This window comes from Idiomarina piscisalsi (assembly GCF_002211765.1).
Classification (GTDB): domain Bacteria; phylum Pseudomonadota; class Gammaproteobacteria; order Enterobacterales; family Alteromonadaceae; genus Idiomarina; species Idiomarina piscisalsi_A.
In genome coordinates this window covers 2,414,621-2,529,963 of record NZ_CP022133.1, presented here as the reverse complement: position 1 = coordinate 2,529,963, position 115,343 = coordinate 2,414,621, and the positions used below count along the sequence as shown (strand labels likewise).

Genomic DNA, 115,343 nt, shown 5'->3' with positions numbered 1-115,343 from the left:
TTTAGTAAGTTTGATGTCCACTCATCAATAACCCGATACGCACTACCAATAATGACTTCATAAAGCTCTTTATCGACGAATGGTTCGCCGCTTTTAATTAACTCGCCAACGGCTTCAGCAGTTCGTCCAACGTACTCATATTTGTTGTGGTAGTTGGTAATTTCGCGTGCGGCATCAAACACGCCCATAAATAGCTTCGATACGTATTGAGCGAATGGGTTGGGCAATGTAATGAACATACGCGAGCCATTATCTCGATACGCAAGCTTACCTTCTTCAATATGCACTTTTGCCCCTGTCCACAAACGGCTACCGAACGGCCGCTCTTCACCAGTAGGTGACAATGAACGATTCCACTGCTCTGCGTAGCATAGAAGTCGTTCTTTTATATGTCCCAACTCGGTTAGAAGCTGAAGATCGTCTTCAGGTATATCCAGTCCATATTCGAGGCGCTGATGATGGATGAGTCGTGCAATAACAACTTTTGCATCAATAACCAACGAATCCGCTGCTTGCTGGTTGGTATAACCCAAGAATGTTTTGAGCTTATTCAGTCGCTCAACACTGCTTCTACCAGGCCCCCCAAGCTCGTTAAGTCCTTCACGAATAAACTCTCTACCTTCTTCGTAGCGCTCTACACGACGGCAATGCTCTTTCCAGTTAGCCAGAGCTTCATTTTCAATGTAGTTCCAAATCGATTGCATGACAGTCTCCTTATTCAATAACCCATTACTTCAATTGCAATGATGAGTTTTTGCCATTTAGCCGGGCACTGCTTTTGGCTGTAGGTAAAGGAATATCGCCAGGCTCATCGATAAAGCGACCGTCGGTGTCGTAGCGTGCAATGGTTTTGTCATCGACTACTAAAATGTAATGGCAAACGGTGCCACGAATACCGTGAATACCACCCTTATCGTTTTGAATAGCCGAGCAGATGAAGGGCTCTCCAGCTCCTGACTTAATTGCGGAGTAATGCTGAGATAAGTCGAGGACAAAAATGCGGTACGAGCCTATCATTGCAGCAAACGTGATTTGACTCGGCACTGGCTCGACAAACTCACGTTTTAAGTAAGCTTGAGGGGCGTTTTCGCGCGTATAGTCATGGGGATGACTCATGGGTATCTCCTTAATTGCGTTAAACAAAGTGCAAGTAAGGAGAGCAATGCAATGTGTGTCTGATGGTTCCTGACATCGACAGGCACATCCTAAGGGCTTCCTTAGTAACCACCTTACCCAGACCGGCAGGTTGGCGAGAGCATCGCTCTTCTCTTAATGCGGGAGATATAATAGCAAAACCATCTGTGGATGTCTAGACGGCTAAAGATCTGGTACGATAGACAACTGGACTCACAATAGGGTTTCGACGTAGGGTATACTCAATGGACTTGAAATGAGGTACCAAAAGGAGAGCGATTAAGTGGCACAATTAGAGAACATGGAAGCAGTTGAAAAACGTCTTTGGGGAAGTGCTGATAACCTTCGCGCAAATAGTAACTATGCCAGCAATGAGTACTTCATGCCTGTCATGGGGCTTATATTTCTTCGTCATGCCTACAGCCGTTATCTAGCCATAAAGCCAGAAATAGAAGCCACTTTACCGTCGCGGGGCGGCGTTACTCGGTCTCTCACAAAGGAAGACTTCTCTAGTAAAGGGGCAATATATCTTCAGGAAAAGTCCCAGTTCGATTACTTGGTAAATCTCACCGATGCAGATGATCGTGCGCAAGCGATGATCGATGCAATGGATGCCATAGAAGAAGACTATGAAACCCTTAAAGGTGTTTTGCCTAAGAGTGAATATCAAGAGCTGGATAATGATGTTCTCGGTAACCTTATTCGCACCTTTAATGATCCTGCGTTGAAAAAAGCCACAGGGGACATCTTTGGGCGTATCTATGAATACTTCCTCACTCAGTTTGCAAACGAAAGCGCTCATGACGGTGGTGAGTTTTTTACGCCCGTTTCATTGGTACAGATGATAGTCAATGTGATTGAACCTGACCATGGTGCGGTTATCGATCCTGCATGTGGCTCGGGCGGTATGTTCGTTCAGAGCGCTCATTTCATAGAGAACATGCACAAAAACCCACAGGACGTCGCAACCTTCTACGGTGCAGAGAAGAACCCGACGACGATTCGCTTAGCTAAAATGAATTTGGCGGTTCATGGTCTTGAAGGAAAAATCCAAAAAGCCATTTCTTACTATGAAGACCCGCATGACTTCTTAGGAAAAGCAGACTTCGTAATGGCGAACCCTCCGTTCAACGTAGACGACGTGGATGCAGAGAAAATTAAAAACGACCCTCGGCTGCCGTTCGGCTTGCCTGGCGTGAACAAAAAGGGGGCGGTCTCCAATGGTAACTACCTTTGGATGTCCTACTTCTACAGCTACTTAAACGACGAAGGGCGGGCTGGTTTTGTTATGTCGTCTCAAGCATCTAGCTCTGGCGGGCAAGAAGCCGAGGTACGACGTAAAATGATAGAAACAGGTCATGTCGATGCTATGGTTTCTATTCGCTCAAACTTCTTCTATACCCGTTCTGTGCCTTGCGAGCTTTGGTTCTTTAATAAAGCAAAACCTGCGAAGCATGAGCAAAAAGTGCTGATGTTAGATGCACGTAATGTGTATCGTAAAGTCACTCGTAAAATTTATGACTTTTCACCCGAACAACTTGCAAACCTCACCGCGATTATCTGGCTTTATCGAGGTGAAACCGATCGCTTTATTAGCTTGGTTGAACAATACCTTTCTCAGGTATTACAAGAAGCTATAGCCAGCAAAGCGATTATGGACTCGTTTGTAGTTGAACTGCAAGAGTTGCTTAGTAAGTTACCGACGGTCGATGCTGATACCAGCTCTGCGTTTAATGTATTGCGAGAAGATATCTCGACGTTCGAATTAAATATTGATGCTGAAAACAGTGCATGGCAGCAGACAGATAAAAACAATGCGAGGTTACTCGACTTTGCCACAAAAGCAGAAGCGTTGGCAGAAACCAGCCGTGACCTCTTAAAACAGATTGATCAGCTCTATAAGTTTGCTGAGAAGCAAGTTAAAGACAGTGGTGAAAGAGGTCTTAATAAACTCACAAAAGCACTTGATGAAACCCGCAAAGAAGCCATCGGGCAGCTCAAGCTAATTCGTTACTTTTACAAGCAAGCTCGCTGGTTACAAGAGCGCTTCCCTGATGCAGAGCTTGAAGATATCCCCGGTCTCGTTAAGTTGGTTGATCGAGAAGAAATTGAAGCCAACGACTGGAGCTTAACTCCTGGCCGTTATGTTGGCGTTGCTCCTGAGGAAGAAGACGAAGACTTCGACTTCGAAGAAACGCTGCGTGATATTCATATTGAGCTGAAAGACTTGAATGATGAGGCTGCTGAACTTGCCGCTCAAATCCAGAGAAATTTTCAGGAGTTGGGAGTATGACTCAGCTTTTTGAGATGAAGCGAATAGCAGCAATTGAATTTTGCTCTTCTGTAAGAGACGGTACGCACGATTCACCAAGATTCCATGAGAATGGATATCCATTGATAACATCAAAAAACATAAAAGGTGGAAGACTAGTAATAGAAAATGCAAATCAGATTTCTGAAAAAGATTTCGTTGATATAAATAAACGCAGTGGTGTGGAACAATGGGATATTCTCTTCACTATGATAGGTACGTTGGGAGAGGTTTATCTAGAGAAAGAGAGTGAAGTTGATTATGCGATTAAGAATGTGGGGTTGTTTAAATGTGGTAGTGAACTAAAAGGTAAGTGGTTGTATTACTGGTTTAAAACCCCTCTCAATAAAAAGAAAGTACTGCAATTGCGGAGGGGAGCCTCTCAACAGTACCTTCCATTGGGTGCCTTGAGAAGTCTTCAAATTGATTTCCCTACAGATAGTTCCTTTGCAGAGCGTGCGATAAAATTTATATCCTCATACGACGACCTTATAGAAAACAATAAACGGCGTATTGCCTTACTGGAGGAGTCGGCGCGTCAGCTTTATAAAGAGTGGTTTGTGCGCTTTCGTTTTCCTGGTCATGAGCATGTCAAAATTGTTGATGGTGTGCCCGAGGGATGGGAAAAAAGTTCGGTAGCGGATGCAGTATCAATAAACCCGAAAACACCTGTTGATAAGGGGGAAGAAATAAAATATGTCCCTATGTCATCGCTGTCATCGTCCCAAATGACGGTAGACACATCAAAGTTCGAGCTCCGAAGTAAACATACGAATGTTAAGTTTAAAAGTGGTGATACATTGCTAGCTCGGATTACTCCATGCTTGGAGAATGGCAAAACGGCTTTCGTTAGCTTTCTAAAAGAAGAAGAGGTCGCGTGTGGATCAACGGAGTTTATTATTTTGAGGGCTAAAAAAGTCAGTGCTGAGTATACATATTTGCTTTCAAGGGACGAGCATTTCCGAGGGTTTGCAATAAAAAGCATGGTAGGTTCATCTGGTAGACAAAGAGTTCAAAAATCTTGTTTTGATAAGTTTTTTATCGCTGTCCCTCCGTCTGCAATCCAACATCAATTTAATGAAATCGCATCACGCTCATTCAGGCAAATAGCCAATTTAGAGCATCAAGTAGGTCAACTAGAACGTGCTAGGGACTTACTCCTCCCCAGATTAATGAGCGGAGAACTAGCTGTATGAACCCACCTCTTAACGAAGATACGCTAGTTCAAACCACCACGGCCGATTACCTGGAAACAGAGCTTGGCTGGGAGAATTTGTTCGCCCACAACACTGAAACCTTTGGCAAAGAAGGTCTATTGGGTAGAGAGTCTGATAAAGAGGTTGTGCTTAAGCGTTATCTAGGGGAAGCCCTAGTTAAATTTAATCCTGGATTACCGCAATCTGCTTATCAGGACGCGCTGCGTAAAATAACGGAAGCACCAGTAACTGAAAACACCCTCCAGATTAACTTCGAGCAATACGAGCTGGTTAAAAATGGTGTGCAAGTTCAGTATCGAAACGCCAAAGGTGAGCTGGAAAAGAAGCGATTAAAAGTTTTCGACTTTGATACCCCTGAAAACAATCACTTTCTATGTGTTCGCGAGCTGTGGGTTCGTGGGGACATCTACCGTCGACGTGCTGACTTGGTTGGTTTTGTAAATGGTCTTCCGCTGATATTTATTGAGTGTAAGACCATTCACAAAGACATACGCCATGCTTACGAGAAAAACCTGGCTGACTATAAAGACACAATACCGCATCTGTTTTACCACAATGCGCTTGTCATATTGGGTAACGGTGTCGATGCGAAAATAGGCTCTATATCAAGCAAATTCGAACACTTTAACGATTGGAAGCGTCTTGCGGAAGATGACGCAGGTATTGTTGATATGGAAACCTTGCTTAAGGGTACCTGTAATAAGCGAGACTTTCTCGACATATTCGAAAACTACACTTTGTTTGATGAAAGCAAAGGTAAGCTTGTCAAAATTGTTGCAAGGAACCACCAGTTTTTGGGTGTTAACCGTGCAATTAAGGCGGTTAATAATCGCGAAGAAAACAAAGGTAAGCTGGGTGTGTTCTGGCATACCCAAGGCTCAGGTAAGTCGTACTCGATTGTGTTTTTCGCGCGCAAGATACACCGAAAGCTTGGTGGTAATTTTACCTTTTTAATTTGCACCGACCGTGAAGACCTCGATAAGCAAATATACAATACCTTCGCAGGCTGTGGGTTAGTCGACAACGATAAAGACCCTTGTCGAGCAGGCTCAGGCGACCATCTTCAAGAGCTGCTTAATCAACACAAGTCTTACGTATTTTCGTTAGTGCAGAAGTTCAATAAAGACGTTGACCCTAACAACCCTTATTCAGACAGAGATGACATTATTGTTATTACCGATGAAGCGCATCGTACGCAATATGGACGTTTATCTTTGAACTTAAGAAATGCAGTACCAAATGCTAGTTACATTGGCTTTACGGGTACGCCGTTGTTTAAAGACGATGAAATAACGAGACGTGTATTTGGTGACTATGTGTCGACCTATAACTTCCAGCGAGCGGTCGAAGATAAAGCAACAGTACCACTGTATTACGATGCTAGAGGCGAAAAGCTTGGTTTAGCTACCAATGAGCTTAACGAGAAGATTGCCGAGAAGCTGGAACAGATGGAAATTGAAGACCAGGATGTTTCTGAGCGACTTGAGAGGGAGCTCAAGCGGGATTACCACATTATAACCTCACAGTCTCGCCTTGAAGACATTGCTACTGACTTTGTTGAGCATTACAGCACGGGTTGGGAAAACGGCAAGGCGATGCTGGTGTGTATCGATAAAGTTACTTGTGTGCGCATGCAACAGATTATTTTGGATAAGTGGAAAGAAAAAATAATCGACCTAGAGAAAGAGCTTGCTCGCCTGAGAGATGAACAGTCGATTATGGAGATGGAGCGTAAGCTCGAATGGATGCGTGAAACCATCATGGCAGTGGTTGTTAGTGAAGAGCAGGGTGAGGTCGACAAGTTCAGAAAGTGGGACTTAGATATAACACCACACCGTAGGTTGATGAAAGAAGGCTTTGAAACACCTGACGGTAAACGTCTGGATATGGAAAGTGCTTTTAAGAAAGAAGAACACCCATTCCGCGTCGCTATTGTTTGCGCCATGTGGTTAACCGGGTTTGATGTACCTACCATGTCGACGCTTTATTTGGATAAACCACTTAAAGCTCACACCTTAATGCAGGCTATAGCGAGAGCAAACCGTGTATCTGAAGGAAAGAATAACGGTTTAATTGTTGATTACTGTGGAATACTCAAAAATCTAAGAAAGGCGTTGGCAACCTTTGCTGGGCATACAGGCTTCGGTAGTGGCGCAGGAGAGCCTCCAGAAGAGATTGATCCAGTTAAGCCTGAGGAAGAGCTGTTAGCTGACCTTTCGGAGTCCATAGAGGCTGTCAGAGCGTTTTTGAGTGATACTGGCTTTAGATTAGAGGATATTCTCGATAAGACAGGGTTCGAGCGTAATAAAGCCATTATAGAAGCGAAAGAAGTCGTTAACCAGAATGATGAAGCGCGCAAGCGTTTTGAAATTATTTGTCGCGAAGTATTCAAGAAGTTTAAGGCATGTATAACCATTAGAGCGGTTAATGATTATCGAGCTTCTTATGATGCCATCAATATCATCTATAAGAGCCTTCAGGATGATGTTGAGAAAGCTGATATATCAAGCGTAATGCGAGAGCTGCATGAGCTTATTGAAGAGAATATTGAGCCTGCTAGTGGTATTGCTGAAAAAAGTAAGCTTTACGATATTAGCAAAATTGACTTTGACCGTTTACGCAAAGAATTTGAGAGCTCTCCAGCAAAGAATACGGCGGTTCAATCACTCAAAGAAGTTATTGAGAAAAAGCTGTTAAAAATGCTTATGCAAAACCCAACCCGCACCGACTTCCAAAAGCATTATGAGCAAATAGTCAGTGACTATAACAGCGAGAAAGATCGGGTGACGATTGAAGCTACTTTTGATGCTTTATTAGAGTTGGTCGATGAGCTTACCGAAGAAGAACAACGAGCGGTGAAAGAAGGCTTGTCCGAAGAGTCGCTGGCGCTGTTTGATATATTGATAAAGCCTGACTTGTCGAAACGTGAAGTGGATAAAATAAAGAAAGTGTCTGAAGAACTGTATCGTCAATTAGATAAAGAAATAAGTCGAATACAGAACTTTACAGCCAAGGAAGCAACCCGTGATGAAATAAAGGTCAGAATTAAAGACTTTTTGTGGGATGAGAAAAAGGGATTACCAGAGAGCTTTGCACCTGATGAAGTTGAGCAGAAGGCTGAAGTTGTATTTGAATTCTTAATGCAGAAGCATAAAGGTTCCATGCAGGAGATGAGGCATTAGTACTGAAAGCCTAGAATATTTTGACCTGATCAGGGAAGAGAACAATGAATTTAACAGCTTTCAAACCCTTAACTGAAAACGTAAGCTCAAACGATGAACTTACAGATAAAGTGCATGAAAGAACCGCAGAAGCAATTTATCAGTTCATTAAAAACGAGCGATCAGGATCAGAGGGACTAACTATAGGACTAGAGGGGAGTTGGGGCTCTGGTAAGTCGCATATTATCAACTTAACCAGAGGTATGTTTTCTCATTGTACTGACACACTTTTCTTCTCGTTTGATGCATGGGCGCATGAGGGCGACCCGCTGAGGAAAGCATTTCTTAATGAGTTAATAAATGAAGCTATTAATAGGTCATCTTCACCAGATAGCAGCTTAGTGAATTCCCTTGAAGGCATTAAAGCTCAAGTTAACAGGGGAACTGAAACTAGACTAACCTCCCACGCTAAGCCCTCAGTTTTGGGTCTAGTGCTAATGCTATCGCTGATACTTACTCCTTTAGGGTATGGGCTACTGGCATCACGCCCTGAAACTTCTGTTAGTTTCTATTGGGGGCATATCTCTGATATAGATTGGCGCTTAGTTTCGGGGGGCTTTTGTTTTGTGCCGCTAACAATCGCTTTATATCAGGTGGTTAGCTCATTACAAAAAGTTCAGAAACTAAAAGAGGTGATCAAGTCACCTTTCGTTCGAAAGAAGAGCGAGAAGTCTAGTTGCTCAGAGGTTAGAGAAGAAAGTGATGATAACGATGGCCGGTTCTTTACATCTACTCAAACAGAGTTCACTGCTCAAAAAACTTTAGAAAATGGAGAGCCAACATCTTGGGATTTTAGTCGATATTACGACGACGTGATTAAAGCGATAACGGCGGATAAAGATTATGGCTTTAGCAAGATTGTTATTGTAATCGACAATATCGACAGACTGTCGCGTATACATGCAAGAGGCGTTTGGTCGACATTACAAACATTCTTTCAATCCCGATCATCTTCGCGGATAAGCTCAAATTATAATGAGAAAGATATTTGGTATTTAATTCCTTATGACAGACAGGCGTTTTGTGAAGCAATAGAAGGTAGTTCGTCTTCTGAAGAAGATTTAAGTTCTCAGCTAGGGTTACTCGATAAGAATTTCCAGGTTGTTTTTGAAGTGCCCCCGGTCGTTTCATCGACGTGGGTAGACTACTTTAGTCGCCTTGTCGATACCGCATTTGGGTACCGTTGGAACAGTAGTGAAGTTGAGGAATTTAAAGAAGCCTTTGAGCGAATAAATAGTAAGCTTCACGTATCTCCAACTATTCGTGAAATGCGTGCTGTAGTAAACCGTGCAGGCGCGATAGCAATGCAGACTATGCACTCTATATCGACCAAAAACATTTGTTTGTATGTATGCATGCGGCGAAAGCATGGAGAGGAAACCTTTCGAAAGAAATTAATTTCGTCTGACGGTTTCAGTGGTCTAGATATAGAAAACCATGACCGACTTGAACTAGCTACAATTCTTTTCAATGTCGAACAGAATAAAGCTGCACAGTTGCTACTTGAGGAGCCAATAATAAAAGCTCTTCAGAGCCCCACTAATAATCAAATTACTGAGCTTTATGAGAGTCATCTCAACGGCTTTCGTATTGCATGGCGTCAATCGAGATCGACGATAGGTAGTTTGCTTGATTCTGATAGAGACTTGTTTGTGAAAGTGTCAGATTCATTAATAGCCCTTGCAGAGCTCGATTCCTCACTTGTTTCTCCTTTCAATATACACTTAAGAGATAGTTGGGGGCGATTTTTGGAGCATCCGAATATTTCGCCGAGCCAGGATAACTTTATAGCCTCGTTAAGTTCAGCGGCGAAATATTTCAATAAAAATTATAAAAGTCACCTTTTAAAAATAAAACAAAAGCTTACTAGTGGGGTTCAATCTTTATTCACATCTCCTAATGCTCGTCAACACTCTGCTCAGGCAATAGCTTTTTATCAAAAGGCGGTATCAATTCCTGAGATATTGAATGTTTGGAAACCGTTTTATGCTGAAGATATTGAAGCGAAAAACTGGGTCAGTTGGAAGAGGAGTGAGAAAGAAACAGCTCGAGAGGTTGAGCTTGCTGTTTATCCCGCCCGAAAATTAGATAGTTTAACAGCAGAGTTAAATGTTTTTGGCTCTGAAAGCTCAAATGATATTTGGATAATTGAGGAAATTTTTGAGAAAGAGCCCGAATCGCCTGTTTGGGAACAGTATCTCGATAAACTCATTATTTGGTTGAACACAAAGCAAATGACAGACGCAGAGAGTCAATTTCGCCTAGCGCATAAAGTCATTGACTCTGATCCTAAGCGTTATGAAGAGCAGACCCACGAGTTATCACAAATAACAAGAATAGGTAACCCTCGTGTTGTTTTGACTGGACATTTTAATGCTTTTTTTATTGCTCGTTACGTAAACAGCATACCACCTCAGGTTCGCCAGAACTTACATCAATTCTGGAATACTAGCGCTGATATCAATAATGAGTTAAATGATGTTATTGAAGTTTTTCGATCTAATCCTGAACCACTTTGGCTTCAGGCTATTGGGCAAAATAGTAACCGAGCTAAAAGCTATATTAATGAAAAGCCACTTGAGCTTACTAACAATTGCGAATATGTAGCTTTGAACTTTGATAAGGTTACGAAAATCTTTCCTAAAAAGGCTCGCCAGATAGCAAGACAATTAATAAACACAGGCTTAGCTGATAAGTTATTTGATGGTTTCCTAAGTTCTCCTAATGATTATATCAATGATATTAATTCACTAGCCGAGATGTATCCTGAACTGCCCACTAGCTCTGCGTTTGATTCGTCTAAGCTTAATGTTCAACATTGGCTCCTTCTGTTAGAACGGCATTCTCCTCTATGTATTAATGTTTCTAATAATGAAAAGTTATCTGAAGCTTTTGAACAGTTCATGAAAAGGATAATTCAAGAATCGAATAGAAACTTAGAGAACTTTGGTATAAGTGCCGATTTCTATAACCGGTTAGCTGCTAATGTTATGGGGGAAAATGGAAGTAGGAAAAGGCGTATAGTAGAGTGTTATTTCTCTACTCCAAATGATCACTTAAGTGATGAAACGTTTAGGCTCATTAGTGACTACCTGTCCTCTTCTCTAGGTTATCCAAGCGAAAAGAATGTAAGAAGTATTATGCTTCAATGGATTAAGCAAAATAAGGTGGATCGAGTAAAGTGGTTCATTAATACTAATAAGTGGTTTAGCAAATACTATGGTTTACTTGAAGAGATAAAAGAGTCCTGCCCACATAGAACAAATGCTTTAGTAGAGCTGCATAAGAAACTGAAATAAAAGTTGCCTGCTGATAGGCTCTTTATCTGTTAGTTTTCTTATAGTCGCCTATTATTGATTTCAAACTTAATAGGTTTTAATAAGGGGTTATCTGAGGCAAGTAGTAGGTAAGGCAACAATATCACTATCCCAATACGCAATAAAAGTATTGCTGTTTTGCTGAGAGGTATACTTGGTAATGTATTGAAGCATAGTTTGCGACTCGCTCAAGGTCATAAGGGGGTTTACATTGTTAGTCGCGCGACCGGAAGAACTAGGAATTGAATGTCTTTTCTTATTCTCCCAAAAGTATAAAACCTCTTTATGGATGTGTTTTAGTAAGTCACTTGAGGTGTCTTCTTTAGCGACTGATTCGGGTGGATTCGTCAAGTTAATATGTAAATGAATGGAATTGTCAGCGTGACGCTCAATAGCTCCTATCATCATTAAATGCTTTTGCTCATTAAAGTAACGAACTCTACTTTTACCGATAACTCTGCGACGCAAATGATCAAATAACTGTTTGATATGTTTATTGACCGTATCAACATTCTCAATGGCATTTCGATATGTAAGAGTTAATGACCAATCGAACTTGGTACCATATTCATTTCTAGTTGCTTCCTGTACAGCACTTGACTTAGTATTCATATTAATAATCCTTTTGAATTAGTTGTTATATTGACATTACTAAACCAAGGGGCGTGCTAGTCGCAGCCCCTAAGTTTTACCTAATTTGACAATAGTTTCTGTTCTGCGAGATCAACCCGTCATACTTGGTTTAACTATTGCTGTTCAAACAATTTTCTTGTCTGAAGTGTCTTTATTTAGTCTTCTTGAAGGGTCAATAAGTAGAAATTGGCGCTATTCGGTATTACTTATTGATATTAAAGGGAGTAAAGTTTTCCCGAGTTACTTGGGGCAAGCTTTTAAAGCTTACCCATTCGGCTGTTGTGTTATCCATTTCTCAATATCATCGAGCCTCCACCGAACTGCCTTCGCACTAAACTTTATTGGTGTTGGAAAGTTGCGCTCATCCATCCATCGGTAAATTGTCGATTTTGATACGCCTAACATGCCTTGAATGTCTTTTACTCTTAAATACTGCATAACCACCTCTTTGTGTCCTTGATGGCATTATTTAGTCGTATTCATATAGTGGGTTATTTGAGCAATACTTTTGCAAAAGTAGGGTGTTTGAAAATGTTGCTCTAGCCCTTTCCAGGAAAAGGATTGAAGCTTGTCGGTTGTGAAAAGTGGTTACAGATATATCTATAATTGATTGAGAGTCGGATTACTGTATTTCGATTGGTGATTTTAAGTACCAATGCGGCGGTTTTATCTTAAGCTTCTGTATCGATTTATAAGGCGTTAAATTGAGGTTCTTTTGCCCTGGGTTATGAATTAACTTTAAACGCGTCAGAGTCTTTTTTAGGACGGTTTTATGGAGGAGCCAGGTATGCCTCCTAGCTCCTTATTGACGTATTGAGTTAAGCTGTCTTATCGAAGTTAATAGTTTTTTCTTTACCTAAAAGACCAAAATTAGAAAGCAAGGCTTCCCACTTAGCTCGTATTTCAGACTGTTCAGTAGAGCGTTGCACCACTTGATAAGTTCTAACGAGTTGGTTTTGTGGTAAATGGTTGAGCATAAGTTCTATTAACTGTGAGTCGGCTGACAACTCTTCAGCCCACTGTGTCGCAGCAGTTCGACGTAAGTCATGCAGCCGAAAATGTTCCAAGTTATGGTCTTCTATTAAACGACTAATAAATTGTGTAGGGCTATCAATTCCTATTGGCTGTTCTCTTCTAGAGGAAGATTCAAAAACCCACTCAGAGTCTCCGGTTATGGGTTTTAAGCTATTGATAAGCTGCATTGCATATTTGTGCAGGCTAATACGGTGCGGCTTTCCATTCTTAGTTTCTTTGATGCTCCAAAATGTTTCATTATCTTTGCTCGTTAAATCTGCCCAGCGCATGTTTCGTATTTCTCCACGACGAGCGCCAGTTATTAAAGCTATTTTTGTAAATACGATTAGCTGTGGCGAGCTATTGGTACATTCATTATTGAGCAAGTAGAGTAGTTCGCTTATTTCACCCATGGATAAAAAACGGTCGCGAGGTTTTGCCTTTGACGCGTTAACGTCTTTGGGTTTAAGAGAGCGGCAGGGATTAACCTCAATGATTTGTTGAGCCTGAGCATAATCCAAAGGAAGGTTTAATGTGGTGAATGACTTGCGCGCTTGTTCTTTCGAGATCCGTGCCGTTTCACGTAAGGTCTTGAGTAGTGTGAGGCGATCAATCATGTTGACTGGTAAGCCGCCAAGCTTCTGCTGAAGGTACTTTTTATAGCGCCAGCGGTGGGCATTCAAAGTCGTTTCCTTTTGATCTCCCGTTTCGCGCTGAAATTCGAACCAGTCGTCGAATAACTCGTTTAGTGTTATTTGTTGCTCGTTTTCTAGTTTGTCAGCTTGCCTAACAATTCGAGGATCGCGACCTTCATCAATGAGTGCCATATTCTCATTGTGTTTTTGCTTTGCCTCTTGCAGTGATATAGCTGGGTAACTCCCCAATCGGATATCGATGCGCTGTGAACTGTAGCTGGCGCGAGAGTAGAAAGTCTTTTTTCCTTTTGAAGAGACCAAGACGAATAACGTACCTTTCGCAATGCCACGGCACTGGATAGTACGTCGATATTTTTTGCCATCTTCACGTGGCTTAAGTGCGTCTATTGCGCGTGGGGTGGATAGTTTTTGTAAAGTCATAATATAGCTCCTCTTTGCTGGAACTATTTAGTCCCACAAAAAGTCCCACACTTTTGGTGGGAACGGAGGTTACTGTGTGGGACTCATTGTGACTAATGACTCTTATAACTAACTGAAAATAATTGAAATTTAGGAATTATTAGTACTCACTGGGACTCAATTAAAACTCCCTCCGGAGGCAAAGGTCATAGGTTCGACTCCTATAGGGTGCGCCATTTTAGCAACACTTTCCTTGATAGTACCCGCTTACTAAAAACGTCATGTGTCCAAATTGTGGCCGAATATTTTCAGACTAACGTTTCATAAACTAAACTCAGCTTGCCACTGTACATTAATAAGGTACTACCATATTAAAAAGGCGAAAGCGTCGTGTTAAAACCCAAAGCTTTGTTTCCTCAACAGCTCATAGACGGTCACCCTATTCATCATGGGGAAGAGTTTGGTGTGTTGTGCTGGAATACACAAAAACTGACCGAGAAGCCAGAGTTTCAGCATACTTTAGCAAGCGTTTTAAAAGACTACCCCAGTTTGTTTTTGTTGCTTCAGGAGGTGAAGCTGAGTGCCCAAAATAATTGGCTGCTTCCTGATTGGTCTTATGCAGTGGCGCCGAATATGCAAACACGTCGCTCCGTGTATGGTGTCCTCACCGCTAGTGGTTATGTGTTTCAAGAAGCTCAAGCGCGACTGAGTAGCAAGCGCGAAGGCATGTTCGCAACCCATAAAAGTTACATGCTCTCTTATCACTCGCTAGCTGAGGGTGGGTCATTATTAGTGGTCAATGTCCATGCGATTAACTTTGTTCGTGCGCGCAAATTTTCCCAAGAAATAGAGCTCATCAAACAAGAGATATTAGGACATAAAGGACCGCTCATTGTGGCTGGTGACTTTAACGTTTGGAGTCGCCGGCGCCGCCTAAGCTTGCTGCAGTTCTGTCGTAGCGTGGGTCTTCGCCAAGCCATTATGGTCGACCCCCATCATGTTAAAGCCTACCGACAGCATCCTCTTGATTTCATCTTTTATCGAGGCCTTGCGTTGCAGGAAACAATAGCGATCGATACCAGTAAAGTGTCCGATCATAACCCCCTTTACGCACGATTTAAGCTGTAAGGACTCTTGACTGGGCGTTGCTTTATCACAAAAAAGGTGAGCCCCTTACTATAGAGCTTACCTTCATTCTTAGCCACTTAACAAAACGTACTACAGTGTCTTCAACAATTCATCCACCGCGCGCTTTAACTGTGGGTCCACGTTTTTGGCTTTATACGCCGGCGGGTTAAACACTTCGATATCAGGCTGTGCCGGCGTAAAGTCCATGTTAGCGTCGGACTCTTTAACCCACCATCCTCTAAATGGCATTCTGATAATTGAGCCATCAACAAGACGTTCAGCCCCGGTACTAATAACAGCGCCAAACGTGGGGCGACCAATCAACTTGCCAATACCTAACGATTTATAGGCATGCGAGAAGATTTCGGCATTTGAGTAGCTGTTTTCGTTACTCATAGCAATGGAAGGCTTGGTCCACGCCGACAACGGTAAGCGCTCAGAGTAGGGATATTTGTCTCTGAACTTTTTCTTATTTTCGTCAAGGTTGTCTGTGGCACCACGAGGAATCGTGTAAGCATGCTGTTCAACGTTTAATACCGCCATCAGGTAGTCTGTTGTCCAGCCACCGCCGTTGTAACGAACGTCAATGACAATCCCTTCTTTACCGTAACCAGCAGCCATGAGCTCCCGTTCGAAACGTTCAAAGCTGGTCCAGTTCATACCGCGAATATGCAAGTAGCCCAAACGGCCATCAGAGTATTTCTCAGTCATTGCACGGCGTGTGTCGACCCAGTTGTCGTACTTTTGGTCACTAAGGCTGGTGGTTGGCCAGAGTACGACTTCAGTATCTTGACCGTTGCGTTGCACGTTCAGCAAAACGCGTTGGTTTGCATAGCCATTTAATGCCGCATAAAAGTTAATGTCGCTGACCGGCTGCTGATTCACGTGAGTAATCACGTCATTCACTTGCAGGCGGCTGTCATCGCGTGCCGCTGGACTATTATTCAGCACGGACGCAACCGAAAGTCCTTCGTTGGTCGGTAAGAGCTCGACGCCGACTAAGCCCGTCTGTGTCTTTTGCGTCTGCTTTTGGTTTTCACCGCGGTACAAGCCCATATGACTGGCGTTGACCTGGCCAAGCATTAAATTGAAAATGTACTGGAAGTCTTCTTTGGTTGATGCCTTCAATGCCAAAGGACGATACTTTTCCTTTAGCTCCTGCCAGTCATTGCCATGAAACTCCGGATCATAAAACCCGGCATCGAGTGCTTGCCATGCCTCATCGAAGATTTGTGCGCGCTCGGCCATGTGTTCAATGTTTTGCTGCGACACGGTCGTTAACGTTTCGGACTCGTCTTTTTTCGTATTAACTTTGACCAGTGTGCCGGAGTTCGTCAGCGCGAACAGATGCTTTCCGTCATCGCTCAACGACAAGTCGCGAGGCCGTTTATCGCCCTTAATGACAAGCTTTTTATCCTCTCCATTCCACTTAATTTTGAACAGGTCCCGATCCATTTCAAAATTCTGACGGCCGGCTCCGCCAATGGCGTAATAGACATGCTCGCCTTTGTTATCAAAGGCTAAACCCGTCTCATTACCGGCAAAACGAGTGACCTGAACCAGTCGTTCATAGATGCCATCTAAGTCAATTTGCATCGGTTCGACGACTTTATCCGCAGTTTCTGAGTCATCTTCGTCTTTTTTGGTCTCAGCGGGTTCTTCTGCAAATTCATCGCGCTTCCATTCTTCTTGCGAGCGTTGCCAATCACTTTCTTTTAACCAGGCAAACCAGATATCGTAGTCGCCATTGTTTCGCATTGACGTAAAGCCCAGCTTACTGCCATCGGGCGACCAAACAGGACTGTAATCTCCCCGGGGGTGCATGCTGACATTGACGGGCTCTTGCGAGCTGTCTGCAGGATGAATAAAGATCTCACTGTTAAACGATAAGTCAGAAATAGCATAAGCGAGCCAGTTGCTGTCTGGTGACCAGCTTACATCATTAGGGGTCGCCCACCCGTCTAACAATACCGTCTGGTTTGTGAAGGATTTGTCTTCGGCAACGTCAGCAACAATTAATTTACCGCGCCCTTCACGATAGGCGACCTTCTTGCCATCAGGAGAAACCAGAGGCTGGCGTTCTTGTGTGTCGGTGCGTGTGATAGGTATTACTGAATGCTTCAGCGATTTAAACAAGTTCGGCTCTTCAGCGTCCGCTGATTTCACAGCAAAAATATCGTTTTGGCCGTCACGGTCAGACACAAACAACAGCGTATTATCGTCAAGCCAGGTGACATCTCTGTCTCGCGCCGCTCCAGTTGTTAGCCTGACCGAGCGCTTGTCGTCTTTGTCGTTGCGCTTCACAAATAAATCACCACGCACGGCATAAGAAATCAGTTTGCCGTCAGGCGACACGCTGTATTCATCCAGTGAGTTAGTCGTTGATTTTTGTGTGACAGGGTCAAAGCGAAAGTCCGTAGGAATCGAGAGGTCGAGCGACGTGCTTTGACCTTCCGTAATCATTTTAACCTTATCAGCTGCCTGATAAACAAGATGGTTTGCTTGCTTATCAATACTAAAGTGCTCAACACCAAACTCGCTCTCATTAGTGACTTGTGTTGCCTTGCTAGCGTCGAGCTTTTGCTTAAACACGTTGTATTTACCCGCACGAGCGGAGATAAAGTACAGCTCGTTATTGCTCGACCATTTAGGCATAAAGTCATTGCCATCAAAGTCGGTTAATTGGTTATATTCACCGGTTTCGGTGTCGTAAACCCAAATATTACGGTTGGCCGGACCTCGATAATCCTCACGAGACACTCTGGCGGTACTACGCACTAAGGCAACTTTCTTGCCATCGGGTGATACCACGGCGTCAAAGCCTAAAGCGTCCATAAAGCGGAACTCGGTTGCATTACCCGTTGTGGCAACGCTGTACACTTCCCATTCACGCTCTACTTCGGCGTACAAACGGCGAGTGTTAAAGAGTACTTGGTTATCGTTGTTAAAACCTAATACGCGGTCTGAGGCGCTGTGATAGGTTAAGCGATCGGGACGACCTCCCTCGCTTGGCATAATAAAGACATCGTCATTGCCGAATCGGTCGCTGCTGAATGCAATAGAGTTACCGTCTTTTGACCATTTCGGTGAGCTTTCATAGCCTTCGTGAATGGTTAAGCGGTTTGGATTGGTGCCGGATGTCGACATTGTCCAAATATCGCCTTGGTAACTAAATGCAATTTGAGTTCCGTCCGGGCTAATTTCCGGCTGCATGATTAACGGTCGTTCTGACGTACCACCTGACGCAGACGCGCCAAATGCCGCAGAAACAAGGAGGCTTGTGACCAAACGTTTCATAGTAAGTTGCCTGTTTTAGTTAGTATTGTTCCTAAGGTAATAAAGGCAACTTAATCTATTTGGTTTACATATTCATGCAGAGTCGTTAGAGCGACAACGAAAAGCGATAGAGTGTCGATGACGCTCGCTCTAGAATATATAGATAAACCCGATGCCGACTTCCGCTTCATAGTTACTACGAGCGATTGGGCTATCGCGAACTTCGCTACTGTAATATTCAAACAAGGCTTCGCCGTAGAGCTGCCAGTTGTCATTGATGTAGTGGCGATAGTTGTAGTCAATGCCAATTGAGCGTAATCCGCCACTCATTGACGTTTGCGGTAGGCCGGACGCTGCGGCTTGACCTGCATCTATGCCGAAGCCTTTATTGGCGTACTCGCTGTTGTGAAACGTTGCCACGACATTAATTTCTGAGCCAGTGCCGTCCATTTGCTCGCCAAAGCGGCGGCCGACACTAAACAGTGCGAGATTTCCTTCATCACTCGCTACAACACGGCTGACTAACCAATAACGCCAATCGTCATCGAGTGCGCGGCGTGCCTGCAGCACCAGTTCAGCCCCTTCGTCCTGATCACCAAGCCCATCCAAATAGCCGTCTTCGGAATCATTCTCTTCACGGCCTTCATCGAAACCAATGGCTGCCTCTAAAAGCCAGTTCTCGGCGCGCAAACCACGCCAGCCGAGCGCTTCACCCGCAAAGTAGAAAATGTTGTCACCGCTGCGCCATTGCACAGCGCCCGCAGGTTGAGGCTCAAATTCAAATTCGTCCGAACCTTCGTAGGCTGTTTCGTATTCAACTGTTAACCCCAGACCAAAAGCCCAGCCATCCTCTCCTTTAGAGAAGTCGTCTTGTGAGGGTAAGGGCACCATCGCCGTTTTTTCATCTTGTGCCATTGCCGTTTGGGCGGTTAGCCCGCTGATGCACACAGCAAACAGTAAGCCAGTAAATCTTTTCATGTCGAACTCACTCTAATAAGTGTTGGTCATATTAATTCTGGTTCTAAAGCAGAAAAACGCAAAGTTTTTGTGATTAGATCAAACGCCGGCAATAAAGGTGAGAGGGTCACCAATGAATGGCGGCCAGAAACCCGTTAGAAATATACTTAAGTACATTGGGGCGTAGCGTTCGAGACGTTAAAGATAATGCCGCAAGAAGAGTTCAACCTGTTCAATCGTTTCGAGTTGTCCCGCTTGCGCTTGCTGAACAATCTGGTGCTTAAGAGGGTGATCGCTGGTTTCTTCCAGGGCACTCAAGTTAGAAATAATATGGGCTAGAGCAGCATGAATGTTTCCTTCAAGCAAATAAAACTGGCAGCTTTGCACGATGCCGCTTATGTAATCATCGATATGCTCGTCTTCCATTCTTAGCCCTGCATGTAATTAAAGATGTCGCGTTCTGCTTCGTCTTGAAAATACTTAGATAAATTCAGCCAATACTCACCACAATCTTGTATGTTGTCGTCCTTGTCGAAGCGACATATTTCGTATATCGGCTTTCCGGAAAAGGGCTTACCGTAAAATTTAGGTCGGTATTGGTAAGAGTACCCATAGAGATTAGGAAGCCCGTCTTTATCAATAAAGGTCACCTTAAACGTATCATTATTATCAACACGTCTCGCATGCACGGTTGTCAGCTTTGCCGGAAAATCTTTCGACTTTAATAACGCCGTGAACTGATAAGGGCCGATTTCCTCCACCAACGTAATATGGATAAGATCAGCAGGTACTTGAGGGTGATCAAGTTGACCGTATGAACCAAACGCCTTTTCTGCTTTTTCTACGCTGCTTTTCACCACTCGTTTGGCTAGTGTTTGCTGAGACTTGGAGAGTTCACCCGCGACTTTAAACTCTAACAAGTCTTCATATTCATAGTAGTGCAGCGTAGAAGCGACGACTCTTGCTTTGCCAGAGGTAAATACATGTAAAACCTGCCTCTCCGTTAAGTTTACAGGATCCATGTACTTTTCATCCCCCTCAATTTGCTCTAGCAGAGTATGGGACAGGCAAACGCGAAACTCAGTATAGGGTGGTTGCTTTAGGCACAGGGTTATTGTGCCGTTTAAATAGACATCAATAGGGTACTGGACGCCCGAGGTTGCTTCGACGTATCCCGTAAAGACCCCGGAGTCCTCAATGTTATCAATATAAACGGTTTGGTTGGTTATGGAATTTGATAATAACGTAGCTTGCTCGGCTGGTTGAGGCAGACCGGTTTTGCTTTGCATAGCGAGCGTTGCAAAACTGATAAGGTAGATAAAACTCGAGCACAGGGTCGTGATGTAACGCATTGAAAGCTTCCAACTCTTAATTTTTATAAGAGTTTAGTCGAGTGTTATGAAAAAGTTAAGCTTAACGCGTACTAAAACAGCTGCGTAATGCCCAGCAAAATAGCGTAACGACCCGATTTACTGACGAAGACCAGAATCAAGAACTGCCAGAAGGTGAGTCGAAGCATACCGGCAATAAAGGTAAGAGGATCGCCAATAAATGGGGCCCAGGCCATAAGGAGAGACCACTTACCGAAGCGCTCAAACCAGCGATGACCACGCTCCAGAGATTTAGGTTTGAACGGGAACCAGCGACGATCCTGATACTGCACCAGGAATCGGCCCAGAATGTAATTCACCACAGACCCTAACGTATTGCCAATTGAGGCCAGCCACCATATCGCCCAAATGTTGTAACCCATCTGTTGAGCACCCGCGACAACAAACTCTGACTGAGCGGGTAAAATCGTAGCGGCGAGAAATGCTGTAAGGAATATGGTTAAGTACATAGGATCATTAGATTACCCTAAATGTCCGGTTTTCACCCAGATTACTGTTTCTTCATCAACAAACGGGTGGTGCGTACTCATATGTGGGCTGCGCATCCAGGTGCCTGTTGGATAGCGCCCGTGTTCATCACAAAACTCCCCGGATAATACCAGTATTTCTTCGCCGCCCATGTGGCGGTGGGGTTTGAATACTTCTTGAGCTGGCCATTTCACCAGTGCGACGTGCTCGGTGCCATGACTATGTAATGGCATAACTTGTAACCCACCCTGGCCGGGCAGCCATTCCGCTTCATTGGTGTTAATGCGTACTGTTTGAGTGTCGTCTGTTTGAAACTGGTGCAGCTTGACCAGTAACTTGCAGCCATCCTTACTAAACGGCGCATGCGAGCTACCAGGTGGATTACGGATATAGGTGCCGGCGGGATAGTGACCGTTTTCATCAGAAAAAACACCTTCAAGCACTAATATTTCTTCACCCAGCGGGTGCTCATGAGTGCTGAATGAAGCACCTGGCTTATACTCAACAATGCTGGTTGCACGACCGCGCTCAGCTTCTTCACGCTCCAATAATTTACGACGCACACCGGCAGCTGGGCTGTCGACCCATTCCTGTTTCGCCGTTTCAATAATGACTCGTTTAGCAAAATCTAAATTTAACATTACCTAAGTCTTACATCCGTCAAAAATCGTATTACACTTACGTAAAGTAACACCGTTATAGTTCACGTTGAGCGAAAGGCAACAGGAAGCAAACTCAATGACTGAAAAAATGATTGTCGCGTGCCCTTCATGCCACAAGAAAAACCGCATTGCGGTTGATAAGAGAAACGAGAACGCCGTCTGCGGTCAGTGTAAGTCATCGCTTTTTAGCGGAGAAGTTATTGTCGTAAATAGCGATGAATTTAGAGCGCATCAGAGTGCGGATATGCCGTTAGTTGTCGATTTTTGGGCGAGTTGGTGTGGTCCTTGTCAGCAATATGCCCCTCACTTTGAACAGGCGGCGAAAAATATGCGATATGCCGCCCAATTTTTAAAGATAAGTACAGAGCAAGAGCCGCATTTAGCACAGCAATATGCCGTACGAAGTATTCCGACAACACTGTTGATTAAAAGTGGACAAGAGGTGGCGCGCCAGGCGGGGGTTATGTCTGCGTCGCAGCTTCAGCAATGGGCAGGCCGCAGTTCATAAGCGGCCATACCCTGTCTAACTAAAGACCCTGCTAACGCTTTTCTTTTTCTAATAAATCTAAGAAAAAAGCGTACTCCAGCGCCGTGTTTTTTAACCGTGCAAAACGGCCCGAAACACCACCGTGACCAGCTTCCATTTCTGTTTTGAACAGCAATAAGTTGTCATCGGTTTTGTAGTCGCGCAGCTTAGCAACCCATTTCGCTGGCTCGAAATATTGCACCTGAGAGTCATGCAGGCCTGTGGTCACCAAAAGGTTAGGGTAATCTTGCTTTTTGATTTGGTCATAAGGCGAATAAGACAGCATGTAGTCATAGTACGGTTTCTCTTTCGGGTTACCCCATTCATCAAACTCGTTAGTCGTTAGTGGGATACTTTCGTCCAGCATGGTGGTGACAACATCGACAAAAGGAACGTGTGCAGCAACACCCCGATATAACTCAGGAGCTTGGTTAATTACAGCGCCCATCAGTAGTCCGCCGGCACTTCCGCCCATGGCAAATACTTTGTCTTTTGCCCCATAACCTTGCTCAACTAAAGCTTTAGTCACATCGACAAAGTCATTAAAGGTGTTTTTCTTGTTTAGTTTTTTGCCGTCTTCGTACCAAGGGCGGCCAAGCATTTGTGAACCACGAATATGTGCAATAGCAAAAACGAAGCCGCGATCTAATAAACTTAGACGGTTACTGCTAAAGCTGGGGTCAGAGGTAGAGCCATAAGACCCATAACCATACTGATACAGCGGGTTGGTACCATCTTTGTTGAACTTATCTTTGCGGTAAACCAACGTTACCGGTACTTCTGCGCCATCACGGGCAGTCACAAATAAGCGTTCAGAGGCATAATTTTCGGCGTCAAAGTCGCCAAGTACAGGTTGCTGCTTTAATAGTGTCTTATCTAAACTATCAAGGCTGACATCATAATGACTACCTGGGGTCGTCATACTGGTGTAGTAAAGGCGTAACGAGTCGTTGTCGAGCTCATTATTACCGTATAAGTAAAGCGTGTAAGCTTGGTCGCGGAAGGTTAGTTGTTGGTCGTTATTGGTATCCAGGTTGCGAATAAACACCTGAGTTTGACCGCGCTGGCGTTGTTTGTAAACCAAATGCTCGTCGAACAATTCAATATCTTCCAGGCGAGTATCGGCTTTGTGAGGAATGACTTCTTCCCAGTTCTTTTTGTCGCCGATCTGGTTTGCCCTTACGCGCATTAGACGAAAGTTCACGGCGTCCAGATTGGTTAATACATAATAGTCGCTGCCGTGTTTGGCAATGCTGTACTCCAGTCCATCTTCTCTTGGCACAAACTCAACAGGCTTGGCGTTTGGATCGTTTGCGTCAATGAGCGAAACCCCAGATGACTCTGTGGCATCGTGAATAATATAAACTTTCGAATCGTCTTTGCTCTTGGCTATGCCAGTATAGAAGGTCGTATCCTTCTCTTCATAAACGAGTTCGTCTTCTTGTTGCTTGGTACCGAGTGTATGGCGGTAAACTTGGTAGCCTAATAAGGTTTGAGGATCCTTTTTAATGTAATAGAAGTGCTGACCATCGTTGCCCCAGACAATACTGCCTGACGTGTCTTTAATCTGGTCAGGGAGCAGTTCACCTGTTTCCATATCTTTCAGTTTGATCTGATACATGCGGCGACTGACCGTATCTTCGCTGTAGGCCATCACTTTGTCGTCTGGGCTTATAGCGAGTGTACCTAGCGAGTAATAGTCTTCACCTTCAGCAAGTTTGTTGACGTCGAGCAGAACTTGCTTATCAGTACCTTCGAAGTCGGTGCTTCTAACGTAAATTGGGTATTCGTTGTCGCCACGCATTTTAGTCGAGTAAAAATATTCGCCGTCGCGTGTGGGTACTGAATTATCATCCTTCGCTATCCGGCTTTTCATTTCTTCAAATAGAGTTTGCTGTAGCTCTTCTGTGTGAACCAGTTTCTGTGCTGCATATTCGTTTTCAGCTTCGAGATAACTGAGAACTTTAGGATCTTTGCGTTCGTCGTCTCGCATCCAGTAATAGTTATCGATGCGAGTATGACCATGAATGGTCATTTCGTACGGTATTTTTTCTGCGACAGGGGCTTTCACACTGTCAGAGTGAGAGCTTTGGTTCGCAGGTGAGCATGCCTGAAGGAAAGCCGCACCCAAAAAGGCAATATAAAGTGCTTGTCGTCTATACATTTTGAATTTCTCTTTGTGATTGTTGTTTTTTAATTAAGTTAGGTAGAAGTCGGCTCATTACCCGGTCGCTAAAACCGCTCTATTTCGACCGCTTTGCTTCGCTTTGAAAAGCGCTTCGTCTGCGCGAGTCAAATCATACTGGTAGTCCGGATGACCAGAGTAAACGGAGATACCGATACTGACGGTGACGTCTATTGTTTGTCCGTCTAATAATTGAAAACTTTCTTTGAAAACGGCCGCTCGTATTTTTTCCGCTAACATTTGCGCTCTTTTCTCATCAACATCGACGAGTAAGACCATGAACTCTTCACCTCCGAGCCGAAACGTATAATCCCCGCTTCGTGTGGTATTCGTCAGTAAAACAGCCAGTTGCTGTAAAACACGATCGCCGTTGTCATGACCATAGGTATCATTAATTTTCTTGAAGTGATCAACGTCTATAATGAGTGCGGCGTATTTTTCTCCGCGTCGTCGCGCCATCTCAAGTTGCTTTGACATAACGGCCGGCAGAAACTTACGGTTAAGTAACCGGGTAAGAACGTCTTTTCCTGCCTCCAGCTCTTCACTTCTTTGGAACAGGCTATCAACGCAATAAAGCACGTTTTTCAACGCAGCCCGTAATTCGCGTATATGCTTGATGGTCGGGCGTGCATCACCTTCTAACGTCGGAAGAAGGTTGTTATCGATATTCTCCATTTGCTCCAGCACCTGGCTACATTCAGGCGCCCCCTCAAAGGCATGCAGGCCTTTGTGACGGAACCAGAGTCCAAATTCGGACTGTGTAATGCGCATGACTTTATTTTTACCATCGGCTTCAGCATACGAATAAAGCAATTCATTTTCCCAATCCAGCAATGCTGCACGCTGAAACTCTTTCTCGCGACCGATATTTTGGGTAATTGAGAACAGTCGGTATGCCTCTTCTTCTCGGCTATTTCGCTCACTGTTTTTATGATACGCAATTGACATGATCTCTAAGGCTGTATCGATAAGCTGTGAAAAGAAGTTAAAATCTTCAATTGATGGAGAGTGTCGATTTAAATATTCCTGCTTCAACACTCTGCCGCCTCTTGAAACCAAATGTACGGGAATATTAATTCGACCGTGTACTTCGCCGATGTGAAGTTGGGTCTGAATGGTATTATCCAGGTCTTCCTCTCCCACATTTGGATCGAAAAGCTTTGTGAGCCAAGTTTGGAGTGAGCCTTTAAGGCGTGTCTGTACGACTTGGTTGTCTAAATACTGAGAGGCCTCTTTGTGAGAAAGCATCACCTCATAAAAAGATTCAGCCAGTTCCGCTTTAATCTGACAGACGTTTCTTGCGATCTGTTGACGAGTTGACTGAGTCACGCTCTTTAGCGTGATGGCGTAATCCTGTTTTAGCTGATCAAGAAACATCTATTACTCTATCCTTAACAAATTTTAGGCTGGCACTGCATTGTAAGAAGCTCAAGCGTATTGAAAACTCAAATTTACCATGATTCCAGCCTGGTTATTACTCTTCTTTAACCGCCGGTTTAGCGATGACGTTTTAACCGTTGCCTTGCACATTTGAAAGGAGTTTTGATCTAAATCATATAACCTTACTTTTAACGTGGTTATTATGCAGTTTGTCGCAATCAGTTAACAAGTTATTAAAAAGACAGTTAATTTTTATACGTTTTTTTAACAATTTAAAGTGCGCTGAATACTTCGCAGCTTTGGGATGCCTTTATGAAACAAAATCTTCCAATAACGGGAGTAGAACAAGAGTTTTCAAATAGAGCGAATATTTTATCAACGACGAATTTAAGAGGGCAGATATCCTATATAAATCAGGATTTTGTTGACATTAGTGGGTTTTCCCAAGATGAGCTGATAGGTCAAAGCCACAACATCGTCCGGCACCCAGAAATGCCTCCATCCGTTTTTAAAATGTTTTGGTCCGATTTGAGAGCGGAACGGTCATGGATGGGTATTGTTAAAAATCGTTGCAAAAACGGCGATCACTATTGGGTCGATGCCTACGCTACGCCGATAAAGAAAGAAGGCAAAGTAGAGGAGTATCAGTCGGTTCGTCGTAAAGCTAAGCCTGAATTTGTAGAGCGGGCAAAGGCTGTTTACGAGTGTATAAATAAGGGCGCTAACCATCGAAAAACGAAGCAGCCTGTACCCCTTCCAGTAAAGTTAGCGATGGCTTTTTCTTTATCTTTTATTGTGCCATCGGCCGCTTATCTTTTAGGAGCCGGATTACTCACGTTTTGGGTCGCATCGTTGGTGAGCTCGGCTATTGTTTTTGCCGTAATTTTGACTCTTTTGAAACCAATACAAAATGCCGTCGCTGCTTGTGTAAAGGTATCCAACGACCCAGTTGCAAGGTTCGTTTATACAGGACGGTCTGATGAAGCAGGGTCAATTCTGCTAGCGATTAAAAAGCTGGAATCTGAAAATGCGGCTCTTGTTGGCAGAATAAATGACATGTCCGGCGCTTTATCAGAAAGCACCGATAGTTTAAGTAGCGCGGTTGTTCAGTCGGAAACTGGCACGAAAGAGCAGTTTGAGCAGACCGAGCTTGTGTCTGCCGCTATTGATCAAATAACCAACTCAATACACAGCGTGGCTAATCATGCGAATGAGGCAGCTGACGCCTCCAGCAATGGTCATCGGGTAGCGACTCAGGGGAAGGTAACTGTTAATGAGAACTCTCAATCGGTTAACTTACTTAAGAATCAAATAAGTAAAACGGCACAACTGATTAATGAAGTCTCACAGAATAGCGCCAGTATCGAAAATATCCTTAACGTTATAACGGGAATTGCAGAGCAAACTAATTTGCTTGCGCTTAATGCGGCTATCGAGGCAGCCAGGGCCGGAGAAACAGGGCGCGGCTTTGCTGTGGTTGCAGGAGAAGTTCGGTCTTTGGCGAATAGAACTCAGGACGCAACGGAAGAAATACGCACAGTTATCGAGCAGCTTCAAACCGGTGTTAGCAAAGCCGTTAAAGCGATGAGTGACGGTGAACAAATGGCTGCTGAGAGTGCAGAGAAAAGCTCTCAAACTGCTGAGAATCTTGAGCAGATAGTGACCGCCATCACGCAGATTTCAACCATGAGCCAGCAGATAGCGACCGCGATGAAAGACCAGGGCATAGCGGCTCAGGAAATTAATACCAGTATTAGCTCGATAAGGACGAATGCTGAGCAAAACTTGGAGGCAGTAAAGTTGAGTAGCGACGTTAGCAACGCAACGGTCGCTATTACTAACCGCCTTGAACAACTGACCGCCCAGTTTTGGGAAAGCCAACAACATGGTTAGCTTATGCAGCAGTTAACGCATCGCTTTGTTAGTAATGAGCAATTGACGAGTTTTATTGATCGGCACAGGCTTAGAAATGAGCGAGGTATGGTGCAGGTGGCTTCGGGCGTTAACGAAGAACGAATTGCGCAAATTTTAAAGCGGTTGATGCGACTTTTGCCCGAATTCTCTATCATTGGCTCGTCAACGTGTGGAGAAATAGTTCAAGGGCAGTGCTACTCAAATTCAGTCGCCTTACAGTTCTGCCTTTTTAATAAAGGAACTGAGGTAGTCGTTACCCCTCTTGATGAAATGACAACTCAAGAACGTGAGTTAAACCTCTCATTTTTATCCGGGGCTTCCCCAAAAGTGGCCATTATTTATGTTAATGCCTTTAGCGTAAACCCAGATACGGTTATTGAGCATTTGTCGGCAGCGAACCCGGGCTGCTGCGTTGCTGGTGGGGTTGCCGCTGATAACGGTCAGTTTCAATCGGCATACACGATAGCTGGAGACCGAATTCTTAAGGCTGGCTCTGTGTGTGCGTTTTTATATGGTGAGAACCTACACTTTTCTGTGGACAGCTATCAGGGGTGGAGACCGATAGGGAAAACGTTTACCGTAACTAAAGCGGCCGGAAACCATGTGTATGAACTCGATAGAAAGCCTATTCTTACGGTCTATCAAGAGTATATGGGCGAACATATTGCGGAGCAGTTCCCCAGAAATGTTATTGAGTTTCCCTTGATGATTCGCCGTCGGGAGTGCTTTGTCTTGCGAGCACCTATCGGTTATACGCATTGTCAAAGCGGTATAAAGTACGCGGGCACTGTTAAAGAGGGTGACAAAGTCTCTTTTTCTTTTGCAGACGTATCGGCTATTTTGGCGTCAACGCCTGAATTTGAACCGCAACCGAATGTTTGTACGCTAACTTTTGCATGTGCTGCCAGACGCTCCTTCTTAAGAGGGCGTATGAGTGAAGAGGTAGAAAGAGTAGCAGCAAAGACATCGGCTATTGGTGGCTTTTTTTACGGTGAATTTTCAACCATTGAGGGTAAAACGGAGCTGTTAAACTTAAGTACTACGGTTTTGCAGCTTAGCGAAGAGCCACTTAAACGATCCTGTAAGAAAACCACACAGCAGTCGTTGCCAAATTCAACTCAAGCATTAGCAAATTTAGCGAGTAAAGCGAGCCTGGAGCACGAAGAGCTGCTTTTTTCCCTGCAGCAGCACCAACGCGCGTTAAGCAAGAGCTCTATCATATCGGTCACCAATTCAATGGGTGTCATTACCTATGTTAATAAAAAGTTTGAACAAGTAAGCGGCTATGGCGCTAATGAGCTAATCGGTAATACCCATAGCGTCATTAGACATCCTAAAATGAAAGACAGGGTGTTTCAGCAGTTGTGGCGCACCATCACCGCGAAAAAGCGCTGGCAGGGACTCCTGCGTAACCGCCGCAAAGACGGATCCTCATACTATGTGAAAACAGTGATTTATCCCATCACGGATGCAAGTGGTGAAATAAAGGAGTTTGTTAGCATTCGCAACGATGTGACTGACATCGTCACGGCCAGAAAAGCCATCCAAAAGCACAATATTGATACATTGACTCAACTACCAAACCGGGCAAAGCTCTCAAGGGATTTGGAACGAACGCCGGTTGACTGTGTGGCTATCTTGGATGTGAAGAATTTCAAGGTACTCAACGACTACTGGGGGGTCAATCATGGTGATTTTATTATAAAGGCGGTGGCGGAACGACTGCGATCATGCTGCATGAACTATTCGCTTAAGGTTTACCATATTAACGGTGCGGTATTTGCGCTCAGGCCTCTTAAACCAATTTCCACTGAGGCTTTCAGAAGCCAGGTACTGCGTATTAAAGACGCACTCGAGTTATCGGATATTGTTATTGACGAACACCACCATGAAATTAATTTCTCAATTGGTATAGGCGCCTCTTCAAAGCGCGCGTTAGCTTATGCTGAGAGTGCTGCTATCGAAGCGAAAAATGAACACTTTATTACAAGCATAATTATTAAAACAGAGGACGCGCAGGCAAATAACTTCTACTTTTGGTTGGAAGAAGTAAGGCTTGCCTTACAGGAAGAAAGGGTTCTTCCGTATTTTCAGGAGGTCGCGACAGTCGCTGAGAATCCGCTGCCAAATAAGTACGAGGCTTTAGCCAGAATTCAGTTACGTAATGGCGAGGTGGTTTCTCCTGGGGTGTTTTTGAACTATTTAAAGAAAACACGTTATTACCCTCAGCTAACCCGGTTAATGGTCGGTTTTGCCGTCAGACAGTCCATTCTTTCTCGGTGTCCTATTTCAGTCAATTTAGCGAGTCAGGATATTCTTAATAGGGAGACCGTTAACTATATTACCGATGCCTTGCAGGGGAACCCTGAAGCTAAGATCATTTTTGAAATGACAGAAACCGAATCTATAAAAGACTTTAATGCGATGAATCGATTTATTCATCATATTCGTTCGTTTGGCGCAAAGGTTGCCATTGATGATTTTGGTAGTGGGTACTCAAATTTTGTCTACTTAGTTGAGATGAAGCCTGACTATATAAAAATAGATGGCTCTATTATTAAATCGATATGCACGAACAAAAACAGTCTCCATGTTGCTCGAAGCATTGTCGACTTAGCCAGGGGGTTAAACATTAAGACGATTGCTGAGTTTGTGTGTGATAGGGAAACCTTAGTGACCCTGACGGAAATAGGGATTGATTATGCTCAGGGGTATTTTATTGCTGAGCCAAAAGCAGAAATAACGCGTTAGTAAAAGTCCCACCTTAATAGACAAACTCGCCGTTTATTTTGAATGAAACAGCGTTTAAAAGCTTACTTGATGTCAGTGAATTGTTTTTCGCAATCTGAGATAATTGCTAAGAATTAATAGCAAACAAGGTTCCAGATGCCCTACGGAAAATATCAAAACCTTCCATTGACCGATCGTCTCATGATGATGCTTGAAGCGACTCAAGCAGGAACATGGGAATGGAATGTGCAAACCGGAGAGTGCTACTTTAACGAGCGCTGGGCTGAGATTATTGGATATACGTTAGACGAGTTAAAACCTCTTTCTATCGAGACGTGGCTAGAGTATGTCCACGCCGAAGATGGACAAGTCTCCGATAAAATTCTGAACGAACACTTTGATGGCAAACGCAGCTTTTACGAATGTGAAGCTCGGATGCGTCACAAAGATGGGCACTGGGTTTGGGTGCGGGACTATGGAAAACTTGTTTCCCGAACCGCCGATGGTAAACCTGAGTGGGTGGTTGGCACCCATATCGATATTAGTGGGCTAAAAGAACTTAGCCAGCGTTTTGAAGCTTTTGCCGATCTCTTACCTGGTGTGGTCTATCAATATGAGCAACATCCTGACGGTAGCTCATGCTTTCCATTTGCCAGTCAAGGACTACGTCACATTTACGGTGTTGCACCGGAAGCTGTTAAACATGATGCATCATCGGTGTTTGAGGTTATTCATCCAGATGACTTGCCTCGCGTAGCAAAGACAATTACTGAGTCGGCTGAAAAAGGTGTTGACTGGATTTGTGAGTATCGAGTTATTCACTCTGGTAAGACTCGATGGGTCTTCGGACACGCTCGACCACAATCCGGTATTGATGAGTCAACGCTTTGGTATGGCATGATCATCGATATTACTGACCGTAAAAATCTTGAGCTAGAGCTCGAAAAAAGCCAAGCCAACTTAAAGTTGGCCCAGAGAATCGCACGAACAGGTCACTGGGAAGCGAATATGGAGTCGGGTGAACTTTATTGGTCGGATATGGTTTATGAAATTCTGGGCTATCAACCGGGTGAGCTAAAGCCATCTGTCGAATTCTTTAGGAGTCTGGTTCCTGAGAAAGACATGGTATCAGTGGCTCGCAGTGAAGAAAAAGCTCAGAAGACAGGCATCCATGATGTTCAACATCGGATGAAAACTCGTGATGGTACTCTCATATGGGTGCATGAACTGGCCGAATTACAAAGCGATGGCATTACCTTGATTGGAACGGTTCGTGATATTACCGAGCAAAAAAACTTAGAATTAAAATTAGAGCAACAAGCTGTTATTGACCCTTTAACGCAAATAGGGAATCGGCGGGCGTTTAATAAAGCGATGGATAGAGAGTTTAACCGCTACTCTCGCTATAAAAAGCCCCTTTCGCTGATAAGTTTCGACCTTGACCACTTTAAACGAGTAAATGACACATATGGTCATGCAGCGGGCGACAAGGTTCTTTCCGAAGTTGCTGCTACAGTAGAGTCAGAGCTCCGCGAGGAAGATATTTTTGCTCGCGTTGGAGGAGAAGAATTCGCCGTACTGCTGCCAGAAACTGATGAAAATGAAGCGCTTAAAGTGGCTGAGAAGATAAGGGGGCTTATCGAAGGGTTAGAAGTTCGCTATGAGAGCCATGCTATCAGTATTACAGCGACATTTGGTTTGGTGAGTGTTTCAGAGCAAGTTGTCGATCAGGAGCATTTATTGCAGATAGCGGATCGGGCTTTGTATAAAGGTAAAACGAATGGTCGAAACCAAGTTGTTTTGGCTGACGAAAGCCTATCTGAGTCGTCCGGCGAATAATTCACTATAAAAAAGGGCGGTGTTTAACCGCCCCTATCGTTTACCTATAGCTCTTGCTTAGTCGGTCGAATAACCATTTCATTTACATCAACCTCGCCGGGTTGCTCAATAGCAAAAGTAATCGCTCTGGCGATTGAGTCTGAATCAATGGCGTCATTGTATAAATCATCTGCCATTTCTTTCGAGTCTTTATGCGAAATGTGATCCGTCAGCTCGGTGGCTACTGCCCCCGGCGAAATGTTGGTTGAGCGAATTTGGCCGTTGGATTCCTGGCGAATACCTTCGCTGATCGCTTTAACCGCGAATTTGGTTGCACAGTAAACCGTGGCGCCGGGGAATACGACGTGGCCAGCGACTGACGATAAGTTAATAATGTGACCACTTTCCTGTTTGCGCATGGTTGGCAGAACGGCACCAACACCGTACATGACGCCTTTAATGTTCACATCAATCATCTGATCCCATTCGTCCACTTTAAGCTCATCCAGTGGCGCCAACGGCATTAGACCGGCGTTGTTGACCAGTACGTCAATGCGCCCAAATTTCTCAAGCGCTGCGTTGGCCAAGGCTTCTACCTCGTCGCGCTTAGTGACGTCAACGGCCTTATAAATGGCTTCACCGCCATCGCTTGTAATGTCATCAACCAGCTGTTGTAACCGCTCCTCACGGCGTGCGCCCAGCACTAACTTAGCCCCTTTTTGAGCCAGCATTTTTGCAGTGGCTTCACCTAAACCACTACTCGCGCCGGTAATAACAACTACTTTTTCTGCTACTTCAGACATAACATTCTCCGTTTTTAAACTGTTCTTATGTCTACGAATTCAGCTGTGTTTGGATTACTTGGTTGGAAGGCTCTTTTTTATTTAGCGAAATAAACGCTGCCTTGATCGTTTTCGATGCGCTGACCATACTCATAAGAGACAGGTTGTTTATTATTCAATAAAAGCTTGGAGGTATGCATGAGTAATAAAGATGCATTTGAGAAAAAGCACGAAGCTAAGATCGAGGAAATGAAGGCGGAAATTGATCGGTTAAAAGCAAAAGCTAAGCAGTCAGAGGCTGATACCCAAATAAAGTATGAAGAGAAGATCAGCGAACTTGAAGCATTAAAAGATCAGGCAGAAGAAAAGCTGGAAGGTTTAAAAAAGTCGAGTGAGAACGCTTGGTCTGACATTAGTAAAGGTCTTGAATCAGCCACCCAGTCTTTAACGACTGCCGTTAAAGCGGCAAGTAGCGAGTTCAAAAACTAACCATTGCTTCGGAAGTGGGGCGCAGTATCCCCACTTTCTTTTGATGAGTTTAACGTCGAGACGATGCCACGCTTAATAAGGTTACTGTCACTAAAATAATGACGATGCCGGTCAGCTGCGCTATGGCTAACTGCTCTCCTAACACAACCACACCGAACAACGATGCTGAAATCGGTTCAGCCAAAGCCACAACAGAGGCAATTGCCGGAGCGGTTTTGCGTAGTCCGAACAAATAGAGAATGAAGGACGTACCACCACCTAACACACCAAGCAAAATCAGCAGCGGAAGCTGCTCTGATACTAAAGCGGCAATAATACTTGATGGCTGACTAGGTACGAATAACGTTATCAGAACCACTAAAAATGAAATCGACAAAATAGATTGTGGACTACCGTGACGGGTTGCGTACTTAAAGGAAAAAATGAATAGGGCGAGAGAGGCTCCCGCGAGCAGCCCAAAAAGGATCCCCAATACATTCATATTTGAGCCGTCGGCTTTATAGACTTCCGTCAGAAGCGTCACGCCTACGACAACAAAACCTATGCCAATAAATTTGAGGAGCGTTGGTTTCTCGAGTTTTAAAAGAAATGAGAGTAAATAGACGAATATGGGGGCGCAATACATTAGGGTTGCCGCTATAGATACACCGCTCTCAGAAATACTGAGAAAATAAAACGAGAAGTTTCCGGCAACCCCGAGTCCCGCCAGGAGAGACCATAACCATAGCTTTTTTTTATGCAGCCCGCTCTTTGCTGGCGCTAAAATTAACCAACTTGAAAAGGCTATCAGTCCTATAGCCGCACGATAAAATGATATTAGAAAAGGACCCCATCCTTCCTCAATGAGAAGACCGGCGATACCTCCGGAAAGCCCCCAGCAGATAGCCGCTGAGAACACTAAAAAGGTACCGCTGTTTGGCGTTTTGGCGCGAATTTTACGTAAACTTTTATGCGTTCGGATCGGTTGCCTCAAGCCGTTGCACTCCTTACGTATTTACTCAAAAGTGTAGTCGTGCTTAAAAAACTTGTCGAACCGGCAAACGCTGCGTTTTAAGTTGATATATCCGCGCATGCGAGGTACGTTTGCGGACACTTTTAATTAACAGTAAGTTCATATGCAACGCCTCATTAATTGGTTAAAAACACTTAGCGCTATTCCCCTGGCACTGGGTGTCATCTTTCTCGTGCTTTTGCCCTCAATTTTAATGTCGACGTTGATTGTGGGTCTGTTCGATTTGTTGTTTCTGGAGCTTGTCTGGATGTCCTGGACCGCGTTTTGGTGGGTGCTGGGAACCTGGGTTGTGATCATGCTCATTGCTTTAGCCAACAGCGCCGACAAAATCCTGTTTGGTATACCGAAATAGCCAGTCGTATCAGCAACAGGCTGAAGCCTTAAGTAATTCTGGTAGAAACAAATAGGGTAGAACTTTGTCGACGAAGCTCGTCGGGAACCATGCCCAGCCATCGTTTACAAGCTCGGCGGAAATTATTTGGGTTGCTGTAGCCAAGTCGCTGTGCAAGTTCAACATTACTGTAAGGATGTTGTTGTAGCAGGTTGAGTAGCTTGTGCAGCCGGACCAGGTCATAGACTTGTTGAAAGTTGTAGCCGTGACTCGCTAACAAGCGCTTACAGGAGGAGAGACTGACCCCCATTTCATATGCCAGCTCTTTTAGAGAAATATACCCACCCATTTCTATTTGATTCTCGAGCCATTTAAAAATAGTCAAAAGGAAAGGAGACTGCGCTTTCGTTTGCTGTTGAATTTGGCAAAAGCTTAGAGCTTGATAATAGCGAGGTAAGTCTCGCTCAGGTCGTTTTTCTGTAAGTTGAGAGACCGGAATGGTTAATGCGCTGATGGGTCGTGAGTTGATACTCTTCAGCCATTTCGACCAAATGGGTAAAGGTGAAATTTCCTTTGGTAGATAGACCTGCCATTGTTCTATGGCTAACCCCCGTGACCGGCCCAGCATTAATAGTATTGCTATGCCGACTTTACAGTTGGCGACGTAACAATGCTGACCCATTTTACCGCTCAAGCCTGATACCGGAATAAAATCCAGTTGCAGTGAGCTCCCAAACTGTTGTGTCGGTGTAAATAAGAAGGGCTGTAGAAGGTTTTGAAAACGGGATAAGTGAACCAGTGACTGCTTTAGGCTCTTCGCGTGGATAATTAGATCAATTAAAGGGCTTAGCTTGTCTCTGAATAGGGTCTCTGTAACCAACTGCCATAAATGGGGATCATTAACTTTTTCTTCGGCAGAAGCCAATAACGACATAAGTTCATGGTTTGTAAGCCGAAAATTATTCAATTTTAGTTTTTGTACCGACAATGTTGTGCCTCTGAGCAGCTCTGCAGATGAAACCCCACGTCTCTCAGAAAGTGGGAGCAAAGCCTGAACCAGAGGCTTGCCAAGCAAGTGCCGTTGGTCGTTAGTTGACCCGTGGCACATAGCGGGTTGTCTCCTCAACTTGCTTGTGCAGTGCATTGATTGCATCAGCCGCTGAAACTTCTTCAACACGATGCGTTTGAATTTCTAAACTCGTGTAGGTGGGCAGATTTAATTCAGAACTTAAATTCTGACGGATGACCTTCATTAGGTTATTCGCCTGAGATAAAGAGGTTTGAGGCAGTAGTATCAGAAAGTGATCGCTGTGTTCGCGGCACACGCAGTCCTGTGGCCTAAGCAGTAAAACCATGAGTTCACTGGCCCGGTGCAGAAGTTCATCTCCTGCTTTGGTTCCCCTTTCATTGTTATATTGCGTGAAGTTTTTGAAGTTCACGCGCACCAACACCGCCGGCTCTGCTGAGGTGTTCTGGCCCAAGGCAATTTCACGTTCAACCAATTTTATAAAATAGGGAGTTGTGTACAGAGAAGTTAATGGGTCAATCCACTGATGTGATCTCAGGTTTTTTTCACGTGCCTTTAGCTGCCGCGTCAGCATTTTATTTTCACGCCGCCACTCCAGTGCCCCGAAGCCAAATATGACAAGCCCCACAGGCTGAGGAATGGACTCAAGCCAGCTTAATAATCGTAATGAATCGGGGTAATGGAAAAACTCGTCTAAAACATCAAGGGTCATTGAAAATATCAATAGCAGACCGCCACTGTAAAAAAGGTTTGTTACATTACCTAGCGGACGATGATTGACCACGAATACGACGGCTAGAATAACCAGGAATAGCGTCGAGCCTTCACCCAGTAAATCAAAAGGATCAATTTGCGCAAGTGGCTTTAAGGAGCCCAACTGGCTGCTCAGCAGGAGGCAGAGCAGGGCGATGGCGATCGTCAGCAGAATACGCCAGTCACCGGTGAAGTTTGAATTAGTAAAGCGCATCAGTACCTCCGTATTAGAACAAAGTTACTGTAGCCCCGAGCTGTGACAGTTTGGTGACATGCGGCTTGCTTTTTGAGCTTATGAGACCCGCATCCAAAGAGCCCACCTTTGCTTAGAGATATCCTCAAAATGTCATTTTTTGCTTTTAAGGTATGCCGCATCAATCAAAAAAACGACAGGGTTTGAATGATTATGAAGAAGACATACTTAGCTTGGCTTATTGCCGTTTCATGTGGTGCAACATCACCGCTTATGGCTCAGGAAGCGCAGGACGAAAGCACAGATAAAACAGTCGAAGAAAAGCGAATTGAAGAAGTGCTGACTATTGGCTACGGCGACTCTATTAAACGTGCTGTGCAAGAGCAGCGCGAGTCTGGCGGTATTATCAATGTGTTGAAAAAAGACGACATGGGTAAGCTTCAGGACGACAGTGTTAGCGATGCGTTACAGCGAATTCCAGGGTTGTCTGTTGAGCGTGACCAGGGGGAAGGGCGCTTTATTCGTATCCGTGGTTTAGCACCGGATTTAAACTCAGTTTCCTACAATGGTACCTCTCTGGCAGCACCGGAAGCGGGTCGCAGAGCCGTGGCGTTAGATGTGATTCCGTCGGACTTACTGGAATCGGTTGTGGTTAATAAGACTCTGACGCCTGATATCTCAGCGGGCAGTTTGGGCGGTAATATTGAACTGCAAAGCATGACGGCTTTTGATCGCGAAGGCTCGTTTTACTCTTTTACTACCGATATTGGTTATAACGAACAGGCAAGCGAAACTAACCCGAAAGTTTCAGGTGTTATCAGCAATACTTTTGACGTTGGCGATAAAGCAGACAGCTTTGGTATTGCCTTTGCTGGCAGTTATCAGGACCGCTCATTTACCACCGACAACGTTGAAACCGGCGGTAACTGGGACTTGGATGAACCCGGGCTGGAAGAGTTTGAGCAACGCGCTTATTCGGTTACCCGTGAACGAACCGGTTTAGCTTTAAACCTGGATTATCGTCCGTCCGAGGCATCTGAGTTCTACCTTCGCTCGCTGTACAGTGAATTTGCAGATACCGAAATGCGCCAGGGTATTGTGACTGAATTTTCTGATCCCATCGGCGCAGAAGCTACTTCTGGCGGCGAAATTGTGCGAGAGCTTAAAGACCGTAAAGAGACTCAGGAAATTACAGCGATTGTGCTGGGTACTAAACAGAAGTTCGATGACTGGGAAGTGACCCTGGAAGCCGGAACAAGCAAAGCCAGCGAAGATCAACCCTTTGCTATTGGCGGAGCCAAGTTTACTCAGGAATTTGACGACGACTTGGGTTACTCAGGTGTGGAACGTCTGCAATTGAATGCTCCGGATACGGCGTATCAGGCGTCAGAGTACGAAATTGATGAAGTGGAAGTGAGTGATGCCTACACCGAAGAGACCGAAAAGAACGTTAAGCTGGATGTCGCTTATGACTGGTTACAACCCAGCTATCAGGTCACCTTTAAAGGCGGTATTAAGTTAAGCCAGCGCGAAAAGTCAGCAGAAGAAAATATCTTTATTATGGAAGACTTTGCTGACCTGGGCGTTACCGGACTGACACTTGCTGACTATGAAACCTCGTCACACGTTGAGTATGGTCTTGACCAATTTGGCCCCGGCGCTTCCGCCGACAAAATTTGGGACATGGTTAATACCTTCGAATTACAAAACTTCCGGGATGAAGTTGAATCGAGAATCGCCTCTTACGAAATTGATGAAGATATCAGTGCCGGTTACCTGATGACCGATATGAGCTTTGGTAAGTGGCAGGTTATTGCTGGCGCACGTTATGAACATGAGGAGCGCACGGGGCGTGGTAACCGTTATGATGACGAACTGGAAACCTTTACATCGGTTTCGGATAAATTCAGCGATGCAAACTGGCTGCCCAGTGTGGTCACTCGCTATGACTTAAGTAATGACACTATTATTCGCGCGGCCTACAGCACCGGTCTTGTCAGACCTAACTTTGAACAGGTGAGATCCAGCTACTATCTGGAAAACGACGACGGTGACCTTAAAGCTGAATTTGGTAACCCAGATCTTGAACCATTAACCACGCAAAACCTCGATTTTGGTATTGAGCACTACGACGAAACTCTAGGTGTTATTTCCGCCATGGCCTTTTACAAAGACATTAAAAACTTTGTTTACGAAGCCGATGTTGCCGGCCGTCCGGGTTATGAAAACTTTGATGAAGCTGTCACTTATATCAACGGTGACGACGCTTACGTTTATGGTTTAGAGATCAACTATGTGCATCAGGTTTCCGGCTTTAATAACTGGCTTGATAACTTCTTAATCAATACCAACCTGACGTTCACTGACTCGGAAGCAACGGTTGACTGGAATGATGATGGTCAGCTTGTGTCACGGGATATCTCTTTACCGAGCCAGTCTGATACCACCGCAAACTTTGCGCTTGGTTATGAGATTTATGATGTCAGCCTGCGCTTAGCCACGAACTATAAATCGAAGTATTTAGCTGAGCTGGGCGATGTTGAAGACAGCCGTTACGACATTTACGAAGACGACAATTTGACTCTGGACTTCTCCGCAAAATGGCTAATTAGTGAGTATGTCAGTCTGAGCTTTGCGGCCAACAACATTACCGACGAACCCTACTATGTCTACACCGGCCAGAAGAGATATAACGCGCAGTACGAAAGCTATGGCCGCAGCTTCACTTTGGGTGTGCAGTTAATTAACTGGTAACACGAAATAACGATATTTAAAGGATAACTATGAAGAATAAAATAATTTTAAGCGCATTAGCATCAAGTTTGCTGCTACTTGCGGCTTGCGATACATCAGCCTCAGAAACCAATGTTCGCCATAAAGTGGCTTTGAATGATGGGTACCTGAAGGTCGATGCCAATGGATTGAGCTTAGGCAATAAGCGCATTGAAGAGGGCGACTTCTTTCACTTACGAAAGTTGGCTTTAAGCAACGGTGAAACCTTAGTCGGCGCTGTCGAAGGCAACACTCAGGAACTATTCCTCTGGCGTGTTGATGGTGGTGATGTAAAGCCTGTATGGAAAGGGGAGATTGACAGTCGAGTCATAGAAGATATTTGTTTCTATGAAAGTCATCAGAATCAGCAGTTATCAGTATTTTTGCTTGGCGGCCGTGGCGGTGCAGAACAACGATTGCTAAAGCAAGATGAGACATGGCTGAAGAATCCTTTGATCATCAGAGAAATGAATGTGCCTTACGATAGTACTGCTTGTGAAGTTTCAAACGATAATCAAAAGCTGTACGTTGCCGAAGCGGATCAGGCTGTCTGGGCGTACAACGCAGAACCGGAAGTTGAGCAGGGGCGTGACTTAATTGCAGCGACCAAACCTTTTGGTGTTATTGAAGGCGAAGTGAAAGCGTTGGAGGTGCTTGATGATGGCAGTTTGCTGGTGCTTGAGGAAGAGCCGCCGCGACTGTTGGTTTATCGCCAGAATGAGCAGGGTTTTAAGTTAGATAAAGCTTTTATGATCAACGGCGCTGAAGCACTAACCGATGTATCTGATTTAGGAAATGGCGAGCTATTGTTAACAGAAGAAGACATGGCAGCAATGAGCAAGCTGACAATTGATACCCTGGAGTTAAAACAGCGCCCAGTAAAAAAAACAGTGTCTCAGGTTCAGCCAACGTTAGAGACACAGCCATCCCCGCGGCGCGGTGATGCAATTGATGATCCTGCGGTTTGGGTGCATCCTGATATGCCGGATAAAAGCCGACTGATGGCAACGGATAAACGAACTGGTCTTTATGTTTATGATATGTCCGGAAAAATCGTACAGGAACTTGCTGTTGGGCGCTTGAACAATGTCGATGTGCGAGGTTCCTTGGCAGCAGCAACACTGCGTGATGATAATAGCTTACAGTTGTTTGATATCAACGCAGACGGCGAGCTTTCCATTGCCGGAAACATCCGCACAGATATTGAAGAAATTTACGGTCTCTGCATGGGTTATAACGAAGCGACGGAGCAGGTCTCCGTTTATGTAAACGGCAAGTCGGGTGTTATTCAGCAGTTTATTGTAAGCGATGATGGTGAGATGGAAAAAGTCAGAGAGTTGAGCGTTCCTTCTCAGCCTGAGGGGTGTGTTGTGGACGATAAAACCCAACGTTTGTTCGTTGGTGAGGAAGACGCCGCAGTTTGGCTATTTGATGCAGCAGCTGACGGCTCAACGTCTGGCGAAAGCATTATTCGTGTTGATCAGCATGAAGAACTGGTAGATGACATTGAAGGGGTTGCTTTTGCCAATGTTGATGGCAGAGGTTTATTGTTTGTGTCCAGTCAGGGTAACGACAGTTACATTGTTTTTGAAGGGGAGACACCCTGGTCGTTGCTTTCACACTTTCGTATTCGCACCAATATTGAGCGAGCTATTGATGGCGCATCAGAAACCGATGGCATTGACGTAACAACTCAGTCTTTGGGTAAAGGTTTTGAGCATGGCGCTTTTATTGTCCAGGATGGACGTAACCGTATGCCGGAAGAGGGGCAGAACCTTAAACTGGTGCCGTTAGAAGATATTCAGAAACAGTTAAGTAAGTAGTTACTTCTCATACACTTAATGACAAGTCGGCCCGGTAGTTAAAGTTGCCGGGCGGCTTTTTTTCTTACGGCCTGAAGTGCTGCTTCCTGACTACATAAACCCGCTTATCTTGTCTAGACTCTATTATAAAGACATCAAATAGAGGAACGCTATGACAGATACTGAGCGGCAAGATCTCGGGTTGTTCACAGATTTGTACCAGCTCACTATGCTTGATGCCTATCTTCGAGAAGGCATGCACGATGATGCGGTCTTCACCTTGTTTGTTCGGAGGCTTCCCGAAGAGAGAAAGTTTCTTCTGGCTGCAGGTTTAGATCCGTTGCTTGAAACGATTGAGGGGTTATCGTTTAGTGATGAGGATCTTAACTACCTTAAAGAGCAAGACTTCTCTCAAAAGCTAATCGATTATTTGCGCAACTTTAAGTTTACCGGGCAGGTCAGGGCCTTGCCTGAGGGCACGGTGTTTTTTGAAAATGAGCCGATTGTTGAGATTAAAGCTCCCCTGCCGCAGGCACAGCTTATTGAAACCCTGGTTATGAATCAGTTGCATTTGCAAACATTATTGGCTTCAAAAGGTGCCAGAGTTGCGCGCTCTGCGCAGGGCCGTCGGGTTTTAGATTTCGGCGCGCGTCGGGTACACGGTATTGATGCGGGTATAAAAGGCAGCAGAGCACTTTACTTAAGTGGTATTACAGCAACGTCCAATATGCTGGCCGGGTGCACCTACGACTTACCGGTGGCTGGCACCATGGCGCACAGTTATATTCAGGCGCACGACTGTGAATACGACGCTTTTAAAAATTTTACCAACGCTTTTCCTGAAACCGTACTGCTGGTGGATACCATCGATACAATAAAAGGTGTAGAGAAAGTCATTAAACTTGCGAATGAGCTGGGTGATGACTTTAAGGTGAAAGGTATTAGACTGGATTCAGGCGATTTAGGTGACCTTGCTTTTAAAGTGAGAGAACTTCTGGATGAGCATAATCTAAACCACTTAAAGATCATTGCCAGCGGTGGTTTGGACGAACATAAAATTGCTCAGTTAATAAAAGATAACGCACCGATTGATGGGTTCGGTGTTGGCACTGGCATGGGGGTGTCCGATGATGCCTCCGCGCTGGATATGGCGTACAAGTTGGTGGAGTACGCCGGCAAAGGGCGTTTAAAACTTTCCAGCGGAAAACCGGTTTTGCCGGGCGAAAAGCAAGTGTTTCGTGAAGCTAAAGGCAGCTTTAGCCACGATACCATTGCTCGCGTTGAAGAACAGTTACCCGGCGAGCCATTATTGAGGAAAGTGATGCAAAACGGCAAAAGGCTCCCTTCTCACCAGAGAAATATTGAGGAGATTAGACAATACGCGCAGCAGCAGTTAGATAAGCTGCCGGACTCTATGTCTTCGATAAGCTGCACGGAGGCGTCTTACCCGGTCGAGATAAGTGACACGTTAGCAAACTACCAGAAAGAGATAACTGAACATCTTAAACGAGGCGGAGGCTAATCATGAAAGTGACTTTTGAGCAGAGCGACGCACTCATTATTGTTGATGTACAAAATGATTTTTGCCCAGGCGGTAAGCTGGCACTGGACGAAGGGGATGAAGTAGTCCCCATTATTAATGCGATGACTGCGCAGGCGCAGGAAGCTGGGATCCCTGTATTTGTCTCGCGGGACTGGCATCCTTGTCACCATGTCAGTTTTGACGAACGAGGCGGCCCTTGGCCAGAGCATTGCGTGCAGGACACCAAAGGCGCTGAGTTTCATCCTGATCTAAGCGTACCTGATGGTGCTCGCTTAATTTCTAAAGGTGCTCGTTTTGACATTGACCAGTATTCGGCGTTTGATAAAACCGGATTGGTTTCAGAGCTTGTGCACCTGGATGTAAAACGCGTATGGGTTGTCGGGCTGGCGCTTGAGGTTTGTGTCAGAGCAACCGCGCTCGATGCCGTGAAAAATGATTATGAAACCATTTTAGTGGAAGACGGAACGCGGTTTATCGATCGCGCAGACGCTGATAAAACACGGCAAGAACTCAAAGAAGCCGGTGTGACTGTCAAATAATGACTACTTTCTCAGTGCACGTTGGTAATGGGCAAACTCTTCGTCACTGAATAGCACAAAACGCACAAGTTTCAGGTGGCTCAGTTTTTCGACGTGCGGCCTAATTGTGTCCAGAGCCACTTTCGTTGCGTCTTCAAACGGGTAACCGAAGGCTCCGGTTGAAAGCGCTGGAAACGCGATAGATTCTATTTGATGCTCTTCGGTTAAATCCAGTGCATTGCGATAGCAGTCTGCCAACAGCTTATCTGAAGGAGTGTCGACGCCATATACGGGTCCCAGACAATGAATGATGTAGCGATTAGGAAGGTTAAAAGCATCGGTCAGAACCGCTTCACCGGGTTCAATGGGTGCCAATGAGCGAGTTGCTTTTTCCAGTTCAGGACCGGCGGCACGGTGAATTGCACCAGCAACGCCACCGCCGGGCTTTAGCTCGGTATTAGCAGCATTAACGACTGCATCAATATCGGTTTGTTGGCTAATGTCGGCATGTACGCATTCGTATTTCATAGTCGCCCTCCGCTTTTAGTCTTTTCTTAATAAAATGACTTGTTCGCTGAGAATTTCAAGGCTGAGTTGAAAATGTTGCGCTATCCATTGCATGGTTTTAGGCGTGTAAAAGCTGACATGGGTCGGATCGCCCTTGTATTGCCACTGATTAAACTGCTCAGCGGTTTCTTTTGTAAACATCCAGGTCATGATGCCTATATATCCTTTAGGCTTCACTAAGCTTGTTAACTGTCGCCATGTTTTGCCAGGTTCTCTAAAGTGTTCTGCAACCTCGCTGCAGGTGACAAAGTCATACTGACGGCTCAACTGTCCGCTGTCCGGCGCGTAGAAGATGTCGTAAATAGACATCTTCATGCCTTGTTCCTCAAGCATCACATTCAGTGTAGGCCCAGGACCGGAACCAAAATCAAGGCCAGTCATGCCCGTTGATAGTTTTTCTAATAAAGGGATTGAAAGTTGGCTTAAGAACTCTCGGTAGCGGATGTCCTGCGGACCATTTTGATGAAAGTCGTAAATGGCTTTTTCTTCGTCCTGAGGCAGGTAAGTCTCTGGATTTGCAAAAATCATGTCACAGACAGTGCACCGAAAGTACGGGCGCTTTTTGTCTTCACAAAAAAAAGTAGCTGGTGCATGGCATAGGGTGCAGTTCATGGACGTATGGTATGTCAGTTTGAAGTTTTGTCAAAAATATACTTTAGTTAACATAAAGTTAACAGAATAAATATTAAGCACTTAGGCAAAACGAGGGAGATTTATGACAATGAAGGGATGCTTTGCGGTTGGTGTAATATTCAGTTTGCTTTGCCTGAGTGCCAATGCCCAGCCCGTCATTGTCAGCCCCGACGAGGAAACCATTAATTTAAACGCTCACCTTTATGAGTGGAAAGAGGAGCGAGAATTAAACGCCAGTAATATTGTACAAGAATTGCAGGGGTTGAATTGGAAAAAAGTAGAGGACTCTTACAATAAGGGGTATATCAGTGACGCGTACTGGTATCGCTTAAAACTGACGCATGAACATGACTCCCCGCAGTTAAGATTGCTAGAAATAACCTACCCTTTGCTGGATAAAATCGACTTTTACGTCAAAACGGATGGCGCAGCTACACATTACTCGACAGGGGACAGAAGACGCTATAACGACAGGCCTATTCACGGGCGCACCTTTGTTTTTCCTATCGAATTAGCACCGAACGCAGTTAGTGAGGTGTACTTTCGGGTGCAATCTGCCAGTTCTCATCAGATTTCTACTCGGCTTTGGAGTAACGACGCCTATATAAAGTACAGTAATGAAGACGCAACCTACCGGGCGGTGTATTACGGCTCTCAAATTATGTTGATTATCTTCATTCTCGGGCTGTATATGCTGATGAGAGAACGTGTTTATTTACTCTTTAGCTTAACGATACTGGGTCTGCTAACGTTGCAGGCAGCTATGCACGGGGTGCTGTTCCAGTATGTCATTCCTGCCTTTCCGTTGGTGCACGAATACGTCATTCTGACCAGTGTTCCGTTTATACTTTTCATGATGCTTTGGTTTTCGAGTGACTACCTTGACTTGAGGAGACGTCACAAACGGTGGTATCAGACCTACCGCTTAGCAGCGCTCATTGTGTTACTCGTTTTTATTTCAGCGTTTATATTGCCTTATCGGTTAGCCACAATGTTTGGCGTTGGATTGTCTGTACCGGTGACGCTGCTGACGTTATGGACAGGCATTCGGCTTTGGTCAAAAGGAACTAAGACAGCGCGCTTGTTTACCATTTCGTGGGCGGCATTATTGGTTGGTTGCCTTATCACTATATTGAACCAACTGGGTGTAGTTGCGATACCTGGAGCGTCCCAATACAGCATTCCATTAGGTGCGAGCATCCAGTCTATTCTAATGGCGTATGCGCTTGCTGATCGCTTCCAGAAAGATCGCAATGACAAGGTAAAAGCACAAGAAGCCCGATTTTATGCGTTGAAAAAACAGCGCGATACAGAGCGTGAAATGATGCGTAGCGCGACGCGTAATCAGCTGACTGGCTTGTGTAACCGGCAGGTATTTGAGCAGGTTTTAAGTTCTCATCTGGAGCACAATAGCCGGGAGTCGATAGCTATTGGGCTTTGGCATATTGAGAGCTTCAACGATTACCACAAAACACTCGGGCATGAGAGCAGTGAGACCTTGCTGCAAACAGTGGCGAAGCGACTCAACAATGAAGCGGCGGGTATTGTAAGTATTGTTCGGTTAGACAGAAAAGATGATATCGCTGTTGCCAATATTGAAACCGTCACTTTTGGCTGTATTTTTAAAGATCTTTGTCGGGAAGAAACGCTCAGCCTTGTCCAAAAGCTTGCGGATATATTGCATGAACCTATTGAATTTAAGGGGCTGTCGATAGAATTTGCGGTTCGCTCAGGCTGTGCCTTTAGTGAGCCGGGAATCGATGTGTCGACATTGCAGCGCCACGCGTTTATTGCCTTTGGACATAACCTACCCAATGAGCAACAAGTGACTGTTTATAGCCCGGATATGGATTCATACAGTCCGCGACGGCTTACGTTGATGACCGAGTTAAGAAACGCGCTGAAAAGCGATGAGTTGGAACTCTACTTTCAACCTCAAGTTGATTTGAAAGCCGATAAGTGTGCTGGCTTTGAGGCACTTATACGGTGGACACATCCGGAGTATGGCTTTATTCCACCAGATGAGTTTATCCCGATAGCCGAGGAAACGGGGGTCATTCGAGAGGTTACCACCTGGGTGTTAAAAAAAGCGGCAGAGTTTTCAGTCAATCTGGAGGGTATTGGTCAGAGTCTAACGGTCTCGGTGAATATATCCGCCGAAAACCTGCGCGACAAAGACTTCGTCGCGGAAATTGACAAGTTGGTGAAAAGCGGCCAAATGAGTGCTGATACGCTGATTTTAGAAATTACCGAAACCGCAGCAATGGAAAATAGAGAAACAGCGATTCAAACGCTTATCGATCTGCACGCAGATGGTTTTAAGATTTCTATCGATGATTTTGGCACGGGGTATAGCTCGCTGGCCTACCTTGATGAGTTGCCTGTTCACGAAGTGAAAATCGATCGTTCATTTATTCTTAAGATGCAGGAGAACGAGCAGGAAGACACCATCATTCGCGCCACCATTAATATGGGGCATGAACTTGGCTTTAAGGTGCTTGCGGAAGGTGTCGAAGATGCTCAAGTCGCTGAAAAGCTTAAAAAGCGCGGGTGTGACTTGGTGCAAGGTTACTATTACTCTAAACCTAAGCCTAAAGTAGAGGCTTTGACGTGGCTTAAAGAGTTTGACGGTTGACCAGTGCATCCGATGACGATCTTTTCCTTTCTTTGAGCTGTATCTATAAAACCTATTAAAGCAAACGGTATGTTGCCTTGGAGGCATTAGCAAACCGTTGCTATAACTATTACAACAACGTTAATAGTTCACTAGAAAGAAGGAAGACGTAATGAGTAGCTCAAACGGTGGCGGTAAATGCCCAATTATGCATGGCAGCATGACGTCTGCTAAGAAAACCAATACGCATTGGTGGCCTAATTCATTGAAGCTGGAAATTCTGCGCCAGCATGACACCAAAGCCAATCCAATGGACGAAGACTTCAACTACGCAGAAGAATTCAAAAAAATTAATTTAGAAGAATTAAAGCAAGACTTAAAAGACCTCATGACCGACAGCCAGGACTGGTGGCCAGCTGACTGGGGACATTACGGTGGTCTAATGATTCGTATGGCTTGGCATTCGGCTGGCTCGTACCGCTTAGCGGATGGTCGTGGCGGTGGCGGCACGGGCAACCAACGCTTCGCCCCGTTAAACAGTTGGCCAGATAACGTCAGCCTGGACAAAGCTCGTCGTCTGTTATGGCCGATTAAGAAGAAATACGGCAACAAACTGTCTTGGGCGGACTTATTCATTCTGGCCGGCAACATGGCTTATGAGTCGATGGGGCTTAAAACCTTTGGTTTTGCAGGCGGCCGCGAAGACATCTGGCACCCTGAAGAAGATACTTACTGGGGCAGTGAGAAGGAGTGGTTGGATGCGACCAAAAACCGTTACGACTCGGACCAAGAACGTGACTCTCTGGAAAATCCTCTGGCCGCAGTGCAAATGGGTTTAATTTACGTGAATCCGGAAGGCGTTGACGGCAACCCTGATCCATTGCGTACCGCAAAAGACGTGCGCGAAACGTTTAAACGCATGGCAATGAACGACGAAGAAACCTGTGCGCTCACCGCGGGTGGTCATACGGTCGGTAAGTGCCACGGTAATGGCAAAGAAGAGAACTTAGGCCCTGAGCCAGAAGCGGCAGACGTTGAAGAGCAAGGTTTTGGGTGGCGCAACAGCGGCGGCAAAGGTATGGGTCGCGACACGGTAACTAGTGGCATTGAAGGCGCCTGGACCACTGAACCAACTAAGTGGGATAACGGCTATTTCTACTTGCTGTTCAACTACGAGTGGGAGCTTAAGAAGAGCCCCGCTGGCGCTTGGCAGTGGGAGCCTATCGACATTAAAGAGGAAGACAAACCGGTCGATGTGGAAGATCCGTCTATCCGTCGTAACCCGATTATGACCGACGCTGATATGGCGATGAAGATGGATCCTGACTACCGCAAAATTGCGGAGAAGTTCTACAAAGACCCAGAGTACTTCGCAGAGGTATTCGCGCGTGCTTGGTTCAAACTGACACACCGCGACTTAGGTCCCAAAGATCGTTATTTAGGACCGGACGTGCCAGAAGAAGACCTGATTTGGCAGGATCCAATTCCAAAAGTGGACTACACACTGAGTGAAACGGAAATTGCTGACCTGAAAGACAAGTTGCTAAACAGTGGTTTAACCTCTTACGAGCTAATTTCTACCGCATGGGACAGCGCGCGTACATTCCGTGGCTCAGACTTCCGTGGTGGTGCAAATGGTGCGCGTATTCGTTTAGCACCGCAGAAAGACTGGCACGGTAATGAGCCAGAAAAACTGCAAAAAGTACTGGCAAAACTGGAAGAGGTGCAGTCATCTCTGGACAAAAAAGTCAGCATTGCGGATTTAATTGTTCTGGGCGGTACGGCAGCCGTTGAGAAAGCCGCGAAAGAGGCAGGCTACAACATTACTGTGCCGTTTGCTCCGGGTCGTGGTGACGCAACAGACGAGCAAACTGACGCCGAAAGCTTCGATGCGTTAGAGCCGCTGCATGATGGTTATCGCAATTACTTGAAGAAAGATTACAACGTGCCTGCAGAAGAGTTAATGCTCGACAGAACTCAATTAATGGGCTTAACCGCGCCAGAAATGACGGTTCTTGTTGGCGGTATGCGCGCGTTAGGTGCGAACTACGGCGAGTCTAAGCACGGTGTATTCACCGACCGTGTCGGCGTATTAACGAATGACTTCTTCGTTAACCTGACCGACATGAACAACGTTTGGAAAAAGGCGGGCGACCACTACGAAGTTCGCGACCGCAAAACGGACGAGCTTAAGTGGACAGCGAATCGCATTGATTTAGTCTTCGGTTCAAACTCTATTCTGCGTTCGTATTCAGAGCTTTACGCTCAGGACGACAACCAGGAGAAGTTTGTGAAAGACTTTGTGAAAGCCTGGACGAAAGTCATGAATGCCGACCGATTTGATTTAGCTTAAGGAGGAAGCATGTCGAAAGTACTACTGATTACCGGTGCCTCAAGTGGCATCGGTGAAGCGACAGCGCGTAAAGCGGCGAAAGAGGGGCTAAAACTGATACTAACGGCTCGTCGGAAAGAAAAGTTGGATGCGCTGGTTGAAGAATTTGGCTCTGAAAATGCTATTGGTGTTGCAGCCGATGCCGGTAACTATGATGAGCTTGAGCAGGCTGTTAAACAAGGTGTTGATAAGTTTGGTCAATTAGATGCGGTGTTCGCCAATGCGGGAACCGGTGTTTCAACGCCGGGCACTGAAGAAGGCGACCCGGAAGAATGGAAGCAGATGGTGGATGTGAACATCAACGGGCTTCTCTATACGGCGAAGCTGACGTTGCCGCACTTGCGTAAAACCACCGGCCATTTCTTAATGACGGGCTCTGCTGCCGGGCGCATTACATTGAAAGGCTCGGTGTATGGAGCTACGAAGTGGTTTGTACATGGCTTTGCACAAAACCTGGCCGAAGAAATGAAAGAATGGAATGGCCGTTGCACGACAATAGCTCCGGGTATGGTCAATACGCCGTTCTTTGACGAGCCTAAGCCGGACAAGCTGGACCCGGATGACGTTGCAGACGCTGTGTTGTACGCAATCAATGCGAACCCACGTAATTGCGTGCGTGAAATGTTCTTAATGCCCGCATATTAGCGGGCAAGTCTTAACGCCTTGTTTTGACATACTTTCTCCGCCCCCTCATAATCTCAGGCAGATACGAAGGGGCGGAGAATCATTCATGACCACCGAAAGTAAGGATGCACAAAAGCCCCAAACGTCAGGGAAACGACTGCTTTTGTTTGCGTTGCTGTTCATTGCATTAACAGTCGCTGGTTTTTACGCCATTTATAACCACTTTTCTAACCGTGAGCTTACCTTCGACTTCCGGCTGTTTGCCCCTGAAGTTATCAGCCTGACGATTTTGCTGCTGATTGTGTACTTCGCTGCCGACGGCTTACGACTTTATTACACCTTAAGAGCGCTGGGCTACCGAATACCCAAAAGCGCGATGACCAAGCTGGTGTTCATTAATATCTTTTTCTCGAACATAACTCCAATGGCTACCGGCGGTGGCTTCGCACAGGTTTGGTTTTTGCACCGACATGGCGTGCCCATAGGGAGGGCGACTGCCGCGACCACCATACGCACTGTTCTGGCGATATTCTTTATATTTTCGCTGACGCCGGTGTTTTTGTTGACTCTGACCCCGTTGCAGAATGAAGCGTTTATCAGCGACATTGGCGGCGCACTGGCTGTCTTTATTGTTCTTTATCTGGCGTTTTTCGCGATTGTTTTACTAAGAGCGCACTGGTTGATTGGTCCACTCAGCACGCTGTTTCATAGCCTGCATAAGTTGCACTTAATCAGCGAGTCACGGCATCAGCGCTGGCAGTATAAGGCTCGTAGGGAAATGCTGCGTTTTAGTCGAAGCTTTGCAGAGTACTGCCGTGGTTCAAAGTCAGCTATTGCGCTGTCGGTATTCTTCACCGCAGTGTTCCTCATCAGTTTATTCAGTTTTCCTGCGCTCTTAATGTGGGGGCTGGGCTACGATATAAATTACTTAGTGAGCCTTGGCTTACTGGTGGTGACGACCTTCATTATGTATTTCGCCCCGACCCCCGGAGCATCTGGTATATCAGAAGGTGTTTTCGGCAGCTTCTTTAATGAAATTTTGGCGAATAATCATTTATTGTTAGTCACATTCAGCTGGCGCTTTTTGACGATTTATCTCGGAATGCTGGTCGGTTTAATTGTATTGCAAAGGTATCTTGTAAAGTCTGCTCATAAACAGGATGTATCATGACAAAAACCAAACTTTTAAAAATCCTGTTTTATTTAAATATCGCCATTATTGTTGGTCTTATTGGTTATAAAATTTACCTGAATTTGGTTACCTCAGAGTTTAAAGCGGAACACACAGACCAGCTGGCAGCCATTAGTGCTCGTCTGGAAGGTCAGGACAGTTATAGTTTCGCGGTTGTCGGTAATATTAATAACTCGGTAGGGATATTTGAGCGCCGTATTATTCCTATGCTGAACAAAGACAATATCGACTTTGTTATTTCTGCTGGTAACGCGGTGAGCGGTGGTGGGGAAGATAAATACCGTGCCTTGAGAGGCACATTGTCTCATTTGGGCATGCCCTATTTGCTGACGTTTGGCGCTAATGAATATGAAGAGTTTGGCAGCTTTCGTTTTTATGATCATTATGGACCGCATTTCTTCAGTTTTACTGCTGGAAACAGCCGTTTCATTTTTCTGGACAGTACCGGAAAGACCCCCTGGCAATGGCAGCTGCGTTGGCTTAACGATATTTTAAAGACGGATTCCTCAACGCATCGCTTCGTTTTCATCGGGCATCCTCCAGTGGAGCCTGAGGATGAATTTATTCTCGCGGAAGAGGAAGACTATCTGCAGCCCGTTGAGTTTCGATCTGCACTGCAGCAAACACTCAGTAATTACGGCGTCGATCGTGTGTTCTCTTCCAACATCTCTATGTACTCTGAGAGTGAACAAAATGGCATACCTTATATTACTACCGGTGGTGCAGGTGGGTTGGTTCTTAATCAGGACGAAAGCTTTTATCACTACGTAAAAGTGACCGTGAATGCCGACGGCAGTGTTGAGCACTCCGTACAAGAACTGGAAATTGGTCAGCATCCAATACTGAAGCAATTAGAGAGCTTCTGGTTTTTCATTCACTCTCTGTTTTATGTGGGCTACTTAAACTTCATTCTATTGCTCGCGGTATTCCTGGTTATTAGTACCAAGCTCTACAATGCGGTATTTGTAGGAAAAGATTATTACCCGGATTACGACATTGACCCTGATCCATGGCTAGGCCGCCAATTAAAAGTGGCGATGTTTACCAACAATTACCTACCGTTCATTGGTGGCGTGCCTATTTCAATAGAGCGTTTGCGTTGCGGCCTGGAAAAGTTAAAAGACACGGTGCTTATTGTTGCGCCGCGCTACAAGAGTAAACGAGAGAAAGAAAAAAACGTCATACGTATGCCGTCTATTTTTTCTTTTGGCGAAAAGAGTGAGTTTCGCTTTGCCAATATCTTCTCGTCGGCAGTGCGCAAAAAAGTAAAAGCATTTAAGCCGGATATTATTCATGTACATCATCCGTTTTGGATAGGTTCGCTCGGTGTGTATATGGCGCGCCGCTTGAAAGTACCGGCCGTTTATACTTACCACACGCGACTGGAGCATTACTCGCACTTTGTGTTTTTACCCGGCTCGCTGTTCCGCAATATTATTGCGCACTTTCTGGTGCGTCGTTTTGCGAACAAATGCGACGCTGTCATTGTGCCAACCGACTCAACAGAAGAATACTTGCGCATGATAGGCGTGACGGCACCGACCTATGTGCAGCCGACAGGCATTGAATATGACCGCTTCCAGCACGTAGAGCCAGCCGAAGTTGAAAAGCTGAAAAAGCGACTGAAAATAAAAGACGAAACGGTTTTTGTGAGTGTGTCACGGCTGTCGAATGAGAAAAATATCGACTTTATGATCGATGCGCTGGCAGAGTTGAAAAAAGCCACTGACAAGCCGTTCAGGCTGCTTATCGTCGGCGATGGGCATCAGAAACAGCGGTTACAAACGAAAATTGACGAGCTCGGTTTAAAACAAACCATTCAGTTAGTCGGCTCCGTGGCGCCGGAAAAAATGGCCAACTGGTATCAACTAGGCGACGCCTTCTTATTCGCGTCTCAGTCAGAAACGCAGGGTATGGTTATTCTTGAAGCGATGGCGGCTGGTTTGCCGGTTGTTGCGGTGCGCTCCAGTGGCATTGACGACGTTGTGGAAGATGGCTTTAACGGCTACAAAACGCCTGCGAGACAAGCGGTTTGGCTAGAACGAGTGGAACGCCTTCTTAACGACGAAGAGCTGCTCGGGCAGTTGTCCGGTAACGCCGAAAATTTTGCCAAGGCATACTCTGTTGAACGCTTTAGCCAGGATGTCCGTCACATTTATGCGGAAACCCTGGCTCGTTATCATGAGCATAAGAATTAGAGAATATGGTTTCCGAATACTAACAATTCGCAAACGATTACCGCTGACGTCAATATTAAGCGGATGCGGTAATACCCCATATAAGAGGTCATGGCGGAGCTTCTTGCCAACTTCTGTTCAAAGAAAAGCAATATGGCAAATCCCGCCATTTGCAGGCCGAGCGACCAAGCAGATGAGTTGAGTAATAGAGTCAGCCAGGCAAGCAGGGCAAAGACATTACTCAGAATAAGCAGCGCATTCGTTGGCTCACTTGCCGCACGGTGCAGCGCGCGCCCCCACAGGACACCACCAAGAAACGTCAAAATAATTGCACCGTAGGTAATGAGCAAGTTGAGTGGCCGGAAGCCAAGTATAGATCCAACCTGCATCAGCTCCGCAAGCGAACTGACAATAAATGGAATGAGCCCGAGAAACCCGAGTGTGTATATCAGTTTGTTTTTGGCTGTGTTCATGAAAAATCTCAGTTACTAGAAAGTTTTAATCTATATCTTTGGTTTAACTTTATCAAAGTGACCTTCCAATACTTACGCTAGAAGATCACTTCTTAGTTCACTGAGGTTGGCTGACTTAAAACATACAACCAGTTTCCGGAACGTTTATCGTTCTGCCATTGTTAATAAAGAAACCTCCAAAACAGGGCTTCTTTTCTTTAGCTGCGTTTCTATCGATTCCGCGGAAAATATAGAGAGTAGGGAATCCTTTACTGGCTTCTATTAATGCATTGGTCTCTTCTACATAGTCCATACCGAGTAGAGTAATTTTGTCCTGATAGTCCTTTGGTGTTTCATTACCCCAGACCTCTTTTCCTTGATACTCTGAAATATCGTCAAGTTGTCTGACTAACATTAAGTTTTGACTGCTTGTTCGCACGCTACCGTCTTCCAGTGTAAATTGTTGCTCAGCTTTCCCCTCAAAATAGTCAAAAAAGAAACCAGCGCCGGAAAATTCGAACTTGTGAAAGTTATACTTTTCGCTTTTGCCTGAATTGTCGTAAATATCGGCGAGTTTTAGCCAAAACGCCCCGATATTCTCGTTAACACAGTCTAGGTCTGTGCATTTATTGTCAATGTGAAAAAAGTAAGTATATGTCCATTTATGGTGACGCATTCCCTTGTTTGTTAGTGAATCTAAAACGAACGAGGTGAGGGCTGCTCCATCCACGAAACTACCTGTCCCAGCCCACACTCCGGTATCGGCGAAGAAAATAGCAGAGCCAGCTAACCCGGAGCCAACAATAAGGTCGGAAGTGCTTCCGCCTGTGCTATTCGTTTCATTAAGGTTTTGTTCTTCAACCAACATTGCGTTTTCGTACAGCTCGGTGTAGTCACTAAGGTTTGTGGCCACCATCAATTCGGCACCTTCGGAAAACTTATAACTATCGGGCACAGATGAACAGCCTGAAAGAAAAATAACAGATAAAAGAAAAAGCTTCGCTTTTGACATCATACGTCCTTTTAATAAAAACAATTATCCCAATTAAGAGGGTCATATATTAAGGGCTTCTAAAGCACTGGGAGGATAACATAGGGATATTCGTTAAGGAGGTAAACATTGAAGGGTTTGCCTTCAGTGAAGGTATTTTTTGAATTAGAGCGGTCTAATTGTGTCGCTTTTGAGTAAATAGTAATAAACGTTTTAAGAATAACTCTATGCAAAAGTATCAGCTCAGCTTATTTATTTTTCAAAATGATCTGCGGGTTAAAGACAACTTAGCGCTGCAGGCAGCTAGTGATAATAGTGAGAAACTAATTTGCTGTTATTGCTTCGATCAGTCTCTCACCCGTTATGGACGTTATGGTATCGCCTCACTAGGTAAGCATCGTCTAAACTTCTTAATGGACTCATTAGAGAGTCTTAGAGCTGAATTGGAAAAAAGAGGCCAACAACTGCTAATTTTGAGAGGCTCTTTTGAAAAGGAGGTTACCAGAGCAATTTCTGAGCTAGGAGCTGATGCGGTCTTTGTGAGCGAGCAGCAGGGCGTTTATGAACGGAGACATTTAGATCTCGTAAAAAAGCGCTTCCCATTTTTGTCGCTTTTTGAGACTCCTAACAATACTTTATTTAGTGAGGACGAACTGCCATTTTTGTTGACTGATTTACCGACAACCTTTTCTCAATTTAGGAAGCAGGTAGAGCCTTTAAAAGACAGCTACCTTTTGACTGATATTAAGAGCCTTGCACCAACACCTAAAAATTTTAAAGCAGCGCCCGCGCGGCTCTCAAAGAGCTCAACCACTCATCAAATGTATAGAGGTGGCGAGTTAGCTGCGTTAAGCCATCTAAAGAATTACTTTAGTGAAGACTATGCAAGTGATTATAAGCAAACTCGAAATGCTTTAGACGACTTTCAAAGTTCGACTAAGTTTTCACCATGGTTAGCACTTGGTTGTATGTCGGCTCGCCAAGTTATGTCTGCGCTTAGAAGCTACGAGCAACAGCATGAAGCGAATGAATCAACGTATTGGATAAGCTTCGAGCTATTGTGGCGAGAGTTTTTCTTTTGGTATGCGAAAAAACACGGAGCTAAACTGTTTGCCTTTAAAGGGCTTTCTACTAAATCACCTAAGACAAGCTTTTACCCGGAGCGCTTTCAAAAATGGTGTTCTGGCAATACACCTTTTCCAATCGTTAACGCTTGTATGAAGCAGTTAAATGCAACTGGCTATATGTCCAATCGGGGACGACAGTTAGTAGCAAGCTGCTTTGTGCATGAGCTAGGTCTTGATTGGCGGTACGGAGCTGCTTACTTCGAGCACCAGCTTATTGATTACGACGTATCCTCCAACTGGGGCAACTGGCAGTATTTAGCGGGTGTTGGTGCAGACCCTAGAGGCCATCGTAGATTTAATTTAGAAAAACAGACCGCCCAGTATGATCCTGAGGGTGAATTTATAAAACGCTGGGGCGGCAATATCAAGACACTGCCAATAGACAGTGTTGATGCGGCAGATTGGCCAGTGAAACATGATGAAAACTGATAGTAGCAGTGCGTTGGTCTGGCTTAAAAGGGATTTAAGGCTATCCGATAATGAAGCCCTCTCAGCAGCAACGGAGCGGCACAGCTCGGTTATGCTTTGGTATAACTTTGAACCCGCTTTGTTAGAAGATGAGCATTACAGCACACGGCACTGGCGGTTTGTTTGGGAAAGTATATTAGATTTGAATAAGCGCTTAAAACCTTACGGTGGCGGTGTTCACGTTACTGTCGGGGAAACACTGTCAGTTTTACAAGGCTTAATGAGTGACTTCGGTTTTTCTACTTTATATAGCCACCAAGAGGTTGGTCTTTTGTCGACTTTTAATCGCGACAAATCGGTTCAGCAGTTTTGTGATAAGAACGGCATAATTTGGCAGCAGTTTCCCTATGGGGCCGTCATCAGAGGGAAAAACTCTAGGGATGGGTGGCGAGATAATTGGTATAAAGTGATGAATAGTGAGCAGAGAGAAGCGAATCTTTTTGTCATCACTGACGGCAATACCCCGCAGGTCCCGGAGGCTTGGAAAGAAAGGAATGATAACTTTCAATTAGGCGGCGAAACGGCTGCAGAGAGCACATTGAAATCGTTTTTTGAGGGCCGGGGGCAATCTTATGCGTTTAATATTTCAAAACCCGATCTGAGCAGAAACAGCTGCACTCGCTTGTCGCCCTACATAGCCTGGGGAAACTTGAGCCTGAGACAAGTGTACCAGCGCTGCTTAACTTACTGGAACGTTCCTGGTTGGAGAAAACCATTAAGGGCATTAGTGTCGCGTTTGCACTGGCATTGCCATTTCATTCAAAAGTTTGAAAGTGAAATAGAGCAACAAGTCAGGCCAATAAACCGTGGTTATGAGCGCTTCCAATTCAGAAGAGAAAGCTCAGCGTTTTCCGACTTTCAGGCATGGCAAAAAGGGCAGACTGGATATCCATTGGTCGATGCTTGTATGCGGTGTCTAAACCATACCGGTTATATTAACTTTCGTATGCGGGCTATGTTGGTTAGCTTTTTGTGTCATTACTTAGCGATTGACTGGCGGTGGGGAGCTCAGCACCTAGCATCAGTGTTTTTAGATTTTGAGCCTGGAATTCATTACCCCCAAATACAAATGCAGGCGGGCATTACCGGTATCAATACTATTCGTGCTTATAACCCTGTAAAACAGTCTTATGAGAACGATCCGAAGGGAGGCTTTATACGGCAGTGGGTACCGGAGTTAAGTGAGTTACCTGATGAGTTGATTCACGAACCGGATCAAATAACGCCAATAGAGTCCTCCATGTTCAATTTCACCCTTGGCCAAGATTACCCTTATCCAATTGTGACGTCGAGTCAATATAAAGAAACAGTCGTTCACGATTTATGGGCGTGGCGAAAGAAAGCGAATGTAAAATCAGAAAGCCGGCGAATACTTAATAAGCATGTTGATAAGGCCGGCTAAATTTAATGGAAAAAGAGATTTTATGACGGAACAATTTGTAACTTTTGGCGATAACAAGCTTTCTGTAGCTGATATTGTGGATATAGCGTCTCGTAAAAAAACTGTTAGGCTGAGCGACTCTGATTCTTTTGGTAAAAAAATCCAAGCAGGAGCTGACTTTTTAGATGAACTCCTCGTTGATGACGGGGTTATTTATGGGGTTACTACTGGCTATGGAGATAGCTGCACTGAGCCTGTCGCTTTATCGTTGGTCAATGAACTTCCGATTCACTTATCTCGCTTCCATGGCTGCGGGCTTGGTAAACACTTTGATCAGCAAACGACCCGAGCCATTTTGGCCACTCGTCTGTGTTCATTATCGAAGGGTTATTCCGGAGTTAGCTATGCTTTATTGGAGCGGTTGGTTCTTATGCTCAATGAAGATGTACTGCCTCTTATTCCCGAAGAGGGTAGTGTTGGGGCCAGTGGTGATTTAACCCCATTATCCTATATCGCCAGAGCACTCATTGGTGAAGCGGATGTTTTATTTCAAGGGGAGTTCATGCCTAGCGCTGAAGCTTTTGGTAAGCTTGATGTTAAGCCTTATAAATTAAGACCCAAAGAAGCTTTAGCTTTAATGAATGGAACGGCAGCTATGACTGCGGTAGCGTGCTTAAATTATATCAGGGCAGAGTATTTAACCAGACTATCCAGCAAAGTAACTTCCATCTCGTGTTATGCCCTTGGCGGGAACCCCGAGCACTTCGATGAGCGGCTATTCGATGTAAAGCCACACTCTGGCCAACAAAAAGTCGCAGAATGGATACGAGGTGACTTGGGAGTCATTGAAGAAAAAAGAAACTCGAACAGACTTCAGGATCGTTACTCGATTCGTTGCGCACCTCATATTATAGGCTCTTTAAAAGATGCCTTACCTTGGTTAAAAGAGACGATAGAGAATGAGCTAAATAGTTCGAACGATAACCCGATTATTGATCCGGAGAGCCGAAGAGTGCTGCATGGGGGGCACTTTTACGGTGGTCATATAGCAATGGCTATGGATACGCTCAAAACGCAAGTCGCTAATTTAGCTGATTTACAAGATAGGCAAATGGCGTTGCTGATGGATCAGAAAGTGAACAATGGTCTACCGGCAAACCTGTCTGGAGCAAAAGCGGACAGGAAGTCTGTCAATCACGGCTTTAAAGCAGTGCAGATAGGCTGCTCAGCTTGGACAGCAGAAGCACTGAAATTGACTATGCCTGCTAGTGTGTTTTCTCGCTCAACGGAGTGTCATAACCAAGACAAAGTCAGTATGGGAACGATTGCAGCGCGAGACTGCGCAAGAGTTTTGGAGTTAACTGAGCAGGTTGTGATATCAAGTTTATTGGCAGCTTGTCAGGGAGCGCAACTACGTGCACAGCTGAATCAAGAACAACCGCCTTTGGCTATCTCTAAAATGGCAGAAGATGTGGGGCGGGACTTTAATTTCTTGGAAGAAGACAGAGCACTAGAAAAAGAGTTGAGGTTCTGGCTTGATGAAGTAGAGGGAAAACGTTGGAGCCTTTATTCGAGCCGTTGAACTTACTACTTTTTAATTCAAGACTCTGTTACTTTATTGGTGGTAAATATGAGTAATAAGGATAACAACAATGAAATACTTACTAGGAGCAGTTGCGGTGAGTTTGCTGACAGCCTGCTCACAGTCACCAAGCAATGACGAAGAAGTGAATAATCAAATGCAGTATCCGGAGACGCGTAAAGGCGATGTGGTTGACACCTACTTTGGTACCGAAGTGGCGGACCCGTATCGCTGGCTAGAAGACGACCGTAGCGAAGAAACGGAAGCCTGGGTAAAAGCGCAAAATGAAGTAACGTTTAGCCATTTGGAGAAAATTCCGTTCCGCGAAAAAATTGAAGAGCGCCTAACGGAACTGTGGAACTACGAGAAAGTCAGCGCGCCTCGCTTTGAGGGTGACTATATCTATTTCTACAAGAACGACGGTTTGCAAAACCAATACGTTGTTTACCGTAAGAAGAGCGAAGACGCTGAAGCCGAAGTTTTTTTAGACCCAAATAAGTTCAGTGAAGATGGCACAACGTCTTTGGCGCAGTTAACGTTCAGTGAAGACGGTTCTATTGCGGCGTATTCGATTTCTGAAGGCGGTAGTGACTGGCGTAAAATTATTGTCATTGACGCAGAAACAGGTGACCAACATGAAGAGCCGCTCGTAGACGTTAAGTTCAGCGGTATTTCGTGGAAGGGCAACGAAGGTTTCTACTACTCGAGCTATGACAAACCAGAAGGCAGTGAATTATCCGCGAAGACCGACCAGCACAAGCTGTATTACCATGAAATTGGTACACCTCAGTCTGAAGATGACCTGATTTTCGGTGGTACACAAGCTGAGAAACATCGCTACGTGGGTGGTTATGTCACTGAAGACGATCGTTTCCTGGTGGTTTCGGCTGCAAACTCGACGTCTGGTAACAAGTTGTACATTAAAGACTTAACGAAGCCTGACTCAGAGTTAGTGCTGGTCGATGGTGATGTGGCTTATGACACGTCGGTTCTGACGACTCGTGGTGACACGCTGTATTTAGAAACGAATATGGACGCGCCAAACGGTCGTGTTGTGACCGTGAATGCCGGTAACCCTAAGCCTGACAACTGGCAGGACTTTATTGCACACAGCGAGCATGTGTTGAACCCATCAACCGGTGCGGGTTATATCTTTGCAGAGTATATGGTTGATGCGGTCTCAAAAGTTGAGCAGTACGACTACGACGGCAATAAGGTACGTGACATTGCTTTGCCGGGCGTCGGCAGCGCGAGTGGCTTCAGTGAGAAGCAGGACGCTGAAAAAGTGTATTACAGCTTCACGAACTACAGCACGCCAAGCACCATTTACGAGATGAATCCTGAAACGGGAGAGTCGATCGTTTATGAAGCATCGGGTGCGGATTTCGATTCGAGCCAGTATGTCAGTAAACAAGTCTTCTATACGTCTAAAGACGGTACCGAAGTTCCGATGATCATCACCCATAAAAAGGGTCTTGAACTGGATGGTACGAACCCAACGATTCTTTACGGTTACGGTGGCTTTAACATCAGCCTGACACCAAGTTTCAGCATTGCTAACGCAGCCTGGCTGGAAATGGGCGGTGTTTACGCGGTTGCCAACTTACGTGGTGGTGGTGAGTACGGTAAAGAGTGGCATAAAGCCGGCACTAAAATGCAGAAGCAAAACGTGTTCGATGACTTTATAGCGGCAGCGGAATACCTGATAGAAGCTGACTATACGTCGTCTGATCGTCTGGCAGTTCGTGGTGGCTCAAACGGTGGCTTGCTGGTTGGTGCGGTAATGACACAGCGCCCTGAGCTGTTTGCGGTTGCGTTACCAGCGGTTGGAGTTTTGGACATGCTTCGCTATCACACCTTCACTGCGGGTGCAGGCTGGGCGTATGACTATGGTACAGCAGAAGACAGTAAAGAAATGTTTGAATACTTGCTGAACTACTCGCCAGTGCATAACGTAGAACAAGGTGTTGAGTATCCGGCAACGCTGATTACGACGGGTGACCATGATGACCGGGTGGTGCCTGCCCATTCCTTTAAGTTCGCAGCAGAGCTTCAGGATAAAGCGGGTGGTGATAATCCGCAGTTAATTCGCATTGAAACCAATGCGGGTCACGGTGCAGGAACACCCGTTTCAAAAACGATTGAGCAGTATTCGGATATTTTCGGCTTTACGCTCTATCACATGGGCTTCGAGTCACTTCCTAACGAAAAATAGGAGTTTGATATGAACGCATTAAAACTAACCGCGATGGCAGGTGCGGCGGCATTGTTAGCCGCTTGCAGTGCCGAAGAAACGGAAACGCAGTGCACAACGGCGCCACAATCAGAGTGGATGGATCAAGAACAGTTCCAGGCTGGTTTAAAAGAGCAGGGCTATGACATTAATGAGTTTAAAGTCACTCCCGGCAACTGCTATGAAATTTACGGCAAAAACCAGGCAGGCGAGAAGGTAGAAATTTACTTCAATCCTGTTGATGGCAGCGTTGTAAAAGAAGAGAAAGAGTAAGTTAATGAGTAAGCCAGTGGTGATTTGGGATAAATATATTCGCATTTACCACTGGCTTATTGTTATTGGGTTTACGCTAAATTATTTTGTACTAGAACCTGGCGAGACGATTCATCAGTGGGTTGGCTATTGTGTCTGGGGTTTAGTATTTGTTCGTGTTGTCTGGAGCTTCGTTGGGCCTCAGCGAGCAAGGTTGAGTGATTTTTTTCCTACCCCTATACGAATATCTCAACATCTGCGTGAACTTAAAAATCGCAAGATTCCTAAAGAATCCGGGCACAACGCTGTTGGCGGTATGTTGATACTGCTGTTTTGGTTATTGCTTTTAGCGCAGGGCATTACCGGTTTTCTGCTCGAAGAAACGGACGCGTTTTTTGGTAGCACTTTGGTCGAAAATATTCATGAATACATTGCCCATAGTTTATTTATAGGCGCTCTTATTCATGTTGCCGCAGTGCTTTTGACAGGTTGGTGGGGTCGTATTGAGCTTATAAAGCCCATGATTACAGGGCGTCGTAAATCTTAAATTTATAACAACCGTTCATCTTTTCTTTTATTAAAAACTACCGTAGAATCCTGCTTATAATCAGTGTTTAAAAAGTAGACAGATTTGGAATCTTCCCCTTTATTGGCGGCCCAGCCAATATACGACAGAAAAAACCGTTTTTACGCGGTAGAACTGTTGTACCGAAGCGCCATTCATTTATCCGCCGAAACCGTGGGCGATACCGCTGCTACCAGTGAGGTGGTGTTTAACCTTTGCGCGGGCATCACTGAGCAAACCACTCAGTACGATGCAACGGCTTTTATTAATGTTTCCAGCGACTTTCTGCTGTCTCAAAGCTTCCTGCCTATAGAGCCTGATAAGGTCGTTATTGAGCTTTTAGAAACCATAAAGCCAACCCGAGCCGTTGTGAATGCGGTAGCGCGTTGGCATGACAAGGGTTTCCGTTTCGCGCTCGATGATTTTGAGTTCGACCCAGCGTGGGAGCCATTGCTAAAGTATGCATCGTACATAAAAGTAGATGTCTCTACGGTGACCGTTGAGCAAGTTCGGGCGTTTAAAAAAGACTTAACTCACTTTAAGGGTAAGTGGTTGGCCGAGCGCGTTGAAGATGAAGCGACTAAAAATGCCTATGAAGCGTTGGGTTTTGAACTGTTTCAGGGGTACTACTTTGCCAAGCCTGAAGTTATTTACGGCACTCGGTTAGAGCCGTCTTCGCTACAGCTAGCGAAAGTACTGTCCTTATGTTTTGAAAAGGAGCCAGACTTAACTGAGTTATCGAAGGTGATATCTGAAGATCCTAAGCTGTCAGTCAGTCTTCTGAAAATTGTGAATAGCCCTCTGTATCCAACGGCGAGCCCAATTACTCGGGTCAAAGATGTGATCATGCGATTGGGTATTGAGAAATTGCGGCGCTGGATAGCGCTTATAGGCTCCGTTGCTGCCAGTAGCCAGGAAGCATCACGTATGGTGTTGGTAAGAGCACAAATGTGCTACGAGTTAGCCAAGGGTCAAAAGCGTCAGGATTTAGATCCTGACCAGTGTTACTTTGTGGGTCTTCTATCTGGTATTGATATTATGCTGGGCGTGGATAAAAAGGCGTTTTTTGAAAAGCTGCCTCTGTCACCTGAAACACAAGCTGCAGTGAATAATTTGAAAGGACCTATGGGACAGTGCTTGAGTATTGCGTTGAAACTGGAGCGGTTGATTCAAATGAAGCAACGGCTGGAAACGATTCAACCGCGTCTGTTATCAACCTACCGCTCTGTATCGAATAATGTACAAGAACTGTTTAATACCATTTAAGCGTTGGCGTTCTTGGCCAACTGCTGGATTTTCCCAACAATAGCTCTTAATCCATTCCCGCGAGTTGGGGTAATGTGGTTTTCCAGGTCGAGTTGATTAAAATATTGGTCAATATCGAACGCGAGGATTTGTGCGGGCGTTTTGTCATGGTAAGCCGCCATAACCAACGTTAACAGCCCTTGCACAATGACGGCATCACTGTCGACGTGAAATAACAGCTTGCCGTCTTTCTCTTCACTAATCAGCCAAACATTACTCTGACAGCCGCGTACCAGATACTCTTCTTTATGCTGCGCTTCCGGCAAACCCGGTAGCGCTTTGCCTAAATCGATAATGTACTGATAGCGCTGTTCCCAGTCGTCCAGGAACTCTAAGTCATCAAGAATTTCGTCAGTTGTTGGTAAGTTCATGGTTAATTCGGTATTCCCGTTTAGAAAAACACACCAGCTTCAAGCTGCGCTTCTTCGCTCATCATATCGCGAGACCAAGGTGGATCGAACACTAGGTTTACATTGACCGTATCAACATTCGGTACCAGTGAGACACGGTACTCAACGTCGCCGACCAACACCGGTCCCATGCCGCAACCCGGAGCGGTGAGCGTCATATCAATATTAACCCGCGAACTGTCTTGGTCTATATCGACTTTATAAATAAGCCCAAGGGACACTAAGTTAATGGGAATTTCTGGATCGTAGATGGTTTCCAGTGCATCCCAAACTTGTTGTTCGGATATTTGCCCGTCTTCAGGCGCAGGAAAGTCGAGCTTTTCCGGTTTGCGGCCAATGGCGTCGCCATCGGTGCCGTCAATGCGCAGCATATTACCCTGCCAGGTCACGGTGTAATTACCGCCCAAATCTTGGGTAATATTAACAAATTCCCCTTTGGGAATGATTTTAGGTTCGCCGGATGGCACCTTACGCGCTTTGACTTCGCGTAAGGTATTCACCATTTTCTGTTGCATGCTGTTGTTATCTTTCCCGTTTAGGTAACGCTGAAGCTTTCGCCACAACCACATTCGTTAACAACATTAGGGTTGTTAAACTTAACAATGCCGTTAATACCCTCTTTGACGTAATCGATTTCTGTATTACGCACCAGTTCCAGCGCGTTGGGTGCAATAGCAACCTTAATGTTATCGTTAATTTCCACGACTTCATCACCGTCTTGAATGGCATCAACAGAGTCAAGAACGTAAGCATAACCTGTGCAGCCGCTCTGTTTGGTTGATAAGCGAATCAAATGGCCCGATTCGTTTTTCAGTCGTGACTCAAAATACTTAATGGCACTGTCCGTCATGGAAATAAGTGATGACGATGGACTAAACGTTTCTACAGACATTGTGTCCTCCTGCCGTTAGGCTAGCATCATACGAGCTTTGTTGATGCCCGCAAAGAGCTGATCAACCTCGTCTAATGTATTGTAGATGGTAAATGACGCACGTGCGGTACCCGGCACATTCAGGCGCTTCATTAAGGGTTGGGCGCAGTGGTCGCCGGTGCGAATCGCAATACCTTGCTTATCTAACAAGAAACCGATATCGGCCGGGTGTGCACCCTCCAGAACAAAGCTGAGTACGCCAATTTTATTGGGGGCGTCGCCAATAATTCTCAAGCCTTCGGTTTGCTTCGCTAATTCGGTCGCTCGTGCCAGTAACGCCTGTTCGTGAGCGCGTATTTCTGCAGCGTCGTACTGCTGAATCCAGTCAAGTGCTGCGGCCAGGCCAATAACGCCGGCTATGTTGGGCGTACCCGCTTCTAAGCGGTTAGGTAATTCGCCCCAGGTGGCATCCTGATAGCTGACGGTGGCAATCATCTCACCGCCGACTAACCACACTGGCCACTCATTCAACACATCGAATCGTCCCCAAAGCACCCCAATACCGGTGGGGCCGAACACTTTGTGGCCTGAAAATGCGTAAAAGTCGCAACCAATATCCTGAACGTCAATGGCGCCGTGCGCAACACCTTGGGCACCGTCAACTAATACCAGAGCACCTTTACTTTTAGCCGCCGCGGTAAGCTCTTTTATTGGGTTTACAGTACCCAGCGCATTGGATACATGCGGCATGGCAACAAAAGCCGTGTTGTCACTCAGTGATTCGTGAAACGCATCAACATTAAGCTCGCCATTGTCATGAATAGGCACCACTTTTAAGGTAGCACCAGAGCGTTTGCAAGCTTGTTGCCAAGTAACCAAGTCAGCGTGGTGCTCCATTTCAGTCACCAAGACGTCATCGCCCGCTTTCAAACGCTGCGCAACCCCATTCGCCACCAAATTAATGCCTTCAGTGGTACCGCTGGTCCAAATCACTTCTTCGCTTCGGCCTGCATTAATATAGGTTGCAACCGTTTGACGTGCCGCTTCGTAACGGCGCGTTGCTTCATCTGACAGGTAATGCGCCCCGCGATGCACGTTAGAGTTGCATTGCGTGTAATAGTCCACCAAGGCATTGATAACGGCCAGGGGCTTTTGTGTCGTCGCTGCGTTATCCAGGTAAACCAGCGGTCGACCATTTACTTCCCGAAACAGAATCGGAAACTGCTGGCGAATGTCTGCAACATTTAGGCTCATTGCTGCTCCATCATACGCTCAAAGCGTTGCTTCAATATTGGTTGCAACCAGTCGGCTAATGCGCGATTTGGCATTTGGAAAAGCAGTTCCTGTACAAAGCCGAAGTTCAGCATAACCAAGGCCTGTTGCTTATCGATACCGCGTGTCAGCATGTAGTAAAGTGCTTCTTCGTCAATTTCCGCAACGGTTGCACCGTGAGCACACTGAACGTCGTCCGCATAAATTTCCAGCTCAGGCTTGGTATTAATTTGTGCACCACGAGTGAGTAACAAGTTACGGTTGTTCAGCTCAGCTAGGGTTTTTTGCGCATGGCGGTGTATGTGAATACGACCGTTAAATACCGCCTTTGCCTTGTCGCCAATAATGCCGCGCGCATTTTCTGCGGTGGTACCGTTAGGCTGCGCGTGTTCAATTGTGCTGTGTAGATCAAAGTGCTCTTTGGGAGCCAGCAAATAAATGTTGTTGAACTTCGCGAAGGCGTGTTCCCCTGCGTGTTCAATATCGACGTCCAGGCGCGTTAGCTGAGAGCCGTATCCTACGAGTGTGCTGTTAAGCTTCGACTCGTTGTGTAAACGGAAATGGCTACCACCAACGTGAATGGCTTCGCCTTCGTGTAAGGCTAAGCGATAATGCTCCAGAGCGGCTTTGTCGGCAATGTCGTACTCTGCGAACGCCGTATTCAGGCTGTGGCCATTGCCCACACCGTGCTCAATAATAACGGCTTTGGCGCCTTCACCGACACGAACCAATGAGCGCTGGTGCGACTCCACACCATCGCTGGCGAAGTTAACAATGCGGATTGGCTGCTCAACGTTCGCGTTTGGCGCAATATCAATGACGACGCCTTGCTGCGCAAGTACGTCATTGACCAAACCGAACAAGTGATGCTGTGGCTTTACTTGTCCGAACAGATATTCTGCCGCATCATTTTTCGTGTCCAAAGAGGCAATGGTGACGCCTTCAGGTAATACCAAGTTGGTCATGTCACTCGTCAGGCGACCGTCAACAAACACCAAATCAATGCTGTTTAAGCCTTCTACTTGAGGCGCTTCGGCGGTTGTCTCTTTGCTTGTCGTTGCAAGGTTTAAGTCGGCCACTTTGTGCAGTGACGTGTAACGCCAAGCTTCTGTGCGACGTCCTGGCCACTCTTTTTGTTTTAGCTCTGCTAACGCTTTTGAGCGTGCAGACGCTAACCAGTCGTCAACATTGCCGGCACGCTCAATTACTTGTGCTAGCCATTGACTCATGCGACTTCTCCTTCCTTAAGCCAAGCGTAGCCTGACTTTTCAACTTCTTTGGCCAGTTCAGGACCGCCGCTCTTCACAATTTTACCATTTGATAGAATGTGCACGTGGTCTGGCTCAATGTAGTCCAGTAAACGTTGATAGTGCGTCACGACGATAAAGCTGCGCTTGCCGTCGCGCTGGCTGTTTACACCTTTGGCAACTACCTGCAGAGCGTCTACGTCTAAGCCTGAGTCCGATTCATCAAGAATGGCCAGCTTTGGCTCAAGCATAATCATTTGCATGATTTCATTACGTTTCTTTTCACCGCCTGAGAAACCTTCGTTAACGCCGCGTTTTAAGAAGTCCAGAGGCAGCTCAACCTGCTTGCAGGCCTCTTTTGCCTTTTTCAGGAACTCTGCAGAGCTTAGTGCGTCTTCGCCGCGAGCTTCGCGCATCGCATTAACCGACTCTTTCATAAATTCCATGTTGCTGACGCCCGGAATTTCGACCGGGTACTGGAATGCCAGGAATAAACCCGCTTGAGCGCGCTCTTCCACTTCCATATCCAGTAAGTCTTTGCCTTCAAGGATAACGCTGCCGCTTTCTACTTCATAACCTTCACGGCCAGAAAGCACATAACCTAAAGTACTTTTACCGGCGCCGTTGGGGCCCATAATGGCATGCACTTCACCCGGCTTAATATCTAAATCAAGGCCTTTAAGAATGGTCGTTTCTTCCACGCGTGCGTGTAAATCTTTAATTGATAGCATGTCTTACCCCACTGAACCTTCAAGACTGATTTCAAGCAACTTACCGGCTTCCACAGCGAACTCCATTGGCAGTTCGCGGAACACTTCCTTACAGAAGCCATTCACAATCATTGAGACTGCTTTTTCAGGGTCGAGGCCTCGTTGCTGACATAAAAAGAGCTGGTCGTCACTCACCTTAGAGGTGGTGGCTTCGTGTTCAACAATCGCCGTTGGATTGCTGCTTTCTATATACGGGAACGTGTGCGCGCCACATTGGTCGCCAATAAGCAGCGAGTCACATTCGGTAAAGTTACGCGCGCCTTCAGCGCCAGGTCCCATGCGGACCAAACCACGGTACGCATTATTGCTGCGTCCGGCGGAAATACCTTTGGAGATGATGGTCGACTTGGTGTTTTTACCTAAGTGAATCATCTTAGTACCGGTATCGGCCTGCTGCTTGCCGCGGGTGAGGGCGACGGAGTAAAACTCACCAACGCTGTTATCACCTTTTAGAATGCAGCTTGGGTATTTCCAGGTAACTGCTGAGCCTGTCTCAACCTGAGTCCAGGATATTTTCGCATTTTTCTCGCAAAGTCCGCGCTTGGTTACAAAGTTATAAATACCACCTTTACCGTCTTCATCACCCGGGTACCAGTTTTGCACTGTTGAGTATTTAATTTCCGCATCGTCTAGTGCGACAAGTTCTACGACGGCGGCGTGTAACTGATTTTCGTCGCGTTGCGGTGCCGTACAGCCTTCAAGATAGCTGACGTAGCTGCCTTCTTCGGCAACAATGAGTGTGCGCTCGAACTGGCCAGTATTTTGTTCATTAATACGGAAATACGTCGACAGTTCCATTGGGCATCGAGTGCCTTTAGGAATGTAGACGAAGGAGCCATCGGTAAATACCGCGCTGTTCAGTGCTGCGAAATAGTTATCCCCTTTAGGAACAACGGTGCCCAAATATTTTTTTACTAAGTCAGGGTACTTATGAATCGCTTCAGATATTGGGCAGAAAATAACGCCGGCTTCTTCAAGCTTCTCGCGGAAGGTGGTTACCACGGAAACCGAGTCGAATACGGCATCAACTGCAACACCCGCCAGCATTTCTTGCTCATGTAATGGAATGCCCAACTTTTCATAAGTGCGTAGAAGCTCAGGGTCAACTTCGTCGAGCGACTTGGGTTTATCTTTCATGCTTTTCGGTGCTGAGTAATAAGATATGGACTGATAGTCGACTTTTGGATAGTCGACGTGCGCCCACTCAGGCTCATCCATTTTTAGCCACTTGCGGTAGGCCTGCAGGCGCCACTCAGTCATCCACTCGGGCTCCCCTTTAATCGCCGATAAACGACGAATGACATCTTCGTTTAAGCCGGGCGCAAAGGTCTCCGATTCTATTTCAGAGACAAACCCTGCATCGTATTTACGTTGAAGAGCCTGATCAATTTGTTCGCTCATGTTTACCACCTTACTTATATGCGAATACTGAGCATTATAAAATACCTGACTAAAACACTCAACTTTATCCGAGCCCTTGTTTTAGGCTGCGCGCATTATACGTTTGTTTGTATACTTTGTCGCCTTAGGTTGGGATTTTGGGCGCTGGTAGGATTTGGCTTTTTTGATAAGTCATGTAGCCTTTGAATAACAAAATGAGTCGTACAATTTGCATTGGTAACTCGTTAATTTTTAAGGGATGTAACAAATTGTTACATATTGCTTACCTGCGCTATCTTCCCAGCGGCTCTTTTTTGCTATTATAAAGGGTCATGACTTTCGTTTAAAAAATGTAAATAAAAACTTGAAAGTCTTTGTAGTCGGTTTTAAGGGGTGTTATGACGCGCTTTTCTCAACTTGCTCTAATTGAACACCAAAAACGGACGCAGAACCTCGCTTTACTTGCGGAGTCACTGGAAATCGAAGTAATTCATCCAAGCCTACATGAGTTGCTTAACCAGATTCCAGATAAAGAGATTATGGTTGCGTACTCGTTAAGTTCTGAGCAATTATCACGTACGAGCACAGCGAATGAAGTCGCTGCGCTTGCAAAGAGCTACGCCCTGTTTTTGGTGAATGTGAAGCCGGATTCTGTTAAGCCTTCGCAGGCTTTGAATTTAGGTGCGCGCGGCATTATCTATGAAAATGAACATTTAGACCGGGTACTCACCGCATTGAAGGTCATTAGCCAGGGCGAACTTTATTACCCGCGGTCGTTACTGTCAGACAAAATAGAAGAAATGATGTTGCGTCGTCATGCTGATGATGACACGGCTACGTCTTTCTCACAGATAAGCTCTTTAACACCACAAGAGTTAAAAATTATCGAGTTGGTTGGTACCGGCGCCAGAAATAAAGAAATTGGTGAGCAGCTGAATATCAGTGCACATACTGTGAAAACGCACCTGTCTTCAATTTTCCGAAAGACAGGTGCGCGTAACCGAGTCGAACTTTTGAAGTGGGCGAGTTACGCGTCAACTAATTAACGAGGAGTTAGCACTAGCTATCGGCCCGCCAAAACCCTCGCTCCTGACCTTTTTCTATCAGTTCCACTAACGCTTTTTCCATCGCTTGTTTCACTGAAAGTTGCACTGGCTCATTGGTGGAGTAACCGCCTTCAAACTCCGCTAAACGATTTAAAGAAACATAACGGAACAAACCCGCTCTTAATTCTTGTGAAAAGACTTTCTTGTTCGCAGATACGGAAAGCAGGACTTGGCCCGTGTATACGTCGACAGCGCGCAAGTACACCGAAACCTGATCTTCACGATAGAGTTCTGATGCCCCAATGCCGAAGTATTCGGCGCCGATACCGCCGGTACTAACGTTAGTGTCATAGCTAATAATACCACCCTCAAGCAGCAGTCTGGCTTCTCTTAGCGGCGGTAAGTCAGATTCCTTACTGGAATTGTGAATTTTTCGCTCTGTGAGCAGATTTTGAAGGTTTTCGCGCTCCATTGGTAGAAACCAACCAGATTCAAGCAGCATCTGAGTCAGCATGGAAGTGGCTCCTTGAGTCACCGCCGTTGAAAAGCTTGAAACATTGGCTTGTGGCTTATACTGCCCGGTTTGATCTCGAAAGGCGTACACTGAAACTGGGATACGGCTTTTCGGCACCGGCTGCTTTTGTAGCGTCATCATCATTGAACTTGGCGCATCTATCTCTGCTGGCGTAATGTTCAAGTCAGTAGGTTTGGGCATCATTGCACAGCCTGACACTGCCAGCGTTAAACATAGTAAAGTAATAATACGAATATTCATGGTCACTCTCTTTTAAATCGCTGGCATAGTAATGACGGTTTGTTCGCCTGTTTCGTTGTGCGTTATGTAAACAAGCACGCTGCCGTCAGGTTGCCCAATAACTTCTACGGTATACTCACCGGTGTCATACAAACCCTCGACAATTTCACCGTCGGCAATGCGACGGGTGAGAGAGTTGATAATATTGCGCTCCAGCGCATCGCGGAATCTATCAACGAACGAGCGACCTCCATCCGGAGCGGTATGAGCATTCTGGCTCTGAGCTTTTTGCAAAAGGAAATTACCATTTAAGGGATTTCCGCCGAAGCTTGGGTTTATTGGCTGATAGACTATCTCTGTTGCGCTCACTGATGCCGAAGTGAGTAGTAGAGCCAAAGTAACAGTTGAGAGTTTTTTCATAATTAACGCCTTGTTAAAATTCATTATTGTCTGGCGAGTCGAAAACGGAGTCAGCTTTAATGCGAGCGACTTCGTTAATACTAATAAGGATGGCCTGTTCGGCTAATTTTTTAACGTCGTTCTGGCGTCGCCCAAAATAGGTCTCGAACACTTTCTTTTGTTCCATTTCTACCCACAAATAGGTTCCAGCCTGTGGATAGACGCGTTCGTTGACGACGACGGTAATACCGTTTGTTGAAGGAATGTCCCGCCAGTAACTGGTGTAATAGAAGAAAAAGTCTTTACCAAAAAGCGAAATCGTTCGGTCTAAAACCATACCGCCCAGCTCAATTTCGTCAGCGTGGCTGAATGGGGTTATTAAAATTATTATTAATAAGAGTTTCTTAATCATAAGAGCCTAAAAAGCGGCCGCTAGATAGCAGCCGCTTTATTGTAGAGCGAATCATCAATTAGTACTGAACAACAGTTGCTACGTTGTAGTCGCCTTGCTGATAAACACTCATTGTGTTGCTATCGCTAAACTGACCGCCGGTGACAACGTTGTTATTACCAACTTGTTGAATATCAACACTACCACCATTACCGCCAACAATGAATGAGCCTTCATCACCAGCAATAACGTTGCTGTTACCTTCCTGAACGAAAGCAATAAGGTTGTCATTACCACCGATAATAGTATCGATTAAGTTGATGTCACCTGTTTGCTCTGACTGCAGCTCGTTACCTGAGGTAGTTCCAGCATCATAAGAGTAGGCAAGTAGTGTGTTGCTGTCACCGTGTTGACGAGAGTACACATCGTTATCGTCACCGGCGATAACAATTTCTGCGGTATTTACATCACCAATTTGTCGGCTATCAGCTTCGTTACCTGAACCAATCAGAGCAACACCGTTAAAGTTTTCATCACCGCGGCTAGAGATGCGGATGTCGTTGTATGAGCCATAAGACTCTGCAACCGCAATGTTGTTATCGCCGCGCTGATCCATTTCGATGATGTGGTCATCACCTTCGGTAGCGAACACGGCGTAGTTATTATCACCGTCTTGGCTTGCATCAACAGTATTGTAGTTTCCTACCATGCCGGTAGCTGCTTCAACAACGTTAGTGTTACCTTCTTGTTGAACAACGATTTCGTTCACATCGCCTTGAATTGGTTGAATCAGAAATTCGTTACTGGCGCCGTCTTGATAAACATCGACGAAGTTTTCATTACCCGAAAGACTTTGCGCGATGAAGATGTTAGCTGAACCAAATTGTTGGACATAGACTTCATTCATATCGCCGTTAGCACCAACAACACCGCCAACGTTTCCGTCACCTTCTTGATCCGCAATGAATGTGTTCATGTTGCCAGTTGCAGTGAAGTAACCGGCTTCGTTAGAAGAACCTGACTGGTTCGCTTCAAAGTAGTTATCACTGCCTTCGATCTGGAAGTTTGCCCAGTTTGAGTCACCAAACTGTGAAATGCCAGCAGTATTGTAGTCTCCGGTCAGATCGATAGAACTCTCGTTTCCAGCGCCAGACTGCTCAACATAGGCAGAGTTACCATTACCGCTTAGAAAAACAGTCGATGAGTTAAGGTCACCCTCCTGAAGGCTTGTTAGCAAATTGTCATCGCCAGTAACTTCCGAGTCGAAGATATTCCAGAAGCCGGATTGCTCGCCTTCGACCAAGTTAAAATCGCCGGTAACATAAGTATATGCTTCTTGCCAATCATCAAACTGCATAAGTGACGTGTCGTTTCCTTCACCGTATTGGTCAGCGTAAGCCCAGTTTAAGAAACCACCTTGTTCGATATACATATTGTTGCCCGATTCAACTGCTTCTGATGAATCTTGGTTTACAACAGCGATGTGTGCTTCTGCCGCCGCATAACCTGAAAACGCTAAGGTTAACGCTAAAGCAACTGCACTTTTTTTAAGGATTGTATTAGACATGATTGTTCTCCGTTGATTGTTCTTATTTGAACTGCGTGATGGACATTTCAGCGGCAGCACCCGTCTGCTGAATGGTTATTGAGTTGCCATCACCAAGTTGTTGAAGCTGAATAACGTTGTTCGCACCAACTTGAAGAATGGTCGCTGAATTACTGCGTCCAGACTGCTCTGCAGTGACAGAATTATTGAACCCTTGCTGCTCGACCGTCAGGGTGTTTTCCAGCCCATACTGAGCGAGGTATGCGTAATTTTGCTCGCCTGCCTGGGCGAGTGAAGTGAGGTTATATGAGCCTAGCTGAGCAATTTCCGCATGGTTCGCAAGGGACTGCCGCTCCAGTAACCCTGCTAAAGCAACAGGAATGTCGTTGGCTACTCCCGGAAGAGAGACCAACATAACCACCGTTGCTGCTAAAAGTTGTTTTAAAAAAGTCAAAGCGGAACACCTTTTGTTAATAATTCCGCTAACAAGAATAACGACTGATTTTTACTCAACAATCGTATGAACGGTGTATTTTAAAAATTGTTTTTGAATGAGAATTTACTTTTAATACAGCGTGTTAAGTTATTTTCATATGCAAACCCACCTAGATGTCCTAGTCCCTTTTTCGTATTTAGCGTTAAAAAGCGTAAATCTCTAACTTTTGGCGTAACTCGCTGTGGAAAATATGCTACTTATTTTTTTAGTGACGAGATGAGAAGTACGCACATTTGAATGAAATTCCTACAACAATAATGAGGAAGGAAGAATGACGAATTTGAAAAAATTAGTCGTCGGCGTATCCATGGCGCTCGCAACAGGTGCAGCTGCGGCAAATGGTAAACAGGCGGACGATGATTCATTGCTGGTGGTATTTAAGCACTCGGCGACGAAAGAGCAGCGCCAAGATTTAATAAACCGAGCGGGCGGGACATTACGAGCTCTGGATAACCGCGGGCGTGACATTGCGATGCGTAATATCGCAGATGGTCGTATTGCACAGGTGAATGTTCGCAATGCAAAACAACGTGATGCCCTTATTAAGCGACTTTCTAATCATCCCCTTATCGAAGTGGCTGAGCCCAACTACATCATCTCAATTAATGACACGAAAAGTTCTAACTTTAATATATTAGCCACTCCGGATGACCCTGCATTTGGTGACATGTGGGCGCTGGAAAACACCGGTCAAAGTGGCGGAACGCCAGGTGTTGATATCGATGCGCGTCCAGCCTGGGATATTACTACCGGCGACTCTAGCGTCGTTATCGGTGTTATTGACTCTGGTGTTGACTACACACACCCGGATCTTGCTGACAACATGTGGGTCAACCCAGGAGAAGTTTGCGGTAACGGTGAAGATGATGATGGTAATGGCGTAGTCGATGACTGTTACGGTTATTCAGCGGTTAATGGTAACGGCGACCCAATGGATGGTAACGGTCACGGTACACACGTTGCCGGTACTATCGGTGCGAGTGCCAATAATGGTCAAGGTGTAACCGGTGTTAACTGGGACGTCGAGATTATCGGCTGTCAGTTCTTGGGAGCCGATGGAACCGGCAGCACCGCGGCCGCTATCGAATGTATTGACTACATGACGAATCTAAAGGTCAATCATGGGGTCAACTTAGTGGCGACAAACAACTCGTGGGGTGGTGGTGCCTACTCTGAGTCACTTAAAACCGCAATTGCTGACAGCATAGACCAAGGCATCATGTTTGTGTCTGCGGCCGGTAACGACGGGATTGACTCTGATGTTACGGCAAGTTATCCGGGCGGTTATGACCTGGACGGTATTGTGAATGTGGCTAACACAACACGCACTGACTCACTCGCTGCGTCATCAACTTATGGTGCAGTGTCTGTTGACTTAGGTGCGCCAGGTACCGAAATCCTCTCTACGTACTTAGATGGAGGTTATGCAACCGCTTCAGGTACTTCTATGGCAAGCCCGCATGTTGCTGGTGTGGCTGGCCTTATCTGGTCTATTGCTCCGCACCTGAGTGTTACAGAAGTGAAGCAAATTTTGATGGACTCTGGTGAGAGTATTCCTGCATTAGCTGGTAAAACAGCGTCGGGTAATCGCTTGAACGCCTTAAATGCGCTGATTGCAGCTGACCCGGATCCGGCTTACCGCTTAGAGCTTAGCCCATCAAACCAGGAAATTGTTGCGGGTGAAAACACAACACTGACGCTGGATGTTGGCAGCATTGCGGACTGGTCAGGTGCGGTTGACTTAAGTGTTTCTGCTGAACCTCAGCTAGACGTTTCGCTGTCTTCTAACCAAGCGCAAAATGGTGAAACGGTTGACGTACAAGTGACAACAACAGAGGAAACCGCTTGGGGTGAATACGTTATTACGGTTAGCGGTACGGATGTAGAAACGGGCGAAATGACTCGCGACGTAAGTGCTACGGTTTACGTGCTTCCGCAAGGCCTTTCAGATTTCTATTATGAAGACGCCGCAAACGCAGATATTCCAGATGACGACAGTAATGGTATCAGCCGTGTGATTAATGTGCCTGAAACCGGTGTTGTATTTGGTGCTGAGGTAAGTGTTGATATTACTCACACGTGGCGTGGTGACTTAATTGTTACTTTGACTTCACCGGAAGGTACGACTCAAACTCTGCACGATCGCGCTGGAAGTAGCGAAGACGATTTAGTCGCAACTTGGAATGTTGATTCCTTCAACGGCGAAGACATGACCGGTGATTGGACTCTGAATGTCTCGGATAACGCGGGTGCAGATACTGGTACTTTAAACCATTGGTCGTTAACTCTGACCGCAGTTGAAGAAGACGATGGTTTGCCAGATGCTCCGGTAGCAGGTTTTGAGGCTAGCGTTGAAGACCTGACTGTTAGCTTCACCAATACCTCAACTGACAACGATGGCGACATCGAAAGCTACTTCTGGGAGTTTGGTGACGGTAGCACTTCTACAGAAGCCAACCCGGTTTACGCGTACTCTGAAGAAGGTACTTACGATGTGACGCTAACAGTGACGGATGCAACTGAGCTATCAGATACTGTGACGCAGTCGGTAACAGTGAGCCTGACGGACATCGAGTTAGATGTTTATCGTTCTCGCTTATTACGCAGTGGCACTGCTTTAGTTGACCTTCGCTGGTCAGGTGCAGCAGGTGATGTCGACTTGTATCGAAACGGTGAGTTTGTTGAGACACTGTCAAATACAGGCCGCGTTCGTGATCGCTTTGATTCAGATGGTAGCGATGTTGTTTACCAACTGTGTGAAGCAGGTACAGAGGCTTGTGACTCGGTGACCGTTAGCTTTTAATTAACATTGAGTCAACAATCTAACTGGTATTATAATAGGGGCCATTACGGTCCCTATTTTATTTTTTGGTGCTTGGTTATGCGACGCAGTAAAGGATTTACATTAGTCGAGCTTATTATCGTCATTGTTGTGCTTGGTGTACTCTCGGCGACAGCCGCCCCTCAATTTATCAACTTCTCCAATGATGCTGAAACAAGTCGGCTTCACGGTTTGGAGGCTTCCCTTAAATCAGCGTTGGACATGACTTACGGTAAAGCCGCTATTCAGGGAATAGAAAAGCAAAGTGCGACTTGCTTAGGTGGTAAGTTTGATGACGTGAATATCAGTTGTCCGGATGGCGGAATCTTACTCTTTTACGGCTACCCCGCGCCTAAAGAAAGTGCGTTGAGCCAAGTGATTCAATTAGACGACTGGGCTGTGTCGGAAGTCGGTATTGGCAATGTTATTGGTCTTGCCGCAGACGAAGACAGCTTGATGAGTTGCTATGTCAACTACATCGGTGCGACGTCGACCAGTGAACCCGAAGTTAAAGTCTACGCTGACAACTGCTGAAGCGTCTCTTGGTAGAACTTCTTTGTGACATCCGGGTGTGATCGTTTACGTCCCTTTAATACGTTTTCCCCAACCTTGCGAAGCAATGGGTTATTAGGATCGCTGCTTGGTCCGTGAGCCAGACGTTTTAAATGAGCGGGTAGTGGTAGAACGGGAATATCGGCATCCAGTTGCGCGGCCATGAAAAAAGCCGACGAATAGCGGGTGACTCCGGCGGGGGGCTCACCACTCTGTGGTTCGTTGCTTTTAAATAACCGTCTGATGCTAACTCAAGCAGTTCTCCAATATTAACCACCAATGCCCCTTTACGCGGGCTTACCGAATGCCACTCATTGTTAATTTCCACTTCTAAACCGCTGTGTTCGTCTTGCAGAACAAAGGTTAAATAGCCGGGATCTTTATGTGCGCCAACACCTTGTTTACCGCCGGATTCGCTGCCGGGATACTTAATTAACTTGGTATGTCGATAAGGGCCGTTTTGCACCGTTGGTTGCAAGGCATCGGCTGGTTGCTCCAGAGCCTCACAAAGAGCGGACAATAGTGTCAGCCCAACCCTGGTTAAATGATCCTGCCATGTGAGTAGTGTCGAGCGCATGCGAGGCATTGCGTCAGGCCATTGGTTAGGGCCAATGAGCTTTTGCCACTCTTGAGTGACGAGCTGGGAATGTACCGCTGGCAGTTCATCCATGATGTCGAACTGCTCACGAAAGTCTAAAGCACCAGCGGTAACTTCGGTATGCGTTTGATTGTAGCCACGAAAATGGGGTGAATTTGCCATTTCCACCTGTCTTTTTTCTTTTGCATTCAAAGCAAAAAATGACGTAGACAGTGAAATAATGTCATCTTGCTCAGCCTGGCTCACCCCATGCGCTTCCAAATAGAAAAAGCCCACATCCCTTGCGGCAGCACCCAGTTGTCGTATAAACGACACTCGGGTTTCATTATCAGCGCTTTGATAGTCAGCAAGTGACAAAACCGGAACTGAAGACGACATAACACTCCCCAACAAAGCGAATCGCTTTAAAATTTGATCTGGATTCTACGCCTGGGTGGGGCGGCACTGAAGAATCAAAACGTTCTATGGTAGATATATTGGCTATATTGCATCGGCTGTGTAGAATTACCGACTTCTGTTTTTTAAAAGAGAGTAAGACGATGGGTCGCGCCTACCAAAACCGTAAAGAGTCGATAGCCAAAACTGCCAATGCTAAGAGTAAAGTCTATAGCCGCTATGGTCGTGAAATTTATGTGTGTGCAAAGCAAGGCGGGGCAGACCCTGACGCAAACTTGTCTCTTCGCTCGCTTATTGACCGTGCTAAGAAAGACCAGGTGCCGGCTCACGTTATCGAGAAAGCCATAGACAAAGCACAAGGTGGCGCTGGTGAAGATTTTTCTCCCGCTCGTTATGAAGGTTACGGACCAAGCAACTGCATGGTGATTGTCGAGTGTTTAACCGATAACCCGAACCGTACATTCGGCGACGTTCGTAACGCTTTCACCAAGAGCAAATCAAAAATTGGTGAGCAGGGCAGTGTCATGCACTCCTTTGAGCATTGCGCTATTTTCGCATTCAAACACGACAGTGAAGACGAGGTTTTAGAAGCGTTAATGGAAGCCGATGTGGACGTTACTGACGTTGAGTTTGAGGACGGTCAGGTCACCGTGTTCGCTCCGCATACTGAATATGCAGCAGCCCGTCAGGCGCTCACCTCGGCATTTGAAAATATCGATTTCGACGCAGACGAAATTCAATTTCTGCCGCATGTCACTACGACAATTTCGGAAGAAGACCAGCCTATGTTTGAGCGTTTAATGGACATGCTAAACGACTTAGATGACGTTCAAAACATTTATCACAACGCCGAACAGTAGATTGATAGAGATCAATACGCGCTATCATTAAACCTTATAAGCTTTATGGGTATTCAATAACAAGGAGTTACCCATGAAGCTTAAAGCGTTGTCTTATGGTGTATTGTTGAGCTTGCTAAGCACTTCTGCTTTAGCAAATGATTTTTCCCTCAATGTTGGTGCCATCTCGGTTATGCCAGATGACAGCAGCTCAAACCTGAATGTGGTTGAAGGCGTCGCAGGGTTGCCGGCTAACAGCACGGGTGTTGGTGTGAATACCAATACGCAGCTTGGTCTGACTCTCGACTATGCGATAGACAATAACTGGACAGTGGAACTGGTTGCAGCAACACCGTTCAGTCACGACATTACCGCCACAGGCGCACTGGCTGGTTTAAAAGTGGGTAAAACCAAACATTTACCCCCAACACTGCTGGCACAGTACCACTTCGACTTAAATAGTGACACGTTCAAACCCTTTGTTGGTATTGGCGTGAATTACACGACGTTTTTTGACGAACAGGTTGACCCTCAGTTACGCTCAACCTTAGGAGCTTTGGGTGTTGTGAGTGACAGCGACTCGGTTGATTTAGCGCTTAAAAACAGCTGGGGCTATGCGTTACAAGCGGGCGTCAACGTGGCAATAAACAAGGACTGGGGTCTGCACTTTATGGTCAGCAAAATGGACATCGATACCACCGGTGACGTACGTGTGAACGGCAGTAACATTCAAAGCGTTGACGTTGATATCGACCCGTATGTTGCGATGGTAGGGGTGCGCTACAACTTCTAAAGTAATACTTAATGCGGCGAGCGCTTTGCTAACTTACGTTGCAGCGTTCGCCGATGCATACCTAAGTCTCTCGCCGTTTTAGAAATGTTCCCGTCATTGTCGTGCAGCGCACGCTGAATATGCTCCCACTCAATTTGGGATGGGCTTAGCCGCTGTGTTTCTGACACGTCGGTATCGACTTCTTCACCTCGTATTCGGCTTAACAATTCCGATGTGCCGACCGGCTTAGTTAGGTAATCAGTTGCGCCTCGCTTCATTGCTTCGACGGTGGTCGCTATGCTTGCGTACCCGGTAAGTACAATAAGGTGTTTAGGCTGAATGTGCCGGGTAATCGGCTCAATCAGTGACAGCCCGTTATCATTCCCAAGCATCATGTCGAGCAATACGACATCGAACTCGTCGCCAGCCGAAAGCGCCTGAGACGCCGAGTGAGCAACAGCGACATCGATATCGTGCTGCTCCAGTCGGCGTTTTAAAATGCGACAAAAGCCTTCGTCGTCGTCAATAATCAGGAGCTTTATTTCAGTCATTGTCCACTATGGGTAGTCGTATCTGAGTCATGGTGCCGTTGGCATTAGATTGCCAGCTGACTTTGCCGTTAAGGCGCTCGATGGTGGCGTGGCTAATGACCGCAGCCACACCCATGCCAGTATCACTTTTACTCAACGACATGCCAAGCTTTTCCTCCCGGAAGAGTGAATACCCGAACCCTTGTCGAGAATTTGAATCACTAATTGCTGTTGACCGTCCGATGTATAGTCGCCGAATGTAACAACAGTTTCTTGTTCACCATTACGGATACCGGCTTCAATGGCGTTCATAATCAAATTGGCGATAGCCGGGAAGAGTGTTCGGTCAGCTTTAATTGCGAAATCACGTACGGCTTCTGATAGCTCCCAATGCATTTGAGCATCGGGTTTAACCACGCGCAGAAGTTGCTGCAGTTGTACTGACATTTCTCCTGCTGTGTACAGACGCTGGCGCTTGCTGCGAACATCATCGGCGGCTTCACGCCACTGAGTTAAACTGAGTTCAACTTGTCGCAGATACTCGCTAAAGTCACGCTTAAGAGCGATATCCACATTGGTTTCCTGTAGCTCTTCATTTAACAAACGCAGAGACTGTACCGGTGTGGCGACGTCATGAGTAAGCTGCGCTGCGGCCGCGCCAATAGTAAGAAGTTGCTCGTCTCTAAGCTGCCTTTCCCGCATGGCTTGAAAGGCCTTTTCAGACTGGAGCCACTGCCGTTTTAGGTAGTACATCGACAATGCAATAATCATCGCCGCAATCACAAAACCGATGAGCATACCTTGTGCGTGTTGTAGCATTTCGGGGTGCATGGCATGTGGAAACTCCACGGTTTTGGCTTGCAATAGCGATGGCAGCTCAAGCTGCGACACCTGACCGAGAATGCTAATACAGAGCGTCGCAACCGCCAGTGCCGTCGGTAGCAATAAAAATGCAATGACAATAAAAATCAGTAACAACGAGGTGAACGGGTTGCTAATGCCACCATTGTAGGCAACCCACAAATTCCCCAGAGCAATGTCGATAACTAGCGCAACAAAGACTGCCCAATGTTGTTTTGAAATGAGTTTATAAGTCAGTAACGTAATCATCGAGTGTCTCAGAAATTATAATTGGTCTGTAACCAGAATGTGCGACCCGGCTCATTCACCTTATCAATTTGCTCATACCCTGAAATGCTGGATGCTGAACGGCTCAAATGTTCAGCATAGGTCTTATCGAGTATATTATCGACGCCCAGGCTGATCTGCCATTGTGAATCAACTTCCCAGTCGATATTTGCAGATAGCACACCAAAACCGGCGCTTTTTTCTAAGTCGTAACCAATAACATTCCCTTGGTTGGGCGCAACACGGTCTTGTTCTTTAACCAAACGCCACAGCAAAGAGTAGGTGAACTCCCCAAGACGATAATCACTGGCCAGTCTCAGTTCATCAGCCGGCTGTTGGGGCAGGTAGGTATCGTCCGTTGTATTGGTACCACGAACAATGGCAATGGCGGCGGAGACAGACCAGGGAGTGCTTAGTTGGTAACGTGAAGTCAATTCACCACCCCAGCTGCGGGCGTCGATATTGCGCACCATTTCAGGTTGCATCATCATGCCTTTCTCCAGCAGGATAAAATCATCCACTTCGCTGAAAAATAGCGAGCTTTCCAGGGTGAATTTATTGCTCTTCCAGTTCAGACCGATATCCCACTGTTGGTTGGTTTCAGCGTCCGTATGAAACGCTGACATTGAGCTTGGTGATCGGCGGTTGTTGCCGATAACTTCCCAGTAATCAGGAAAACGCTCCGCTTGCCCCCAGCCGGCATACCAGTAGCCGTTGTCGAACTTTCTTTCAACACGCACAAAGCCGCTGTGTAAGTTGTCGCTGCGCGTTTCATTGGCGGTTGGGTTCGGCTGTGCCGGGGAGCCCATGACCATTAACATGGCACGCTTGTCAGTGATTGACCAACGATCAAGCCGATAGCCAGTCACCAGCTTCCAGGCAGCGTCAATGGCGTAGTCGTACTCTGCATAAAACGCATCCTGGCTGAACTCGGCATCGTCGATGCGAGGCAGGCTTTGATAAGGCATGTTCAACTGATCACGGCTCATGCGATCGCGATGCTCCGATTCGTAATGTTCAAGGCCGGCTTTTAGTCCACTACTGGCCGTTAGTGACCAGTCAGACGTTATCTTTGCGCCACGTGAATGACGATCGGGGTTACGGGCGGTGGGGTTAGGCATCATCATGGACGGAGTGAAGTCGCGTAATGAGTAGTTATCCATAACGTGGTCGATAGAGTTAACGTAAGTATTTACTGACACTTCGTCCAAATGGCCGCCCTTGGGTTGCCAGTTGTAATCGAGAGCCATACTCTCCCGCTTAAATAACACACCGTCCATGCTGCGGTCTGCGTAAGCAGCCTCGCCGTCACTGGCGCCTAACTTAAGCATAAGGCGTTGGTTATCTGAAGGCGTCCAGGCAAGGTCCACGTCACCACTCCAGCGTTCATATTGGCTGTTAATTTCACGGCCAGAGCCATCCTGGTAATCATCGGCAGTGGCTGCGGTTGCGTTTAAGCGTACAAACCCCGCCGCAGAGCCCCAGGTCATATCAGCCGAACCGTTAACACGCCCGAAACTGGCAGTGGTAGCGTTCAGAAAACCCGAGAACTCGTTGTTAGCAAACCGGGTGATGCCTCTTTCGAAGTGAATAGACGCTGCAGACCCGGCAAACAGAACGGTCTGTGGGCCTTTAACCACCGTCACGCTGTCGTAACTCTGAGGCGTAATGTAAGCCGTGGGGGGATCCATGCGGCTGCTACAGCCTCCTAACAACATTTGGTCATCGGTCACGATAGCCAGTCGCCCAGCGCCCATGCCTCTGAACAATGGGTCTGAGGACGCTCCACCTTTTCGCGTTGCACTGAACCCAGCCAAGCTTTTCAAAAAGTCACCGGCGTCATGTGCGGGCAGTGGCTGGCGCGGTTTCTTCGCGTCAACCACCCACTCACTGGGAGCCTGCATTGACTCGCCAATAATGATAATGCGCTCATCGACAGTGGTTTGCTGAGCCAAAACGGGCGAGGGTATTGCTAATGCTAAAACTAAAACTAACGGAGTAAATGACTTCATACGACACAATCTCTAGCAAGATAATGTCGCTATTATCATGAAATTTAAGGCAAAGCGGGATGCGACAAAAGGTAGCATCCCCAAAGGAATATCACTAAAGAGACGGACAGAACTTGGTTTTCAGCAACTTCATGAAGGCTTCGGTATCCGGGTCTTTAATGGAATAGAAAACCGTTTGGGATTCTTTGCGAATGGTTACTAACTCTTGTTCCCGAAGCACTGCTAAGTGCTGTGAAAAAGCGGACGCACTTAAATCAAAATGCTGGTGCAACTCACCCACACTTTGTTCTCCTAATGCCAACCGACATAGGATTTGTAATCGATGAGGGTTGCCCAGCGAGCGCAGAAAGCTTGCTGCGTTCTGCGCTTCTTCCTGAAGCATCTCTTGTGATTCAGTTGCACTCATGGTGTCTTTATTTTCCTGCTTTTTCTAACTCGCGTTCGGTTTTAAGTCCAAAGGCTTTTTTCATCACCATACTGGCCGGACAAAAGCCGGTAAACGATTGCTGGAATAAGTTAGCACCAACAAACACGGTTAGCCACATCCAGTTTGGGTGAACCCAGTAAGTTAAGGCTACAGACAACAATACCATAAAGCCGGCAAATGCGGTTAAAGCTCTTTCTACGCTCATCGTAAAACTCCTTCAGTTTCTCGCATTAAAAGGCGTATCGCATGCGCAGATACGCGTTGTTATTCTCCGTGAACTGACCGAAAAAGGTATTCGGAGTCTCGCGGAAGAACAGGTTAAAGCCACCGCTGAACGACCAATGGTCGTCAATGCGGTAGTCAAATGTCGGGCGCAGGTAGCCGTCGTTTTGATTCGGCGATACAAACGCAAACAGTGACAGGTTCAGGTCATCGCGCTCGTCGCGCCAGGTTAAACGGGTGGTGAGTACCGTGCGTGTTTGGGTGTCGCCTTTCTCAATGTAGGCCTGAAAGCCGCCGGTAAAGCGTGTCCACAGCTCTTGCTCATAGCCAATCAGTGCACGCCAGTGGTCTGCTGCGTCGTGGCGGTTGTAATTGGCCACCTCAGTGTTAACCAGACCCGGGCCAAGGGTCATTCGCACTGACGCACCAACCACCGTTAAACGACCAAAGGTGGGCTGAAAGTTGTCAGTGACGGCTTCGGGGCTTTTGGTGAAGCCGTCGTAGCCATAAAGGGCGTACTCCACACCATCAATATTACGAAATAAGCGCAAAGCGAATTCGTCGCGCGTAGGCTCGACAAACTGAATGGATGGATCGTCACCGGTTAACTGCCCGGAGAGCGGATTAAAATAGGAGATACGTTCACCACGAATGTAGTTATCGTGATCAAACTCCGGTGTCCAAACAAGGTCGATATTAATCCAGTCGAAATAGCTGGTCACCCGAAGTGCGTCAGAAGGCGCTTTTAAGTACTCCTGGTCACGCCCGACAAAGAAGGACTGCCAGTCTTTAGGAAACAGGTCGTTCAGGAATAAATAATCGCCAGTGCCCCAGGTGAGTACCTGACGGCCCACTTTTATGTCAGTGTTATCGAAAACTGTGAACTGGGCATTCAGTTCGCGAATTTGGCCATGCCAGGTTTTATCGAAACCGTCGTACCAGCCGTCGGCTTTTGCGGTCCAGGTAATGTCCTGCCAGCGTTCGTCAAAACCGAGCTGAAGTCGAGGTTCGGCAATAGACAAACGCTTGTGATAGGGGGAGGATTCAAATCGTCCGCCTATTGCCGCCTCAACGAAACCATAGACATTAATACTCTGGTCTTGTTCCGTTCCCCAGTCACTGTCCCATTGCTCGTCGTCCCAGGAGTCTTGCGCTGACGCGGCCTGAGCCAAAGTGAAAAGAACGGTAAAGAGGAAAAAAGCACGATAGATCATAACTAATCTCTCAGTTGCAGCCATTCTGCCGGCGGGTTACGCAAGCTACGCTCGCTGAAAATGCTGTCTGGCAAACCGATGTTGTACTTCATAAAGCGAAACTGCATTTCAGTTTGTCCGCCATTAGTTAAGTCCGACATGCGTGAATGAGTCACGGTTGGGTAGCCCTGGACCGTTTCCACTTTCAGTACTTCCATTTTTCGGTAGGCTTCTTCGTTGTCGTTATAGAAGGTGCTTTCGACTGGCAGCATATGTTCTTTATCAATAACGACTTCGTAGTAGCTGAACTCGACATTGTCAGGGTGTTTCGGCGTACCTTTTAGTACGTAATTATCTTCGCTTTCAGAAATCAGCTCATAATTATCGAGCTCAGTGTTGCGGCCGGACACATCTTCATAGAAAAAGTGAGAACCGACAAAAGACGTGCGCTTGTCACCGGCCGATATGCGTTTCACCAAGTCCAGATCAGGCAAATACAACCAGCGGTCATCGTCGTCGTTGACCTGTTTGACCACACGAAACACCGTGTCGCGCACGTCAGCAGGGCGTGAAAAAAATATCATCATGTCTTGTACGCCGCCATCCTGCTGGTCTTTACGCAAAATGGTGAATTGGCGCATTTGTTGGCGGCCCTGATTATCGGTAATGATCATGCGCGCCGCACTGCGACCGTCATCGCCCGAGTAATAGGCGTTTAATTCAGCTTGTTCGACAATCTCACGCGCGCTTTTTTCAGCGCTAATAGTCTGGCCACTAATGAGCAACAACGCAGCCAATACAGCAGTTAAAAATAAAGCTTTCATGATTGACCTCCACGGAATATCAGGCGGCTAAAGGCAGTCATTACCGCCGGGAGCATAATAAGTGTCACTATGGCGGATATCGCCATAATGCTGGCTAAGAATACGCCTACGGTAATGTAGGGCACTAACGGTGCGAACAGCAGTGGCGTGAAGCCAATAGCAATGACAATGGCATTGCGGGAAATAGCGCGCGCAGGCTCATCAAACATAACGGTCAGAGTGTCTTGCCAGTTGCCGGTTTGTTTGAAGGTTGCGCGGGTGCGCTCGATAAAGTGAATGGCAAAGTCCACCGACAGCCCAAGCGTTAGCGAGGACAGCACCGCAATAGGCATGTCGTAGTCTTTACCGACCCAGCCGATAAGTCCGTAAATAAAGGCAATGGTCAGACTCAGCGGCAGCATCGCCAGCACGCCGAAGACCACCGAACGGAACAGCAATACCATCATAATGAACACCACCACAAAGGCGCTGATTAAGCTGTCGAGCATGCCTTCGACCATGGCCTCCTGCCACACCACGTTCAGGTAAGCTTTACCGGCCCAGTCCATTTCAATGTTGGCCGGCAGCGGGTTGTCCTCAATGTAGCTGTCCACCGCTTCTACTACCTTAGTTACGTGCTGGTTGTCACCGCTGGTCAGCTGCAACCACATTAAGCTGCGTTTGTAGTCCGGCGTCACAAAGTGCCAGAGGTCCTGCGGACGGTGGGATGACTGATACTGCAATAGGGTTTGCGCAACGCCGTTGGCATTGTCCGGCAGCTTGTAGTCTTTTGCTTCGCCTGAACGTAATTCGCGGTTTACCGTTTTGACCACGTCGGACAGGCTGTTTGACTTGCCCACTAAGCCGGTCGTTTGCAAGTACGCTTGCATCTCGCTCATGTAAGCCAGTAGCTCAGGCTTTTGGAACGCTTTGCTGGCGCTGTTGAGTTGCTCGAGCTCAGTCATTAAGCCCTCTAATGGCTCTAATTGGTCAGAGCCAACGCTAAAGAGCAGGTCATCAATCGCGATAATCCACTCGTTAAAGCGCACTTCTTCTTGCTCAAGCAGGGTACTTAATGCGTCACGAGCCGTTTCTGAGAGTGTGTCGTTATTTAATGCATCACGAACCGCTGAACGCGCTTTTTCAGTGGCATCTAAAGTGTTTTCAAAAACCATGTAGGCGTTATAAGTACCGGCAAAGTGGTCATTTAATACTTCATCGGCAATGCGCACTTCATGGTCTGATTTAAACCAGCGTACGGGGTTGTCGTTAATATTAATTTGCTGGATACCAAACCAGGCAAATGCCAAAACTGCCAGAAAAAAGGCTATCCATAGCTTCGCGTGACGAGCAGCGACAGCGCCCAGTTTTTGTAGCCAGCCATCCTTATGTTCTTCATGAGTGTCCTGGGCAAAGCTTTCCAGGGTTGATGGTTTCAGTGCGCACACATAGGCAGGCACGAAAATCACGGTAATTAAGAACGCCAAAAGAATACCGGAACCAACGAAAGCGCCAAATATTTGTACCGGCGGAATTGGCGTTAGCATTAACGAGTAAAAGCCAATGGCCGATGTAACCGAGGTAAACAGCATGGGGGTAAATAAGTGCCTCAGCACGTCTTTTATCGTGTCTTTCGCATTGCCTTTTTCACGGTAGCGGTCAGAGAACTCTGACATAATATGCACCGAGTCGACCACGGCAATCGGCATCAGGAAAATGGCGATCATCGACGACATAATGTGTACGGTGAAGCCCAACGCAATGAGCGCACCCATGGTAATGAGTACGGTCGACATGGCGACTATCATAGCGGCGCTAATGAAGCGGACATTGCGGAAAAACACCCACAACAGGGCGAAAATCGCCGCTGCTGCTAACGGCGCCGAAATACCCATTTGCACAAACATTTCATAGCCAAACTGGTCTTCAGCCACCGGTAAGCCGGTAATATGCCAGTCATCGCTGCTGTTCAGCGTATTGATTTTGCTACGTAATTGCTCCGCCAGCGCATAGCTTTCGTCTTTACTTTCAATGGGCACATAAATGGCGGCGGCTTTGCCGTCACCGGAAACAATGGTGTTATAAAGCAGTGGCAAGTCTTCAACCTGCTGCTGAATGTAGCGAGCTTCCACGTCATTTTCCGGCGGCTGCTTCATCATCCACTCAAAGCGAATGATGCCGGGTCCCTCCTGAGTAATGTTATCGACATTAGCCAGTGACATCAGGTCATCGCTAATAACGCCGTCCAGCGACTCCGCATAATTCGACACGGTATGCAGGTCGGTTAATGTCTGCTGGTTATAAACCGTTTTTTCATTCACTACGCCAACGACAATCATGTCATGCATAGCAAAGGTTTCTTTGACCTCATTATGGAAAACCCGCTGCGGATTGTTGTCCGGCAGCATGTTCTCCGGATCGGTATCAATGGTAATTGAGGGGATAAAAGCAGCAACGCCAAGCGTGATCAGTGTCAATAACCAAAACACGCTTCTGCGGTACCCTGTCGCCAATTTCATAATGACATCGATCATATTAATTCCGTATTTACTAATTTAGATAAATACGAAATATAGTCGATCTTTTTCAGTTTGTCATCTATTTTGGTTAAAAAACTATCAGAGTAATTGCTATGACCACACCTCATATTGCTGCACAACCAGGCGCTTTTGCCGAACTTTGTCTTTTCCCTGGAGACCCGTTACGCGCCAAACATATTGCCGAAACACACCTAAGTGATGCGGTGCTTGTTAGTGATACCCGCAATATGCTGGCGTTTACTGGTAGCTATCGCGGTGTTCCGGTTTCGGTGATGGGCTCCGGTATGGGCATGCCTTCTTGTATGTTATACGCGCAGGAGTTGTTTCAACATTACGGTGTTCAACAGCTGATTCGTGTCGGCAGTTGTGGCTCTGTCGCTCCTCATTTGACGCTCGGGGATATTGTTGTGGCTCAGGGAGCGTGCACGGACTCTGCAATGAACCGACACCTGTTTGGTGATTACGATTTTGCACCTATTGCTAACTACAATTTGCTGAGCCGCTTCGTCAATCACTGCGACTTGAGTCATCAGCGTATTGCCGTCGGCAATGTGTTTTCTACTGATAGTTTCTATCATCCTGATAAAAAGCTGAACCAGAAAGCCGAGGCTATGGGAGCCTTAGCTTTAGATATGGAAGCGGCAGCCTTATATGCCGCTGCTGCGGTTCATAAGCGTCAGGCGTTGGCTGTAATGACCGTGTCTGATGAGCTGCAAACCGGGCTAGGTTTGTCGGCGCTGGAGCGTCAAACTGCTTTTAACGACATGACCGATATGGTCTTAGAAAGTACGGTGATTTATTAAACTGACGTACTTTTTTGACCGAGATCAACTAACCGTTACCTATTAAGTTATAACCCTATATTTCATGTGACTAATGCCGATGTATAGGCACAATAGCGAGTTTGTCGCTAAATGTATTCGCTTGAAGTGGAGTGGTTATGAAGTGGTTGGATAGGCTGACGCGACCGATTCAAAAGTTGTTTAATGTGCTGAGTTTTCGTCGAAAGTTCAGTCTGATTGGGTTTTTGCTATTTTTGCCGGTTATCGTGCTAAGCGCGCTGACCGTAAGTGACTCCCTTAATAAAAGCGATGCGCTGGAACAAAAGCAGCAAGTGGCGATGTACTGGCCTGAGTTTAAAGGCTTGTTCGAACATGTCGCCAAGCACCGGGGGATGACTGGAACGGCAGAGCAGCGCCGTGCTTTTTTGACAGAAATACAGCGTTCTGCACAGCACGTTGATAAACATTTAAACGCGTTAGCGGATTTAGCCAGCCGCTATGAAAGCCTATCTGAAAGCCGAGTGAGTGCGTTTAAACGCAGCTGGCAGCAGTTGAAAGGGTCTACCGGCAAGTTTGACTCACATTCGCAGCTTATTGCACAGCTGCACCAAGCCTTAAAACAACTCAGCACCGACGCCAAACTGTTATTGGAAGACGACTTGGTCAGCCTGCAACTGGCGCGTTTAAACACAGAATCATTACCGCAGCTGGTTGAGCTCAGCGGACAGTTACGTGGCCTGGGGGCTCAGTGGTTGAACACTTCTGGTACTGCTTCGCAGCAGCAGGTCATGACCTTAAGCTACGTTTTTGAGCGTGAAGTTGAACAATTCGTTCAGGCGGTTGAAGCGCTTACCGACAATAGTAACGATGAAACCTTGATGAGCCACGCTAAAGAGGCAGAACAGCAACTGTCGATGTTTAGTAGTTCTGCGGCGCAGCATTTAGCAAGTCGAACAATGTCTGCCGATGACTTCTTCCGTGAAGGTTCTGCGGCTATTGGCGCGCTACTTGGTTTCTATGACGCCATTATTCCGGTGTATCAACAGCGCTTGGGTGAACGCCTGGATAAACTGGATGGTGTTATCTGGAAAAATATTGTGCTGTTAGCGCTGGTATTGCTATTACAACTGTTGCTATTCACCAGCCTGTATTTAGGTATTTATCGAGCGGTAACCGCGAATATCAATATGGCTAAGCAATTGGCTAACGGCGACTTGAACAGCTTAGGTGTTGCAGAAGGTAAAGACGAGCTGTCTAAGATTACCGACTACCTCAATTCGGTCGCCATAGAAACCAGCTATTCGGTTGACGCGATTCGTAAGTCCAGCGACGGTATGGACCGCTTGGGGGACGGTAACTATCAGGCCATAAAAGAGTTAGCTGAGCGAGCCAAAGAGCAGGCTGCACAAATGCAAAGCGCGGCGGCAGCTGTGGAGCAGATGACTGCCGCCATTAGCGAAGTGTCGGAGTCTACACAACGAGCTGCTACCGAGGCCGATAATACCATGACCTCGGCGCAAAACGGTCAGCAGGTGGTCAATACTATGGTTGAGGCTATTCAACGACTTGAGCAGGAAGTGTCTGAGTCTCAACAGGTTATAAAGACCTTATCAGAAGACAGCCAGGCTATTTCGAAAATTCTTCTGACTATTAACGATATTGCCGACCAGACCAACTTGTTAGCACTGAACGCGGCTATCGAAGCGGCGCGTGCGGGCGAGTCGGGGCGAGGCTTTGCGGTGGTTGCCGATGAAGTTCGTCAGCTGGCGCAACGTGTACAGGCGTCGACTGGTGAAATCCAGAGCGTTATTGGGCGCTTAGAAAGTAATACGGAAAACGCCGTTCATACCATGGAGCGGAACAAAGCGCTGGCCGGTCAGAACGTTGAGCACGCGAATAAGGCGTCAATGTCTTTGACCGACATTGTTGAAAACGTGGGTGTGATTAACGATCTGAATACGCAAATTGCCTCTGCGGCAGAAGAACAGTCAGCAGTGACCATGAACATTCAGGAAAACGTCAACTCGCTGTCAGAAAGCGCGAAAGTGATAGATGAGCGCTCTCAGGAAGCGTTGGAGAGCTCGGCTCAGTTAACCACTCTGGGCGGTGAAATCAAGTCGCTGGGTGACCGTTACTACATTGAAAATGCCGTTATTGAAAAACGCTTACAAGAGCAGGATGTGCTTATTGAGTGGTCGTCTAAGCTGGATGTTGGCATTGAAGAAATTAACCGTCAGCATCAGCGCTTAATTTATATTGCTAACGAGCTGTATCGACTGAAGTTGCGCGATGGCGACCAGCACGCCTTGCAACGCTTGGTGGACTCGTTAATCAACTACACGGCCACGCACTTTAATTACGAAGAGCTGCTCATGGAGCGAAACGACTATCCGGATTTAGAAAACCACAAAGTGAAGCACAAGGAGCTGGTGCAAGATGTTATGCGCTTTAAACACCGCGTCGATAACCATGAAGACGTGATTGATGAGCTGTTGGACTTTGTGAAAGCGTGGCTAATGAACCATATTATGAAAAGCGATATGGCATACAAGAGTCATCTAAACGGCAAGGGCATTCGTTAAACCGGGCGAAAAATTACAGCCCCAGGCTAATCACTGGGGCTACGTTTTGTATTTTAGTTAAAATGCAGGAATGTCGGTTTGCGCCCGACCGAGAATTAATGCGTGAATGTCGTGGGTACCTTCGTAGGTATTCACAGCCTCTAAGTTCATGACATGACGAATAACATGATATTCGTCGGCAATGCCGTTACCGCCGTGCATATCGCGAGACTGGCGGGCAATATCCAACGCTTTACCACAGCTGTTGCGCTTAATCAGTGAAATAGCGGTAGGGTTCAAGGTGCCGTTGTCGAGTTCGCGACCGGCTTGCAGACAGCTCAATAGACCTAAGCTAATTTCCGTTTGCATGTCCGCCAGCTTTTTCTGAATAAGCTGATTCGCTGCAAGCGGCTTGCCAAACTGACTGCGCTCCAGCGTGTATTGACGTGCAGCGTGCCAGCAGAATTCAGCCGCACCCAGTGAACCCCAGGCAATGCCGTAACGCGCTTTATTGAGGCAGCTAAATGGGCCTTTTAAGCCTTTCACTTCCGGGAAAATATGGTCTTCTGATACTTCAACGCCATCCATAACAATTTCGCCGGTAATAGACGCACGAAGTGAGAATTTCCCGTCAATTTTCGGGGCGCTCAGACCTTTCATGCCTTTTTCCAGAACAAAACCGCGAATCTCGCCGTCGAGTTTCGCCCATACGACAAATACATCCGCGATAGGCGAGTTGGTTATCCACATTTTCGAGCCGGACAGCACATAACCGTTGTCTGTGCGCTTCGCGACCGTGCGCATACTGGCAGGATCCGAGCCAGAATCAGGCTCGGTTAAGCCAAAGCAGCCGACCCATTCGCCGCTGGCGAGTTTTGGCAAATACTTTTTACGCTGTGCTTCAGTACCAAAGGTATAAATAGGGTGCATGACTAGGGAAGACTGCACACTCATGGCACTGCGGTAGCCGCTGTCAACGCGCTCAATTTCGCGGGCAATAAGGCCGTAGCTAACGTGGTTAACACCGCTGCCGCCATATTCTTCCGGTAACGTTGAGCCCAGCAGGCCCATCTCACCCAGCTCACTCATGATGGCGCGATCAAAGTTCTCGTTGCGGTTGGCTTCCAGTACTCGTGGCATCAACTTTTCCTGTGCGTACTGATGCGCGCTTTCCTGAATCATTTTTTCCTCATCAGTGAGTGCGTTTTGCCAGTTGAGTGGATCGGACCAGTTAAACCCAGCGGATGACATGTAACCTCCTGCTTAGCGCTTAAGCGACGCGTCGCTCCAATGCGCTTAAATCATTAATTGTTAAAATGGACTGTTTGGTTTGAATGAGCTCTTGCTCTTTCAATGCAGTAAATATACGGCTGACCGTTTCAACCGCCAAACCAAGATAATTGGCGATATCGGTACGAGTCATTGGCAGCCGGAACTCACTGCGGGACAGCCCATGTTGCTGCATGTGTGTACTTATTGAAAGTAAAAAAGACACCACTTTCTGCTCAGCGCTGGTGTTCACAATGTTTAAATAATGCTTGCTGTTGTTGCCCAGGCGACGGCTCATTAGGCGCATCAAGTTCCCTTCCACTTTGGGCAACTCCTGCGCAAACAGCTTGCCCAGTTTAATTTCACAAAGCATGGAGGTTTCCAACGTTTCGCAATAGGTACTGGCGTTACCGGTTGCAAGAGACTCCAACCCGACAATATCGCCCACCATATGAAAACTGGTAATTTGCTGCTTACCATTGCTGTCTATGGTGTAGCATTTCACCGAGCCACTTTTTATCGCAAAAACGGAGTTCAACGCTTCGCCTTCGCTAAATACCACACTGCGCTTATTGTATAAGTGCGGCTCGCGGCTGCTTTTATCGAGAATTTCGACATCGCTGGGAATAAGCCCCGCAGGTACACAAATAGATTGCATGCTGCATTGATTACATTGAATTGGAGTACGCATAGTCATCTCATCGACTGTATTATTGACCTGGCTCACTATACAAAACCCTCCAATTGATTTATGTACCTCTAAAGAGAGGGGGGACATACCCCTTTGCTTATAAAATATCGACTGCCTCTACCGGGCAAACCGCATAACAGTTAGGCGTGTCGTAATACCCCTCGCATTCAACACACTTGTCCTGATTTATTTCGTAAATGTCGTCGCCCATCGCAATGGCTTCTGTAGGGCATTCGGGCTCACACATATCGCAGTTAATGCAACCGTCGTTTATTTTGATCATGCCGCTTTCCTCGCAAGGTTTTCTTTGACCAAAAAACAGTAGGGGATGTCTTTTTCATCAATGGTGACCGGTGTTTTTAACACCACGGTATAACCAGAACCGGGCGCGCGAATCATGGCTTCGTCTCGTGTTGAGGTCATATCCGCCAGTTGAAAGCGATGATTACCGTTCGGTGTCATCAGCAGAAGTTCGTCGCCAATGGCAAAACCATTTTTTACGGATACTTGGTAACGACCGTCACCGTGCGCATTACAAAGCTGGCCAACTAATAAGTGTTGCCCTTCGCTATGTGAGCGCTCGTAGTTTTGTAAGTCGTGCGGTGTATGGCGTTGCAAAAAACCAGCGGTAAAACCGCGATTGGCCATACCTTCTAAGTCGTTCAGCAACGTTGGGTCAAAGGGCTTACCGGCAACCGCATCATCAATGGCTTGACGGTATACCTGGGCGGTGCGGGCAATGTAATAGTCGGACTTAGTTCGACCTTCGATTTTCAGCGAATGCACACCCATTTGCACCAAATCATTAACGTATTCAACGGCGCGCAAATCCTTTGAATTCATGATGTAAGAACCGTGTTGGTCTTCATCGAGCAGCATTAAGTCCTGCGGGCGTTTCGGATCACCAAGTAGTACCGGATCGTACTGTCCAACAGCATTTTCATTGGCTTCGTGCACTTCATAGCCCCAGCGGCAGGCATTGGTGCAGGCGCCTTGGTTCGGGTCGCGTTTGTTCATATAACCCGACAATAAACAGCGGCCGGAGTAAGCCATGCAAAGAGCGCCGTGCACGAACACCTCGACTTCAATATCGGGCACCTGTTGGCGCATTTCGGCAATTTCTTTTAAACCCAGTTCGCGTGACAGAATGACCCGCTCAATGCCTTGTTTCTGCCAGAACTTCAGCGCCGCCCAGTTAATGGTATTGGCCTGAACGGACAAGTGTAGCGGCTGCTCGGGAAAGTGCTCCTGTAGCAACATTACCACGCCGGGGTCGGACACAATTAACGCATCGGGCTGCATGTCCACAATAGTGCGCATATGATCAACAAAGCGCGTTAATTTGGTATTGTGCGGCGCGATGTTGACGACCACATAGAAACGCTTACCGCGTTCGTGGGCTTCTTCAATGCAGTCACCTAAATTGTCCAGCGTGAAAGAGTTGTTTCGCACACGCAGGCTGTAGCGTGGTTCGCCGGCATAAACGGCATCCGCACCATAAGCAAAAGCCATGCGCATCGCTTCCGGGCTACCGGCAGGGCAAAGCAGTTCAGGACGGAAATGAGCGGCTGACGCAGACATAAAACACCTGTATGACCTATGTGGCGGCAAAGGTTAGCAAATTTCACGGGAGCTCAATTTGATGTAAATCAAAACCTATGGTTGGGGGAACCATAGCTATTACTTTTTCTTATTGGTCTTGCTGGTTAACCATCCAGACTGCTGCTTCAACACGAGAGCGCAGCCCGAGCTTTTTCAGTAAGTGCTTAACGTGTACCTTTACTGTACCGTCTGAAATATTCAACTCCCGAGCTATCATCTTATTGCTCATGCCTTGAGCAATCAGGCTTAAAATTTCGTATTCGCGATTAGTTAACGAGCTTAGCTGTGAGTTTACTGATTTTGGCTGGCGTAAAGCGGTGGCTAGAATTTCAGTAATGGCCTCGCTTAGTACCATCTTCCCCGTTACCGCTCGGTGTATTTGTTCAAGTAAGAGCTCTGGCTCCATGTCTTTTAACAAGTAGCCGTCGGCGCCATTAGTAATGGCTGCTACTACATCATCGTCTGCATCGCTAACTGTCAATATAATAATACGAGAGCTAACGCCTTTGTCGCGTAGTCTTTTGAGTGTTTGAATACCATCCATACCTTGCATGTTTAAATCGAGAACAATCAGGTCAGGATCATATTCTTCGGCGAGCTTTAATGCATCTGCGCCACTGCTTGCCTCAGCGACAACTCTCATGTCGTCTTCCAGCGCAATCAGTTGCTTAAGGCCCTTACGTAACAGTGGGTGGTCGTCCACCAACATGATACTCGCCGCTTCGGTTGTCATTGTTTTCTCCCTAAATAACAAACTGTTGGTAGTTTGACATAGCTCGTGTGAAAATTCATCGATAATGCTCCAACCTGGGTTTTTATTATAACAACAAAGTGTTATGTTATAACATATCTATTATTATTGGTGTTGTATTCATGAAGTACTTAGTTAGCTTATTGATCTTACTCTTCTTAACACTGGATGGGGTTTCTGCAAAAGAGCAAGAAGACTTAGAGCGTATTGAAGTGTCCTATCGTCAGGCTTACCGAGGCGATGTGCCTGTTTCAGAAATCCCTCAGGCAATCACCACTTTGGACAGAAGCCTGGTCGATGACATCAATATGACTCGCTTTCGTGATGTTTTATTGTTTTCTCCGTCTATTGCATTACAAAACGACGGCGGTAACTTGTGGGACAGTTACTCAATTCGTGGGTTTCCGGGCAATGAAAATGTACCAACCGGCTACTTAGTCAACGGTTTTGCCAGCGGTCGCGGGTTTGGTGGTCACAGAGACGCTTCCAATATCGAATATGTGGAAATACTCAAAGGGCCAGGCTCCGCTTTATATGGCCGTTCTGATCCGGGCGGTGTTATTAACGTTGTGACTCGCAAGCCACAATACGCAACCGAAGGGTACTTAAAAACGTCGCTTGGTAGCGACGACAGATACCGGCTGGAAGGCGATTATACCTCGGGTATTAATGACGAGTTCTCTTTCCGCATAAACGGTGCCGTTCAGGATTACGACAGTTTTCGGGATTTTGTCACCAGTGAAAAGAAAGTGGTGAATCCATCGCTTCGCTGGCAAGTCGATAAAGATACGTCGGTACTTTACGCGTTTGAATTTATGCAGCACGAACAACTGTTCGACCGGGGAATCGTTGTTCTGAATGGCAATATAAAAACCGTTCCCAGAGACCGCTATTTAGGCGAGCCTGCTGACGGACCGACTAAAATTGCATCACGGGGGCACCAGTTAACGTTCGAGCATTACTTAAAGAATAATTGGTTCCTGACAGGCGGACTAAATTACCGAAACTCGTCTTTAGACGGCTTTTCCTCCGATGCCGAGCTTTCTGCATCCCGCCAAACACTTTTTGAAGACGGCCGCACGCTGACTCGACAGCGCCGCAGGCGCGACTACAATGCGGAAGATCTTTCTGGGCGAATCGAATTTAGTGGTAACGCGGAATTATTCCATTTGACCCACCATCTACTGATGGGGGCTGATGTATACCGTTATGATTTATATACCTTATTGGCACGCGTTCGTAACGGCGATGGCGTATACGAGCTGGATATTTTTGATCCGCAATACGGTGCCGCTCAGCCAGTACCAGTAACACTTTATGCCAATGACGAAGAGCAAGAAGGCTTTGGTCTTTATATTCAGGATCAGATGGAATTGACCAACCAGTGGCATCTTTTGCTTGGTTTACGGTTTGACCAATACCAGCAAAAAACACTGGAAGTGGTTTCCGGAACCCAGTCTGATCAGAACGAAAGCCGGAGCAGCCCACGTGTTGCATTAAGTTATTTACCGACAGATAACCTCACTATTTATGCCAGCTACTCTGAAGGTTTTGTACCAATCAGCGGCACCGATTATCGGGGGCAGGGCTTTGACCCGGAAGAAAGTGATTCGGTTGAGTTAGGCTTTAAGTATGCCGACAACGGATTGAGCTTGTCGGGTGCTATTTTCGATGCGACAAAAAACAATATCCTGACCGATGATCCGGTTCATCCGGGCTATCCAGCAACGTTGGGTGCTGCCACAAGTCGGGGACTAGAACTTGAAGCAGGAGTGTCGCTAGCCCATTACACTGACTTGCGTATGGCATACAGCTACACCGATAGCGAAACCAAAAATGACTCCACCGTCTATGACTGGGGCGTCAATGTTCCGGCCGGCAGTGATTTGGTGAACATACCCAAACACAGGTTCAACGCGATGATTAAGCACGATCTGAGACATTGGCAAATCAATGCAGATATCGGGCTGACGGCACGCTATGTGGATGATCGCTTAGGTGCCACCGTCGATCTGTCTTATAGACTGCCCAGTTACGAAGTGTTTGATTTGTTCTATACGCATCAGCTAACCAACAATACAGAATTGCAAATCAATATCGATAATCTGTTTGATGAGTACTATATGTTAAACGCTTACTCTGCGCTTTGGACCACACCAGGAGCGCCCCGACAATTTTCCGTGAGTCTGCGTTATGAATTCTAAAGCGATTAAACAACGTATTGACAGCATTGACGCGCTGCGTGGTTTGGTCATTATCTTGATGCTGCTGGACCATGCGCGGGAGCGTTTCTTCTATAATCAGCCGGTAGCCGATCCTATGGTGCTGGAAAGTACCGAACCCGGTTTGTTCTGGAGCCGTTTTGCGGCGCATTTTTGTGCGCCGGTGTTTGTGTTTTTAACCGGCCTCTCTGCCTGGCTTTATCAGCAAAAACACGAGGGTTCGGTTAAGTTGACGCGTGAGTTCTTATGGAAACGAGGCTTATTCCTGGTTTTACTCGAAATTACCGTGATTAACTTTTCATGGTTCGGGGCATACGAAACGCTCTATTTGCAGGTTATCTGGGCCATCGGTCTGTGCATGATCGCTCTCGGAGCCTGTGTTGGCTTGCCGGGTCGCACGTTATTCGCTCTGGGGCTACTCATTGTCGCAGGACATAACGCACTGGACTTTATTACACTGAACCCGGGCGAGTGGGGCTATACCCTTTGGACTGTCCTTCATGACCGCGGATTTATTCTGAAAACAGAGGCGTTATCCATTAAAGCCAGCTACCCACTATTGCCCTGGATTGGCGTGATATTACTGGGATACGCAGCCGGCCCACTTTACTCAAAATCGTTTAATCCAAAGCGCCGGGCTCGATGGCTACTGAGCCTGGCAACAACTTGCTTTATCAGCTTTCTGCTACTGCGCGGGTTCAATATTTACGGGGAAACTCAAGTCTGGACGGAGCAGGGCAATCTGGCGGCGAATATCCGGGCAATATTTAACGTCACCAAATATCCGCCGTCATTAAATTTCGTGCAAATAACCTTTGCCGGCATGTTCGTCATGCTTTACTTAATGGAACGCTTCCAAGGACATTGGACAACCATTCTGACTTCGTTTGGCGGCGCCCCAATGTTTTTCTACATAGTGCACCTATACGTTTTATTGGTGCTTTATAAATTGGCGCTCTTTGTTTTCGGAACCCCCGGGCCGGGCTATTTGAGCCTCCCCAATATTTATTGGATTTGGTTAATGACCGCAGCGCTGGCTGCTTTACTCTACAAACCTACTCAATGGTTTAATCAGCACAAACGCAGCAGCACTCAAGCGTGGATAAAATATCTTTAGAGAGATAAGGAGAAAGAGATGAGTGACCGACTCGGTATGTTTTTCTCCGGGCTTTGCTTTTGTCATTGCCTGGCAACGCCAATACTTATTATTGTGCTGGGCACAAATTCGTTTTTAAGCGCTTTGGAAACCGAATTTTTTCATCGAGTCATGTTGTTTCCGGTATTAGCCATGGCGCTGTATCAGGGATACTATGCCTGGATAGAGCCACAAGCTAAACTTAGCCGGATACTATTCACATCCGGCTGTATTTTAGTTATCACAGCGCAATTCTTTTACGGTATTGAGGAGGTCCTATTCACTATTCTGGGTTCCCTTACACTTATTTTTGGGCATTTTTTTCATTTAAAGAGTGAGCCGCAAAAGAATATACGGTGACTCCTAAAGTGAATCACCGTTTGTCTGAGCCGTAAGTTGTGGCTACGGTTGCTTTTAAAAGCTCAGCGTCTCACCATCGGCTGGAATAGCGACATGCTGTTCAATCCCTTCTTGCTTCACAAACTCAGCCAATTCCTTGCGGTTTAACGTCATGTGGTTAACCGCATCCATGTGCACAGCGATGATGGTCGCGTTTGGTGCGGCACGGTGCGTGGTTAATGTGTCTTGTTTGCCCATAATGATGGGGTCGTCCTCAAAACCACTGACGGCAGCAGCGCCGGTGTTGAGTACAATAACACCCGGGCGATACTGAGAAATTGCTTGTTCAACCTCGCTACGCCATAGCGTATCGCCAACCACATAGGTGGTTTGGTAGCCAGGTGCTTCAAAGACAACGCCCATCACACTGCCTAGAATTTCTGCCAGTGGTGGCACAGCATAAATAGCATCCGAACCGTGTTGCCCACCAGTTTTATGCAAGGTCACACCGGCAAATTCGGCTTGGCCGCCTAATACCCGTACATTAGAAAAGCCTTGTGAGCGTATCAATTCAGCATCCGCATTGTTTTGAGTAAATAACGGAATATCCTTTGGTAGATGCTTTTGAGCCGCATCATCCCAATGATCAAGGTGCGTATGAGTGACAACCACGGCATCCACATCATTAAGCAATTGGTCTACCGGCATAGGCAAATCGACCATCGGGTTGCGCAGTTCACTGCGATAGGTATTCTCGAAGCCCGGATAAGCGCCCTTATCGGCCAGCATGGGGTCAACAAGAAACGTGGTGTCGCCGTAGGTCACTTTGATTGTCGCGTTACGGACGTGCTGAATATGATGTTCCGTCTCTTGAGACGACGAGGTATTTTGTGCTTTGCTTGGTAATGCCACAGAGGCTAAGACAAGCGATCCAATTAATGCAGTTTTTAACATAAGTATGCCCTCCAATTCGGCGTGTTGTTAACGATGGACATAGTAGGCCAGCGATTGCATTAAAAATATTGACCTAAATGACAATGTTCGAAAAGATTGGGCCATTCGACTATACTGCAATAAATGCTTGCTAGGAGTGGTGTTGTGTCAGTACCTAAAGTCGGGCTTATCGTGCATCCGCATTTCAGCCCTTTTCATTTCTCGGTGCCTTATATGGTGTTCGGCATGTCGAGGCCGGATAACCCGTTATTTGAACTGGTGATCGTCGCCCCAGACGGTCAGCCCTTAGAATCAGAAAGGGCCATGACACTGAAACCCGATGGAGGGTTAGAGCTACTAGACGATGTGGATATTGCGGTAGTGCCGGGTTGGCACGATCTCGACGAGCCGCCATCTGACGAACTTGCCAGCGCGTTACGGCGTTGTTACCAACGAGGCGCCCATGTTGTAGGCTTGTGTTATGGCACTTACGCGTTGGCGTATGCGGGCTTACTAGAGAATAAGCGCGCATCAACACACTGGTTAGCCGAACAGGACTTTTTGGCGCGTTTTCCTAATGTGAAGTTAGACACCAACGCCTTGTATGTCGAAGACCAACGGCTAGTGACATCGGCCGGCACAGCCGCGGGTCTAGATTGTTGCTTGTTTTTAGTGCGTGAGTTTCACGGCGCGAAAACGGCTAACTCGATTGCCCGGATCATGGTGGTGCCGCCACACCGAGAGGGCGGGCAAGCGCAATTTATTGAGCAACCGGTAGCAATGTCGACACAAGATGCGCACATTAACCGATTGTTAGACTACCTCCGCGAAAACCTCGCGAGGCCACATAGTATTGACGACTTAGCTGAGCGAACAGCAATGAGTCGGCGCACCTTCACCCGCCACTTTCAGAGGGCAACAGGCATGTCGGTGATGGAGTGGTTAGTCAGCGAGCGATTGCGGCAAGGGCGAGAGCTATTAGAAACGACCTCACTGTCGGTGGATGCGGTGGCAGAAAAGGTGGGCTTTCAAACCGGTACTTCGTTTCGTCAGCACTTTAAGCAACGTCATCAGGTAAGTCCAAGAGATTGGCGCAAGAGTTTTGGGCACGAGGCAGGCTTGCGGCAACAGTGATGGCTATTGCAGAATGGTTGCCCAGTTAGTCATACATTAGGTTGTTATAAAGAGGGACGGAAAGATGAGTAAGGTAGCGGTAGTCACTGGCGGAGGCCGGGGCATTGGTCGCGGTATCACGGAACAACTGTTAGCGGCCAACGTTAAGGTGCTGGTTGCCCAACGACAACCGTTAGAGCCGCCTCTGAGCAATAATCCCAATGTACAGTGGGTAGAAGCTGACCTGAGCCATCGAGATGCGCCGACTAACATTGCCAAAGCCGCAGAGCACTATTTTGGCGGTGCCGATATACTGGTTAACAATGCAGGCATCATGTTTGAACGGTCGTTAGAAGAGATGACCGAGGACGAGTGGGATACCATGATGGCCATCAATCTGCGCGCGCCCATTTTTTTAGCCAAAGCCTTATTGCCACAAATGCGTCGCAAAGGCGGTGGCTGCATTATCAATATCGGCTCAATTGAGGGCCATGCAGCGAACTCATTCCATACGGCGTATTGTGCCTCTAAAGCCGGCGTCCATGGTTTTACTCGCGCACTTGCTGTCGACTTGGGTAAGGACAATATTCGTTGTAATGCCATCGCACCGGGTTGGATAGACTCTGACCTAAACAGCAATTATATCCAGTCTCAACCAGACCCGAAGCAAGCATTGAGAGAACTCACGAAACAACACTTAATCGGAAGAACCGGCACCCCAAGTGACATTGGAAATATCGTGGCTTTTTTAGCCAGCGACGCCGCCTCGTTTATCACGGGCCAAGTGATTACCGTCGACGGCGGGCGCACAGTGAAACTGCCACTGCCGTTTTAGAGATTAAAACTCAACTTATTGCAACAAATAATCCGGAGTAAAGGTAAAGAAGACTTCGGTGCCACCGCTTTCGAGTCGTTGCAGACGAATGTCGCCGCCGAGGTTGCGGCTGCGCTCTTGCATAATTGCCAGACCGTAGTGGTTAATTTTCTCGGTGTTTTCAGGCAGGCCAATGCCGTTGTCACGAATGTGCAGCTCAACGTCTTGTCCGCTTGGTTGTGACAACGTAATGCTGACTTCGGTGCCTTCGCTGTGGTTTATCGCATTTTGACTGGCTTCCCGAATAATCTGTAGCAGATGAATTTCTTCGTGCGGCGCCAATGGAATATTGTTCAGGCGATAGTCCAAGTTAATGGCCATGTCGCTTTGTTCGGAGAACTGCTTCACCGTGGTTTGCAGCGCGTTGTATAGGCCAGAGCCGTCGACTTTCAGGCGGAAGGTGGTCAGCAGTTCACGCAACTGGCGGTAGGCGGCGTTCAGGCCTTCGCGCAGTTCGTTGCTCACATCGTCAATGGTGTCACGGTCATTTTTGTCGACGGCTTTGTGCAGTCGCGTAACCTGAATTTTTAAGTACGACAGTGCCTGCGCCAGAGAGTCATGGAGCTCACGCGCAATAACGGTACGCTCGTGCATCAGTGCCAGACGGCGCACTTGCTCTTCTTCTGATTTAAGACTTTGCGATAAGGCCAGTTGGTCGGCGGTTGAGCTCATCAGCTGTTGCTGCCAGGTGGCCAGTGGTTCTGTTGGGTCGCAGCGTACAATGAGCACACCGTAATTTTGGTCTTCGCGTTTCAACACAAAGCGATAGACCATTTTGTCCTCAATAACCGACGCACCCGGGCCGGCTTTTATACAGGTGGCGCAGTCGCCGGCTTCACAGGGCTCATGAGAATTTGGGCGTGGCTGCAATTGCAGGAATGGGCGGTTCCCTTCTTCGGTCAGCAGACACAGCTCAATGTCGTCAACTTCGCTTACTTCGTAAAGCCTTTCGATGGCTTCTTGGTAATTGTTGTAATCGTAGCCGTTTTCGATAATAGAGTGGGCAGTGTCGTACAAAAAAGAGAGCACCTTGTTTTTACGCGAAAGTTCCTCAGTTTGCTGCTTAACACGACGCTCAAGACCGCCATAAAAATAACTGACGGTTTCTGCTATTTTATTCAGCGCGCAAGACAGCTGACCAATTTTATCATTATTGTTGAGCTGTGATTTTACTGTAAAATCGCCTCGAACTAAGCGTTTAGACACTGAGAGCAAATGCGTCAGTGGTTCATCGATTTTTAGTTTTAGTACAGTTAGTAAAAAAAAGAACATTAGGACAATAACGAGTGGCGCGAATGCCAAAGAAACCCAGACAGCCCCCATTCTTTGTTCTGAATTATCCTGAAGCATCTTAACGAGCTGGTCGAGATCGTCTATGTAAAAGTCAATTCGCTGTAAGTCGTCAATAGATAGTTGAGTGAAACCTTTGTTTTGAATGTCTCTAATAATACTTTGCCAATTCTGATTGATTTTAGTTGCGTGGGTCTCGAACTCTTCGCTAGCTCCAGATGAACGGGTGCTTGAAAGATACTTTTCCCACAAGCTCTGAATCTTCTCTGCAGTCGAATGAGCTTGTTCGTTTTGGTTATTGGTAAGCCTAGTGGTGAACTTATAGGTGTTAATGCGTATGGAGTCGGTAATATTAATAAGCTTGGTATTTTGAGTTGAACTATCCAACAGCCAGAAAGCCGTTAAAGAAGATGCGCTAGCGGCAATCGCAATAATCGCAAGGGATACTCGAAAGACATTAATGATTGATGCATTGCGTAGCATAAATAACCAGCGTTGTGTTCCCAAAATTCCAGTCCAATGATATAGCAGCAGTGGGTAGGTAAACAACGGCTAATAAATTTGGGGGCTTAGGAGCGGCGTTTAATAACGGGCAGAGTGAGACTGGATCTTTTTTAACATTACAGGCACCCTACGAGAAAATTTTTAAGGGTAGTAAGCGGTTTTAAAAAAGGAGTCGTCATGGAAGCCAGCTTTTGGCATGAACGATGGGAAAATCAGCAAATTGGCTTTCACCGCCCGGAAGCTCACGAGATGCTGCGGCGCTATTTTAAGAAAGTCGCCAAGCCGGGTGCGACGGTATTTGTGCCGCTGTGTGGTAAATCAAACGATATGCTGTGGTTATTAGACAACGGCTACCGGGTGTTTGGTATAGAGCTGAGCGACCTTGCGGTACAGCAGTTTTTCAATGACAACGGCTTAACGCCGACCATATCGCAAAAAGGTAAGTTCAAAGAATACGCACTGGATGAGCTGGTCATTTGGGTGGGGGATTTCTTTGAGTTGACTGGCAAAGATCTAGCCGATGTGGATGCCTGGTATGATCGAGCTGCCATGGTGGCGTTACCGCCGGAAATGCGTCGACACTACGTGAAGCAGTTAAGCGAGCAGTTGCCTGAACGCGCTCAGGGGTTACTAATAGCCTTGCAGTATCCTGCGGGATTCCGGGAAGGCCCTCCATTTTCGGTCAGTGAAGGCGAAGTGGAATCGGGGTTTGGTCAGCGCTTTAGTATTGAGCAACTCGAGTCTGATGAAGGTATCGTCAATGGTGAGAAGCCGGAAGATAACCCGGTGACAGAGCAAGTTTATCAACTCACTTAATAGCCAGTTACATTAAGCTGTTACGTCGTAAGATCATTTCAGTGCGGCGTGCCAGCTTTTCCATCACTTCTCTTACAGTCTGATATAGAGTTATGTCATGTAGTTGAATTTGATATATCTACCTGCAAAGAGGGAGTTTAATTTCCTATTTTTTAGTGCATTAAAAAATTGATTTTGTGGTATTCTCCGCTCGCATTCCAAATTCAGGCTGGCATGATCAAACACTTTTTAACCATTAACCGACAAGGAGAGTTGGTGCAAGTTATGTAGCTCGGCATAGCTTGCGCTCAATCAGCGCCATGACAAAATTACTGCTTACCGTCATTTCCCTGTTATTTTCGGTATCAGTACTGGCAGCAGAGCCCTCTGCTGACCGTATCGATTTAACCTCTTCCACCGTTGGCTACGCCGCCTTAATTATTTTCGCTCTCGCCTACATTTTAGTGATGGGCGAAGAAAAGCTCCATATGAGAAAATCCAAACCAGTGCTGGTTGCCGCCGGCGTTATCTGGATTCTCATTGGCGTTGTCTATACCGGGGAGCATGCGGCTTTAGCGGAGTCAGCATTTCGACATAACTTGTTAGAGTTTGCTGAATTGATGCTCTTCTTGCTGGTGGCAATGACTTATATCAATGCGATGGAAGAGCGGCGCTTATTCGACGCCTTGCGCGCCTGGCTTTTGAAGAAGGGCTTCAGCTACCGCAAGTTGTTTTGGATAACGGGTATTTTAGCCTTCTTTATTTCTCCTGTTGCTGACAACCTGACAACCGCACTGTTGATGTGTGCCGTGGTAATGAAAGTGGCACAAGACGACAAAAAATTTGTTGCCTTGTGCTGTGTCAGTATTGTTATTGCGGCCAACGCCGGTGGCGCTTTTAGCCCGTTTGGTGACATTACCACGCTGATGGTTTGGCAAGCCGGGCAAGTGACGTTTACTGAATTTTTGCGGTTGTTCCTGCCGTCAGTGGCGAACTATTTAATACCAGCGCTTATCATGAGTTTCTTTATAGAAAATAAGAAGCCGACGACGTTGCATACCGAAGTCGAGCTGAAACGTGGCGCGCTGCGTATTACCGGTCTGTTTCTGTTTACTGTTGCAACAGCGGTCACCTGCCACATTTGGCTGCACTTACCGCCGGTATTGGGCATGATGATGGGTCTGGGTTACCTGCAGTTCTTTGGCTATTTCCTGCGTATGACTTTACCAGGCTCCTTAGCGCGTAAGCGCGCCATGGCCGAGCGAGCGGGTGACCAAAAACGTCTGGAGCAACTAGGTGGTGTGGTACCTTTCGACGTCTTTAGCCGTGTATCACGCGCCGAATGGGACACCTTGTTGTTTTTCTACGGCATTGTGTTGTGCGTTGGTGGTTTAGGTTTTATGGGCTACTTGAGCTTGTTGTCTGAATCATTATATGGCGGAATGAGCGCCACCCTGGCAAACAGTATTTTGGGGGTAGTGTCCGCCGTTATCGATAACATCCCTGTTATGTTTGCGGTACTGTCGATGGAACCCGACATGTCACACGGGCAGTGGCTGCTCATTACCCTCACCGCAGGTACCGGTGGTAGCTTGCTATCCATTGGTTCAGCCGCCGGCGTTGCGCTGATGGGTCAAGCCCGCGGTTATTATACCTTTGCCTCACACCTAAAGTGGACACCGGTGATTGCACTAGGCTACATAGCCAGCATACTGCTGCACCTGTGGCTGAACGAAGCAACGTTCCATATTTAGTTAGCGGGAAAAAGCGTCGACGGGTTGGGTATCTGTTATCAGAGAGTGTGTGGCGCCAAGGATGGCGCCACCCAAGCCCCCATGGATGGGTTCACGGCGTCTCTCTGGTAACAGATGCCCTGCCCGAAGAGAGCGCCTCCCCGCTAAACCACTTTAGAGTAGCGATTCTGACCGTGGTCCAGGTATTCGTCGAAACAGGCGCAAATGCTGCGTACCCAGAGGCGACCTAATTCTGTGACGCGGAGCTTTTTGTCGGATACGTCGACCAAACCGTCTTCTATGAATGGCTTCAGTAGCGGTATGGCTTCAGCAAAGTGCGCCCAGAAGTCGTCGATATTCCATTCGGCTTTAAAGGCTTCTATATCGAGCTCAAAGTGGCAGATGACTTGTGAAATAAGTGCTGCACGCACTTTGTCTTCGTCGGTTAATGCCATGCCTTTGACAATCGGCTTTTGTCCGCTATCTATCATTTTGTAGTAAGCCGGTAACTCTTTTTCATGCTGCCATAGCACTCCGTTAACCTGGCTAATAGAGGACACGCCTAAGCCCAGTAGTGCGTCCTGACCATCTGTGGTGTACCCCTGGAAGTTACGCTGTAATCGACCTTCGCGTTGGGCTATGGCCAAGCCGTCTTCTTTTTTCGCAAAGTGGTCCATGCCAATGAATTGATAGCCGGCATCGCTAAGTTGAGTGATGGCTTGCTCCAGCAAGCTCAACTTTACTGACGGTTGTGGAATGGACTCTTCCGGTATCTTCTTCTGTCCGGCAAACCGTTGTGGTAGGTGCGCGTAGCTGAATACGGAAATGCGATCGGGGTCCATTTCAATCACTTGCTCTATCGACTTCTTAAAGGTTTCCGGACGCTGGTATGGCAGGCCATAAATTAAGTCGAGGTTAATTGAGTCAAAGCCCAGCTCTTTGCTGAGTTGTAACTGACGTGCAATGAGGTCGACATCCTGCACACGGTTAATGGCAATTTGTACTTTTTTATCAAAATCTTGTACGCCATAACTAACACGGTTAAAGCCTAACTCACGCAAATGGCGAAGTTTCTCATCACTGCAGCTGCGCGGGTCTATCTCAATACTCACCTCTGGGTTTTCGGCAAAGGTAAAGTGCTGATGAACCAAGTCCATCAGTCGTGTCAGCTGTTCTTCGGTCAAAAAGGTGGGCGTTCCGCCACCCAAGTGAATTTGACGAATTTTCTTGTCTTTAACTAATGGCTGATACATCGCCATCTCTTGTGCGAGGTAGTCTAAATATTTGTCCGCTTTATGCTGATGGCGGGTAATGACCTTGTTGCAGCCGCAGTAATAGCAGAGCTTATGACAAAACGGCAAATGCAGGTATAAGCACAGCTCATCGCCGGCGGTTTTCAGTGCATTGGCGATGCGATCTTGAGAAAACTGTTCAGACAACATTAATGCCGTTGGATACGATGTGTACCTGGGACCATTAATATTGTATTTAGCAATTAACTTTTTGTCCCACCTAATAACTGACATATGAACCTCAAATTCAGACTAACCTCTGCGTATATTAACACTGAGGCCACTTGCACAGTTCCGCAGCAGGTGACTTAGATCAAAGTTCTTCCTTTTATTAATTTAAGAGGAATCAGTTGTTGTTTTAGGTGGGGACTCTGGGCGACTAACTAACCAACTTCCGACGGTAAGTAAAATAAGCCCTACGGTTACTTTTAGCCAACTTGCGACTTGAGGAACAAATAGCCACAGGACTATATAACCACAAGCCATCATGATTAGGGCATATACTTTAGAACGTCTTTTAATAACGCGATACTCCCGCCATGCCTGAATATCTGGGCCGTACTTAGGGTGGTTGATTAACCATGACTCGAGTCTTGGCCAGCCCTTACTGGCAGCCCACAGCGCAGCAATGAGAAACGGAACTGTCGGCATAACTGGTAACGCGATTCCAATTAACCCCAGCAATACAAAAAATGCAGCAAGTGATCGCCAAAGTATCTTAATGAATAGCTCTCGGGTCATTACTTCCTTTCCGATTAAATGTGCATGTTTAGGGGGAGTCAGTAGTTCTGCTTAAAGTACATGACTTTTTCTAAATAACGACGACTTTCTGCCAACGGATGTTTCGATGTTAAATCCTGGTACACAAGCCCAGGTTGGCTCCGGTTTATTATTTGTAAAGCACGGCTGCGGTTGCTGGAAAATGTTTTTAATACATTACCGGCGCCGCCGTTGTAGGCTGAAACAATAGCATACTCTCGGCTAGTCGGGTGTGAAACACCCTTTAAATACTGAGTCTTTAATATATGCAGGTACGCGCTGCCAATGTCGATATTTTGTGCAGGATCAAACAGCTGTCGAGAAGTGGGCTGTCCTGGTATTTTTCGAATACGCTCGAACACGTCTCGACCGGCGGTAGAGGGGACAACTTGCATTAAACCATAGGCATTTGCATGACTCACTGCATAAGGATTAAAACTGCTTTCCGTTTCAATAATGGCGTAAATTAGTTCAGGTTCAACCTTATACCGTTGTGCGGCGGCTATAACGTAGCCTGAATATTGGTGCTTTCGTAGTGACTTATGCTCGTCGACAAGTGGGATTCTTACCTCGTAAACATCTGTGTCCTTGGCCTGACGAACCTGAAGCTTATTCTTTACTAAATATTCCGCAAAACGATTCGCTCGCCATTGGTATTCAACCACGACACCATCATGGTCGACGACTTGGCCGCTTAAAAATGGCTTGCCAGAGCCCTGCGACTCTTTGGCCGTAAATATATCGACTGCTGTTAAATCTGACGGTGTTAGCAATGTACGCACGATTGCCGCTTGCAGCTTTTGTCGAGTCTGAGTTTTGGTGGCACTGTCATGCAGAGTAGCAACAGTCAGTATCCCCTGCTCAAAGTCGACCACAGCTTTGGCATGAAAGTTATCGCTGTATTTAACGTACTTTTTCGCGCTGGGAACCGTATTTTCCTCGTCACCCCAAATGGCCTCAGCAACAGCACGCAGGTCACGCAAAGCCTCGCGTAAGTCCTCAATGTCGCTAACAAGCAGTTGTGGGTTGTTGCGGTAGCTTTGCAAACGTTCACGTGCCATAGATTCCACTACGGCGGTTGGGTCGTTACCGCTAAGCACGCCGGAATTGAGCACGCGTTTTACGTTATTAGGTGTTATTTGGCATCCGGCCAGAATTAGCGTTGTGGCTATAGCCGCCAGCAGCGTGGTTATTTGAGTCTTTTTATTCATAGCGCCTAAATTGAGCTTCACTTCCCTTGTTCAAGCTTTTACATTAGGGGGACATAAAAAGAAACCCTAGGCACTCTTAAAAGTGCACTGAACAACAGGAATGATCATGCGCAGTCTCAAAATTGCGGCTCTTGTCGCCGCTTCTTGGTTTGTTTTTCCCTCACATGCCCAGCAACTGGCTGGAGAAAGCTCACTGCTACCTGAAGCCAACTATGCCGATTCGAAAGTAACGGTCGAACAGGTGCTTGGTTATCCAATAGGTACCAAAATCACCAGCCCGACGGACATGAGTCGCTATTTTGAGGCTTTAAAAGCGGCGTATCCTAAGCAGGTGAAGCTGTTGGAGTACGGCGAGAGTTGGGAAGGTCGTACATTATATTATGCGGTTATCTCCAGCGAAGAGAACATTGCTGACTTCGACGGTTTTATCCAAGGCATGCAGTCCCTGGCGGATCCGCGTAAAACGAGCCGCAGTCAAGCAGAAAAACTGATTAACGAGCTACCAGGCAGTATATGGTTGTCGTACGGGGTTCACGGCAACGAAATTTCCTCGCCGGAAGCCTCGATGATGACGGCGTATCATTTGTTGCATGATCAGCGGGAACAAACACAGGAGTGGCTAGACAACACCATGGTCTTTATTGACCCATTGCAAAACCCAGACGGGCGAGCACGTTTTGTTGACCGCTACTACATGAGTATTGGCATGGAACATTCGGGCGATCGCCGCAGTGCGGAACATAACGAGCCCTGGCCAAACGGGCGCACCAACCATTATTTATTCGATATGAACCGAGACTGGATTGCGCTCACGCAACCGGAAATTAGCGGCCAAATTGATGCTTTGTTGAAATACTATCCGCTGGTGTTTGTTGACCTGCATGAAATGGGCGGCGACTCGACGTACTACTTTACGCCGGAAGCACGACCTTATAACCCGTTAATTACCGAGTCCCAGCGCGAAAGTCTGAACTGGATAGGCAAAAATAACGGTCAGTGGTTCGACAAGAAGGGGTTCGATTATTTCACTCGCGAAATTTTCGATGCGTTTTATCCGGGCTACGGTGCCAGCTGGCCACTTTACTACGGCTCGGTAGCAATGACGTACGAAATGGCGTCGGCTCGCGGCCATTTGTTTAACCGCAAAGACGGTGACGTACTGACCTATGCTGACGGTGTTCAACAGCACTTTATTGCGTCTATTTCGACCATTCAAACGGTGTCGGAACGTCGTGAAGCATTATTGCAGAAATTCTGGAATTATCGTCAGTCCGCCGTTGAAGCCGGTGAAGACGGCGACGTTCGCTCGTTGATTTTACCGGCAACAGATGACCCGGCAGGCGCACTTAAACTAGCGTCTTTGCTGGTTGAACAGGGTGTTGAAGTGCAGCGGGCAGAGCAGGCCTTTGAAATGTGTGACGTTGACTACAAACCGGGCGCTTATATCGTTGATATGGCACAACCGTCGCATCGTCTTATTCGCACACTGATGGACGAACAAGTCGACATGGCGGACGACTTCTTAAAAGAGCAGGAGCAACGCCGCAAGAACAACCTGCCAGACCAAATTTATGACGTAACTGGCTGGTCGTTGCCATTGATGTTTAATGTGGACAACCACAGTTGCGACGACTTACCTGACGTAAAAACCGCTATGGTTGAAGAAGGTCGCATTGCCCCGGGTAAAGTGATGAACCCGGACGCGGAAGTGGCTTATTTAGTGCGTTGGGGCGACATGAACGCGGGGCGCTTTTTAACTTCTGCCTTACGTGAAGGCTTAAGTGTACGCCAAAGCGAGTTAGCCTTTACTCATGAAACAGCGGGCGAGTTTCCAAGTGGTTCTCTTATTCTGACGGTTGCGGATAACGGTAGTGAGCTGTCACAAACTCTGCAAAAATTGGCAGAAGAGTCCGGGGCGACAGTGGAAGGTGTCGATACCAGCTGGATGACTGAAGGTCCGAACTTTGGCTCGCACAATGTCAGTCAGCTAGAAGCCCCGAACATTGCCATTGCCTGGGATGAGCCAGTGAGTGCCTATAACGCTGGCCACACTCGCTTTGTGATTGAGCGTCAAATGGGCTACCCAGTAACCGCTATTCGCACCATGCAGCTGATTCAGGATGACTTGGACGGCTTAGATGTACTGATTTTGCCGGAAGGCGGGTATGACAGCGTATTCACTGACGGAACCATCGAGAAAATAAAGCAGTGGGTTTCAGATGGAGGGGTCTTATTGACCTTAGGTGGTGCGTCAGCTTGGGCTGTCGATGCTGGTCTTCTTAATACGAAGCTCGAGCGCAAGGTACCGGAAGACGGTGTGGAGAAACCGGCGGAGGAGTTGAAAATTGACGGCAAGGTGATTGAGAGCCGCGAACAATTTTTAACAGAAATAAAACCGCATGGCGCTGATCCAGACTGGGTGCCGGGGGCGTTGTTAAATGCGCAAGTCGATACTGACCATTGGTTAAGTGCGGGTGTAAAACCGCAGGTCGTCAGCATTTATAATGGCAACGATGTGCTGACCCCTATCGACATTAACCATGGTCGCAACATTGCTTGGTTTGCCGACGCAGATACGATGCTGGCAAGCGGCTTCCTTTGGAACGATATTGCGAAGCAGCTGCCCTATAAACCGTTACTAATCTGGCAGCCGACTGGCAAAGGAATGGTGATAAGTTTCACTCAGGAGCCAACCTACCGGGCTTACATGGATGGCTTGAACACCTTGCTAATGAATGCGCTGTTCCTGGCACCAGCGAAAGCGCAATAAGAGTGTGACAATAGCTTAGGAGGAGTAAAACATGGCTGAATTTGGTGTTATCGGTTTGGGGCGTTTCGGCGCCCGAACCTCAATGGAGCTTTTAGACCTTGGACACCACGTCATTGGTGTCGATTCAGACGAAAAAGCCGTTGAAGCCATGGCAGAAGTGCTGACGCATTCAGCCATAGCCGATGTGACCGATGAAAAAGCGCTGCAAGAGCTCGACCTCGCCAATTGTGAAGTCGTCTTAGTGGCCATTGGCGAGGATCTTCAAGCCAGTTTACTGTGTGTTTTACACCTGAAAAGCATTGGTGTGAAAGAAATTTGGGCCAAAGCCACGTCTAAGTCACACCACCAGATTCTCTCTAAACTGGGGGTGAGCCGCATTATTCACCCGGAAGAGGAAATGGGCATTCGTGTGGCACAGTCACTGAACTACCCCATGGTGAACGAATACATGTCGCTTGGGCATAATTGGTTTTGCGTGGAAATTCATATTGGTGAGTATTTAAAAGGGAAAACCTTGAGTGACATTTCATCCGAGGACTCTGAATTCTTTCATATTCTTCTGCTAAAAAAGCGTGACGAAGTAACAACTAACCCACCAATGGGAATGGAGTTAGAAGGTAACGAAACGTTAGTCATGGCTGGCAGTTTAAAAGCGCTTAAATCTATAGCACCAAAACTGAAAGAACATTCATGAAGCAGTGGCTACCTTCTTTAGCTTGGCTGTATCGTAGACCAGGGAGACGTAAGCGTAAGGCGTTTAAGGCAAGCCCTCCGGTCATTCTATCAGGAGGCTTTGCCTGCTTGATCTTGTTGGGCACGTTATTACTGAAAATTCCCGGCGCCACCGAACAGCCGATAACCTGGTTAGAAAGCTTGTTTACCGCGACCTCGGCAGTCACCGTAACTGGGTTGGTCGTGGTTGATACTGGTGCTACCTACAGCGTGTTTGGGCTTACCGTACTAGCGGTGCTGATACAGGCAGGTGGTTTGGGCTTCATGACTTTCGCGGTATTGGCCGCTATGTCGATTGGGGGGCATGTCGGCCTTCAGCATCAGCTGATGGCTAAAGAAGCCATGCACCAGACCAGCTTGGCTAATATTGGGCGCACAGCTAAAGCGGTTGTCTCTTTGGCTCTTGTTGTTGAGGCGGTCGCGGTGGTTGGTTTGACACTTACCTGGTGGTCAGAC

96 protein-coding genes, 1 pseudogene and 1 riboswitch (2 of these 98 running past the window's edge) are annotated in these 115,343 nt (G+C 46.5%); of the genes and pseudogenes, 44 read left to right on the top strand and 53 right to left on the bottom strand.

The annotated features are described in order from the left end of the window. Both CEW91_RS12025 and CEW91_RS12020 read right to left on the bottom strand, forming a co-directional pair. Window positions 1–704, bottom strand: the 5' portion of a protein-coding gene (locus CEW91_RS12025; RefSeq protein ID WP_088769269.1) for a hypothetical protein. 70 nt of this gene lie to the left of the window's left edge; only the first 704 of its 774 coding nucleotides appear in the window; its start codon is at window positions 702–704; its stop codon lies off the left edge, out of view. A 25-nt stretch (window positions 705–729) separates the two neighbouring features. Beyond that, the gene (locus tag CEW91_RS12020; RefSeq protein ID WP_088769268.1) at window positions 730–1,116 is read right to left on the bottom strand and encodes a hypothetical protein; all 387 of its coding nucleotides are present in this window, start codon (window positions 1,114–1,116) and stop codon (window positions 730–732) included. A gap of 52 nt (window positions 1,117–1,168) precedes the next feature. Beyond that, window positions 1,169–1,281: riboswitch (SAM-I-IV-variant riboswitch) on the bottom strand. Between the two features lie 136 nt (window positions 1,282–1,417). On the opposite strand from CEW91_RS12020, the gene CEW91_RS12015 reads away from it, so the two are divergent. Genes CEW91_RS12015 through CEW91_RS12000 form a run of 4 tightly spaced genes read left to right on the top strand, consistent with a single transcriptional unit; the run spans window position 1,418 to window position 11,182 of the window. Then, window positions 1,418–3,427: a class I SAM-dependent DNA methyltransferase gene (locus CEW91_RS12015; RefSeq protein WP_088769267.1), complete on the top strand. Its 2,010-nt coding sequence runs from the start codon at window positions 1,418–1,420 to the stop codon at window positions 3,425–3,427. Next, window positions 3,424–4,641: a restriction endonuclease subunit S gene (locus CEW91_RS12010; RefSeq protein ID WP_088769266.1), complete on the top strand. Its 1,218-nt coding sequence runs from the start codon at window positions 3,424–3,426 to the stop codon at window positions 4,639–4,641. Before CEW91_RS12015 ends, CEW91_RS12010 begins: the two co-directional genes overlap by 4 nt. Continuing rightward, window positions 4,638–7,844: a type I restriction endonuclease subunit R gene (locus tag CEW91_RS12005; protein ID WP_088769265.1), complete on the top strand. Its 3,207-nt coding sequence runs from the start codon at window positions 4,638–4,640 to the stop codon at window positions 7,842–7,844. The genes CEW91_RS12010 and CEW91_RS12005 overlap by 4 nt, the downstream gene beginning before the upstream one ends. 44 nt (window positions 7,845–7,888) lie before the next feature. After that, window positions 7,889–11,182: a P-loop NTPase fold protein gene (locus CEW91_RS12000; protein WP_088769264.1), complete on the top strand. Its 3,294-nt coding sequence runs from the start codon at window positions 7,889–7,891 to the stop codon at window positions 11,180–11,182. 87 nt (window positions 11,183–11,269) lie between these two features. Here CEW91_RS12000 and CEW91_RS11995 read toward each other — a convergent pair whose 3' ends face one another. The 3 genes from CEW91_RS11995 to CEW91_RS11985 form a co-directional block, all read right to left on the bottom strand. Further along, the gene (locus tag CEW91_RS11995) at window positions 11,270–11,812 is read right to left on the bottom strand and encodes a rolling circle replication-associated protein (protein WP_088769263.1); all 543 of its coding nucleotides are present in this window, start codon (window positions 11,810–11,812) and stop codon (window positions 11,270–11,272) included. Window positions 11,813–12,097: 285 nt separating this feature from the next. Next, the gene (locus CEW91_RS11990; protein ID WP_088769262.1) at window positions 12,098–12,271 is read right to left on the bottom strand and encodes a helix-turn-helix transcriptional regulator; all 174 of its coding nucleotides are present in this window, start codon (window positions 12,269–12,271) and stop codon (window positions 12,098–12,100) included. A gap of 380 nt (window positions 12,272–12,651) precedes the next feature. Next, window positions 12,652–13,923, bottom strand: a complete 1,272-nt coding sequence (locus tag CEW91_RS11985; protein WP_088769261.1) for a tyrosine-type recombinase/integrase — start codon at window positions 13,921–13,923, stop codon at window positions 12,652–12,654. Between the two features lie 369 nt (window positions 13,924–14,292). On the opposite strand from CEW91_RS11985, the gene CEW91_RS11980 reads away from it, so the two are divergent. Beyond that, the gene (locus CEW91_RS11980; RefSeq protein ID WP_088769260.1) at window positions 14,293–15,030 is read left to right on the top strand and encodes an endonuclease/exonuclease/phosphatase family protein; all 738 of its coding nucleotides are present in this window, start codon (window positions 14,293–14,295) and stop codon (window positions 15,028–15,030) included. A 90-nt stretch (window positions 15,031–15,120) separates the two neighbouring features. Here the strand turns inward: CEW91_RS11980 and CEW91_RS11975 are convergent, their stop codons facing one another. From CEW91_RS11975 to CEW91_RS11950, 6 genes are all read right to left on the bottom strand, one after another. Next, window positions 15,121–18,327: a S41 family peptidase gene (locus tag CEW91_RS11975; protein WP_088769259.1), complete on the bottom strand. Its 3,207-nt coding sequence runs from the start codon at window positions 18,325–18,327 to the stop codon at window positions 15,121–15,123. Window positions 18,328–18,456: 129 nt separating this feature from the next. Continuing rightward, window positions 18,457–19,284: a MipA/OmpV family protein gene (locus tag CEW91_RS11970; RefSeq protein ID WP_088769258.1), complete on the bottom strand. Its 828-nt coding sequence runs from the start codon at window positions 19,282–19,284 to the stop codon at window positions 18,457–18,459. A 177-nt stretch (window positions 19,285–19,461) separates the two neighbouring features. Then, window positions 19,462–19,689 (bottom strand): hypothetical protein, encoded by a 228-nt coding sequence (locus CEW91_RS11965; RefSeq protein WP_058576521.1) that lies wholly within the window; start codon window positions 19,687–19,689, stop codon window positions 19,462–19,464. A 2-nt stretch (window positions 19,690–19,691) separates the two neighbouring features. After that, a complete protein-coding gene (locus CEW91_RS11960; RefSeq protein WP_088769257.1) occupies window positions 19,692–20,615 on the bottom strand; it encodes a hypothetical protein in 924 nt (307 codons plus the stop codon). 71 nt (window positions 20,616–20,686) lie between these two features. Then, window positions 20,687–21,103 (bottom strand): YqaA family protein, encoded by a 417-nt coding sequence (locus CEW91_RS11955; protein ID WP_088769256.1) that lies wholly within the window; start codon window positions 21,101–21,103, stop codon window positions 20,687–20,689. A 12-nt stretch (window positions 21,104–21,115) separates the two neighbouring features. After that, the gene (locus CEW91_RS11950; protein ID WP_088769255.1) at window positions 21,116–21,763 is read right to left on the bottom strand and encodes a cupin domain-containing protein; all 648 of its coding nucleotides are present in this window, start codon (window positions 21,761–21,763) and stop codon (window positions 21,116–21,118) included. 97 nt (window positions 21,764–21,860) lie between these two features. Here CEW91_RS11950 and trxC point away from each other — a divergent pair, with 97 nt between their 5' ends. After that, window positions 21,861–22,292, top strand: coding sequence for a thioredoxin TrxC (gene trxC / locus CEW91_RS11945; protein ID WP_088769254.1), 432 nt, complete (start codon window positions 21,861–21,863; stop codon window positions 22,290–22,292). Between the two features lie 31 nt (window positions 22,293–22,323). Here the strand turns inward: trxC and CEW91_RS11940 are convergent, their stop codons facing one another. Continuing rightward, on the bottom strand, window positions 22,324–24,474 hold the full coding sequence (locus CEW91_RS11940) for a S9 family peptidase (protein WP_088769253.1): 2,151 nt from the start codon (window positions 24,472–24,474) through the stop codon (window positions 22,324–22,326). A gap of 57 nt (window positions 24,475–24,531) precedes the next feature. After that, window positions 24,532–25,872, bottom strand: a complete 1,341-nt coding sequence (locus CEW91_RS11935) for a GGDEF domain-containing protein (protein ID WP_088769252.1) — start codon at window positions 25,870–25,872, stop codon at window positions 24,532–24,534. Window positions 25,873–26,187: 315 nt separating this feature from the next. Here CEW91_RS11935 and CEW91_RS11930 point away from each other — a divergent pair, with 315 nt between their 5' ends. The 3 genes from CEW91_RS11930 to CEW91_RS11920 all read left to right on the top strand — a co-directional run bounded on the left by CEW91_RS11930 (window position 26,188) and on the right by CEW91_RS11920 (window position 32,358). Beyond that, window positions 26,188–27,768, top strand: a complete 1,581-nt coding sequence (locus tag CEW91_RS11930) for a methyl-accepting chemotaxis protein (RefSeq protein ID WP_088769251.1) — start codon at window positions 26,188–26,190, stop codon at window positions 27,766–27,768. 3 nt (window positions 27,769–27,771) lie between these two features. Next, the gene (locus CEW91_RS11925; protein ID WP_088769250.1) at window positions 27,772–30,540 is read left to right on the top strand and encodes a bifunctional diguanylate cyclase/phosphodiesterase; all 2,769 of its coding nucleotides are present in this window, start codon (window positions 27,772–27,774) and stop codon (window positions 30,538–30,540) included. Window positions 30,541–30,675: 135 nt separating this feature from the next. Continuing rightward, window positions 30,676–32,358 (top strand): GGDEF domain-containing protein, encoded by a 1,683-nt coding sequence (locus tag CEW91_RS11920; protein ID WP_088769249.1) that lies wholly within the window; start codon window positions 30,676–30,678, stop codon window positions 32,356–32,358. A 44-nt stretch (window positions 32,359–32,402) separates the two neighbouring features. Here the strand turns inward: CEW91_RS11920 and CEW91_RS11915 are convergent, their stop codons facing one another. Beyond that, a complete protein-coding gene (locus CEW91_RS11915; protein ID WP_088769248.1) occupies window positions 32,403–33,140 on the bottom strand; it encodes an SDR family oxidoreductase in 738 nt (245 codons plus the stop codon). A 177-nt stretch (window positions 33,141–33,317) separates the two neighbouring features. Between CEW91_RS11915 and CEW91_RS11910 the strand changes: the two genes are divergently transcribed. Next, complete coding sequence (locus CEW91_RS11910; protein WP_088769247.1) at window positions 33,318–33,608, top strand: coiled coil domain-containing protein; 291 nt, start codon at window positions 33,318–33,320, stop codon at window positions 33,606–33,608. Window positions 33,609–33,657: 49 nt separating this feature from the next. On the opposite strand, the gene CEW91_RS11905 is transcribed toward CEW91_RS11910, so the two are convergent. After that, window positions 33,658–34,581, bottom strand: coding sequence for a DMT family transporter (locus tag CEW91_RS11905; RefSeq protein ID WP_232506983.1), 924 nt, complete (start codon window positions 34,579–34,581; stop codon window positions 33,658–33,660). Between the two features lie 142 nt (window positions 34,582–34,723). Here CEW91_RS11905 and CEW91_RS11900 point away from each other — a divergent pair, with 142 nt between their 5' ends. Next, window positions 34,724–34,972, top strand: a complete 249-nt coding sequence (locus tag CEW91_RS11900) for a hypothetical protein (RefSeq protein ID WP_088769246.1) — start codon at window positions 34,724–34,726, stop codon at window positions 34,970–34,972. A 28-nt stretch (window positions 34,973–35,000) separates the two neighbouring features. Here the strand turns inward: CEW91_RS11900 and CEW91_RS12430 are convergent, their stop codons facing one another. Both CEW91_RS12430 and CEW91_RS11890 read right to left on the bottom strand, forming a co-directional pair. Beyond that, window positions 35,001–36,059 (bottom strand): helix-turn-helix transcriptional regulator, encoded by a 1,059-nt coding sequence (locus tag CEW91_RS12430; protein ID WP_088769245.1) that lies wholly within the window; start codon window positions 36,057–36,059, stop codon window positions 35,001–35,003. Continuing rightward, a complete protein-coding gene (locus tag CEW91_RS11890; protein ID WP_088769244.1) occupies window positions 36,040–36,945 on the bottom strand; it encodes a GGDEF domain-containing protein in 906 nt (301 codons plus the stop codon). The genes CEW91_RS12430 and CEW91_RS11890 overlap by 20 nt, the downstream gene beginning before the upstream one ends. A 192-nt stretch (window positions 36,946–37,137) precedes the next feature. Between CEW91_RS11890 and CEW91_RS11885 the strand changes: the two genes are divergently transcribed. The 4 genes from CEW91_RS11885 (at window position 37,138) to CEW91_RS11870 (ending at window position 43,580) form a co-directional block, all read left to right on the top strand. After that, window positions 37,138–39,678 carry a TonB-dependent receptor gene (locus tag CEW91_RS11885; RefSeq protein ID WP_232506982.1) on the top strand — a complete coding sequence of 847 codons (2,541 nt, stop codon included), beginning with the start codon at window positions 37,138–37,140 and terminating at the stop codon, window positions 39,676–39,678. 29 nt (window positions 39,679–39,707) lie between these two features. Further along, window positions 39,708–41,519 carry a phytase gene (locus tag CEW91_RS11880; protein ID WP_088769242.1) on the top strand — a complete coding sequence of 604 codons (1,812 nt, stop codon included), beginning with the start codon at window positions 39,708–39,710 and terminating at the stop codon, window positions 41,517–41,519. 151 nt (window positions 41,520–41,670) lie between these two features. Beyond that, on the top strand, window positions 41,671–43,020 hold the full coding sequence (locus CEW91_RS11875) for a nicotinate phosphoribosyltransferase (protein WP_088769241.1): 1,350 nt from the start codon (window positions 41,671–41,673) through the stop codon (window positions 43,018–43,020). Window positions 43,021–43,022: 2 nt separating this feature from the next. Continuing rightward, window positions 43,023–43,580, top strand: a complete 558-nt coding sequence (locus tag CEW91_RS11870) for an isochorismatase family protein (RefSeq protein WP_088769240.1) — start codon at window positions 43,023–43,025, stop codon at window positions 43,578–43,580. Window positions 43,581–43,583: 3 nt separating this feature from the next. Here the strand turns inward: CEW91_RS11870 and CEW91_RS11865 are convergent, their stop codons facing one another. After that, entirely contained in the window at window positions 43,584–44,087 is a 504-nt protein-coding gene (locus CEW91_RS11865) for a macro domain-containing protein (protein WP_088769239.1), read from the bottom strand. Between the two features lie 15 nt (window positions 44,088–44,102). After that, window positions 44,103–44,654, bottom strand: coding sequence for a class I SAM-dependent methyltransferase (locus CEW91_RS11860; RefSeq protein WP_232506981.1), 552 nt, complete (start codon window positions 44,652–44,654; stop codon window positions 44,103–44,105). Window positions 44,655–44,841: 187 nt separating this feature from the next. Between CEW91_RS11860 and CEW91_RS11855 the strand changes: the two genes are divergently transcribed. The 5 genes from CEW91_RS11855 (at window position 44,842) to CEW91_RS11835 (ending at window position 53,779) form a co-directional block, all read left to right on the top strand. Then, on the top strand, window positions 44,842–47,394 hold the full coding sequence (locus tag CEW91_RS11855) for an EAL domain-containing protein (RefSeq protein ID WP_088769237.1): 2,553 nt from the start codon (window positions 44,842–44,844) through the stop codon (window positions 47,392–47,394). A 151-nt stretch (window positions 47,395–47,545) separates the two neighbouring features. Further along, window positions 47,546–49,726: a catalase/peroxidase HPI gene (gene katG, locus CEW91_RS11850; protein WP_088769236.1), complete on the top strand. Its 2,181-nt coding sequence runs from the start codon at window positions 47,546–47,548 to the stop codon at window positions 49,724–49,726. 9 nt (window positions 49,727–49,735) lie between these two features. Further along, window positions 49,736–50,410 carry an SDR family oxidoreductase gene (locus CEW91_RS11845; protein WP_088769235.1) on the top strand — a complete coding sequence of 225 codons (675 nt, stop codon included), beginning with the start codon at window positions 49,736–49,738 and terminating at the stop codon, window positions 50,408–50,410. 85 nt (window positions 50,411–50,495) lie between these two features. Then, window positions 50,496–51,560: a lysylphosphatidylglycerol synthase transmembrane domain-containing protein gene (locus CEW91_RS11840; protein WP_088769234.1), complete on the top strand. Its 1,065-nt coding sequence runs from the start codon at window positions 50,496–50,498 to the stop codon at window positions 51,558–51,560. Then, window positions 51,557–53,779, top strand: coding sequence for a glycosyltransferase (locus CEW91_RS11835; protein ID WP_088769233.1), 2,223 nt, complete (start codon window positions 51,557–51,559; stop codon window positions 53,777–53,779). The genes CEW91_RS11840 and CEW91_RS11835 overlap by 4 nt, the downstream gene beginning before the upstream one ends. Here the strand turns inward: CEW91_RS11835 and CEW91_RS11830 are convergent. Next, on the bottom strand, window positions 53,776–54,231 hold the full coding sequence (locus CEW91_RS11830) for a DUF3429 domain-containing protein (protein WP_088769232.1): 456 nt from the start codon (window positions 54,229–54,231) through the stop codon (window positions 53,776–53,778). The genes CEW91_RS11835 and CEW91_RS11830 overlap by 4 nt on opposite strands. Before the next feature lie 115 nt (window positions 54,232–54,346). Next, window positions 54,347–55,222: a hypothetical protein gene (locus CEW91_RS11825; RefSeq protein ID WP_088769231.1), complete on the bottom strand. Its 876-nt coding sequence runs from the start codon at window positions 55,220–55,222 to the stop codon at window positions 54,347–54,349. Between the two features lie 206 nt (window positions 55,223–55,428). Here CEW91_RS11825 and CEW91_RS11820 point away from each other — a divergent pair, with 206 nt between their 5' ends. The 7 genes from CEW91_RS11820 to CEW91_RS11790 all read left to right on the top strand — a co-directional run bounded on the left by CEW91_RS11820 (window position 55,429) and on the right by CEW91_RS11790 (window position 64,075). Further along, window positions 55,429–56,757 (top strand): DASH family cryptochrome, encoded by a 1,329-nt coding sequence (locus CEW91_RS11820; protein WP_088769230.1) that lies wholly within the window; start codon window positions 55,429–55,431, stop codon window positions 56,755–56,757. Then, window positions 56,744–58,198, top strand: a complete 1,455-nt coding sequence (locus CEW91_RS11815; protein WP_198400871.1) for an FAD-binding domain-containing protein — start codon at window positions 56,744–56,746, stop codon at window positions 58,196–58,198. Before CEW91_RS11820 ends, CEW91_RS11815 begins: the two co-directional genes overlap by 14 nt. Before the next feature lie 22 nt (window positions 58,199–58,220). Continuing rightward, window positions 58,221–59,759, top strand: a complete 1,539-nt coding sequence (locus CEW91_RS11810) for an HAL/PAL/TAL family ammonia-lyase (protein ID WP_088769228.1) — start codon at window positions 58,221–58,223, stop codon at window positions 59,757–59,759. 70 nt (window positions 59,760–59,829) lie between these two features. Then, window positions 59,830–61,974 (top strand): prolyl oligopeptidase family serine peptidase, encoded by a 2,145-nt coding sequence (locus CEW91_RS11805; protein WP_088769227.1) that lies wholly within the window; start codon window positions 59,830–59,832, stop codon window positions 61,972–61,974. 9 nt (window positions 61,975–61,983) lie between these two features. Then, on the top strand, window positions 61,984–62,265 hold the full coding sequence (locus CEW91_RS11800) for a PepSY domain-containing protein (RefSeq protein WP_088769226.1): 282 nt from the start codon (window positions 61,984–61,986) through the stop codon (window positions 62,263–62,265). A 4-nt stretch (window positions 62,266–62,269) separates the two neighbouring features. Next, window positions 62,270–62,791, top strand: a complete 522-nt coding sequence (locus CEW91_RS11795) for a cytochrome b/b6 domain-containing protein (RefSeq protein ID WP_232506980.1) — start codon at window positions 62,270–62,272, stop codon at window positions 62,789–62,791. A gap of 84 nt (window positions 62,792–62,875) precedes the next feature. Then, on the top strand, window positions 62,876–64,075 hold the full coding sequence (locus tag CEW91_RS11790) for an EAL and HDOD domain-containing protein (protein WP_088769225.1): 1,200 nt from the start codon (window positions 62,876–62,878) through the stop codon (window positions 64,073–64,075). Here CEW91_RS11790 and CEW91_RS11785 read toward each other — a convergent pair. From CEW91_RS11785 to sufB, 7 genes are read right to left on the bottom strand one after another with little or no spacing between them, the layout of a single operon-like run. Further along, window positions 64,072–64,485 (bottom strand): SufE family protein, encoded by a 414-nt coding sequence (locus CEW91_RS11785; protein WP_088769224.1) that lies wholly within the window; start codon window positions 64,483–64,485, stop codon window positions 64,072–64,074. The two genes, CEW91_RS11790 and CEW91_RS11785, sit on opposite strands and share 4 nt — an antisense overlap. Window positions 64,486–64,505: 20 nt before the next feature. Continuing rightward, complete coding sequence (gene sufT, locus CEW91_RS11780; RefSeq protein WP_088769223.1) at window positions 64,506–65,039, bottom strand: putative Fe-S cluster assembly protein SufT; 534 nt, start codon at window positions 65,037–65,039, stop codon at window positions 64,506–64,508. 20 nt (window positions 65,040–65,059) lie between these two features. Then, on the bottom strand, window positions 65,060–65,416 hold the full coding sequence (locus tag CEW91_RS11775; protein WP_088769222.1) for a HesB/IscA family protein: 357 nt from the start codon (window positions 65,414–65,416) through the stop codon (window positions 65,060–65,062). A gap of 15 nt (window positions 65,417–65,431) precedes the next feature. Continuing rightward, window positions 65,432–66,649 (bottom strand): aminotransferase class V-fold PLP-dependent enzyme, encoded by a 1,218-nt coding sequence (locus tag CEW91_RS11770; RefSeq protein ID WP_088769221.1) that lies wholly within the window; start codon window positions 66,647–66,649, stop codon window positions 65,432–65,434. Then, window positions 66,646–67,896 carry a Fe-S cluster assembly protein SufD gene (gene sufD / locus CEW91_RS11765; RefSeq protein WP_088769220.1) on the bottom strand — a complete coding sequence of 417 codons (1,251 nt, stop codon included), beginning with the start codon at window positions 67,894–67,896 and terminating at the stop codon, window positions 66,646–66,648. The genes CEW91_RS11770 and sufD overlap by 4 nt, the downstream gene beginning before the upstream one ends. Continuing rightward, window positions 67,893–68,645: a Fe-S cluster assembly ATPase SufC gene (sufC, locus tag CEW91_RS11760; protein WP_088769219.1), complete on the bottom strand. Its 753-nt coding sequence runs from the start codon at window positions 68,643–68,645 to the stop codon at window positions 67,893–67,895. The genes sufD and sufC overlap by 4 nt, the downstream gene beginning before the upstream one ends. Window positions 68,646–68,648: 3 nt before the next feature. Further along, a complete protein-coding gene (sufB, locus tag CEW91_RS11755) occupies window positions 68,649–70,085 on the bottom strand; it encodes a Fe-S cluster assembly protein SufB (protein WP_088769218.1) in 1,437 nt (478 codons plus the stop codon). Between the two features lie 377 nt (window positions 70,086–70,462). On the opposite strand from sufB, the gene CEW91_RS11750 reads away from it, so the two are divergent. Next, a complete protein-coding gene (locus tag CEW91_RS11750; RefSeq protein WP_088769217.1) occupies window positions 70,463–71,110 on the top strand; it encodes a helix-turn-helix transcriptional regulator in 648 nt (215 codons plus the stop codon). 13 nt (window positions 71,111–71,123) lie between these two features. Here CEW91_RS11750 and CEW91_RS11745 read toward each other — a convergent pair whose 3' ends face one another. From CEW91_RS11745 to CEW91_RS11725, 5 genes are read right to left on the bottom strand one after another with little or no spacing between them, the layout of a single operon-like run. Continuing rightward, window positions 71,124–71,885 (bottom strand): CsgG/HfaB family protein, encoded by a 762-nt coding sequence (locus tag CEW91_RS11745; protein ID WP_198400870.1) that lies wholly within the window; start codon window positions 71,883–71,885, stop codon window positions 71,124–71,126. 12 nt (window positions 71,886–71,897) lie between these two features. Next, a complete protein-coding gene (locus tag CEW91_RS11740; protein ID WP_088769421.1) occupies window positions 71,898–72,284 on the bottom strand; it encodes a curli assembly protein CsgF in 387 nt (128 codons plus the stop codon). Between the two features lie 13 nt (window positions 72,285–72,297). After that, complete coding sequence (locus tag CEW91_RS11735) at window positions 72,298–72,675, bottom strand: curli production assembly/transport protein CsgE (RefSeq protein ID WP_088769216.1); 378 nt, start codon at window positions 72,673–72,675, stop codon at window positions 72,298–72,300. 58 nt (window positions 72,676–72,733) lie between these two features. Then, entirely contained in the window at window positions 72,734–74,221 is a 1,488-nt protein-coding gene (locus CEW91_RS11730) for a hypothetical protein (protein ID WP_088769215.1), read from the bottom strand. Between the two features lie 22 nt (window positions 74,222–74,243). Next, window positions 74,244–74,654, bottom strand: coding sequence for a curlin subunit CsgB (locus CEW91_RS11725; protein WP_088769214.1), 411 nt, complete (start codon window positions 74,652–74,654; stop codon window positions 74,244–74,246). Between the two features lie 313 nt (window positions 74,655–74,967). Here CEW91_RS11725 and CEW91_RS11720 point away from each other — a divergent pair, with 313 nt between their 5' ends. Continuing rightward, window positions 74,968–77,499 carry a S8 family serine peptidase gene (locus CEW91_RS11720; protein ID WP_088769213.1) on the top strand — a complete coding sequence of 844 codons (2,532 nt, stop codon included), beginning with the start codon at window positions 74,968–74,970 and terminating at the stop codon, window positions 77,497–77,499. Between the two features lie 78 nt (window positions 77,500–77,577). Next, on the top strand, window positions 77,578–78,051 hold the full coding sequence (locus tag CEW91_RS11715; RefSeq protein ID WP_088769212.1) for a type II secretion system protein: 474 nt from the start codon (window positions 77,578–77,580) through the stop codon (window positions 78,049–78,051). A gap of 127 nt (window positions 78,052–78,178) precedes the next feature. On the opposite strand, the gene CEW91_RS11710 is transcribed toward CEW91_RS11715, so the two are convergent. Next, window positions 78,179–79,045 carry an isopenicillin N synthase family dioxygenase gene (locus CEW91_RS11710; protein ID WP_232506979.1) on the bottom strand — a complete coding sequence of 289 codons (867 nt, stop codon included), beginning with the start codon at window positions 79,043–79,045 and terminating at the stop codon, window positions 78,179–78,181. Window positions 79,046–79,206: 161 nt separating this feature from the next. Between CEW91_RS11710 and CEW91_RS11705 the strand changes: the two genes are divergently transcribed. Together CEW91_RS11705 and CEW91_RS11700 are read left to right on the top strand one after the other, a co-directional pair. Continuing rightward, a complete protein-coding gene (locus tag CEW91_RS11705) occupies window positions 79,207–79,923 on the top strand; it encodes a YebC/PmpR family DNA-binding transcriptional regulator (RefSeq protein ID WP_088769211.1) in 717 nt (238 codons plus the stop codon). Window positions 79,924–79,996: 73 nt separating this feature from the next. Next, window positions 79,997–80,695 carry an OmpW/AlkL family protein gene (locus CEW91_RS11700; protein WP_088769210.1) on the top strand — a complete coding sequence of 233 codons (699 nt, stop codon included), beginning with the start codon at window positions 79,997–79,999 and terminating at the stop codon, window positions 80,693–80,695. Window positions 80,696–80,703: 8 nt separating this feature from the next. Here CEW91_RS11700 and CEW91_RS11695 read toward each other — a convergent pair whose 3' ends face one another. The 9 genes from CEW91_RS11695 to CEW91_RS11660 form a co-directional block, all read right to left on the bottom strand. Continuing rightward, the gene (locus CEW91_RS11695; protein ID WP_088769209.1) at window positions 80,704–81,225 is read right to left on the bottom strand and encodes a response regulator transcription factor; all 522 of its coding nucleotides are present in this window, start codon (window positions 81,223–81,225) and stop codon (window positions 80,704–80,706) included. Beyond that, window positions 81,218–81,367 (bottom strand): hypothetical protein, encoded by a 150-nt coding sequence (locus tag CEW91_RS12425; protein ID WP_232506978.1) that lies wholly within the window; start codon window positions 81,365–81,367, stop codon window positions 81,218–81,220. The genes CEW91_RS11695 and CEW91_RS12425 overlap by 8 nt, the downstream gene beginning before the upstream one ends. Continuing rightward, window positions 81,358–82,314, bottom strand: a complete 957-nt coding sequence (locus CEW91_RS11690) for a sensor histidine kinase (protein WP_232506977.1) — start codon at window positions 82,312–82,314, stop codon at window positions 81,358–81,360. The genes CEW91_RS12425 and CEW91_RS11690 overlap by 10 nt, the downstream gene beginning before the upstream one ends. An 8-nt stretch (window positions 82,315–82,322) precedes the next feature. Then, entirely contained in the window at window positions 82,323–84,344 is a 2,022-nt protein-coding gene (locus CEW91_RS11685; RefSeq protein WP_088769208.1) for a TonB-dependent copper receptor, read from the bottom strand. Between the two features lie 94 nt (window positions 84,345–84,438). Further along, window positions 84,439–84,750: an ArsR/SmtB family transcription factor gene (locus CEW91_RS11680; RefSeq protein WP_053954280.1), complete on the bottom strand. Its 312-nt coding sequence runs from the start codon at window positions 84,748–84,750 to the stop codon at window positions 84,439–84,441. A gap of 7 nt (window positions 84,751–84,757) precedes the next feature. Next, complete coding sequence (locus CEW91_RS11675) at window positions 84,758–84,976, bottom strand: YgaP family membrane protein (RefSeq protein ID WP_088769207.1); 219 nt, start codon at window positions 84,974–84,976, stop codon at window positions 84,758–84,760. Window positions 84,977–85,001: 25 nt separating this feature from the next. Further along, the gene (locus CEW91_RS11670; protein WP_088769206.1) at window positions 85,002–86,207 is read right to left on the bottom strand and encodes a hypothetical protein; all 1,206 of its coding nucleotides are present in this window, start codon (window positions 86,205–86,207) and stop codon (window positions 85,002–85,004) included. Window positions 86,208–86,209: 2 nt separating this feature from the next. After that, window positions 86,210–87,010, bottom strand: coding sequence for an outer membrane lipoprotein-sorting protein (locus CEW91_RS11665; RefSeq protein ID WP_088769205.1), 801 nt, complete (start codon window positions 87,008–87,010; stop codon window positions 86,210–86,212). Beyond that, complete coding sequence (locus tag CEW91_RS11660) at window positions 87,007–89,523, bottom strand: efflux RND transporter permease subunit (RefSeq protein WP_088769204.1); 2,517 nt, start codon at window positions 89,521–89,523, stop codon at window positions 87,007–87,009. Before CEW91_RS11660 ends, CEW91_RS11665 begins: the two co-directional genes overlap by 4 nt. Window positions 89,524–89,621: 98 nt before the next feature. Here CEW91_RS11660 and deoD point away from each other — a divergent pair, with 98 nt between their 5' ends. Both deoD and CEW91_RS11650 read left to right on the top strand, forming a co-directional pair. Continuing rightward, entirely contained in the window at window positions 89,622–90,332 is a 711-nt protein-coding gene (deoD, locus tag CEW91_RS11655; RefSeq protein ID WP_088769203.1) for a purine-nucleoside phosphorylase, read from the top strand. A gap of 131 nt (window positions 90,333–90,463) precedes the next feature. After that, window positions 90,464–92,893, top strand: coding sequence for a bacteriohemerythrin (locus CEW91_RS11650; RefSeq protein ID WP_232506976.1), 2,430 nt, complete (start codon window positions 90,464–90,466; stop codon window positions 92,891–92,893). Between the two features lie 57 nt (window positions 92,894–92,950). Here CEW91_RS11650 and CEW91_RS11645 read toward each other — a convergent pair whose 3' ends face one another. The 5 genes and pseudogenes from CEW91_RS11645 to narL all read right to left on the bottom strand — a co-directional run bounded on the left by CEW91_RS11645 (window position 92,951) and on the right by narL (window position 97,167). Beyond that, entirely contained in the window at window positions 92,951–94,123 is a 1,173-nt protein-coding gene (locus CEW91_RS11645) for an acyl-CoA dehydrogenase (RefSeq protein WP_088769201.1), read from the bottom strand. Window positions 94,124–94,142: 19 nt separating this feature from the next. Continuing rightward, on the bottom strand, window positions 94,143–94,832 hold the full coding sequence (locus CEW91_RS11640; protein ID WP_232506975.1) for a helix-turn-helix domain-containing protein: 690 nt from the start codon (window positions 94,830–94,832) through the stop codon (window positions 94,143–94,145). A 106-nt stretch (window positions 94,833–94,938) separates the two neighbouring features. Continuing rightward, window positions 94,939–95,115: pseudogene (locus CEW91_RS11635) on the bottom strand (4Fe-4S dicluster domain-containing protein); the annotation flags it as partial. Further along, entirely contained in the window at window positions 95,112–96,413 is a 1,302-nt protein-coding gene (locus CEW91_RS11630; protein ID WP_088769200.1) for a peptidase U32 family protein, read from the bottom strand. The gene CEW91_RS11630 and the pseudogene CEW91_RS11635, both read right to left, overlap by 4 nt. 109 nt (window positions 96,414–96,522) lie before the next feature. Beyond that, entirely contained in the window at window positions 96,523–97,167 is a 645-nt protein-coding gene (narL, locus tag CEW91_RS11625) for a two-component system response regulator NarL (RefSeq protein ID WP_088769199.1), read from the bottom strand. A gap of 140 nt (window positions 97,168–97,307) precedes the next feature. Between narL and CEW91_RS11620 the strand changes: the two genes are divergently transcribed. The 3 genes from CEW91_RS11620 to CEW91_RS11610 are packed head-to-tail and all read left to right on the top strand — an operon-like array spanning window position 97,308 to window position 100,902. Further along, window positions 97,308–99,389 carry a TonB-dependent siderophore receptor gene (locus tag CEW91_RS11620; protein ID WP_088769198.1) on the top strand — a complete coding sequence of 694 codons (2,082 nt, stop codon included), beginning with the start codon at window positions 97,308–97,310 and terminating at the stop codon, window positions 99,387–99,389. Further along, entirely contained in the window at window positions 99,379–100,524 is a 1,146-nt protein-coding gene (locus tag CEW91_RS11615; protein WP_088769197.1) for a DUF1624 domain-containing protein, read from the top strand. Before CEW91_RS11620 ends, CEW91_RS11615 begins: the two co-directional genes overlap by 11 nt. Window positions 100,525–100,542: 18 nt before the next feature. Beyond that, window positions 100,543–100,902 carry a MerC domain-containing protein gene (locus CEW91_RS11610; protein ID WP_088769196.1) on the top strand — a complete coding sequence of 120 codons (360 nt, stop codon included), beginning with the start codon at window positions 100,543–100,545 and terminating at the stop codon, window positions 100,900–100,902. A 54-nt stretch (window positions 100,903–100,956) separates the two neighbouring features. Here CEW91_RS11610 and CEW91_RS11605 read toward each other — a convergent pair whose 3' ends face one another. Continuing rightward, window positions 100,957–101,835, bottom strand: a complete 879-nt coding sequence (locus CEW91_RS11605) for an MBL fold metallo-hydrolase (protein ID WP_088769195.1) — start codon at window positions 101,833–101,835, stop codon at window positions 100,957–100,959. Window positions 101,836–101,979: 144 nt separating this feature from the next. On the opposite strand from CEW91_RS11605, the gene CEW91_RS11600 reads away from it, so the two are divergent. Together CEW91_RS11600 and CEW91_RS11595 are read left to right on the top strand one after the other, a co-directional pair. Beyond that, window positions 101,980–102,948 carry a GlxA family transcriptional regulator gene (locus tag CEW91_RS11600; protein ID WP_088769194.1) on the top strand — a complete coding sequence of 323 codons (969 nt, stop codon included), beginning with the start codon at window positions 101,980–101,982 and terminating at the stop codon, window positions 102,946–102,948. A 64-nt stretch (window positions 102,949–103,012) separates the two neighbouring features. Next, on the top strand, window positions 103,013–103,762 hold the full coding sequence (locus tag CEW91_RS11595; protein WP_088769193.1) for an SDR family NAD(P)-dependent oxidoreductase: 750 nt from the start codon (window positions 103,013–103,015) through the stop codon (window positions 103,760–103,762). A 15-nt stretch (window positions 103,763–103,777) separates the two neighbouring features. Here the strand turns inward: CEW91_RS11595 and CEW91_RS11590 are convergent, their stop codons facing one another. Next, window positions 103,778–105,574 carry an ATP-binding protein gene (locus tag CEW91_RS11590; RefSeq protein ID WP_088769192.1) on the bottom strand — a complete coding sequence of 599 codons (1,797 nt, stop codon included), beginning with the start codon at window positions 105,572–105,574 and terminating at the stop codon, window positions 103,778–103,780. A gap of 198 nt (window positions 105,575–105,772) precedes the next feature. On the opposite strand from CEW91_RS11590, the gene tmpT reads away from it, so the two are divergent. Both tmpT and nhaD read left to right on the top strand, forming a co-directional pair. After that, window positions 105,773–106,411 (top strand): thiopurine S-methyltransferase, encoded by a 639-nt coding sequence (gene tmpT / locus CEW91_RS11585; protein ID WP_088769191.1) that lies wholly within the window; start codon window positions 105,773–105,775, stop codon window positions 106,409–106,411. Between the two features lie 299 nt (window positions 106,412–106,710). Continuing rightward, window positions 106,711–108,144 (top strand): sodium:proton antiporter NhaD, encoded by a 1,434-nt coding sequence (gene nhaD, locus CEW91_RS11580; RefSeq protein WP_088769419.1) that lies wholly within the window; start codon window positions 106,711–106,713, stop codon window positions 108,142–108,144. Window positions 108,145–108,287: 143 nt separating this feature from the next. Here nhaD and hemN read toward each other — a convergent pair whose 3' ends face one another. The 3 genes from hemN to CEW91_RS11565 form a co-directional block, all read right to left on the bottom strand. Next, window positions 108,288–109,649, bottom strand: a complete 1,362-nt coding sequence (hemN, locus tag CEW91_RS11575; protein WP_088769190.1) for an oxygen-independent coproporphyrinogen III oxidase — start codon at window positions 109,647–109,649, stop codon at window positions 108,288–108,290. 102 nt (window positions 109,650–109,751) lie between these two features. After that, window positions 109,752–110,156 (bottom strand): YbaN family protein, encoded by a 405-nt coding sequence (locus CEW91_RS11570; protein ID WP_088769189.1) that lies wholly within the window; start codon window positions 110,154–110,156, stop codon window positions 109,752–109,754. 38 nt (window positions 110,157–110,194) lie between these two features. Then, on the bottom strand, window positions 110,195–111,406 hold the full coding sequence (locus CEW91_RS11565; protein ID WP_232506974.1) for a murein transglycosylase domain-containing protein: 1,212 nt from the start codon (window positions 111,404–111,406) through the stop codon (window positions 110,195–110,197). 85 nt (window positions 111,407–111,491) lie between these two features. Here CEW91_RS11565 and CEW91_RS11560 point away from each other — a divergent pair, with 85 nt between their 5' ends. The 3 genes in view from CEW91_RS11560 to CEW91_RS11550 are tightly spaced (at most 31 nt apart) and all read left to right on the top strand, a layout consistent with a single transcriptional unit that may run on beyond the window. Continuing rightward, window positions 111,492–114,155: a M14 family zinc carboxypeptidase gene (locus CEW91_RS11560; RefSeq protein ID WP_088769187.1), complete on the top strand. Its 2,664-nt coding sequence runs from the start codon at window positions 111,492–111,494 to the stop codon at window positions 114,153–114,155. A gap of 31 nt (window positions 114,156–114,186) precedes the next feature. Beyond that, window positions 114,187–114,849 carry a potassium channel family protein gene (locus tag CEW91_RS11555; RefSeq protein ID WP_088769186.1) on the top strand — a complete coding sequence of 221 codons (663 nt, stop codon included), beginning with the start codon at window positions 114,187–114,189 and terminating at the stop codon, window positions 114,847–114,849. Continuing rightward, a protein-coding gene (locus CEW91_RS11550) for a TrkH family potassium uptake protein (RefSeq protein ID WP_088769185.1) crosses the window boundary here: on the top strand, window positions 114,846–115,343 show its 5' end (the start). Its footprint extends 873 nt past the window's final position; only the first 498 of its 1,371 coding nucleotides appear in the window; its start codon is at window positions 114,846–114,848; its stop codon lies beyond the right edge, outside the window. The genes CEW91_RS11555 and CEW91_RS11550 overlap by 4 nt, the downstream gene beginning before the upstream one ends.

Coding starts and splice junctions, on each gene's coding strand:
- CEW91_RS12020 (WP_088769268.1), bottom strand. CDS start 1,116: ATGAGTCATCCCCATGACTATACGCGCGAAAACGCCCCTCAAGCTTAC.
- CEW91_RS12010 (WP_088769266.1), top strand. CDS start 3,424: ATGACTCAGCTTTTTGAGATGAAGCGAATAGCAGCAATTGAATTTTGC.
- CEW91_RS12005 (WP_088769265.1), top strand. CDS start 4,638: ATGAACCCACCTCTTAACGAAGATACGCTAGTTCAAACCACCACGGCC.
- CEW91_RS12000 (WP_088769264.1), top strand. CDS start 7,889: ATGAATTTAACAGCTTTCAAACCCTTAACTGAAAACGTAAGCTCAAAC.
- CEW91_RS11995 (WP_088769263.1), bottom strand. CDS start 11,812: ATGAATACTAAGTCAAGTGCTGTACAGGAAGCAACTAGAAATGAATAT.
- CEW91_RS11990 (WP_088769262.1), bottom strand. CDS start 12,271: ATGCAGTATTTAAGAGTAAAAGACATTCAAGGCATGTTAGGCGTATCA.
- CEW91_RS11985 (WP_088769261.1), bottom strand. CDS start 13,923: ATGACTTTACAAAAACTATCCACCCCACGCGCAATAGACGCACTTAAG.
- CEW91_RS11975 (WP_088769259.1), bottom strand. CDS start 18,327: ATGAAACGTTTGGTCACAAGCCTCCTTGTTTCTGCGGCATTTGGCGCG.
- CEW91_RS11970 (WP_088769258.1), bottom strand. CDS start 19,284: ATGAAAAGATTTACTGGCTTACTGTTTGCTGTGTGCATCAGCGGGCTA.
- CEW91_RS11965 (WP_058576521.1), bottom strand. CDS start 19,689: ATGGAAGACGAGCATATCGATGATTACATAAGCGGCATCGTGCAAAGC.
- CEW91_RS11960 (WP_088769257.1), bottom strand. CDS start 20,615: ATGCGTTACATCACGACCCTGTGCTCGAGTTTTATCTACCTTATCAGT.
- CEW91_RS11955 (WP_088769256.1), bottom strand. CDS start 21,103: ATGTACTTAACCATATTCCTTACAGCATTTCTCGCCGCTACGATTTTA.
- CEW91_RS11950 (WP_088769255.1), bottom strand. CDS start 21,763: ATGTTAAATTTAGATTTTGCTAAACGAGTCATTATTGAAACGGCGAAA.
- trxC (WP_088769254.1), top strand. CDS start 21,861: ATGACTGAAAAAATGATTGTCGCGTGCCCTTCATGCCACAAGAAAAAC.
- CEW91_RS11940 (WP_088769253.1), bottom strand. CDS start 24,474: ATGTATAGACGACAAGCACTTTATATTGCCTTTTTGGGTGCGGCTTTC.
- CEW91_RS11935 (WP_088769252.1), bottom strand. CDS start 25,872: ATGTTTCTTGATCAGCTAAAACAGGATTACGCCATCACGCTAAAGAGC.
- CEW91_RS11930 (WP_088769251.1), top strand. CDS start 26,188: ATGAAACAAAATCTTCCAATAACGGGAGTAGAACAAGAGTTTTCAAAT.
- CEW91_RS11925 (WP_088769250.1), top strand. CDS start 27,772: ATGCAGCAGTTAACGCATCGCTTTGTTAGTAATGAGCAATTGACGAGT.
- CEW91_RS11920 (WP_088769249.1), top strand. CDS start 30,676: ATGCCCTACGGAAAATATCAAAACCTTCCATTGACCGATCGTCTCATG.
- CEW91_RS11915 (WP_088769248.1), bottom strand. CDS start 33,140: ATGTCTGAAGTAGCAGAAAAAGTAGTTGTTATTACCGGCGCGAGTAGT.
- CEW91_RS11910 (WP_088769247.1), top strand. CDS start 33,318: ATGAGTAATAAAGATGCATTTGAGAAAAAGCACGAAGCTAAGATCGAG.
- CEW91_RS11900 (WP_088769246.1), top strand. CDS start 34,724: ATGCAACGCCTCATTAATTGGTTAAAAACACTTAGCGCTATTCCCCTG.
- CEW91_RS12430 (WP_088769245.1), bottom strand. CDS start 36,059: ATGTGCCACGGGTCAACTAACGACCAACGGCACTTGCTTGGCAAGCCT.
- CEW91_RS11890 (WP_088769244.1), bottom strand. CDS start 36,945: ATGCGCTTTACTAATTCAAACTTCACCGGTGACTGGCGTATTCTGCTG.
- CEW91_RS11885 (WP_232506982.1), top strand. CDS start 37,138: ATGAAGAAGACATACTTAGCTTGGCTTATTGCCGTTTCATGTGGTGCA.
- CEW91_RS11880 (WP_088769242.1), top strand. CDS start 39,708: ATGAAGAATAAAATAATTTTAAGCGCATTAGCATCAAGTTTGCTGCTA.
- CEW91_RS11875 (WP_088769241.1), top strand. CDS start 41,671: ATGACAGATACTGAGCGGCAAGATCTCGGGTTGTTCACAGATTTGTAC.
- CEW91_RS11870 (WP_088769240.1), top strand. CDS start 43,023: ATGAAAGTGACTTTTGAGCAGAGCGACGCACTCATTATTGTTGATGTA.
- CEW91_RS11865 (WP_088769239.1), bottom strand. CDS start 44,087: ATGAAATACGAATGCGTACATGCCGACATTAGCCAACAAACCGATATT.
- CEW91_RS11860 (WP_232506981.1), bottom strand. CDS start 44,654: ATGATTTTTGCAAATCCAGAGACTTACCTGCCTCAGGACGAAGAAAAA.
- CEW91_RS11855 (WP_088769237.1), top strand. CDS start 44,842: ATGACAATGAAGGGATGCTTTGCGGTTGGTGTAATATTCAGTTTGCTT.
- katG (WP_088769236.1), top strand. CDS start 47,546: ATGAGTAGCTCAAACGGTGGCGGTAAATGCCCAATTATGCATGGCAGC.
- CEW91_RS11845 (WP_088769235.1), top strand. CDS start 49,736: ATGTCGAAAGTACTACTGATTACCGGTGCCTCAAGTGGCATCGGTGAA.
- CEW91_RS11840 (WP_088769234.1), top strand. CDS start 50,496: ATGACCACCGAAAGTAAGGATGCACAAAAGCCCCAAACGTCAGGGAAA.
- CEW91_RS11835 (WP_088769233.1), top strand. CDS start 51,557: ATGACAAAAACCAAACTTTTAAAAATCCTGTTTTATTTAAATATCGCC.
- CEW91_RS11830 (WP_088769232.1), bottom strand. CDS start 54,231: ATGAACACAGCCAAAAACAAACTGATATACACACTCGGGTTTCTCGGG.
- CEW91_RS11825 (WP_088769231.1), bottom strand. CDS start 55,222: ATGTCAAAAGCGAAGCTTTTTCTTTTATCTGTTATTTTTCTTTCAGGC.
- CEW91_RS11820 (WP_088769230.1), top strand. CDS start 55,429: ATGCAAAAGTATCAGCTCAGCTTATTTATTTTTCAAAATGATCTGCGG.
- CEW91_RS11815 (WP_198400871.1), top strand. CDS start 56,744: ATGATGAAAACTGATAGTAGCAGTGCGTTGGTCTGGCTTAAAAGGGAT.
- CEW91_RS11810 (WP_088769228.1), top strand. CDS start 58,221: ATGACGGAACAATTTGTAACTTTTGGCGATAACAAGCTTTCTGTAGCT.
- CEW91_RS11805 (WP_088769227.1), top strand. CDS start 59,830: ATGAAATACTTACTAGGAGCAGTTGCGGTGAGTTTGCTGACAGCCTGC.
- CEW91_RS11800 (WP_088769226.1), top strand. CDS start 61,984: ATGAACGCATTAAAACTAACCGCGATGGCAGGTGCGGCGGCATTGTTA.
- CEW91_RS11795 (WP_232506980.1), top strand. CDS start 62,270: ATGAGTAAGCCAGTGGTGATTTGGGATAAATATATTCGCATTTACCAC.
- CEW91_RS11785 (WP_088769224.1), bottom strand. CDS start 64,485: ATGAACTTACCAACAACTGACGAAATTCTTGATGACTTAGAGTTCCTG.
- sufT (WP_088769223.1), bottom strand. CDS start 65,039: ATGCAACAGAAAATGGTGAATACCTTACGCGAAGTCAAAGCGCGTAAG.
- CEW91_RS11775 (WP_088769222.1), bottom strand. CDS start 65,416: ATGTCTGTAGAAACGTTTAGTCCATCGTCATCACTTATTTCCATGACG.
- CEW91_RS11770 (WP_088769221.1), bottom strand. CDS start 66,649: ATGAGCCTAAATGTTGCAGACATTCGCCAGCAGTTTCCGATTCTGTTT.
- sufD (WP_088769220.1), bottom strand. CDS start 67,896: ATGAGTCAATGGCTAGCACAAGTAATTGAGCGTGCCGGCAATGTTGAC.
- sufC (WP_088769219.1), bottom strand. CDS start 68,645: ATGCTATCAATTAAAGATTTACACGCACGCGTGGAAGAAACGACCATT.
- sufB (WP_088769218.1), bottom strand. CDS start 70,085: ATGAGCGAACAAATTGATCAGGCTCTTCAACGTAAATACGATGCAGGG.
- CEW91_RS11750 (WP_088769217.1), top strand. CDS start 70,463: ATGACGCGCTTTTCTCAACTTGCTCTAATTGAACACCAAAAACGGACG.
- CEW91_RS11745 (WP_198400870.1), bottom strand. CDS start 71,885: ATGAATATTCGTATTATTACTTTACTATGTTTAACGCTGGCAGTGTCA.
- CEW91_RS11740 (WP_088769421.1), bottom strand. CDS start 72,284: ATGAAAAAACTCTCAACTGTTACTTTGGCTCTACTACTCACTTCGGCA.
- CEW91_RS11735 (WP_088769216.1), bottom strand. CDS start 72,675: ATGATTAAGAAACTCTTATTAATAATAATTTTAATAACCCCATTCAGC.
- CEW91_RS11730 (WP_088769215.1), bottom strand. CDS start 74,221: ATGTCTAATACAATCCTTAAAAAAAGTGCAGTTGCTTTAGCGTTAACC.
- CEW91_RS11720 (WP_088769213.1), top strand. CDS start 74,968: ATGACGAATTTGAAAAAATTAGTCGTCGGCGTATCCATGGCGCTCGCA.
- CEW91_RS11715 (WP_088769212.1), top strand. CDS start 77,578: ATGCGACGCAGTAAAGGATTTACATTAGTCGAGCTTATTATCGTCATT.
- CEW91_RS11710 (WP_232506979.1), bottom strand. CDS start 79,045: ATGTCGTCTTCAGTTCCGGTTTTGTCACTTGCTGACTATCAAAGCGCT.
- CEW91_RS11705 (WP_088769211.1), top strand. CDS start 79,207: ATGGGTCGCGCCTACCAAAACCGTAAAGAGTCGATAGCCAAAACTGCC.
- CEW91_RS11700 (WP_088769210.1), top strand. CDS start 79,997: ATGAAGCTTAAAGCGTTGTCTTATGGTGTATTGTTGAGCTTGCTAAGC.
- CEW91_RS11695 (WP_088769209.1), bottom strand. CDS start 81,225: ATGACTGAAATAAAGCTCCTGATTATTGACGACGACGAAGGCTTTTGT.
- CEW91_RS12425 (WP_232506978.1), bottom strand. CDS start 81,367: ATGTCGTTGAGTAAAAGTGATACTGGCATGGGTGTGGCTGCGGTCATT.
- CEW91_RS11690 (WP_232506977.1), bottom strand. CDS start 82,314: ATGATTACGTTACTGACTTATAAACTCATTTCAAAACAACATTGGGCA.
- CEW91_RS11685 (WP_088769208.1), bottom strand. CDS start 84,344: ATGAAGTCATTTACTCCGTTAGTTTTAGTTTTAGCATTAGCAATACCC.
- CEW91_RS11680 (WP_053954280.1), bottom strand. CDS start 84,750: ATGAGTGCAACTGAATCACAAGAGATGCTTCAGGAAGAAGCGCAGAAC.
- CEW91_RS11675 (WP_088769207.1), bottom strand. CDS start 84,976: ATGAGCGTAGAAAGAGCTTTAACCGCATTTGCCGGCTTTATGGTATTG.
- CEW91_RS11670 (WP_088769206.1), bottom strand. CDS start 86,207: ATGATCTATCGTGCTTTTTTCCTCTTTACCGTTCTTTTCACTTTGGCT.
- CEW91_RS11665 (WP_088769205.1), bottom strand. CDS start 87,010: ATGAAAGCTTTATTTTTAACTGCTGTATTGGCTGCGTTGTTGCTCATT.
- CEW91_RS11660 (WP_088769204.1), bottom strand. CDS start 89,523: ATGATCGATGTCATTATGAAATTGGCGACAGGGTACCGCAGAAGCGTG.
- deoD (WP_088769203.1), top strand. CDS start 89,622: ATGACCACACCTCATATTGCTGCACAACCAGGCGCTTTTGCCGAACTT.
- CEW91_RS11645 (WP_088769201.1), bottom strand. CDS start 94,123: ATGTCATCCGCTGGGTTTAACTGGTCCGATCCACTCAACTGGCAAAAC.
- CEW91_RS11640 (WP_232506975.1), bottom strand. CDS start 94,832: ATGCGTACTCCAATTCAATGTAATCAATGCAGCATGCAATCTATTTGT.
- CEW91_RS11630 (WP_088769200.1), bottom strand. CDS start 96,413: ATGTCTGCGTCAGCCGCTCATTTCCGTCCTGAACTGCTTTGCCCTGCC.
- narL (WP_088769199.1), bottom strand. CDS start 97,167: ATGACAACCGAAGCGGCGAGTATCATGTTGGTGGACGACCACCCACTG.
- CEW91_RS11620 (WP_088769198.1), top strand. CDS start 97,308: ATGAAGTACTTAGTTAGCTTATTGATCTTACTCTTCTTAACACTGGAT.
- CEW91_RS11615 (WP_088769197.1), top strand. CDS start 99,379: ATGAATTCTAAAGCGATTAAACAACGTATTGACAGCATTGACGCGCTG.
- CEW91_RS11610 (WP_088769196.1), top strand. CDS start 100,543: ATGAGTGACCGACTCGGTATGTTTTTCTCCGGGCTTTGCTTTTGTCAT.
- CEW91_RS11605 (WP_088769195.1), bottom strand. CDS start 101,835: ATGTTAAAAACTGCATTAATTGGATCGCTTGTCTTAGCCTCTGTGGCA.
- CEW91_RS11595 (WP_088769193.1), top strand. CDS start 103,013: ATGAGTAAGGTAGCGGTAGTCACTGGCGGAGGCCGGGGCATTGGTCGC.
- CEW91_RS11590 (WP_088769192.1), bottom strand. CDS start 105,574: ATGCTACGCAATGCATCAATCATTAATGTCTTTCGAGTATCCCTTGCG.
- tmpT (WP_088769191.1), top strand. CDS start 105,773: ATGGAAGCCAGCTTTTGGCATGAACGATGGGAAAATCAGCAAATTGGC.
- nhaD (WP_088769419.1), top strand. CDS start 106,711: ATGACAAAATTACTGCTTACCGTCATTTCCCTGTTATTTTCGGTATCA.
- hemN (WP_088769190.1), bottom strand. CDS start 109,649: ATGTCAGTTATTAGGTGGGACAAAAAGTTAATTGCTAAATACAATATT.
- CEW91_RS11570 (WP_088769189.1), bottom strand. CDS start 110,156: ATGACCCGAGAGCTATTCATTAAGATACTTTGGCGATCACTTGCTGCA.
- CEW91_RS11560 (WP_088769187.1), top strand. CDS start 111,492: ATGCGCAGTCTCAAAATTGCGGCTCTTGTCGCCGCTTCTTGGTTTGTT.
- CEW91_RS11555 (WP_088769186.1), top strand. CDS start 114,187: ATGGCTGAATTTGGTGTTATCGGTTTGGGGCGTTTCGGCGCCCGAACC.